This is a genomic window from Mesorhizobium sp. WSM4833 (assembly GCF_055811095.1).
Window position 1 is genome coordinate 1 of sequence record NZ_JBVVQG010000016.1, and the last position, 115,343, is coordinate 115,343.

Sequence of the window (115,343 nt, forward strand, 5' to 3'; positions counted from 1 at the left end):
CAAGGTCCGGGCGGCCACCCGGACCTTGGCTCAATCGCTCTAATCCCACGAAATCTCTCTCGTGTAGATACAAGGTGGCGCTGCGAAGCAGCGACGGAGTGGGGGAAGCCCATCTTCGGAGGTACAGCCGCCGATAAGCGAGCGCGATCGGGATTCCATAACCTCGGGTAGTGAGGATTAACCAGAGGCATCTTCCTGACTTTAACTCACGAAGCCAGAGCCGGTCGTCCCCCACTCCGTCGAGCTTCGCTCGACACCTCTCCCCCGATCGACGGGGTAGAGGAAGGGCGCGATCTTATTTCAACTAGCGCCCTTCCTCTCTCTCCGGAGGCCTCGTGGGGGATTGCTATTCTTCAGCTCGCCTTCAACCGCGACCCCGTCAGCAGGCCGCGCTCTTCAAGCACCGGATAGGCCATCGAGGCCAGCAGCGAATTGATCTGTTTCAGGTCGCGGATGGTGTCGAGATGGATCGAGCTGGTTTCGACGCTCTTGGCGGTGCCGTCGCGCAGCCGCACGAAATGGCTGGCGCTGGTTTCCTTTTCGCGGTCGCGCAGCCGGTCCTTTTCCAGCACCAGCTGGCGGGCGGTCTCGGGATCGCGCGACACCAGAACGTTGAAGGCAAGCCGCGCATTGGCCAGAACCGAGCCATGGAAGGCGCACAACTCGGCCCAGCCCTCGTCGGTGAATTCCAGTCCGCGCTCGAACTTCTTCTTCACATGCACCAGCATGTTGCGCACGATGATGTCGCCGACCTGCTCGAGCTTGACGCAGGCGCCGATCAGTTCCTGGCAGCGCAGCGCCTCGTCCTCGGTCAGCGGGTTCCTGGTCAGTTTGGCGAGGTAGAGCTTGATCGCGGCGTGCTTGCGGTCGACGCGGTCGTCGAGTGCGGCCAGCGCCTTGATCTTGTCGGCGTCGGCACTTTCATAGAGTTCGATGATACGCTTGAGCATGATCTCGATCGTCTCGCAGACCCGCACCACCTCGCGGATGGCATTGGCCAGCGCCTGGCTCGGCACGTCGAGCGCGCTTTCGTTGAGTGCGGACAGCTCGACGACGTCAAGCGAGGCGGCCGGCACGGGCTTGGTGCCAAGTGCGACGATCTTCTCCGAAGCGCGGTAGACGAAGCCTGCCAGCGGCAGGCCGGCGAGCAGGATCAGCACATTGAACAGGATGTGGGCATTGACGATCTGGTCCGCCGCCGTAGAACCGAGAAAGGCGAAGTGCGGCCTGAAGATCATGACAAGGATCAGCATGACCAGCGAGCCAAGCCCGCGCATCAGGAGATTGCCGATCGGCACGACGCGCACTTCGGGGCTCGACGAGCGGGTCAGCATCGGCGCGATGATCGAGGAGCCGAGGTTGACGCCAAGGATGAGAACGACGCCAAGTTCGGGCGTGATCAGGCCACGGCCTGCCAGCGTCGCCATCAACAGCACCGCCGCGATGCTCGACTGGAACAGCCAGGTGATCAGTGCCGCCAGCAGATAGGCGGTGATGGAATCGGTCGAGAAGTAGTTGATGATGACCGGCATGAGCTGGCTGTTGCGCAGGGGCTCCGATGCCTGGCCGATCATCTCCAGCGACAGGATCAGAAGGCCGATGCCGACCAGGATGCGGCCGGACTGGCGCCAGTCGCGCCGCTCGGTGGCCATGAACATGACCGTGCCGGTGATCAGGCACAGCGGCACCAGCAAGGTGAGGTCGAAGGTCAGCAGCTTGACCACCAGCGCCGAGCCGATCTCGGCGCCGCGCACCGCCAATTGACCCGCGGCGCCCGAGACGATGCCAGAGCCGGCGAAGGAGCCGACCAGCAGCGTGACGGCGGTGGAGCTCTGCAGGGCGATGGCAAGGCCGGTGCCGGCCAGCACCGCCATGATCGGATTGCGCATGGTGGCGCGGAGGCGATGGCGCAGCACGTCGCCATAGGCGCGTTCAACGCCGGTCTTCACCATGCGGGTGGCAAACAGCATCAGCGCCACGGCGCCGGCCAGATGCAGAAGGACGACGGACCCGCTCATTTCGTCCCCCGCATGCAAACAGGGCGCCCGCCCTGTTTTGCGTGGCGATCAGAAGGAAAAACGAGGGAACGAATCATGTTCATGGCGGTGACTTATAATAGCTCGAATATTTTAGCCGGGTAATAAAATCTTGTCGATTTCAAGGGCCGTTGCCGCGCGACAGGCGGTGTCGGAAAATGGACGGACGCGCAAATGGTTGCATTGCGGGGCGGGCGCGAAGCGGCGGATAGGCCGAGTTTGCGGTGCGACTGGCTCCCGCCTTTGCGGTCATGTTCAGCTTCCTTGGGTAAATCAAGGAATTCATTACATAATTGTAATGCGTGCGTTCAGTTTCGGTTCATCGATGGGCAGCTACTGCTTCGATATCGACAACCAAGGAGACTTCTCATGAAACGCATCGTCCTTTCCGCACTCGCTTTCTCGATGCTGGCCGCCACGTCGCTCACCGGCCAGGCCGCACCGCTGAATGCGCCGAACGCGCCGCAGTCGAACTACAGTCAGGTCGACTGGCAGAAGCCCGGCCACCACAGCGATGTGAGGAAGCGCGTTTACAAGAAGAAGGTCGTCGTCGTGAAGCGCAACAACTGGCGGCATGGCCAGAAATATTCCGGCTGGAAGCGCCATCAGCCGATCCGCGACTATGGCCGCTACGGCCTGCATCGCCCCGGCCGCGGCCAGGAATGGATCCGCGTCGGCAACGACTATGTGCTGGTCGGCATCCTCTCCGGCGTCATCTTCGGCGCGCTTGCCGCGCATTAATCGGCACCTGCCGGACATTGAAAAGGGAGGCGGCCCGCTACGGCCGCCTTTCTTTTTGCCTGTGGAAACCGGGTATGGCCCGCATTAAGGGTCGTCGGATTTCGCGGGCGTGATTATATAATCGGGAAACGAGTTCCCCGATGCGCTTTCCACCCGCCTTCCTCGACGAGATACGCGACCGCGTGCCGATTTCATCGGTGATCGGCCAGCGCGTCGCGTGGGACCGCAAGAAGACCAACGCACCGCGCGGCGACTATTGGGCCTGCTGCCCGTTCCACGGCGAGAAGAGCCCTTCCTTCCACTGCGAGGACAAGAAGGGCCGCTACCACTGTTTCGGCTGTTCGGTCTCGGGCGATCATTTCAAGTTCCTCACCGAACTGGACGGGATGAGCTTTCCCGAGGCGGTCGAGAAGATCGCCGACATGGCCGGGGTGCCGATGCCGGTCCGCGACGCGCAGGAGGAGCGGCGCGAAAAGGAACGCGCCAGCCTGACCGACGTCATGGAGATGGCGACCGCCTTCTTCCAGGAACGGCTGCAGGGACCGGAAGGCGCCAAGGCGCGTGCCTATCTGCGCGACCGCGGCCTGACGCCGGCGACGCAGCAATCGTTCCGGCTCGGTTTTGCGCCCGACAGCCGCAATGCGCTGAAGGAGCATCTCGCCGCCAGGGGCGTGCCGAAAGCCGATATCGAGGCCTGCGGACTGGTGCGCCACGGCGACGACATCCCGGTTTCCTATGACTGGTTCCGCGACCGCATCATGTTTCCGATCCCGGATTCCAGGGGGAAGATCATCGCCTTTGGCGGCCGCGCGCTGCAGCCCGATGCGCTGGCCAAATACATGAACTCGCCCGACACCGAGCTCTTCCACAAGGGCAACGTGCTTTATAATTTCGCCCGCGCCCGCAAGGCCTTGGCCAAGGGCGGCACGGTCATCGCCGTCGAAGGCTATATGGATGTCATCGCGCTGGCGCAGGCCGGCTTCGAGAATGTCGTGGCGCCGCTCGGCACCGCGCTTACCGAGAACCAGCTCGAGCTGCTGTGGCGCATGGCGCCGGAGCCGATGTTATGCTTCGACGGCGACAAGGCCGGGTTGAAGGCCGCGTGGCGGGCCGCCGACATGGCGCTGCCGTCGGTGCAGGCCGGCCGCTCGGCGCGTTTCGCGCTGCTGCCGGAAGGCAAGGATCCCGACGATCTGGTCAAGGCCGAAGGACCGGATGCGTTTCGTAGCGTTCTGGCCGAGGCGCGGCCGCTGGTCGACCTTTTATGGATGCGTGAGACGGCGGGCGGCGTCTTCGATACGCCGGAGCGGCGGGCCGAGCTCGAGAAGACGCTGCGCGAACTGACCAGCCGCATCCGCGATGAAAGTCTCCGCTACCATTATCAACAGGAGATGCGCGAGCGCGTGTTGAGCTTCTTCGGCTCGCAGCGCGGCACCAGGCAAAGCGGCCGCCAGGATGGGCGCCCGGGCCAGGGCAAGGCAGCCGCTCCCGGCGGGCAGTTCGCCAAGAGCGGTGGCGGCCGCATTGCGATCACCGAAAGTCTCGGCCAGTCGGCTTTGGTCAAACGCGGCGGCGAGGGGATGTCGGTGCGCGAGGCGACGATCATCGTCGCATTGGTCAACCATCCGGCACTGATCGACGAGAATTTCGCCCATATCGAGTTTCTCGATCTTGCCAACTCCGATCTGAGGCGGCTGCATGCGGCAATCCTCGATGCAATGGCGCATGACATGGCCAATGACCGGCAGGCGGTGATTGCGACGATCGAACGCGCCGGCTGCGCCGAGATCTGGGAGCGGGCGGTCGGCCTGATCCGGCGAATGCGGCAATGGCCGGCGCTGGAGACCGCCGCCCTCGAAGATGCCCGCGATGCTTTCAGCCAGGCGCTGCACTTGCAGCGCAGCGCGCGCACCTTACATAAGGAACTGAAACAGGCGGAAGCGGCGCTCGCCACCGATCCCACAGACGAAAACTACCGGCACCTGATCGAAATTCAGGCGCAATTCCAGGATGTGCAAGCCACGGAAGCGCTGATCGAAGGGTTTGGCGTCTCCTCGGGCAGGGCAGGGCGAGCTTAGTTGGAAGCGAGTGAATTGAGAAAGCGTCGTTGCGCGTCGAAATGGCGCGTAACGGGCTAAGTCGGGTAATTGATTCGCTTTTTTCATGCGAATCATGCGAGAGGCGCTTGACCTTCTGGCAGATTGGCGGAATCAGGACGATTCGAAACGTTAACCCGAACCCGCGTCGACGGGAAATAAGCGATGTGAGGTACTGGTCACTGGACAGGCAGCCCGCCTGCCACAGATATCAGGGTTAATCTGGACTTAATGGATGTCGCCCAAAAAGGGAAACCCGGTTTTGGGGCAACGACATACACCAAACGAAACGAGTTGATGCAGTTACTGGCCCGGTGAAGCGCGTTTCATAAGCGAGCGCATCCGATTTGACTGGTCCGACAGCTTACGCGGCTTTGAAGTTCGGCCGCTAGGAGAAGATAAAGACTATGGCGACAAAGGAAAAGGAAGAGGTCGAAACCGAACGCGAAGGCGCCACCGATGGCCCTCTGCTCGACCTTTCCGATGATGCTGTCAAGAAGATGATCAAGGCCGCCAAGAAGCGCGGCTATGTCACCATGGACGAGCTGAATTCGGTGCTGCCCTCAGAGGAAGTGACCTCCGAGCAGATCGAGGACACGATGGCGATGCTGTCCGACATGGGCATCAACGTGGTCGAGGACGACGAGCAGGGCGAGGAGCCCGAGGCCGCCGACACCGCGGCCGATGCCGAGGAAGACGCCAACGAGTTGGCTGAGCAGACCGGCACCGCGGTCGCCGCCACCACCACCAAGAAAGAACCGACCGATCGCACCGACGATCCGGTGCGCATGTATCTGCGCGAGATGGGCTCGGTGGAGCTTTTGTCGCGCGAGGGCGAAATTGCCATCGCCAAACGCATCGAGGCCGGCCGCGAGACGATGATCGCGGGTCTGTGCGAAAGCCCGCTGACCTTCCAGGCCATCATCATCTGGCGCGACGAACTCAACGAATCCAAGATCCTGCTGCGTGAGATCATCGATCTCGAAGCCACCTATGCCGGCCCCGAGGCCAAGCAGGCGCCGGTGGTCGAGCGCGTCGAGGAAGCCAAGGTCGAGGACAAGCCGCGCCGTTCGCGCGACGACGAAGACGACATCACCAATGTCGGCGCCGATACGCGTGGGCTGACGGATGACGACGACGAAGACGAGGACGAAGCGAGCCTGTCGCTGGCCGCGATGGAAGCGGAACTCCGCCCGCAGGTGATGGAGACGCTCGACGTTATCGCCGACACCTACAAAAAGCTGCGCAAGCTGCAGGACCAGCAGGTCGAGAACCGTCTGGCCGCGGCCGGCACGCTGTCGCCCAGCCAGGATCGCCGGCTGAAGGAACTGAAGGACCAACTGATCAAGGCGGTGAAGTCGCTGTCGCTCAACACGGCGCGCATCGAGGCGCTGGTCGAGCAGCTCTACGACATCAACAAGCGCCTGGTGCAGAACGAAGGCAAGCTGCTCAGGCTCGCCGAAAGCTACGGCGTGCGTCGCGAAGAGTTCCTGAAGGAATATCAGGGTTCCGAGCTCGACCCGAACTGGACGCGCTCGATCGGCAACCTGACCTCGCGCGGCTGGAAGGAATTCACCAAGAACGAGAAGGATGCGATCAAGGACCTGCGCGCCGAGATCCAGAACCTCGCCACCGAAACGGCGATCTCGATCCTGGAATTCCGCAAGATCGTCAACCAGGTGCAGAAGGGCGAGCGCGAAGCGGCGATCGCGAAGAAGGAAATGGTCGAGGCCAATCTGCGCCTCGTCATCTCAATCGCCAAGAAATACACCAATCGCGGCCTGCAGTTCCTCGACCTGATCCAGGAAGGCAATATCGGCCTGATGAAGGCGGTCGACAAATTCGAATACCGCCGTGGTTACAAGTTCTCGACCTACGCGACGTGGTGGATCCGGCAGGCGATCACGCGTTCGATCGCCGATCAGGCGCGCACCATCCGCATTCCGGTGCACATGATCGAAACGATCAACAAGATCGTGCGCACCTCGCGCCAGATGCTGCACGAGATCGGCCGCGAGCCGACGCCGGAAGAACTGGCCGAAAAGCTTGCCATGCCGCTCGAAAAGGTGCGCAAGGTCTTGAAGATCGCCAAGGAGCCGATCTCGCTCGAAACGCCGGTCGGCGACGAGGAGGATTCGCATCTGGGCGATTTCATCGAGGACAAGATGGCGATCCTGCCGATCGACGCGGCGATCCAGGCCAATTTGCGCGAGACCACCACGCGCGTGCTGGCCTCGCTGACGCCGCGCGAGGAGCGCGTGCTCAGAATGCGCTTCGGCATCGGCATGAACACCGACCACACGCTGGAAGAAGTCGGCCAGCAGTTCTCGGTTACCCGCGAGCGTATCCGCCAGATCGAAGCCAAGGCGCTGCGCAAGCTCAAGCACCCGAGCAGGTCGCGCAAGCTGCGCAGTTTCCTGGATAGCTGAGACTTACCGATGCAAAGAGTTCAAGGGCGCCGATGGCGCCCTTTTTTGTTTGTGGGGCGCACTCTTGCGGGCCAAGCCCTTCGGGAGGATAATTTCGCTGTCGGATGCATTTCTGGGCGATAAGCCGGATGCCCGCCCCGGCGAAGCCGCCGTGCTCCGTGGCCCCGGAGGGAGGTGTGCCATGACAAGCTACATCGTGCTGATGAACTGGACGGAGCAGGGTGCCAGAAACGTGCGCGAGTCACCGAAGCGGCTCGACGCCGCCAGAAAGCAGCTGGGAGACATGGGCGGATCGTTCAAGGCGTTCTACCTGACCATGGGCGAATACGACATGGTGGCAGTGGTCGAAGCGCCCGACGACGCGGTGCTGGCGCGCTTCTCGCTGATGCTGGCGGCGGCCGGCAATGTCAGGACGCGGACGCTGAAGGCCTTTCCCGAATTAGCCTACCGCGAGATCGTCACCTCGCTCGGATAGAGCCCGTAGCGGAAGGGCCGGACCGGCTGGCCCGATACATTCTCCTTCGCGCGAGCGACCGAGCGACGTCTTGACGGCGCCCGATCGTTCGTGGTCCTTCAAGTTTGCGCTACCAACCAAATGCCGGAACTATGCTGACCGTCTGGTACAACACGCGCTGCCCGGTCTGCGATGCCGGGATCAGCAGGCAGAAGCGGCGGCTGATCGAAGCGGTCAAGGCTGGGCGGATCGAGTTCCGAGACATCAATCTTGAACCGGCAGCGCTTGCCGGACATGGCGCGTCGCTTGAGGATATCCGCCGCCGGCTGCACGCCACCGATGCCGAGGGCCGACTGCTGGTCGGCGCCGATGTCGCCATCGCGGTATGGAAGGTCACGCCGGGCGAGGGCTGGCTGGCGACGCTGTTCGGCAATCGGGTTGCCTTGCCGCTGACACGCTTTGCCTACGATCGCTTTGCCGATCTTCTCTATGCCTGGAACCGGCACAAGGGGCGCTGGTAGCCGAATTTATCGGTGGCCGCCGTTCGCAACGAAGCGGCCGAGACTGGAAAATCGAGCCCGCTGGTGCTGCATTCAGATAGATCGTAAGATATATCTTGACTCCATCGATTGACTTGCCTAATTAAGATATATCGTACGATACAACTCAAGGAGCAATCAATGCACAAACACAATCATTTCGGGCGCGGTCATTTCGGCGAGCGCATGTTCATGCACATGGCCGGCAAATTCGGTGGCAGAGGGGGCGGCGGCTTTGGCCCGTTCGGCCACGGCGGCCGTGGTGGCGGGCGCGGCGGTCCGGGCGACATGTTCCGCGCCGGACGCATGCTGGCCGACGGCGACCTCAAGCTGATCACGCTGTCGCTGCTGGCCGAAGCGCCGCGTCACGGCTACGACATCATCAAGGCCCTGGAAGAGCGCACCAGCGGCATCTACAGCCCGAGCCCGGGCGTGGTCTACCCGACGCTGACCTTCCTGGAAGAGGCCGGCTATGCCGCCTCCGCCGCCGACGGCAACAAGAAGGTGTTTTCGATCACCGAGGCGGGCCAGGCGCATCTCGCCGACAACCGCGAGATGATCGACGGCGTGCTCGACCATCTCGAGCGCTTCGGCCGCAAAATGGCCAAGGCGCGCGACTGGTTCGGCTGGAACGACGAGAGCGAAGAGGGCGGGCGTCGTGGCGGCCGCGGTGGCCGCGGGGATCGTTCGGAAGCGCGCGACGAATTCCGCGCGGTCCGTCACCGGCTGCGCGCGGCTCTGGGCGACTTCGTCGACGCTCCGGCCGACAAGCAGGCCGAGGCGATCGCCATCCTCGAAGCCGCCGCCGAGGCGCTGGAAGCGCTGTCGCACAAGTAAGCTCGTCCAGCCGACCGGACGCAGCCCTTGCCCGCTGGCCCAAGGACCGATAGTGAAATTCATCCCGCGTCACTCTACATGGTGCGGGATGAATGCTGTTGGAGGAAGTCCGATGTCTTTTCTGAAGCGTCTTTTCGGCGGTGGCGGCGGCGGAACCCAGACGGCTGAGCCGACGAGTGCAGCGCCAGCCAAGCAGATCGAGCACAAGGGCTTTCTGATCAGCGCCACGCCCTACAAGGCCGATGGCCAGTACCAGACCTGCGGCGTCGTCTCTAAGGAGATCGACGGCGTGGTGAAGGAACACAAATTCATCCGCGCCGACCGCTTTGCCGGGCTCGACGACGCCGTCGACATCTCGATCAAGAAGGGCATCCAACTGGTCGACGAGCAGGGCGATCGGGTTTTTGGATAGGCAGGACCGGTCGAGGCGAAAATCTTCGGCATCTCGCAATGAGCCCAACCGATCAGCGTGAAGATGCTGTCAAGCGTGTTGGGAACGCCAAACAAGGCCTGGTCTCCGCAATGCCATCAAAGCCGGCTCACTCTACAGGCCGCCTTGCTATGGCAGTAAATGCATGAGTTCGTCCGGCATTGTGGTAACCGCCGGCACTGGAGTAGCCGCCGGCGTGGGATCGGCCGGATCGGCAACATTCGTTCCACCGATGACGTAGCCCGGTTCTTCCGAGTACGAGTAGACTTTCGTTATGATGCCTGATTTGAGCGCTTCAGCGTCCCAGACGTTATAAAGGCCCTGCGGCGTTGCCAGCCCCATCATGGCGAACACATCGGCGCTGTTGACGCCCATTTCGTCGAAATAGTCGGACAGCAACTGCTTCAGCGCCGGATCAGGCACCGTCGAAATCTCATCAAGGCTTCTTCTGCCGTTGTGCATTCGGGGTGTCTTCCGGCCGTTCGTTATCTGATGGACGGCGATCCGGGCATTGGCAGCTGCGGCGCGGACCTGGCCCCCAGCCAAGGCCCATGGGCAGGCCGAGAAACAGTACGCCCCACCAGAATGAACTTCCCCTTCCGACCAGCCGTTCCTGACCATCTTTTGCGGACAGCGTGGCACCAGCATCGGGCAGCCGTTCAACTGCGTCCTGCCTATCGCAGTTTCGAGGCCGGCGGCGCGGATCATGTGTCCCATTTCGAGCGCCGCATCCACGTTCCCGCCGCCAGACTGAAACACGACAGGAAGCCTTTCTCCCTTCAGTTTCCGCAGAAATTTCTCAAATTGCCTGGCGGTATCAGGTTTTATTATGCCCTCGGCAGATATCCATTGGACGCAGTTGACGTTGCAATCGCCGTTCCGAACCAGAATGAAGTTCATCGGCCATTCTTCGGGCGCTTTCTGCTTTGCGACGGCCGATGCAGTTGCAGTCAAGGCGACAAAGGCGATCAAGCAAAAGGTTACCAGCGGACCCAGGCGAGTTGTCACGATGAAAAGCCCCACTTACCGACGAATAACTACTATCGCCTTAGGTCTGTCTGATACAACCTTCTTTAACTCTCCGCTCGACGACGCCGTCGACATCTCGATCAAGGAGGGCATCCAGTTGGTCGACGAGCAGGGCGATCGGATTTTTGGGTAGGCAGGACCACCTCTCCGCTGGAGGTCGCAGATCGCGACCGCCAGCGGGTCAATTCGTCCTGGCGGGATCGATCGTCATCAGGCGTGCCCTTGCCTCGATCAGGTGCCTTTGCGCGGCTCTTATCCGGCTGCACAATGCCAGATTGAGGGCGACGCCACCTTCCTCATCCAGCAAGTCGTTCGCGCACTTCAAAGAGTGCTCAGCTCTCCTTATACGCAGTCTGGCTTTGGCCGCTTCCATGCTGTGAATTTCAATCATTGCGCCGCGTCCTTTGCGGTTCCGGTCCCTTCATGGACTAAACCGCTGGTGATCGCATTGGTTCCGGCCAGGGAATATGCCCGCGGCTTCGGCTATTTCGTTGTCGTGTTGAATTCACGGTTTGCCGTGTAATCGATCACGAAGGTGCCCTCGGGAGCGCGAACGCCCTGCTTCACATTTGATATAGTCACCGTTGTGGTAAGTCCCTTCTCGTCGGTGAGGCTCCATCTGCGCAGATCGAGAGATTTACTGTCGAACACCATGGAGATGCTCGAATTGCCGAAGGTCGATCTGTCGGCCAGCTTGACGGTAACTTGGGCGCCATCGTCCCTGATGCTTTTCACGCGATTGCCGGAGAAGTCGACCTTATTGTCGAGCAGCAGCTTAAGCGGCGTCTTCGAGAGAGCATAAAGCCGCGATGTCTTCAGCTTTCTGTTATAAACCACCAGGGATTTGCCATCTGCAATCACGCTGATTCCTGATTGGCCTGCATAGTTGAATCGGATCTTGCCGGGGCGTTGTAGAAAAAACCTGCCACGAGTCCTTTCCGCATTTGGACCCGACTGGACGAAGTCCCCGGACATGGACTTTACCGATGAGAGGTGATCGGCAATCGTCTTGGCATCAACAGGCGCGGCGGAGATCGCGGCGGTGGATGCCGCATACATCGCGGCGCTGGCAACGGCGAACCAGCAACCCAGCAGTACTTTGATCCGATAGCCCATCGCTTATCCCACCTCCGGAGCAGGCGCGTGATCGAAAGAGATCACGCGCCTCCAGGTCAGTAACCCTCCGGGCATCGTGCAACGTAAACCCGGCCATACTGATCGCGATATCTGCACTGGCCGGCTTCGCTGGCGTGCCCGATGACGGCTCCGGCTATCGCGCCAACCGCACCGCCAACAACCGCCCCTTGCACAGGATCGCCGGCAACCGCGGCGCCTACTGCTGCGCCACCCAAGCCGCCGACGGCAGCGCCTTGTTCTGTACGGGAGCACGCCGAGAGCGGAATGAGCAGGCTCAAAATGAGCAGCGTCTTTTTCATTGGTTCTCTCCTGGGCTACTATTAGCCAAAGCTTAAATGCTCAAGAAAGCTTTTCGATCCATCGTGGGTTGCCTGTCCTTCAAGCGCCGGGCCGTGGCGGACCCGTGTGCCCTCCGGCTCAAACGCCTGCAATCGCCAAAAGCCAGGCCAGGATATCGAGCAGCAGAAACAGCAGCGCAATCTGCAGCGCCACCCGCAGCCGCTGGATAATTCGCCAGTTGCCGGCCATGTCCGCCTTGATGCGAAGCGCAAGCGCGCGGCGCATGGCCGACATCGTCGTCGGCCTGTCGCCGTCGACATATTGATCAAGCAACTCTTCGGGATCGAAGCGGAATGTGTATTGGTGGTAGGGCCAAAGCATGAAGACGATCAGCCCGCCAATGCCGAACAGCAGGGCACCGCAATCCAGTCCCAAGGCCCAAGCCCGTTGGAAAGGGCCGCACCGCCAAGCAACGAGTTTGCGAAGGCGGTGGCGAAGACAAGGCTGCCGGCGCGGCTGCTCATGTTCTCCACAAGGGTTTGCTGTTGCGTGAGACCTCTCACTGCTTCCTGATAAATGAATGCAAGACGCGGATCGTCGTCGGTAACAGCGCTTGCGGCAATTCTGTCGCTTCCACTCGGATGTTCGACCATCAGGGTGTCCTCTCTGCGTGGACTGGATGCGCGAGCTCAGTCGAGATCGCTTGGTGCAAACGTTGGCCATAAGCTGCCTCGCGCAAAGGGGGAACAGGTGAAACAGGGGACAGGATCCGCAGTGAACCGAACGGGCCAGGCTGATTGCGCGCCTGGCCAGCAAGGTTTGGGAAATCGACGCGGACTAAGCCGGCTGCAACTCCCTGCGCGGCAGTGGCGGGAACGCGATGGCGATGCCGACCGCGCCGAGCCCGATAAGAGCCGAGCCGATGAACAGCCAGGAATAGTTGGCGTAGGCGTCGAACACCATGCCGCCGGCAAGCGGGCCCAGCGCCATGCCGAGGCTGGACAGCATGGTGGCGGCGCCGAACACGGTGCCGAGGATGCGCTGGCCGAAATATTCGCGCGCCAGCACCGCATAGAGCGGCATGACGCCGCCATAGGTGGCACCGAAGATAACGGCCAGCATGTAGAACTGCTCAAGCCGGCTGATCGAGAGATAGGCGGCAATGACGATCGCCTGGATCGCCAGGCCCGCGATCAGCACCGGCTTGACGCCCAGCCGGTCGGCCAGCACGCCGTAGAAGAGCCGGCCGCCGAGGCCTGCCAGGCCTTCGACACTGTAGATCGAGACCGCTGCCATGGGGGCGACGCCACACAGCATGGCATAGCTGACCATGTGGAAGATCGGCCCGGAATGCGCCGCGCAGCAGGCAAAGAAGGTCAGCGCCAGCACGATGAACTGCGGTGAGCGCAGCGCCTTGCCGACCGTCAGGCCGGCGCCTTCGGCAACCGGCGCGGAGCCGGTATCGGCCATGACGGGCTTCGGTGGTTGGCGCACCAGCAGCACCGCCGGCAACAGCAATACCCAGGCGGTAATGCCGATGTCGAACATGGCGGTGCGCCAGTCATAGGCGGAGATCAGCCAGCGGGCGAAGGGCGAAATCGTCATCGGCGCCACGCCCATGCCGGCCGAGACCAGCGAGACGGCGAGGCTACGGTTGGTGTCGAACCAGCCTGTGGTCAGCGCGATCATCGGCGCGAAAAAGGCGCTTGCCGCGAGGCCGACCAGCACACCATAGGTAATCTGGAAGCTCAGCAGCGAACCGGCCCGGCTGGCCAGCACCAGCGCCAGCCCGAGCAGAACCGCGCCGGTCATCACGACGATGCGGGCGCCAAAACGGTCCGATATCGCGCCCCAGGCGAAGCCGCCAAGGCCCATCACCAGGAAGTTGAGCGTCATGGCGCTCGAAATGCCGGCGCGCGACCAGTTGGTGTCGATCGCCATCGGCTCGAGAAAGATCGCCAGCGAAAACATCGTCCCGATGGCGACACAGGACATCAGCGCGCCAGCCGCGACGATGACCCAACGATAGGAAAAGCTCATTCAAATCTCCCATGCCAGAGGGCAGCGCTCAGCGCTGCTTGCATCCGAAGGACGCCGGCAGCGAGGCTGATCCTACAATCCGGTTGCATTTTTTATCCAGTCTGGCCCGACGCCGTTTTCAGCAGATCAGACCGGCAGTTCCGACGTGTATTTGATCGTCTGGCTGGGGACGTCGGTCTTGACGTTCTGCACGCCCTTGATGCGGCTCAGATGCTCCGACTGGAAGCGGCGGTAGTCGTCGATGCCGGCCGCCACCACGCGCACCATGGCGTCGCAATCGCCGAGCATCAGGTAGCACTCCATCACCTGCGGCAGCTTGGCGACTTCGGTGGCGAAATGCTCGATCGTGTCCTCGTCCTGCGTCTTCAGCCAGATGCGGGTGAAGAAGGTCAGACCCTTGCCGATGCTGGTCGGGTTGAGCACGGCGACGTAGCGGTCGATGACACCGGCTTCCTCCAGCAGCTTCACGCGACGCAGGCAAGGCGATGGCGACAGCCCGACCTCATTGGCCAGATCATTGTTGGCCATGCGGCCGTCGCGCTGCAGCGCCCGCAGAATCCGCTTGTCGATCTCATCCAGCTTCATGGCTACAGATTCCATCTATTCGAAAATTTGTAACATAAAATGCCAGAATTCGGCGAAATACAACAATCTCCGCAACCAAATTGCGGACCGATTTCGGTATGTTTGCTGCCGACATCAGTTGATTTCAAACGCAGGGAAGCGGCGGCCGCGAGGTCAGCCGATGAAGACACATGAGCATTTCACAGGCAGTCGAGACGGTGGCAGATGGTTCGAAATCCGAATTCCGCCGTGGCGTGGCGTCCTGCGCGCCGGTGCTGTTCGGCACCATCCCCTATGCGCTGGTGCTTGGCACCCAGGCGACGCAGAAAGGCTTGAGCACGGTCGAACTGTCTGCCATGACAGGGCTGAATTTCGCCGGCGGTTCGGAGTTCGCGGCGATCCAGTTGTGGACGTCGCCGCCGCACATCGTGCTCATCGTCGCCATCACCTTCCTGGTCAACAGCCGTCACCTGCTGATGGGTGCGGCACTGGCGCCGTTCCTGCGCGACCTGCCACGGCGCAAGGTGTTTCCGGCGCTTTTCCTTATGTGCGATGAAAGCTGGGCGCTGGGCTTGGCCGATGCCAAACTGCGTGCTGCAGCCGGCATCACGCCGGCCTTCAGCCCGCGCTACTATATGGGCGCGGCGCTGGCGATGTATCTCACCTGGGTGGCCTTCACCACGCTGGGTGCCTTGCTCGGTCCGATGCTTGGCCATGTCGAGACCTATGGTTTTGACATGGCGTTCCCGGCTGTCTTCCTGGTGCTGATGCGCGGCATGTGGACGGGTATGGCGGCGGCGCGGCCCTGGCTGGTCAGCCTGGTCGTTGCAGCACTGGTCTATCTCTTCGTTCCCGGTGCCTGGTATGTCGCCGCCGGCGCCATGTCGGGTCTGGTCGCGGCCTGGCTGATGGCGGGTGATGCATGATCGATGCAACGACCCCTTTCACCATCGTGCTGATGGCCGGCGTCACTTACCTGACGCGCATCGGCGGCTATGTCGTCCTGCGCAACCGCACGCTGGGCGCCCGTGCCACGGCTGTGATGGAAGCTGCGCCCGGCTGCGTGCTGATCTCAGTCATCGCACCGGCCTTTGTATCGAAGTCCCCGGCGGATCTTCTGGCGCTGGCTGTTACTCTGGCAGCCGCCACGCGGTTTTCCATGCTGCCGACCGTGCTGATCGGGGTCAGCGCCGCTGGTCTGCTGAGGCACCTCATCGGCTAGAACGCAAAAGGCAGGCGCGAACGCCTGCCTTCGATGCGGACAAATCTCGGCTGTTTACGCGGCAGCCGCGACGTCCCGGCTGGCGGCCACAACGGCGTCGACCTTGGCGGTCGCCTTGGCGAGCGCTGCTGTCACCGCGTCAGGACCCATGCCAACGCCTTCGATGCGGATGACATCGACATCGGTCATGCCGAGGAAGCCGAGCACGCCACGCAGGTAGGGAATGGCGTGATCGAACTGCACGGCCGCACCTTCCGAATAGATGCCGCCGGAAGCCAGCACGATATAGACCTTCTTGCCGGTGACCAGACCCTTGGGGCCGTTCTCGCCATAGGCAAAGCTCTTGCCGGAGCGGGAGATGTGGTCGACCCATGACTTTAGGGTCGAGGAGATGTTGAAGTTGATGAAGCCGGTGGCCAGGATCACCGTGTCGGCGGCGAACAGCTCGTCGAGCACGACATCGGAGACGCCGACGACTTCAGCCTGGCGCGCAGTGCGCGCTTCGGCCGGGGTATAGATGCCCGTCGCGTAGTCGATATCGATGTGCGGCAACGGATTGGCGACGAGGTCGCGCACGACGAGCGTGTTCGACGGATCGGCGGCGACGAGCTTTTCGGCGAATTCGGTGGCGATGCGGGTCGAATGCGAGGCAGCGCCGCGCGGGCTCGAAGTGACAAGAAGAATGGACATTTTGGGCTCTCTCCAGCGGTTGGAATGGTTTGTCTCGCCAAATATGGGGCTTTCGATCCATTCAATAAACTGGTATATTTTCTATACGATCCATCCATAAGTTGGATATAACGATGCAGCCCAACCCGACGCTCGATCAACTTCAGATCTTTGTGACAGTCGCCGAAGCCGGCAGCTTCTCGGCCGCCGGCCGCAAGCTCAATCGGGCACAGTCCGTCATCAGCTACGGCATCGCCAATCTCGAGGCGCAGCTTGGGCTGAAACTGTTCGAGCGCGAGGGCACGCGCGAGCCGCGATTGACGGAGATCGGCCGGGCGATGCTGGAGGACGCACGGCGCATGATCGGCGTGCTGCAGCGCATCCGCTCGCGCGTCGACGGCCACCACCAGGGGCTCGAGGCCGAGGTCGCGCTGTCGGTCGACGCGACGCTGCCGTCACCGGTGCTGGTTCGGGTGCTGAAGGCATTCGAGGCGCAGTTTCCGACCGTGATGCTGCGGCTGCACATCGGCACGCTCGGCCTGATCCCCGACCATGTCGTCAGCGGGCAGGCCGACCTTGGCATTGGCGGCCTGCTGGGCGATGTCGACGTGAACCTTGTGCGCATCGGCTTCATGTCGATCGTGCTGGCCGCCGCCCCCACCCACCCGCTGGCCTTGCTGCCGAAACCGGTGGCGATCGAGGATGCGCGCGAACACACCCAACTTGTCGTCACCGACCAGTCGGAGCGCACCAAGGGGCGCGACTTCGGCGTCTATGCCTACCGTACCTGGCGGCTGACGGATGTGCGCACCAAGCATATGCTGATGCGCGAGGGGCTGGGCTGGGGCGGGCTGCCGCGCTGGCTGATATCAGACGACCTGGCGAGCGGCCGGCTGGTCGAGATCGACCTCGAATCCTTCAGGGAGGTGAGCTCGCCGCTGTTTGCCATGCATCGCAGCGATCGCAGCCCGAAGCCGGCGGCGGCCTGGCTGATCGACCAGTTCAAGCGCCAGCTCGGCTGCTTCAACGAGTTCGAACCGGGCGAGGTGCCGGATGAGGAGCACGAGACAGTCCATCGATCAGCGCCATGAGCACGGCACGGTAGTCCTCGGCCGAGGCGCCGGCCTCGATGGCCAGGGCGGCACGGTCGAAGGCGGAGCCGAGCAGTGCGGTCAGCGCTTCGGCCGGCAATCTCGTCATCGTCTGCGCCCGCATCGCCGCGACCAGCCCTTCGCGCAGAGAGCGGTTGCCGTGGCGATTGTCGATCGCGTCCATGGCGGCGCGGCCAAGCACGGCCGGGCCGTCGAGCAGCAGCAGCCGCGTGCGTCCGGGCGCGCGCATGGCGGCGAGATAGGCGTCGGAGCCGGCAATTAGCGCGTCATGGGCAAACAGCGATGGCGGCGAGGCGCGCTCGATCTCCTCGGCGACCGCTGCCGCCTCCTGCTCGACCACGGCAGCAAACAGTGCCTGCTTGTCAGCAAAATGATGGTAGAGCGCGCCGCGCGTCACGCCGGCGGCGGCGACGATCTCCGGCGTGCCGGTCTCGGAATAGGATTTCTCCGTGAACAGCTTTCGCGCCGCGGCAATCAGGTGGGCGCGAGTCGCTTCGGTGCGGTCGCGGTTGGAACGACGCGCGGAATCGTGTTGCATACATGCAGCCTGTATGTTAATTCAGTTTACATGCAGACTGTATGTTAATTGACGGGAGAAGGAAAGATGAAGACCACGAGCTATTACCCGGTGCTGATGACCGGCGACGTCGCCGGCACGGCGGCCTTTTATGTGAAGCATTTCCGCTTCCAGCCCCTGTTCGAAAGCGACTGGTATGTGCATCTGCAATCGGGGGAGGACAGAAGAGTCAATCTCGGCATCGTCCAGGGCGACCATGAGACCATCCCGGAAGAGGGGCGGGGCCGCGCTTCGGGCCTGCTGATCAATTTCGAGGTTCGCGACCCGGACGCTGTCTATGAGCGCGTCGTCGCCGCCGGCCTGCCGATCCTGCGCTCGCTGCGCGACGAGCCCTTCGGCCAGCGCCATTTCATCACCAAGGACCCCAATGGCGTGCTGATCGACGTCATCAAGCCGATCCCGCCGAGCGAGGGGTTTCTGGCGCAGTATGCGGAAGGGGTGGCGGGAGCCTGAGCGCCCGCCTCAACTGGCCCTCGCCACCGGCGTCACCGTCACCTGGCTGACACCGGTGCGGCGCACGACGGTGCACAGCGTCTCGCGGCCGATGCGTTCGGCGTCGAGCATGCGCACGAGGTCGTCGACGCCGGTGACAGGACGGCCGTCGATGGCGGCGATGATGTCGCCTTCTTTCAGGCCGGCCTTGGCCGCCGGGCCGTCCTTTTCGACGCTGCGCAGGCGAACCGCCGTGCTGGTCGAGACTTGCGACAACAGGGCGGCGCGGCGCGGCAAACTGGCAGTGTCGGCCGAGACGCCGATGAAGGCGCGGCGGACACGGCCGAAGCGGATGATCTCCGAAATGACGAAATTGGCGGTGTTGGAGGCGACCGCGAAGGCGATGCCCTGCGCGCCATGGATCATGGCGGTGTTGACGCCGATCACCTCGCCGGCCGACGAAACCAGCGGCCCGCCGGAATTGCCGGGGTTGAGCGCTGCGTCGGTCTGGATGACGTCGTCGATCAGCCGGCCGGTCGAGGCGCGCATGGAGCGGCCGAGCGCCGAGACGACGCCGGAGGTGACGGTCCATTCAAAGCCGAGCGGATTGCCGATGGCGATGGCGATCTGGCCGCGCCGCAGCCGCTTGGAATCGGCGAGCGGTGCGACATCGGCAAAGCTGCCGTCGGCGCGCACCAGCGCGATGTCGGTGTCGGGATCGCGGCCGAGCACGCGGCCTTCGCGGGAGGCGCCGTCCGGCATCGAGACGCGCACTGTCCTGGCATCGCCGACGACGTGGAAATTGGTGACGACCAGTCCGTCCGGCGCGATGACGAAGCCGGAGCCGTGGCCGCCCTGGCCGCCGACGCGTTCGATGCGGCAGACGGCCGGGCCGATGCGGTCGACGGCGTCCGCAACGGTCGTCGAATATGCGTCGAGCAATGTATCGTCAGGTTCGAATTTGGCTGCGGCGAGGGCCATGGAAGGGCTCCGTATTTTCGGGCGAAAGGATGATTTTTTTCCTGTGCGTGTCGTTGTCCCAAAACCGCTGAGCACTTTTGGGCGACACGCACTATATGTGCGGAGCGGCTGGAACCGCCGCGACCTGACCAGATGGCCAGTCAAACCGGCAACTAGCCGTCAGGCGAGTACCTCTGAACGCGCTGTCGAGCGATATCTGGGGCATGGATGAACCCAGGAGACCAATATGAGCGATTTCAATCTGAGTGCGTTTTCGCAAGCCATCGCCGATCTCGCCGGCCAGGCGGCACCGGCAACGGCTGGCTTCGCCACGCATCATCACCGCACGGCAAGCGCCTTCCACTGGCGTGACGGTTATTTCGTCACCGCCGAGGAGGCTGTCGAGGCCGGCGAGGAGATCGAGCTGACGCTGGCCTCGGGTGAGGCGGTGAAGGCAGAACTGGTCGGCCGCGATCCGTCGACTGGCGTTGCCCTGCTGAAGCCGGCTACGGCCATCAACGCCGTGCCGTTGGCCAGGGCTGACGCGGTGCGGCCAGGCAACATTGCCATCGCCATCGGCAATAGCAACGGGTCGGCTCTGGCCGTTTCGGGCTCGGTAGGCGAAGTCGGTCCGGCCTGGCGCTCGATGCGCGGCGGCACCATCGACCGGCGCATCAATCTGGCCGTCGGTGCCGGCGGCCGTTTCGAGGGCGGCCCGGTTCTCGACGCCAAGGGTGCGCTGATCGGCATGCTGCTGTTCGGGCCGCGCCACCGGGCGCTGGTCATGCCGTACGAGACGATCGAGCGGGCGGTTGCGACGCTGCGCGAAAAGGGCCATGTCGCGCGCGGTTATCTCGGCGCCGGCCTGCATCCGGTACGCGACCGCGACGCGCATGGCGCGATGGTGATGAGCCTCGATGACGATGGTCCCGCCAAGGCCGCCGGTCTCTCTCTCGGCGATATCATCGTGGCGTGGAACGGTGAGGCGGTGCATGGCCCGCGCGACCTGATCCGCAGGCTCGGACCAGACAGTGCGGGCGCTTCGGTGACGCTCGGCGTGGTGCGCGGCGGCGAACAGCGCGATGTCGGGCTGACCATCGGCGAAAAGCCGCTGAGCTGAGGGCATCCATGGACACGCTCACCAGCGACCGGATCATGCATGACGGTGCCGTCTCGCGGCGGCTGGTGGTGCTGATTGCGCTTGGCGATGCGTCGCGCGCCGAGCGCCTGGCGGCCTCGCTGGCCGCGAGCGATGACCTGCTGCCGGTGGTGGCCGGCAGGGCTGACGTCGCCATCGTTGACGACAGCAGCGGCGGTGCCGTGCCGGCCGCCATTCCCCGGGTTCTGCTATCGGGACGCGCTGGCGAACGGCCCGCGGGCGAGGTGTTGGCCGTCCTCCAAACGGGCGCGGACGATTTGTTGATCGCTGCGGCGGCGCGGCTGGCGGCGGCCGGCTATCGGGTATCGGGCGAGCGCAGAACCGGACGCCATGAGGATTTCCATACTGGCGATGGCGAGCCGTTCGAAGATGAAGCCTCCGACGAGCATGCCGTCCGTCCTTCGCTGTCGCCGCGCGAGGCGGAAGTGCTGGCGCTGCTGGCCGAGGGCGCACCCAACAAGGTGATCGCGCGGCGGCTGAACATTTCCGTGCACACCGCGAAGTTCCATGTCGCCGCAATCCTGATCAAGCTCGGTGCCGCCAACCGCACCGACGCGATTGCCACTGCGATGCGGCAGGGGCTGGTGCTGGTTTAGTCATAGACCCTACGCTGCGTAACGCGGTGTCCGGCGTGTCGGGTCTTGCGCTGTGGTCGCCCGCCGCGCAAAGCTTCGCGTCTGACGTGTTGCAAGGGAGGCGCAAGGAAATGTCGCTCAAGGGAAAGACGCTGTTCATCTCCGGCGGATCGCGCGGCATCGGGCTGGCGATCGCGCTGCGCGCGGCGCGCGACGGCGCCAATGTGACGATCGCGGCGAAAACCGCCGAACCGCATCCGAAGCTGCCCGGCACAATCTATAGCGCGGCAGAAGAGATCGAGCAGGCCGGCGGCAAGGCGCTGCCCGTGCTGTGCGACATCCGTGAAGAGGCACAGGTGGCCGAGGCGGTCGCCAGGACCGTGGAAAAGTTCGGCGGCATCGATATCTGCGTCAACAATGCCAGCGCCATCCAGCTCACCGGCACGCTGGAAACCGACATGAAGCGTTACGACCTGATGCATCAGATCAACACGCGCGGCACCTTCCTGGTGTCCAAAATGTGCATTCCGCACCTGAAGTTGGCCAGCAATCCTCACATCCTGAATCTGGCACCGCCACTCGACATGAAGGCCAAGTGGTTCAAGAACCATGTCGCCTACACGATGGCCAAGTTCGGCATGTCGATGTGCACGCTCGGCATGAGCGCCGAGCTCGCCAAGGACGGCATCGCCGTCAATTCACTGTGGCCGATTTCGACCATCGACACGGCAGCCGTGCGCAATCTGCTGGGCGGCGCGACGGTGGCGGCAATGAGCCGTTTGCCCGACATCATGGCCGATGCTGCGCATGCCATCTTCATGCGGCCGGCGCGCGAAGCGACCGGCAATTTCTACATCGACGAAGAGGTGCTGCGCGCCGAGGGCGTCAGCGATTTCTCGATCTATGCGCCTGATGCGACCGGGCCGCTGGCCGGCGACTTTTTTGTTCCCGACGAGGTGTTTGCCCGCACGGACAGCAAGATCAGGAATATTTACTAGAGCTCTTCGTTTTGACGCGACGGGCGTCGAGCCAAGCCCTTCGCCACCAGCAGAGTCATGGGAAAGCCCTGCTCGAACAAGGCGGTAGGGCATCGTTCCTGCGGGATTGATTCAACGTCCGGCAGGCGCAGGCTCACGCCTCGTCCTTCTTGCCTTTGCTCAGGCCCATCAGCCGGTCGATATAGGCGAGCATGAGCGCCGAGACGACGAAGGCGAGATGGATGATGGTCAGCCACATCAACTGGTCGGTCGTGTAGGACGATGAGTTCAAGAACACCTGCAAGAGGTGGATCGACGAGATGGCGACGATGGTCGAGGCAACCTTGACCTTCAGCGAACCGACATCGATGGTGCCCAGCCAGTGCACACCGCCGTCCTGGTCGTCGAAGCGGCTGACGAAATTCTCGTAGCCCGAGATGATGACCATCACCACCAGCGAGGCAACCAGCGCGGCATCGATCAAGCCGAGCATCTTCAGGATGGTGTCGGTGTCACCGAGCGTGAACGCCAGGCTAATGAACTCATAGAGCTTCTTGCCGAAGGACAGCGCATAGACGGCCAATGCCAGGGCCAGGCCTATATAGAAAACGACGAGCAGCCAGCGTGAAGCGAGAATGATCGATTCGATGGCGAGTTCGAGACGCTTCATGGGATGATTCCGGCGGGTTATCTCTCAGCAATGGCCGTATTCGACGAGGCCGCCACCGTTTGCAAGACAAAAAACCCCGCCGAACAAGATCCGGCGGGGCTCAATGCGTCCCGCTGGAGTCGGGACGGGGCAGGGAACGCCCAGCACCGAATCTGGGGTGGCTGCGCTCGCGATTCAATGAGCCGTGTCTAACGCCCGTACAATTCTTGTTGAACCCCGCACATCCATCCACCCCCGGTTGTGCCGGGGGTGGATGCTTCTCTTGCCGATTCCACAAACCGGGTCATGATTTTGAAATCATGACCTAATTGTTGCTGGCGACCGGTGCCACCAGCGAGGTGATGCGGCGGATGGCGACGCGGCGGTTCTCGCGGTTGGGCGCCGCCGTGTTGACCTTCAGATACTCCTCGCCATAGCCCTGTGTCGTCAGGTTTTCCGGCGGGATGCCGAAGGCATTGGTCAGAGCCTCCGCCACCGCTTCCGCACGGCGATCGGAAAGAGCGAGGTTAGCCTCCGGTGTGCCGACCGCGTCGGTGTGACCTTCGATCAGGAAGGTCTCGGCCGGGTTCTTCTTCAACAGCTTCTCCATGGCCGTCGCTACGCCCTCGAGCTTCTGCACCTCGGTGTCGGAGATGGAGGCCGAACCGAATTCGAAGTTGAGCGTGTCGAGATCGACGCGACGTGCGATGTCGCGCACGCGGGCCGAACGCTTGACCTCGTCGATCGAATAGAGGCGCTGGACCTTCTCGACCGGGGGCTGTTCGAGGAACTCGTAGTAGTCATCGGGGCTCTCGACGTCCTCGGAATCGAGAATGTATTCCCGGCGCGGGATGGTCAGCCGCATCGGCGGCAGGTCGTCGCCGGGATCACGCCAGTCGCTGTCATCTTGATAGTGCCGCTCGTCGACATAGCTCAGCACATATTCGCGTCCATCCGGCGCGATGCGCGAACGCTGGATAACGTCGCCATAGCGGTTGCGGATGGTGACGATCCGGACACCGTTGTCACGCTCGACGATTTCCCGGGTGCGATCGCCCGACAGATCCTCATAGTAGACTTCTTTGGCACCGCGGGTGACGCGCGGGGCGTCATTGCTCTGGACAAATGTCTGGTTGTTGAACTGCAGGATGACGCGATCGCCGAGTTTCCTGACGACGTCGACGCCTTTCGGACGCCGACGATCGCGGGCGATCTCATCGGGCGCACGCTCTACGCGCGTACCCTTCTCCTCGGTCACCGGGACGATCTTCTCGGGCTTGATCTCCTGCTGTGCGGCCCTGTCGTCGGTGGGCGGCGGACCCTGCTCGATGGGAGCAGCCACCGGCTTGCGGCCCTGATCGCCACCTTGCTGGGCATTTTGCCCGCCATTCTGCTTCTCGCCATCCTGCTGAGCATTCTTGTCGCCACGTTTGCGGCCGCCGCCCCTGCGCTCGGCGTCCTTCTGGCTGTCCAGGATGGGAGCGGCGTTTGGATCGGCCGGTGCTTCGCCCTGCACCGGGTTTTCGCCCTGTGCCGGTGCTGCCGTCTGACCATTGGCCGGTTGTTCGCCGGTGGCGGGTTGTTCGGCCGTCGCCGGCTGCTCGCCAACAGGTTTCCTGCCGTGCTTCTTCGTCGTGTCCTGGGGCTGCTCACCTTGGGCCGCCGGCTGCTCGCCGGCAGGGGCCGTCGCCTCTCCAGCGGGAGCTTCCTTCGGCGCCGGGGCGACTTCAGGTTGGGCTTGCTGATCCTGCCTGTTCTTCTTGCGCGGCTGGGCCTGCTCGCCGGGCTGATTGTCGTTGGCTGGCGCGACCTGTTCGGCCGGCGTCTGCTCGGTCTGCTGCTGCTGATCACGCTTCTTCCTGCGCGGCTGCTGTTCCCCTGCGGGTGCTGCCTGTTCGGCCGGCGCCTGCTCGGTCTGCTGCTGCTGATCACGCTTCTTCCTGCGCGGCTGCTGTTCCTCTGCGGGTGCTGCCTGTTCGGCCGGCGCCTGCTCGGCCTGCTGCTGCTGATCACGCTTCTTCCTGCGCGGCTGCTGTTCCTCGGCGGGAGCGGCCTGTTCGGCGGGCGCCTGCTCGGCCTGCTGCTGCTGGTCGCGCTTCTTCCGGCGTGGCTGCTGCTCCTCGGCGGGCTGCTCGCTCTGGGCAGGCGCGGCCTGCTGTTCAGGCTCGGCCTTCTTGCGCTCGTGTTTCTGTTCGGGTTCCGCCTGCTGCTTCTGCGCGCAGGCCTCGGCCGATTCGCCCTCGGCGCATGCTGCTTGCGCCAGGATGAATGGGGTTGCCGTGCGCTGGGCAAGACCGGACGCGACACTTCCCTGAAGCGGGAACGCGCCCAACGGCGCGGATGCCATCAACAGGCCAAGTGCGGTGCCTGCCAGAATCCGTGGTTGGCGTTTCATCGAAATTCTCCTTGTGGGGTCCCATCCTTGCCGAAACCGATCTTGTGCCGATTGGTTCCAGTCTGGCACGGATAGAGGCCGTACGGGGCGATTGACCGACCTTTTGAAGGCAACTTCATGTCATTCACCTGGCGATAGCCGCAATTGCGACCATTGCCGCGCTTGACCTTGCCCGCGGCCGGGGCCACATCCGGGAAATGGAAACGCCATTCTGGAAAACCAAGGCGCTGGAGGCGATGAACCCGGCCGAGTGGGAATCGCTGTGCGACGGCTGCGGTAAATGCTGCCTGTCAAAGCTTGAGGACGAGGACACCGGCGAGATCTACTGGACCAGCGTCGGCTGTCGGCTGTTCGACGCCGAGACCTGCCGCTGTTCGGACTACGCCAACCGGCTGGCGCGCGTTCCCGACTGCGTCGGGCTGACGCCGCAGAATGTGCGAACCATCAGTTGGCTGCCCAGTACCTGTGCCTATCGGCTGGTTGCCGAGGGCCGCGACCTCTACTGGTGGCACCGGCTGGTGTCTGGCAGCGCCGAGACCGTGCATGAAGCCGGCATCTCGATGCGCGGCCGGGTTAAGGCGAGTGAAACCGATCTTGCCGAGCCGGAAGACTATTTTGACTATGTGCTGGACGAGGAGCCGTAGGACCAGCCGCGGCGAGCAACAGCCCTACGTTCGAAGGCATTTGGCCAATCCGCGGGGGGTCGGAATCGGGCGCCGATTCAGGCATTCCGGCCTTCACCAAGGGCTGGGGAGGATGGCGAATGGCCGGAACTTTCCTTTTCCCGCCATATGAACCGGAGATGAACGGCAGGTTCGTAAAGAGTTCAGACAGGCAGGCGCATTCTCCCCCCATCGGTTCACGAGGACGGGCGAAGGCCCGCAAAAAGGAGAGAAGACGATGTTCAACACGATCAAGACGGCAGCCCTTTCGGCCCTGGTCGGTCTCGGCACGCTGGCGGCCGTTCCCGCCCACGCCGACAGCCTCTATCTCGGCTTCGGCAACAACAACGACCCGCGTTTCGGCGTCTATACCGGTGACGACGGTTATCGCCATCGCCGTGATGAACGCCGCGGCGACTGGCGCCGTGGCTGTTCGCCGGACCGCGCCCTCGACAAGGCCGAACGCATGGGCCTCCACCGGGTCCGGATCGTCGACGTCAACCGGCGGACGGTGAAGGTGGCGGGCCGTCAGGACGGCGACCGTGTCGTGGTGGTGTTCGCCAACGAGCGCGGCTGCCCGGTTATCTATCGCTGAGGTTCGACAATTAAGGCCGACCCCTCTTTGAGGGTCAGCCTGGCAGCATGATCTTTAGCAAGATCAGCTGGGACTAGCGGAGCCCCTTTCCGTTTGAAGGGTGTGGCTCGAAAAAACCCCGCGGGAGCAATCCCGCGGGGTTTTTCATGCGCGCTATTGGCTGGTGATGCATCGGTGGCTGGGCAAGACCCAGCCACGGATCCTCAGAGCCGCTTACTTCAGTTCGAAGGTGACGGTCACCTGGACATTGTAGGAATTCTCGCCGGCCTGCACGGGAGCCGCGCCACCCGCCGCGGCATCGAAGGCCTTGGCGTTGATCGGCATCGGCGCCGGCGCAATGTTCTGATCTGATATCTCGAGCACCCGGCCGAGGCTGGCGCCTGCGGCCTCCGCCAGCGTCTTGGCCTTGGCCATGGCGTTGGCGACCGCCTTCTTGCGCGCCTCGGTGACCGTGGCTGCCGGGTTGTCATTGGTGAAGGCGATGCCGCCACCCTGGTTGACGCCGAGCGACACCGCCTTGTCGAGGATCTCGCCGGTCTTGTCGACATCGCGCACCCGCACCGAAAGCGTGTTGGTCACCTGATAGGCGACGAGTTCGGCTTCCTGGCTGCCGTCCGGCTTGTTGGTGTAGTTGTAGCGCGGGTTGATCTGGATGCCGGCGGTCTGCAGGTCCCGGTCCTTGATGCCGGCGGACTTCATCGCCGCGATCACGGCGGCCATGGCGTCATTGTTGGCGTCGAGCGCGGCGCGCGCGGTCTTGGCCTCGCGCATGACGCTCAGCGTCAGGACCGCCAGATCGGGGGCCACGGTTGCTTCGCCTTCGCCCGACACGATGATGCGGGGCGGCGTCGGCAGATCGGTGGCTCCAGCCATCGCCGGAAAAGCGATTGCAGCGGCGAGCGCGAGAGGCAAAAGATGTCTGGTCATGAAAATCTCCTTGGTCTGCGATCAAGTCGCAGACGTCGCGTAGAGCGCGATTATGGGTTGATTTGGGCGATCTGGGGAAGCCCGTCGGGAAAGCCTTGTGCCGCGATGCGAAAAACATTAATCCAGCCCGCGTGGGGCCTGTAGCTCAATGGTTAGAGCCGGCGGCTCATAACCGCTTGGTTGGGGGTTCGAGTCCCTCCGGGCCCACCATAACCATTGAATTTATTGACAAAAAGTGCCCTCGGCCCAAAACGTTTTGGGCCCATTATGGGCCCAAAGCAAAGACCGTGGTCCCGGTTTGTTCCGACTCGATTTGATTATCTGACGATGCGGAGGTTTGCCCGTCGCTTCATGGCGTCGCGTTTGGCCTCGCGCTCGTTGATGGCGCGAGCAATATCAACCGCGATCCGTTTCTTGTTAGCCTCACGCACATATTCATCTGTTACCGTCATGGAAGAATGGCCCATCGCCTCCATGATGGCCCGCGCTTGGATGTTGCATTCAGCGAGGTAGGTGCCGAAGGTGCGGCGCAGACCATGGAGTGTGTAGCCGCTAGGAATTCCAGCCTGCCGCGTCCAGTGCTGCATCATGCCCGTCAGGCTCTTTTCCGAAAATGACCTGCTATACGCGTTCTTTAAGACAGTGCCGCCTTGCGAGCGATCAAGCGGCTCCAAGGCCGCTGCTAACTTGTCTACGACTGGAATGAACATCTCGCGCCCGCCATGGCGGTTGCGGTTCTTCTTCTGGCGGAAATCAAAGGCCTCGATTAGCACCAGTGAGCCGTCGAACAGTTCGATCTCTTCCGTTAAAAGATCATCCCACGCAAGAGCTGCGATATCGCCGCGACGATTTCCAAGCCAGAAGCCGAGTGCATAGCAGGTGCGTGCGGCTGTGCCGATGGGGTGTCGCTCCTCGAACCTTTCGCGTATCGCGGACGGCCAGGCCGGGTTCTTGGTCGATTTGGGCACTCGCACGCGGATGGACAACGAGGGATCGTCCTGCGGCTTTATCCATTTTTCGATGTCGGTCGCGACCCATACAAGCTTCTTGATGGCCACCAACATGTGTTTGGCGACCGTACGGTTTGTTCTGAAGATGCCTTCAATTATGGCTCGAAGCCGATCCGCATCGAGATGTTCAACAGGAGTATCGCCCCAGGTGAGTGGGTAGTTGGGATCGATCCGTAGATTGAGAAAACGCTCGATCAGTCGCCCATTCTTCCGCTGCGTTGCTTCATCAAAATCCAGCCACTCCATTGTCGTTTCAAGTCGGCGCGCGGCATGGCCAAAGGTTTTTGGTAGTGCCCGACCGGGCAAATCGATGATAACTGCCTTCTTGTGTTGGCCCTGCGTAGCCTTCTCGTAAGCCACCTCGAACTCGGGATCTCCAGGCTTACCGGGAAGGCGGATTTCAGGCATGCCCTTTGCGCGGTAGCGATAGATTAGCTTGCCGTTCTTGAGGCGCGAAGATACCCCAGGGTAATTGGCGTCCTTAAATGGCCGAGCCATCAAATGCTCCTTTCAGTGCGGGACCCTTTCAGATTTGCCCGTAGCGAAAGGGTTTTACTTTCGATGGCAATGCGCAGGAGCACCGGGTAAGGAAAGCCCCTTCCTTGCTCTATACCTTCAAAGGTGCGCTTCGGTATTCCCAGCACCTTGGCCGCGGCTCCGGCATTGAACCCTTCCTTGGCCCGCCATGCCTTCACGTCTTGCGCAAGCTTCTCATTCTCGTTCACGTCATGTCTTCCCCACGGGCTATCATCGTACTACGCGTGCAGCGTATACGCAAACGAGCTATCTTCTTTCTCTGTCGCGTCTGCTTCTTTCCAGCAGTTGTTGAAGACCGCTATCTTTATCCGGCAACGAGGAGAAAGCTATGTCGAGAGCCACGGTCCCATACAGCGCGGCTGTTGATGCGCTTGGGCTTCGGCATGCGCCCATCGGCGACCATTTCATCAAAAAGCGTTGATCCGACACCGATGTAGCGAGCTGCTTCCTCACGAGTTAGCCCTCGTGGGGGATACGAGATTGCATCACTTTTCATGGGCGCTGCCTCACTCCTGAGACTCCTGGCGTGTTGTTATCGAAGCACAAAGTTGCATCCTGGTTGCTATTTCGCAGCGAGGAGATCGTGTCGGCTTAAAAATAAGAAGAGCCTCTCTAAGCGGAAGCGACCTGACTAGTTCGTGCGGCGTAAACTGGTAGCAACGTGTGAACTGTGGATCACGGGAGGAAGCTTGGAAGTGCGGCAGGTCGGCGGACGCCTTTGCGCCGCGAATGGCGATCAGCGAGCCACACTAGAGTTGCGTTTAGAGTCGCGTTTGGGCAGTCCGCTATGGGGTCGCGGTTAGCGGGTAGCAGCCTTTCGGCATCCGACCCTTGTCGGTAATTCAGCCGCCGATTTTCGATCCCCGGGCCCTGACCGTCAGGTATTCGAAAGACTGCGGCCGCGACCGGCCGATTGCCGACTGAATGGTCTCGGGCAAAAGCTACTAAAACTGAGGCGGGAGAAGGTCGCGCCCGCGGCGTCGATACCTCAAAGCTGAAGGACTCCTGCACCGCTCGATAGTCAGAACGCCGTCTGGTGCTTGACCCGTCTCTATGTTCTCTGTTTGTTCATTTATGAAGTGTTCGCATAATTCGCTGAGGTCCGCCACATGAGAATATCTGCGGGGCAGACCTGCTTTGTTGCGCTTGACACCTGCTTGTTTTCTTGAGAGCCCAGATGGGAACGGGGAAATGGGGGAGTTTGCGCCGATGCACATTGCGGAGGATCAATCCGAAGGGAATTCAGAAGCAGCTGCCTCTCGGCCGTGGCAGATGACCTTAAAACAGTTTCCAAGGCGATCCGCCTGATGGTCAGCATCGGGTTTGACACACTTATCGACGACTCACTGGCCAAGATAACGAACGTCACTCAACTCAAGAGCTTATTGAATAAGCGCGTCCTGAGCTTGATCAACGATTTCGAAGATGGAAAGTGGCGGCACAGTCGGTTCCAAAACTACCTTTGGGATAACATCGCCCAAACGGCCTTATCTGAGAGAGAACGTTTGGCGTTGGCTGATCAAAGCCATTCCGGCTTGGTGGCAGCAGCGCGGAACTTGAGACTCACTGATAAGGATGAGGTCGGACAGGGAAGCGAAATTGCAGAGGTTTTTCTGTACGGAGTGATGAGGAATCACTACAAAGCGCTGCCTGTGGTGCCAAAGATCTTTTACAAGCAGAATGTCCAAGACAACGCGAAAGGCGCTGACAGCGTTCACATCGTAGTCAATGAGGATGCCAACGACTTCACTCTCTGGTTCGGCGAGGCTAAGTTCTATAACTCGATAGCGGACGCCCGCTTAGACGCCGTGGTGAACTCTGTATACGCCAGCCTCGACACTGGAAAGCTAAAAAAAGAAAACTCTATAATAACAAATGTTTCGGACCTCGATCAGTTGATCATGGCCGAACCTCTGCGGGAAAAAATCAAACAGGCGTTGAGCAGCCAAACGTCAATTGACCACTTAAAATCCAAGATTCATGTTCCTATTCTCATAATTCATCAATGTGCCGAAACTGAGGCGTGCTCAGACCTATCTATGTCTTACAGAAACGCGATTATTGCTCATCATACTGAAAGGGCAGGGGCGTATTTCGCAAAACAAGTTGCTAAGTCGTCGACGATACATAAATACGCCGACATTAACTTTCACATCATATTATTTCCGGTTCCTGATAAAAAGACCATCGTAGATGCCTTCTTGGGTGCGGTGTCGTTCTACAAAGGCGCAGATTGATGGAAGTGTTCTCAGCATGCTCGGAGGTAAATGACCTTATTGAAAGTGGAAACGATCTCGCGGCCAGGAACTTGCTGATTAAGCTGTTGAGCGCTCTTGATGAAAATAAGGTGCCATATCCGCAAGTTCTGAACCAGTTAATCCGATCGACAGGTCTGTTCCCCTACCTCCAAATTGAGAGCGCCTCATGGGATCAAAAATTTGTTTATCAAGCTTTTGCCGTGGATGTAGGAAACAGAACCGCTACTTTGCATCGAGAGCAGTCAACGGTATTATCGAAACTGCTTAACGGGAAGAGCATAGCAGTCAGTGCGCCGACGAGCTTTGGCAAAAGCTTCGTCATCGATGCTTTCATAGCAGCGAAACGGCCAGAAACTGTTGTGATTATTGTTCCGACGATTGCATTGATGGACGAGACCCGTCGCCGATTGTACAAGAAGTTCTCCCGAGAATACGGCATCGTCACTGCTCCCGACGCTCCGTTGGAAGACCGAAACATATTAATTTTTCCCCAAGAGCGAGCCTTTGGATATGTCAAACGGCTAAAGAAGATTGACCTTTTAGTAATTGACGAGTTCTACAAAGCCAGCATTGTTCATGATAAAGAGCGCGCTCCGTCTCTTATTAAGGCAATCATTCAATTGTCTCGGCGTTCCGAGCAGCGTTATTATCTTGCACCAAACATAAAAAAAATGGCAGATAATGTATTTACGCGCGATATGGAGTTCATAGAACTTCTTGATTTCAATACCGTCTTCCTTGATAAGCATGAGTTGTACAAGGAAATAGGAAGTGATGCTACAAAGAAGGCAGACGCACTGTTTGCAATTATATCGCCAAGAGCGCAAAAGTCACTAATCTACGCAGGAACTTATGCGGAGATTAGGAAGATTTCTGCACTCGCCATTGAACGAATGGACCAAGTTGACCGGCCTCATACCAATCACTTCGCGCGCTGGCTCCGAACCAATTATCAAAAAAATTGGTCCATGGCCGACCTCGCCGAGCGGGGCATCGGAGTGCACAACGGGCGGATGCACCGTTGTTTGAGCCAATTACAGGTACGGCTTTTTGAACACGACAAAGGCTTTGACAGCATTATATCGACGTCATCCATCATTGAGGGTGTAAACACCTCTGCGCAGAATGTGGTAATCTGGAAGAGTAAGATCGGACAGAACAACCTCAAAGACTTTACGTACAAAAACATTATCGGTCGTGGCGGCCGCATGTTTAAGCACTTTGTGGGTCATATTTATCTCCTTGATGCTCCTCCAGCAGAAGAGGATACGCAGCTACAGATCGAATTCCCTGATACTGTCCTCGGGGGGCTGGATGAGAGCCAAGACCGAGAAAGTCTGACAGACCGGCAGATTGAGAGGGTGGTAGAGTATAAGCGTCAGATGTCGGACATCATTGGCGCGGAGAACTTTGCGCGCCTGAAGCGAGACAATTTGCTTCAGGACAGCGACGCAGATTTCTTACTGAAGCTCGCAAAAGATATGGAAGATCACCCCGACGAATGGAAGGGGTTTGGGTATCTCAATTCCAACAATCCTGCACACTGGGATCGAATGCTCTATAAAGTAATCGGATTGAAACCGTCGGGCTGGGACGCGCAGTACTCGAAAGTCGTCGCCGTAACGAGGGCTTTGGCCAACAATTGGACTATGGAGATTCCTGCGATACTCCGCCAACTCTCTTCTCATTCGATCGACATAGAGGAGTTCTTTCAGATTGAGCGCAATATAACGTTCAAGCTTTCGGCGCTATTAAGTGATGTCAACGAGCTTTACAAAATTATTGTCAACCCCGCGGCGGACATCGGAGGTTTCATCGGTAAAGTGAGCCATGCATTTCTTCCCATGGCGGTTCATCATTTAGAAGAATATGGCCTACCTCGAATGATCTCAAGAAAGCTTCACCGAGCAGGCTTCGTCGATTTTTCCAATGGTGATTTAGACCTTCGCAGCGCACTCAATCTGATGCGCACTCGCGGAATAGATGCAGCTCTGAAAGTTGACGCCCTCAGCGCATTCGACAGATATATTTTGCGAGTCTTCTACGACGGAATAACACCAGAGGATGTAGGCTCAATCACTGCTTAGGTTCGATCAAGTCTGTTATTGCCGGAAGTGGCTGACGCAATTGAGGTGGGCAAGGTTGATGACGGTGCCGCCAGTTTCCACGGTGCACTCACCCCATATCACTGACATTCGCCAAGGCCGTCGGGGTTGCTGTACCTGACCGGCTCAGCGGTGTCTTGCTGATTCCGAGTCCATTTGCACAGCTGAGGTGCTCACTGGAAATTTTTGGACAGTGTTGATGCATCCGAAAGCGGACGCAGGGTTTAATCAGTACAGTGTGGTACAGCGCTTCAAAGCACTCTTCGTCTTGGTCATTGGGTTCGCCAGACCATAGGTCGTCCAGTTTTGGCGGTCTTCAACCGCCGGGAATTTTCTCCCGTGCATTTTTGCTCTCGATTTCATCCAGATAATCGGCCCACCATTGCATCATCTTTACGCGCTCGTCCCAGTGCTCTGCCCGGGCGTAGGCGCGACGAACGTCGTTGTTTTCAACATGGGCCAGCTGCCGCTCTATGGCGTCCGGATGCCACTTTCCGCATTCATTTAGCAGAGTTGATGCCGTTGCTCGAAAACCGTGCGCCGTAGCTTCTTCTTTGCCATAGCCCATCCGGCGCAGGGCGGCGTTAAGCGTGTTGTCGGAAATCGGACGCGAAACCGATCGAACGCTAGGAAACAACAGCGATCCACCACCAGAGATTTCTCTAAGTGAGGTCAGGACGCTGACGGCCTGCCTGGAAAGAGGTACGCGGTGCGGCCGTCGCATCTTCATGCGTCCTTCAGGGATGCTCCACACCGAGCTTTCGAAATCGAACTCGTCCCATCCGGCCGCGCGCAGCTCGCCGGGGCGGGGAAACAGCAGGGCCATCAGCCTTAGGGCGGCTCGGGTTGTAGGCTGTCCGTCAAATGCATTGATCGCCCTCAGCAAGCCTCCCAAGGCCTTAGGATTGGTAACCGCGGCACGCGGCGTGACCGTCGGACCGACGAGTGCGCCCCTCAGGGCGATCGTCGGATCTACATCGGCGCGCGCGGTTGCGATTGCATATCGAAACACACTGCCGATGGTGGAGCGCAGTCGCCTGGCCGACTCGTATCGACCGCGAACCTCCACGCTCCGGAGAGCGGCAAGAATTGTGGCAGGATCGATCTCCCGAACGCTTTTGTCCCCAAACGTTGGATACGCAAAGTCGAGCAACCATTTGACCTTGGTGATGGTCCGGTCGGCACGTCCCTCCTTCTTCAGCTTGTCGACATAGTCCTCGGCGATTGAGCGAAAGGTGTTCTCCGCCGAAGCCTTTTGCGACTTACGCTCCTGTGCGGGGTCGATGCTACGTAGGAGGAGACGTTTGGCGGTATCGCGCGCCTCGCGTGCCTCCGCGAGGGAGATGAGAGGATAGCTGCCCAACGCAAGAAGCTTCTGCTTGCCGCCAAAACGATAGGCGAGGCGCCACAGGCGAGATCCGGTAGGCTGCACCCAAAGCTGGAGCCCGCCACCGTCAGACAATTTCACGAGCTTGGAAACGGGTCGGGCATTTCGGCATTTTACGTCGGAAAGGGCCATTTTCGGGACATCCATTTGGCTGCATCGATACCATCAGGATCTCCAATACCAGCGAAAATACCAGCCCCCCGCCTCATTGGACCAACTGCGCCGAAATTCCACAAAACCCGACCAATTGCGCTTTACGCGCCAAAATCAGTAAGGATTTCAGCTAATTGCCGGGACAGAAGCGTTGAAGCTTCGGCGAAAGAGACTGTTGAGAGAAGAGGGGATGGTGCCCAGAGGCGGATTCGAACCACCGACACGCGGATTTTCAGTCCGCTGCTCTACCAACTGAGCTATCTGGGCCTGTTCCGGCAAACGAAAACTCGCAGGCCGGAATTCATCGAGGCGCCGTGGGCGCCCCTTGAAAGCGCGTGGGTTATAGCACGGGAATTCGGCCTGTCCAGCGCCTAGGTGGCGATTTCAGGCAGGAAAAGCGATGCCGTGCGGCGCCCGGGTTTCCATGCCGCTTGCGGGCCGGAATCGCGCACGGCATGGCACTATCTGGCCTTCTTCACCCTGGTCGGCGTCGTTATTGCAGGCTGAAACGCCGTGACATGTCTTTTAGCCGGCGGTCGAGGCGCAGCAATGCTCGCGGCACTGGGCGCCCGCAAGTCGCCATCGCCTATCTGGCGCCGGTCACGCCGCGGCGAAAATCGGAAGGCGACATGCCGGCGAGCTTGCGGAACGACTTGTTGAAGGCGCTGAGCGAGCCGAAACCCGAATCCATGGCGACGCGCAGCACATTGGCGTCCTGATGCATCAAAAGCGCCTGCGCATAGCTCAGCCGCAACAGGTTCACATATTCATTGAGCGTCATGCCGGTGGATTTCTTGAACAGGCTCATGGCGTATTTGGGATGGATGTCGGCGGCCGCGGCGATGTTCACGCAATCGATGTCATAGAGGAAGTTTTCGGCGATGAAATCGCACATGCGTCCGACATTCCGCGACGATTGCTGGTCAAAGGGGCTGCCTGTTTCCTGGTCGGTCGGAGTTGCGGATACCAGCCGATAGGGCTCGAACCGCACTCGCTCCAGCCGCAGCAGCAATTCGTTGACGGCATGTTCGGCCTTGGCCTGGTCGCCGGACCGGGCGTAGCGGTTCCAGCGCTCGAAATTATGGTTGTCGGACTGGTCGGTGGCTGATGTCACCAGTGTTGCGCCCGTCATCAGCCGGTGCCTGATGTCCGTGGGCAGGTGCAGCCGGAAGAAATGCACCAGTGGCAGATGCGCTCCGGCATAGATGGCGTCGTCGGACAAATCGTCCATCTGGTGCGGCAGGCCACCCCAGAACAGGCACATCTCGCCGGCCGAAAGCGAAATCTCGTGGTCGTTCATGCGGTAATGCACGCTGCCGCGCACGATGAAATTAACCTCAACCTGGGCGTGCCAATGCGGCTTGAGCATCACCAACGGATTGGTGTGAAACATCTGCAAGAGCAGCGGCAGGCCTTCCACGCTGCTGGCCCCAGGCTGGTAGAACGGCCGTTCAGGCATCTTACTTTCCGCCAATTTCATATTCCCTTTGACGGCGACAGGCCTTGCCCGGTGCATAGTCTAGCCACGCTCACAGTGAGAGAGCAAATGAAATGGGAGGATTTCAATGCGCATCACAATGACCTGCGCCGCGCTCGCGCTTGCCCTGGGCTCAGCCCCGGCCTTCGCGCAATCCGGCGAAATCACCATCTGGAGCTGGAATGTCGCGGCTTCATCGCTGAAAGCGACCATTGCCGGCTTCAACAAGCAATTTCCCGACGTCAAGGTCACGGTCCAGGATCTCGGCAACCAGCCGACTTACGACAAGTCGATCGCCGGCTGCGCCGCCGGCGGCGTCGGGCTGCCTGATGTCGTCACCATCGAGAACGGCGAGGCCGAGAATTACTGGAGCCAGTTCCCAGACTGCTTCGTCGACCTGCATACGCTCGGTTACACAGCCGACGACCAGAAAAAATTCCCCGATTTCAAGCGCACCGAGTTGGAAGTGGGCGACAAGGCCTACGCGATGCCGTGGGATTCCGGCCCGGTGGCCGCCTTTTATCGCCGCGACTTCTACGAAAAGGCCGGCGTCGATCCGGCTTCGATCAAGACCTGGGACGATTTCATCGCCGCCGGCAAGAAAATCCAGGCCGCCAATCCTGGCGTCTCGATGACCAATGCCGATTTCAACGGCGACTCGGAATTGTTCCGCATGATCTCCAACGAACAGGGCTGCGCCTATTTCTCCGAGGACGGACAGTCGATCACGGTCAACCAGCCCAAATGCATCGATGCCATGACCAAGGTCAAGGAGATGAAGGACGCCGGCATCATCTCGTCGGCCGACTGGGGCACCAAGATCACCAACAACACCGCCGGCACCGTCGCCACCCAGATCTATGGCGGCTGGTATGAGGGCACCATTCGCACCGAATCTGCCGGCGAAAACGGCAAATGGGGCGTCTATCTGATGCCGAGCCTCACCGCCGACGGGCCGCGCGCCGCCAATCTCGGCGGGTCCTCGCTGGCCATCACCTCGGCTTCCAAGAACAAGGAGGCTGCCTACGCCTATCTGAAATACACGCTCGGAACCAATGAAGGCCAGATCACGATGCTGAAGGAGTTCGGCCTGGTACCGTCCCTGGTCTCGGCACTCGACGATCCCTATGTCGCGCAAGGCCTGTCTTACTGGGGCGGCCAGGCGGTATGGAAGGACATTCTCGGCACCTTGCCGAAGGTTGTTCCGAGCCGCGGCACGCAGTTCCAGAGCGACGCCGAAATCATCGTCCGCGCCGTGCAGACCAAGTATCTGGCCGGCGGCTATCCTGACGCCAAGGCGGCGCTCGACGATGCCGCAAGCCAGATCGCGGCGGCGACCGGACTGCCCGTCAAATCTTGATTACCGCTTCTCCTTCTCCCCTTGTGGGAGAAGGTGGATCGGCGCGATAGCGCCGAGACGGATGACGGGTGCTCCAGGGGAGTGAGACGTTTGCGTTCCCCGGAACACCCCTCATCCGTCGCCTTCGGCGACACCTTCTCCCACAAGGGGAGAAGGGAAGACCCAGGCGACGGCGTGAAACAACAAGCGGTAGAAGGAGGAGGAAGATGCGCAATCGTAACGCCACGGCCTATCGCTTCCTCACGCCCTATCTGCTGATCTTCGCGATCTTCTGGGTGTGGCCGATCATCAGCTCCTTCATGATTTCCTTCCAGGCGACGCGCACCGTGCCGTGGCGGTTCGCGCCGAGCTTCAACTGGGGCCGGTTGATCGGCGATCCGGCCTTCTTCAACGCCCTGAAGAACACGCTGCTCATCCTGGTCATCCAGGTGCCGGTGATGATCTCGCTGGCGCTCGTCATGGCGGTGCTTTTGAACTCGCCGCTCTTGAAGGCGCGTGGCCTCTACCGCTTCGCCTTCTTCGCCCCGGTCGTGGTCGGCGAGGTTGCCTATTCGGCGGTGTTCCGGCTGATGTTCAACCTCGATTTCGGCATCATCAACAAGCTCCTGAACAGCGTCGGCCTGCCCAAGATCGACTGGTTCTCCAACGTCGCGCCGGCGATGGCGCTGATCATGATCGCGGTGACCTGGCGCTGGGCCGGTTACAACGCCATCATCCTGCTCGCCGGCATGCAGTCCATTCCCGAAGACGTCTACGAGGCGGCGACGCTCGACCGCGTCAGCAAGCTCAAGCAGTTCTTCTACATCACCCTGCCGCTGCTGAAGCCGGTCATCGTGTTCTGTCTCGTGCTGTCGATCATCGGCACCATGCAGCTGTTCACCGAGCCGTTCCTGATCACCGAGCGCGGCGGGCCGGGCGGCGGCACGGAGACGCTTGGCCTGCTGCTCTACCGCCAGGGCTTTCGGTCGCTCAATTTCGGCTATGCGTCGGCCGTCGCCTACACCATGGCCGGGCTGGCGATCGCCATCACGCTGGCGCAGCTGTGGCTGACGAGGGAACCGAAATGAGTTCGCGCTCCTCCGCCAGACTGGGACGCAGCATCGCCCTGCATCTGTTCCTGACGCCATTGGCGCTGATCTGGCTGTTTCCGCTGTGGATGATGGTCGTGTTCTCGACCATGCCCGACAACGGCATCTTCAGCCCCGGCATCGAGCTTTTGCCGCACGGCAATTTCATCGACAATTTCAACAATCTGCAGCGTGACACGAACTTCGTCGGCGCCATCGGCATTTCGGTCTCGGTGGCGGTGACCTACACCATCCTGTCGGTGCTGCTGACGTCGATGGCCGGCTGGGCGCTGGCCCGCTACCAGTTCTTCGGCAAGGGCGCGGTTGTCGCCATCATCCTGGGCACCATCACGCTGCCTTATGCGGTCGTGCTGATCCCGCAATTCATCATGGTGGCGCGCGACTTCAAGCTCGCCAACACCTGGGTGGCGCTGATCGTGCCGCCGCTGTTCAATTCGCTCGGCGTGCTGTTCATGCGGCAGAGTTTTTCGATGATGCCGGACGACCTCTTCGATGCGGCGCGCGTCGAGGGCGTCAAGGAATGGCGCATCTTCCTCTTCGTCGCACTGCCTTTGGCGCGGCCGATGCTGGCCGCACTCGCCATCATCCTGTTCCTCGCCTCCTGGAACAATTATCTGTGGCCGCTTTTGATCAACAGCCAGCCGGGTTCGATGACGGCGCCGGTTGCGCTCGGCACGCTGATCGGCCTCACCAAGGTGTCATGGGGCGGCATCATGGCGGGCGCGGTGATGCTGACGGTGCCGATGCTCGTCGTCTTCGTGCTGCTGCAGCGCCATTTCATCGCCGGCATCGCCGCCGGCGCGGTCAAGTAAGGGGCAGCATGGCAACGGTCACGCTCAACAATGTCGTCAAGCGCTTCGGCGTCTTCGAGGTCGTCCATGGCGCCAGCATCGACATCAAGGACGGCGAGTTCGTCGTCTTCGTCGGTCCTTCCGGCTGCGGAAAATCGACGCTGCTCAGGATGATCGCCGGGCTCGAGGACATCAGCGGTGGCGAGATCGCCATCGGCGGCAAGGTGGTCAACGATGTCGAGCCGGCCGACCGCGGCATCGCCATGGTGTTCCAGTCCTACGCGCTGTATCCGCATATGAGCGTCGAACAGAACCTCTCTTTCGGCCTGCGCATGACCGGCAATCCAAAAGCCGACACCGAACGGCGGGTGAAGCGGGCGGCCGAGATCCTGCGCATCAGCGAATTGATGGACAGGCGCCCGAAAAAACTCTCAGGCGGCCAGCGCCAGCGCGTCGCCATCGGCCGCGCCATCGTGCGCGAACCGCAGGTGTTCCTGTTCGATGAGCCGCTCTCCAATCTCGACGCCGAATTGCGCGTCCAGATGCGCGTCGAGATCTCCCGGCTCCACAAGGAACTGGGCACGACAATGATCTATGTCACCCACGACCAGACCGAGGCGATGACGCTCGCCGACAGGATCGTCGTGATGCGCGCCGGCCATATCGAGCAGATCGGCCGGCCACTCGATCTCTACGACAACCCCGACAATCAGTTCGTCGCCGGCTTTGTCGGCTCGCCGAAGATGAATTTCATCAAAGGCCGGGTTGTCGGGCACGATGCACGTGGCGTCATGGTCGAACTGGCGGGCCAGGAGAAGACCCGCATCACGCAACCGCTGACTGGCACTGCGCCCGAAATAGGCAGCCCAAAAATCGGCAGCAAGGTCATTGTCGGTGTGCGGCCTGAACATTTCGGCAATGCCGGAGAAGGCGACGCCGACCTTGTGGTTGCCATCGACGTGATCGAGCACCTGGGGGGCACAAGTTTCCTCTATGCCAGAACGGCCAACGGGGACGACGTGGTGATCCAGCGCGACGCGGCAAAGGTCCCTGACACGTCCGAGATCACCGTTTCCATCCGCAAATCCTACCTGTTCGACGAAAAAGGACTGCGGCTGCGCTGACCGCCAGCCCTTTCCAACCTTCAAGGAGAATGACAATGACCGCAACCACGCCCATTCGCTGGGGCATTCTCGGCCCGGGCAGCATCGCCCAGTCCTTTGCCGGTGGCGTGGCCGCTTCGGACACCGGCAAGCTGGTCGCCATCGGCGCACGCAATCCCGCCAAGCCGGGGCTTGCCGAGCGTTTTCCCGGTGCCCGTATCCTCGACGGCTACGACGCGCTGCTCGCCGACCCCGACATCGACGCCGTCTACATTTCGATACCGCATCCAGGCCATGCGCAATGGGCGATCAAGGCGGCCGAGGCCGGAAAGCATGTGCTGTGCGAAAAGCCGCTGGCGCTGACCGCCTTCGAGGCCGACGCCATGATGCATGCCGCGCGCAAGGCCGGCACATTCCTCGGCGAAGCCTTCATGTACCGGTTGCACCCGCAGACCAAGAAGCTGGTGGAGCTGATCAGGTCCGGCGTCATCGGCGAGATCAGGATGATCAAGTCGAGCTTCGGTTTCGCCATGCCGGGCTTCATGCCGCAGCACCGGCTCTATGCCAACGATCTCGCCGGCGGCGGTATTCTCGATGTCGGCGGCTATCCCGTCTCGATGGTCCGGCTGATTGCCGGTGCGGCCGTCGGAAAGCCCTTCAGCGAGCCAGACAAGGTGGTCGGCACCGCCCATCTGGGCCAGTCCGGCGTCGACGAATGGGCCTCCGCGCTGCTGCATTTCCCCGGTGGCATTGTCGCTGAAGTCTCCTGCAGCATCTCGCTCAGCCAGGACAATGTGCTGCGCATCCTGGGCACTAAGGGCCGCATCGAAGTGCCGGACTTCTGGTTCGCCGGCGGCAACCGCGATGTCGGTCTCGGCCGGATAGACGTCATCGCCTCCGATGGTACGCGCCAGACCATCAGCGTCGACGAGAAGCGCCATGTCTATTCCTTCGAGGTCGACGCAGCCGGCGAGGCGATCCGCGCCGGCGGCCAAGAATTCGCCTGGCCGGGCATGGCGTGGGCGGAAAGCCTCGGCACCTTGCGTGTGCTGGACAAATGGCGGGCGGCAGCCGGCCTCGAATACGGGATCGAGAAGGCCGAGCAGCGCACCAACACCATCTCCGGCCGGCCTTTGCGGTCCGGCGGCACGGCGATCGCCAAGCGCACCATTCCTGGCCTGTCGAAACCGGCATCGGTGGTGGCGCTCGGCTTCGAGGATTTCCGCACGTTTTCCTCAGGTTCGATCCTGCTCGATGCCTTTTTCGAGGCCGGCGGCAATCTCTTCGATACCGGCTATGTCTATGGCGGCGGCTATACCGAGAAGCTGCTTGGCGAATGGTTGAAAAACCGTGGCGTGCGCGCGCAATCGTTGGTCATCGCCAAGGGCGCGCACTCGCCGCTGTGCTATCCTGATGTGATCGGCAAGCAGCTCGACCAGACGCTCGAACGCCTGCAGACCGATCATGTCGATGTCTACTTCATGCACCGCGACAATCCGGATGTGCCGGTCGGCGAATTCGTCGATGCGATGGATCGCGAGGTCAAGGCCGGCCGCATCCGCGGCCCGTTCGGCGGTTCGAACTGGACGATGGAACGCCTGGATGAGGCAATTGCCTACGCCGAACGCACCGGCAAGCAAAAGCCCGGTGCGCTGTCCAACAATTTCTCGCTGGCCGAAATGCTGGAGCCGATCTGGGCTGGCTGCGTCACGTCCTCCACGGACGCGTGGAAGGCCTGGCTGACATCCAGGCAGATGCCGAATTTCGCCTGGTCGAGCCAGGGGCGCGGCTTCTTCACCGATCGGGCGGGTCGCGACAAGCAAGACAATGAGGAGCTGGTGCGGGTCTGGTACTCCGAGCGGAATTTCGGCCGCCGCGACCGGGCGATCGAACTTGCCGCGAGACTGGGCAAGAGCCCGATCCATATTGCGCTGGCCTATGTGCTCGCTCAGCCCTTCCCCTCCATCCCGCTGATCGGGCCACGCACGCTGGATGAACTGGACGACAGCCTGCGCGCTCTCGACATCACGCTTTCGCAAGCCGATCTCGAATGGCTGGACGGCGGCAGCCTGCGCGCTGCCTAGTTGGCTGCCTGTTTAACCGTGGCGGCGTCAGGTCTCGTCATCGAACGCCCTGACGCCGCGCCTGGCCGGAGTCCGCAAATTCGCGTACATGCCTGTGGTGCGGAACTGGCTCGGTGTGATGCCGTAGCAGCGGCGGAAGACCTTTGAAAAATAGTTCGCTTCCTCGAAGCCGCATAGGATGGCGACTTCCTTCACCGGCAAAAAATCCGCCTTGGTCAGCAGCTTCGCCGCGCGTTGCAGGCGCTGCTGCAGCACGAACTCGGCCGGAGGCAGGCCTTCGCTCTCGGCGAAACAGCGTGAGAAATGGGCTCGGCTGAGGCCGCTGATCTGGACCAGGTCCGCCACCGGCAGCGGCTTGTCGAGATTGGCGTTGATGTGATCGATGACCGGCTGCATGGCGCTTAGTTTTTCGGCGAAGGCATGGGAACCGAAGACATCGTCATAGAGCGCCATCGCAGCCTCGTAGGCTATCGCGGAAGCAGCACCCGGCGAAGCGGCGCCTTTGATCAGGCGCAGGCTGCAATCGGCAAGATGATCGATTGTCGCCGGCTGCAGCCGAAATACAGGACCCGAGACGCTGAGGATCGACTTGTGGATGCGCAGCGCTTCCTCGCCGTTCATCGAAATCCAGAAATATTCCCAGCGCTCATCTCCAGCCAGCCAGTAACGGTGGTTGTGCGGCACCAGCACCAGCAATGTGTCGTTCTTCTGCAAGCGGTAGTTGCGGTTTTCGTAGCGCAGCCGGCCAGTCCCGCTGATCGTGTGCTGGAGCACGGTGAACGGTGTCTGACCGCGCTTGCGGCCGTCCCAGTCGTAGATTTCGTCCTCGCGCACTTCGTAGCCCGTGCTCGTCGGCATGGCGTGCAGGCGCTGGCGGCCGCGCGGCAGCGAGATCGTGCGCATGGACTGTCCGTGTTCTATCAAATCATGCAGCACAAAATTACCCCTGAAAGCATAATCCTTCTCTGGTCGCGCTCGCGAATAAGCGCATAATCCCCATCGAAAAGCGAGAGAGATCCGCAGTCAAGGAGCGGACAGGGAGGTTGGCGAGCCGGATTCCGGCTTGTCCTGCATACATGTCGCGGCATGTGGCTAGAGCCTCCCATTGTCATTCCTTGCCTGCAATTCGAAATGGAATGAGGTGCGGCTGATGAGTTTCAAAATCGCTATCATCGGTGCCGGCAGCGTCGGCTTCACCAAGAAATTGTTCACCGACATCCTGTGCGTGCCCGAATTCAAGGACATCGAATTCGCGCTGACCGACGTCAGCGAGCACAATCTTCAGATGATCAAGGCGATCCTCGACAGGATCGTCCAGGCAAACAGGTTGCCGACCACGGTGACGGCGACCACCGACCGCCGCAAGGCGCTCGAAGGCGCTCGCTACGTCATCAGCTGCGTGCGGGTCGGCGGCCTCGAAGCCTACGCCGACGATATCCGCATTCCCTTGAAATACGGCATCGACCAGTGCGTCGGCGATACGATCTGTGCCGGCGGCATTCTCTATGGCCAGCGCAATATTCCGGTGATCCTGGATTTCTGCAAGGACATACGCGAGGTCGCCGAGACGAACGTCAAATTCCTGAACTACGCCAACCCGATGGCGATGAACACCTGGGCGGCGATCGAATACGGCAAGGTCGACACTGTCGGGCTCTGTCACGGCGTCCAGCACGGCGCCGAGCAGATCGCCGAGGTGCTTGGCGCGAAGTCCACGCAGGAGCTCGACTATGTCTGTTCCGGCATCAACCACCAGACCTGGTTCATCGACCTGCGCCTCAACGGCCGCCCCATTGGCAAGGATGAACTGGTGGCCGCTTTCGAGGCGCATCCGGTCTATTCCAGGCAGGAGAAGCTGCGCATCGACGTCCTGAAGCGCTTCGGCGTCTATTCGACCGAAAGCAACGGTCATCTTTCCGAATATCTGCCCTGGTACCGCAAGCGTCCCGACGAGATCACGCGCTGGATCGATATGTCCGACTGGATTCACGGCGAGACCGGCGGCTATCTCCGCTACTCCACCGAAACCCGCAACTGGTTCGAGACGGAATATCCGCAGTTCCTCGAAGCGGCGTCCAAGCCGATCGACCGCGAGAAACGCTCCAACGAGCATGCCAGCCACATATTGGAGGCGCTGGAGACCAACCGCGTCTATCGCGGCCACTTCAACGTCAAGAACAATGGGGTGATCACCAACCTGCCGCACGATGCCATCATCGAGTCGCCGGGCTTCGTCGACCGTTTCGGCATCAACATGGCCGCCGGCATCACGTTGCCGGAGGCTTGCGCCGCCACCTGCATCGCTTCGATCAACGTCCAGCGCATGTCGGTGCATGCCGCGATATCGGGCGACATCGATCTTCTGAAGCTCGCCGTGCTGCATGACCCGTTGGTCGGCGCGGTTTCGACGCCGGAGGAGGTTTGGCAGATGGTCGACGAAATGGTCGTCGCCCAGGCAGCCTGGCTGCCGCAATACGCCCATGCGGTTCCGGCCGCCAGGGAGCGGCTGTCGACATCCAAGGTGAAGACCCGCGAGTGGGCGGGCGCCGCACGGCGCAGCGTTCGCTCGATCGAGGAATTGCGCGCCGAAAAAGCCGCGCTGAAGCAAGCCGGCTGAAACGGGCCGGCTGAAACGGGCCGGCTGGAAATTCATGCGGTGATGGTGGATCCATGGGAGGCGGATCCACTGCCACGAAGCCGTTTGAATTCGAGGAGAGGCGGAGCGGGTGCAAACGCTCCGGACAAACAAGAGGGAGAGAGACAGTGAGGAATTTACGCAATATCGGCCTTGCTGCCGGACTGGCGCTGAGCGTCTCGGTCTCGGCACTCAGTGCTTACGCTTCCGAGCCGACGGTTCCGCCGGCGCCGACACCGTTTCCCGCCGAAGGCAAGATCAATTATGTCGCGCGCGACTCCATTCTGGAGTTCAAGGCGCTTCCCGAATATCACGAGCCCGACTGGGTCACCGAGAAATACGTCAAGACCGGCAAGCTGCCGCCGGTGAAAGACAGGCTGCCGAAGGAGCCGCTGGTCTTCAAGACGGGCAATATGCAAGACGGCATCGGCGTCTATGGCGATACGATGCGCCACGTCATCGGAGGGCGGCCGGAAGGCTGGAACTACGGCGCCGGTCAGACGCAAGGCTGGGGCGGCATCGACATCGGCCTCTCCGAATGCCTGACGCGCACCGCCCCGCTGTTCCAAGTCGAGGCCAAGGACACCGAGCCGCTGCCGAACCTGGCCAGGAGCTGGGATTGGTCGAGCGATGGCCACAAGCTGACCATGCACCTCATCGAAGGCGCGAAGTGGTCGGACGGCGTGCCGTTCAATGCCGACGACGTCATGTTCTACTGGGACGACGAGGTCGTCGATCCCAACGTCTCGCCGCTGAACGGCGCCACGCCGGAAACCTTCGGCGTCGGCACGACGTTGAAGAAGATCGACGACTACACCGTCGAATGGACCTTCAAGGACGCCTTCCCCAAGCAGTACCTGTATGCCATGGCCAACGGCACCTTCTGTCCTGGTCCCGCGCACATCCTGAAGCCGCAGCATCCGAAATATTCGAAGAACACCTACGATCAGTTCAAGAATGCCTTCCCGCCGGAATTCATGAACATGCCGGTGATGGGCGGCTGGGTCCCGGTCGAATACCGGCCGGACGACATCATCGTCATGCGCCGCAATCCCTATTACTGGAAGGTCGACGAAAAGGGCAATCAACTGCCCTATCTCAACGAACTGCACTACAAGCTGTCGACCTGGGCCGATCGCGACGTCCAGGCGGTGGCCGGCGCGGCTGATTTTTCCAATCTGGAGCAGCCGGAAAACTTCGTCGCCTCGCTGAAGCGTGCGGCGGAGGCGAACGCGCCTGCCCGTCTTGCTTTCGGCCCGCGGCTCATCGGCTACAATCTGCGCTTTAATTTTTCCGCCAATGGCTGGGGCAATCCGGACGAACGCGGCCAGGCGATCCGCGAGCTGAACCGCAACGAGGATTTCCGCAAGGCCGTCACCATGGCGCTCGACCGCAAGGCGCTCGGCGACTCGCTGGTCAAGGGGCCGTTCACCGCCATCTATCCCGGCGGCTTGTCGTCAGGAACCAGCTTCTACGACCGCAATTCGACGGTCTACTACCCCTTCGACCTCGATGGCGCCAAGGCTGAACTCGCCAAGGCCGGCCTCAAGGATACGGACGGCGACGGCTTCGTGAATTTCCCTTCCGGCACCGCCGGCGGCAAGAATGTCGAGATCGTGATGCTGGTCAACAACGACTACACGACCGACAAAAGCCTTGCCGAAGGCGTCGTCGCCCAGATGGAAAAGCTCGGGCTGCGGGTCGTGCTCAACGGCCTCAACGGCACCCAGCGGGACGCTTCGCAATACTCCGGCCGCTTCGATTGGCTGGTCCGGCGCAACGAACAGGAACTGACCTCGGTGGTGCAGAACACCGTGCAGCTTGCCCCTGTCGGCCCGCGCACCAGCTGGGACCATCGTGCGCCGGAAAATGGCGAGGTCGATGTGATGCCGTTCGAAAAGGACCTCGTCGACATCGTCAACAAGTTCGTCTCCACGCAGGACAATGACCAGCGCGCCAGCTTGATGAAACAATTCCAGAAGATCTCGACGGAGCACGTCTACAATGTCGGCCTGACGGAATATCCCGGCGCGCTGATCGTCAACAAGCGCTTCTCGAACATTCCGCAGGGCACGCCGATCTTCATGTTCAACTGGGCCGAGGATTCGATCATCCGCGAACGGGTATTTGTCGCCGCAGACAAGCAGGCGAAATATGAATTGTTCCCCGATGAGCTGCCCGGCAAACCCGGAGAGAAGGGGCTGATGAATTAGGTTTACCTCCCTGACTGAGAGACCTCCGGCCGCGCCGCGGGCGCGGCCGGACAAACCAACCTCCGGACGCAACCAAGGGCGCGATCGGCGAGACAAGGAAATGAACCGTCCATGCTGCGATTCCTGCTCACGCGCATAGCGTCGGCAATCCCGGTCCTCGCCATCTTGAGCCTGGCCACCTTTGCCATCATCCAGGCGCCGCCGGGTGACTATGCCGACTACATCCGCTCGCAGGCGATCAACCAGGGTGGAGCTTCCTTTGCCGAGGCCGACGCGCAGGCAAAGGCCTATCGCATCGAGCATGGCCTCGATAAGCCGCTGCCCGTGCAGTATCTCAACTGGATCGTCGGCATCGTCACTCGAGGCGATTTCGGCTACAGCCTCTACTACAACAAACCGGTCGCCGATGTGGTCGGAGAGCGCCTGCCGCGCACGCTCCTTCTGGCGCTGGTCTGCCATCTGCTGGCCTCGGTGCTGGGCATCACATTCGGCATATGGGCGGCGACAAGGCAATACACCTGGATCGACTCGACACTGTCGGCCATCTCCTTCCTCGGTATGACGGTGCCGCGCTTCCTGATGGCGCTGATCATCGTCTATCTCCTGGTCTTCCAGTTCAACGTGTCTGAGATCGGCTCATTCTTCTCGCCGCAATATGGTGGTGCGCCGTGGTCGTGGGCCAAATTCGTCGACCTCGTCAAACATGTCTGGCCGGTGGTGGCGATCGCCACTTTCGGCGGCCTCGCCTACAATATGCGCGTCATGCGCGGCAATCTGCTCGATACGCTGAACGCGCAATATGTCGAGACGGCAAGGGCCAAGGGGCTGACGGGTGCTGCCGTCGTCATGCGCCACGCCGTGCCCAACGCGCTGCATCCGCTCATCATGTATCAGGGCGTGGTGCTGCCCTATATGCTGACCGGCGAGATCGAGACGGCGATCATCTTCGCACTGCCGACCGTCGGCCCGGCGATCGTCGGCTCCATGGCTGTCGGCGACGTCTATGTCACCGCCACCTTCATGATGGTCCTGTCGGCGACGCTCATCGTCGGCAACATCATCGCCGACATGCTGCTCGTGCTGCTCGATCCGCGCGTGCGCCAGTTCGGGGAGCGTTGAGATGCTGGCGCGCGATCCATCCCCTCCACCGCTGCCTGCCGAAGGGCCCATCGTCGCCAAACCGGCGCATGGCAACGAAAGCTACATGGCGCTTGTCTGGCGCCGGCTGAAGCGCTCCTGGACCGGCATGGCCGGGCTCTGGCTCGTCGTGCTGCTGCTGGTGATGGCCGTATTCGCCGAATTCATCGCGCCAATGGACCCGAAGGTCACGGATGTCGGCTTCGCTCCGCCGCAGGTGCCAAGCTTCCATGACAGAGACGGCGGTTTCACCGCACGGCCGAGGGTCTATGCGCTGGCCGATTCGGCGGACCTCGATCCGGTCACTTTCCAGCCCGTCGTCGGCCCCGACTATGATCATCCTAGGCTGCTCGGTTTCTTCGTGCATGGCGCGCCCTACAAGCTGTTTGGGCTGCTGCCGGCGGACCGGCATCTGTTCGGCTCGCTGGACGGCCAGCCGGTGCATTTCCTGGGCACCGACAAGTTCGGCCGTGACGTGCTGTCGCGCGCCATCCACGGCTCGCGCGTCTCGCTGATGATCGCCCTGACGGTCGTCTTCATCATCACCGTCATCGGCACCACCGTCGGCATGGTTTCCGGCTATTTCGGCGGCAGGTTCGATGTCTGGATGCAGCGCTTCGTCGAACTGGTGCTCGCCTTCCCGCAACTGCCGCTCTATCTGGCGCTGACGACGCTGATCCCGGTCACCGCTCCCACCAACGTCTTCCTCGCTTTCGTCATCATCGTCATGTCGGCCTTGGGCTGGGCGCAGATGTCGCGCGAGGTTCGCGGCAAGACGCTGGCGTTGGCGCGGATCGAGTATGTGCGCGCCGCCATGGCGGTCGGCGCCACCGACCGGCGCATCATCATGCAGCACATCTTCCCCAATGTGATGAGCCATGTGATCGTCGCCGTGACGCTGGCGATCCCGACCGTGGTGCTGCTCGAATCCTTCCTCGGTTTCCTTGGCTTCGCCGTCAAGCCGCCGCTGATCTCGTGGGGCCTGATGCTGCAGGACACCGCGACCTATTCCGTCATCGGCACCTATCCCTGGATCCTGTCGCCGGTCGGTTTCGTGCTGGTCACCGTCTTTGCCTTCAACGCGCTGGGCGACGGCCTGCGTGACGCCGTCGACCCTTATTGAGGTGGCACAGATGTCCGTCGCGCTCGCCGAATCCTTCGCACCGATCGTCCGTCACGACCATGGCGGACGCCAGGACCAGCCGATCATCGATGCCCGCAACGTCGCCGTGGCCTTCAAGGTCGAGCATGGCGTCGTCGACGCGGTCAAGGATATCTCGTTCCAGCTCTATCGCGGCGAGACGATCGCCATCGTCGGCGAATCCGGTTCGGGCAAGTCGGTGACGGCGCGTACCGTCATGGGCCTGCTCTCGCGGCGCGCCACCGTGTCCCCCGGCTCGAGCGTCTGCTATGACGGGCAAAACATCCTGAAATTTCCCGAGAGCGCCCGGCGCAAGCTGCGCGGCAACCGCATCTCGATGATCTTCCAGGAGCCGATGAGTTCGCTCAACCCGATCTATACGGTCGGCAGCCAGATCGTCGAGGCGATCCGGGTGCATCGTAAGGTCAGCCGCAAACAGGCTTGGGCGCGAGCGCTCGAACTTCTGCAGCACGTGCAGATTCCCGATCCTGCCGCGCGGCTCAGACAATACCCGCATCAGCTCTCGGGCGGGCAACGCCAGCGGGTGATGATCGCCATGGCGCTGGCCAACAATCCCGACGTGCTGATCGCCGATGAGCCGACCACGGCGCTCGATGTCACCGTCCAGGCGCAGATCCTGAACCTGATCCGCAGCCTGCAGAAAGAGCTGCGCATGGCGGTGATCCTGATCACCCACGACCTCACCGTGGTGCGCCAGTTCTCCGACTACGTCTATGTCATGCAGCATGGCGAAATGTGCGAGCACAACGTCACCGAACGGCTGTTCGGCGATCCGCGGCATCCCTATACGAGGCGGCTGCTGGCTTCAGAGCCGCACGGGCAGCCGAAGCCGCTGCCGGAGGGCTGTGGCACCATTCTCGAGGCCAGCGGCGTGCGCGTCTCATTCATGCTGCGCCACGGCACCTTTCTGAAACCCGACTGGCGCGAATTGGTCGCCGTCGACGATCTCAGCCTGAAACTCTGTCGTCATGAGACGCTGGGGCTGGTCGGCGAGTCCGGCTCCGGCAAGACCACCTTCGGCCAGGCCCTGCTCCGGTTGATCGACGCCAAGCGCGGCGAGATCCGTTTCGACGGCAAGCCGATCCACGGCCTGTCGCGGGCCGAGATGCGGCCGTTGCGCTCGCGCATGCAGATCGTCTTCCAGGATCCGTTCTCCTCGCTCAACCCGCGCATGACGATCGGCCAGATCATCGAGGAAGGGCTGATCGTCAACAGCATAGGGGCGACGCGGCGCGAGCGGGTCGAACGGGTGCGCGACGCGCTGGTCAGCGCCGGCATGCCGGGCGATATACTGTCGCGGTTTCCGCACGAATTCTCTGGTGGCCAGCGGCAGCGCATTGCGATCGCCCGCGCCATAGCGCTTGAACCAGAATTCATCCTGCTCGACGAGCCGACATCGGCGCTGGACCTCTCCGTCCAGGCGCAGATCATCGACCTCCTGCGCAAGCTGCAGGACGAGCGCGGCCTCAGCTACCTCTTCATCTCGCACGACCTCAAGGTGGTGCGTGCGCTGTGCCATCGCGTGATCGTCATGCAGAACGGCAAGATCGTCGAGCAGGGCCCCGTCGACGACATCCTGTCCAATCCCAAGACCGCTTACACCGAACGGCTCGTCAGGGCCGCTTTCGATGTGGCCTGAACATATGCCGGAGGTTAGCATGGCAAGAAATCCCAAGATCACGTTCATCGGCGCCGGCTCGACGGTGTTCATGAAGAACATTGTCGGCGACGTGCTGCAGCGCCCGTCGCTGTCCGGCGCGACGATCGCGCTGATGGACATCAATCCGCAGCGGCTGGAAGAGAGCGCCATTGTCGTCAACAAGCTGATCGCGACGCTTGGCGTCAAGGCGAAGACCGAGACCCATTCGGATCAGCGCAAGGCGCTGGCCGGCGCGGATTTCGTCGTCGTCGCCTTCCAGATCGGGGGCTACGAGCCCTGCACCGTCACTGACTTCGAGGTGCCGAAGAAATACGGCCTGCGCCAGACGATCGCCGACACGCTCGGCGTCGGCGGCATCATGCGGGGCTTAAGGACCGTGCCGCATCTGTGGAAGGTGTGCGAAGACATGCTCGCCGTCTGCCCCGATGCGATCATGCTGCAATATGTCAACCCGATGGCGATCAACACCTGGGCGATAGCAGAGAAATAGCTGCATCGAGCAGATCGAGCGCTGGAAGGGGCAGGCTGAAGCCTATCGCTCGGCCGATCGCATCGAGGTAGAGCAGTCCCGGGAATATGCCTCCTCGATCATGAATTCGGTCTGGACCGGCGAGCCGTCGGTGATCTACGGCAATGTCCGCAACAATGGCTGCATCACCTCGCTGCCTCGGGATTGCGCCGCCGAAGTGCCGTGCCTGGTCGATGCCTCCGGCATCCAGCCGACCTATATAGGCGACCTGCCGCCGCAATTGACCGCGCTGATCCGCACCAACATCAACGTGCAGGAACTAACGGTGCGGGCTCTGATGACCGAGAACCGCGAGCACATCTACCACGCGGCGATGATGGATCCGCACACCGCGGCCGAACTCGATCTCGACCAGATCTGGTCACTGGTCGATGATCTCTTGGCCGCTCACGGCGACTGGCTGCCGGGCTGGGCGCGGGTGGCGCGCAAGACCGAGGCCGCCTGACGACCTCATTTCGGAGCGTCGGGATCCGTCTCTTCCTCGTCATCGCGGGCCTTGATGACATAGGCGCCCTTCAGCCAGCGGTTGAGGTCGATGTCCTTGCAGCGCGTCGAGCAGAACGGAAAGCTGTCGCGCGCCGAGGGCTTGCCGCATTCGGGACAGGGGCGCTTTGGGCGCAAGGGCGTGACTTTGGGATCGGAATTCACAGCCGGGTTCCCGCCAGCCAGCCGCCATGCACCTTGAAGCCTTCGCCGCTCAGCAGCGCGATGGTCTCATAGAGCGGCAGCCCGACGATGTTGGTGTAGGAGCCGACCAGCTTGACGACGAAGGCGCCGGCGAGGCCCTGGACGGCGTAGCCGCCCGCCTTGCCGCGCCATTCGCCCGAGGCGATATAGGCGTCGATCTCTTCGCGCGGCAGCCGCTTGAAACGCACCCGCGTCTCGACCAGGCGCTGGCGCAGCTTGCCACCCGGGGTGATAAGGCAGATGCCGGAATAGACCCGATGCGAACGGCCCGACAACAGCCCGAGACAGTTGGCAGCGTCGTCGAGGGTTTCTGCCTTGGGCAGGATGCGCCGCCCGACGGCAACCACCGTGTCGGCGGCCAGCACGAAACCCGGCGCATAGTCGGCTTCGGTCTTCAGTGAGGCGAACGCCTTCTCGGCCTTTTCCTTCGACAGGCGCTTGGCCAGCGAGCGTGGATGCTCGGCACGCAGCGGCGTTTCGTCGATATCGGCCGGCAGCACGCGGTCCGGCTCGATCCCGGCCTGCTGCAAGAGCTCGATTCGGCGCGGCGAACCCGAGGCAAGCACCAGCTTCTGCAAAATGCTCATCGCGGACCAGTCGGGCTTTGCTTACTTGAAACGATAGGTGATGCGGCCCTTGGTCAGGTCGTATGGCGTCATCTCGACCAGAACCTTGTCGCCGGTCAGCACGCGGATGCGGTTCTTGCGCATGCGGCCGGCCGTATGGGCGATGATTTCGTGTTCGTTTTCGAGCTTTACCCGGAACATCGCGTTCGGCAACAATTCCGTCACGACACCCGGAAACTCGAGGACTTCTTCCTTCGGCATTCGATACCTTTGCTTGGATGGTAGTTCCAGCACCCTGGCCGGAATTTCGGCGGAACCTATATGATAATCGTCCGCTTGTGAACACGCTTAATCCGTCGCGTTTTTTGCCTCTGGAAGCAAGAAACGTCGGCCTATGCGCACCTTCAGCCGCTCGCGGACGTCCCGGTACGCTGCCATGATCTGTTCGCGCGTGCCACCGGCGTCGGTCGGGTCCGGCGTCGGCCAATATTCGACCTCGACGGCGAGCGAGCGGGTGAGTTCGAGTGCGGCGTGGTGCGCTTCGGGTGCCAGCGTGACGATGAGGTCGAAATAGTCGTCCTCGAGATCGTCCATCGTCCTTGGGTGGCGCTCGCCCAGCGTGAGATCTTCTTCGGCCAGCACCGCATCGACGAACGGATCGCGCTCGCCGGCGCGAACGCCGGCCGAAGCGACAAAGACGGTGGCGGGCAGCATCCGTCGCGCCAGTTGCTCCGCCATTGGCGAGCGCACGGCATTCATGCCGCACAGGAACAGGATCGAACGGGGCAGGGCGCCGGGCGACAGGGCTAGCCCCGCCAGTGCAGCACGCAGACCAGCGTGAACAGCCGGCGCGCCGTATCGAAGTCGATGTCGATCTTGCCGGACAGCCGGTCCATCAGCGTCTGCGAACCTTCATTGTGCAGGCCGCGGCGGCCCATGTCGATCGCCTCGATATGGCTCGGCGTCGAGGAGCGGATGGCGTCGTAGTAGCTTTCGCAGATCATGTAGTAATCCTTGACGATGCGCCGGAGCGGCGTCAGCGACAGGATATGGGTGACGACGGCGGTGCCATCCTCGCGCGCCACGGCAAACACCAGGCGCTGCTCGGCCAGCGACAGTTTCAGCCGGTAAGGGCCGTCGCCGCTGTCATTGACGGGCTGGAAACTGTTCTCCTCGATCAGGTCGAAGATCGCCACTGCACGTTCATGCTCGACATCCGGCGTTGACCGGCCGATCGATTCATCGAGTTCGACATCGATCAGCCTGGCGCGGGTTTGATCGGGGCCAGACATCGCCGCCTACATGTTCAACCGTATGGCGACGGAGCGTCCATGCGCGTCAAGACCCTCCGCCTTGGCCAGCGCAATCGCCGCCGGCGCCAAGATACGCAACTGCTCCGGTCCAAGCTTGAGGATCGACGTGCGCTTGACGAAATCGAGCACGGACAGGCCGGACGAGAAACGCGCCGAGCGCGCCGTCGGCAGCACATGGTTGGAGCCGCCGACATAGTCGCCGATGGCTTCCGGCGTGTGGTGGCCGAGAAAGACCGCACCGGCATTGCGCATCCGCGACAGGAAGCCCTCGGCGTCGTCGATGGCCAGTTCGACATGTTCGGCGGCGATGCGATCGACCAGCGGCAGCGCGGCGTCGATGGTCGACACCTGGATCACGGCACCAAAATCGCGCCAGCTCGCCGCTGCCGTTTCAGCGCGTGGCAGGCTCTGCAACTGGCGCTCGACCGCCTGTTCGACCGCGATGCCGAAAGCCGGATCGTCGGTGACCAGGATCGACTGTGCCGAAGCGTCGTGTTCGGCCTGGGCCAGCAGGTCGGCAGCGATCCAGTTCGGATCGTTGCTGCCGTCGGCCACGACAAGCACTTCCGACGGCCCGGCGATCATGTCGATGCCGACGGTGCCGAAAACCTGGCGCTTGGCTGCCGCGACATAGGCATTGCCCGGGCCGACGATCTTGGCGACCGGCCGGATTGTCTCGGTGCCATAGGCGAGGGCGGCGATCGCCTGCGCGCCGCCGACGCGGTAGATTTCGGACACGCCTGATATGTCCGCTGCCACCAGCACCAGCGGATTGATGATGCCGCCCGGCGCCGGCACGACCATGACGATGCGCTCGACGCCGGCCACTCTGGCCGGCACGGCGTTCATCAGCACCGAGCTCGGATAGCTCGCCGTACCGCCCGGCACATAGAGCCCGACGGCCTCGATCGCCGTCCAACGCCAGCCGAGCTCGACGCCGGCGGCATCCGTATAGCGATCGTCCTTCGGCCGCTGCCGTTCATGATGCGAGCGGATGCGGTCGCGCGCGAACTCCAGCGCCTCGATCGTCTTTGGGTCGGCCGTTTCGTAGGCGGTTGCGATGTCTTCCTTAGACACGGCAATGCCGAGGCCGGTCAAATCGGCGCGATCGAATTTCCGCGTATAGTCGATCAGTGCCGCGTCGCCCTCGGCGCGCACGCGCGCGATGATGTCGCGCACCGCGGCATCGACATCGGCGGAGACCTCCCGCTTGGTCGTGAGGAAGGCGGCGAAACGTTGCTCGAAATCGGCATCGGACTGACGAAGCGTGATGGCCATCGGACGCTCAGGCCTTGTGGATGGGGCGCGAGGTGGCTTCCCACGCCCCGCCGATGTCGGCAAGACGGGCCTCGATGCACTCGACGTCGAGCATGATCGCACCGCCGCCCGAGAAGATCAGCTCGACGATGCCGGCCGGCTTGCTGATCTCAATGAAGCTGATCGCCAGCAGCGACAGGACTTCGGCAGGCTTGTCGCGGTCAATACCGCTGGTCTTGGCCCCGAGCACGCGGTCGAAATGCAGCACGGCCTGCCGTCGCTCATTATGCTGGCGAAACAGGCCGGATTTTGCCTCCCAGACGAAACGGTTCATGGTCAGCAGGAAACGCTTGGCCGCGGGGAGGAATTCGAGGTCGCTGACTTTCAGCACGGCATCCTGGACATGAGCCGAAACGATGCTCAGATCCTGGTCGTCGAGCGCGATAAGCTTAAGGGCGGTCATACGGATTTCGCACCTGAAGGTTGATTGTTCAGCCTTCTGTTAGGCGGTCTTGGCGATCGGTGCAACCGCACCAACAGCTGCAGCTCTGCGCTGCTCCTCATCGCCCTGCCGGGCACTTCTCCCCGGATAGTGACGGGGAGAAGGACGCTGCCGCGAAGGATTTCGCCAATCTCCTGCGCTGCTAGAGAGGAGCCGAGGTCGCGGGCTACGCCGAAATCCGTTCGATCACCGCGCCGCAGTTGGACAGCTTTTCTTCCAGCCGCTCGAAGCCGCGATCGAGGTGGTAGACGCGGTTGACCGTGGTCTCGCCTTCCGCCGCCAGGCCGGCGATGACCAGCGAGACAGAGGCGCGAAGATCGGTCGCCATGACCGGCGCGCCCTTCAGTTTCGGCACGCCGTCGACGATCGCCGTCTGGCCCGAAAGCGTGATGTGAGCGCCGAGCCGCGCCAGTTCCTGCACATGCATGAAGCGGTTCTCGAAGATCGTCTCGGTGATGCGCGACTTACCCTTGGCCATGGTCATCAGGCCCATGAACTGCGCCTGCAAATCGGTCGGGAAGGCCGGGAAGGGTGCTGTCGTCACGTCGACCGGCGAAATGCCGGCGCCGTTGCGCCTCACCCGGATGCCGGAATTGGTCGGCGTGATCTCCGCACCCGTCTGGGCGATCACGTCCAGTGCGGTCTGCAGCAGGTCCGCACGCGCGCCTTCGAGCACGACGTCGCCGCCGGTCATGGCGACGGCCATCGCATAGGTGCCGGTCTCGATGCGGTCGGGAATGACGCGCACGCGCGCACCGGAGAGCGATTCGACGCCGTCGATGGCAATGGTTGGCGTGCCGGCGCCGGAAATCTTCGCGCCCATGGCGTTGAGGCACTCGGCCAGATTGACGATCTCGGGCTCGCAGGCGGCATTTTCCAGCACCGTCTCGCCCTTGGCGAGTGCCGCGGCCATCATCAGCACATGGGTGGCGCCGACCGAGACCTTCGGGAAGATATAGCGGTTGCCGACAAGGCGGCCATTCCGGGTCTTGGCGATGACATAGCCGGTGTCGACGTCGATATCAGCGCCCAGCGCCTGGAGGCCCTCGAGGAACAGATCGACCGGCCGCGTGCCGATGGCGCAACCGCCCGGCAGCGACACTTTTGCTTCGCCCATGCGCGCCAGCAGCGGGCCGATCACCCAGAACGAGGCGCGCATCTTCGACACCAGCTCGTAGGGCGCTGTGGTGTCGACGATGTTGCGGGCGGAGAAGTTGATGGTGCGCGAATAGCCCTCATTCTGCTTCTCGCGGCGGCCATTGACCGAATAATCGACGCCGTGGTTGCCCAGGATGCGGATCAGCTGCTCGACATCGGCCAGATGCGGCACGTTTTCCAGCGTCAGCGTGTCGTCGGTCAAAAGCGAGGCGATCATCAAAGGCAGCGCCGCGTTTTTCGCGCCCGAGATCGGAATGCTTCCGGAGAGCTTGTTGCCTCCGACAATTCTGATGCGATCCATGGAAGAACGTCCCTCTCGGCCAAAAAAGGGCCGGTTCAATCGTTTGAGTAGCGGCCCGTCTAGACCATTGGCCAATCTGGTTCAAGAAATAGGATTTCGCCCACCCCAGGCCAAGAGTGACCTATTTGAGTTAATCTTTTTGTATTTTCTTCGATGCAGCGAGCCCGTCCGGGCGCAGGTCGGCCTCGCCGGTCCGCCGCGAGCGCGACTGCGCCTTGCGCTTCTGCAGATTGGCGCGCAATTGCTCGGCGAGCCGATCCTTGCGGATTGTTGCGCTGCTTTTCGGTGGACCATCCTTTTTCACTGGAATTGTCTTGTCGTCCATCGCCCCATCCCCGCCGGCGACCCACCAGCTTGCTGTTCAGGGATAGCCAACATTGTGGCACTGCCATGTCATTAAAAGCCATCCGGCAAAGCCTTTCACAGAAGCGTTGCACTTGGCCTTGCGCTTGCCGGTTCGATATGGCAGAAGCCCCGCCATCAGCGGCTGCGGTAGCTCAGTGGTAGAGCACTCCCTTGGTAAGGGAGAGGTCGAGAGTTCAATCCTCTCTCGCAGCACCAGCCTATCCCGTTGAAATTGTTGAACCCCTTGACTTGAATGGCTTTGCGGCCATTATTCTGTTACAAAACTCGTAACAAAATGGTTCGACACGCTTTGGCTGGACGCGATCGATATCTCCTCTTCCGCGAAGGTCGCTACTACGCTCGGCTTGTAATTCCGAGCGGGCTCCGTCCGTTCATCGGTGCCAAGACGGAGTTACGCACCCCTCTTGGGGCGGATCGTCGAATTGCTTTGTCTAGGCTTCCAGGGGCTGTTGCCGAGCTTCAGCATCGTATCGCTGTTGCGGAACGTGCGGCTGCGGAAACCACAGGAAGGCGTCCAGAGGTATTTAGATACCCGCTGACGGTTTCGCAAATTGCAACCCGGGATTATCTATCGCAAGTCGAGTTCGACACCGAGCTCCGCTCGGAGAATCGGAACTACGCGCTCATTGAAGTTGACCGTGAGGAGGCTCAGAAATTTCGCGACGGTTTTGCTGGCCGGCTTTCGGATGACGAACTATCGGAACTGGTCGGGTGGCGCGTAGAAAAGTTTCGTGCGCGAGGACATCATGATGCGGCCATAGGCACTTCGGAATGGCGGAGCATCGCCCAAGGCCTGTGCGCATCGACCTATGAGGCTCTGTTGCGACAGGATGAGCGCAACGAAGGCGACTTCTCCGGTAAGCCGACCCACCCGCTACTGCTCGATACAGAACCGGTAGTAGAAGAACTGCCGCCCATATCACTGAAGGGGCTGCTCACGGACTACGTCGCCGCACGAAACCAAGTCGGAAAGGGCAAGGAGGCCGCCCGGCGCTGGACGCCTGTTTTTGCGGACCTCGCCACGTTCATTCGACACAATGACGCTAGGCGCCTCACAAAGCAAAACCTACTCGATTGGCGCGACGCACGGCTCAAGACGTTAAGCGCTAAGACAGTCGGGGATGTTTACCTGGCGTCTGTGCGCACTGTCTTGGCATGGGCGGTTGCAAACGATCGCCTGGAAGCGAACGTAGCCGAGAAGGTCAGGCAAGAAGTGCCGAAAAAGTCGCTTGATCGCGAACAGGGCTTTACGCTGCCAGAAGCGGTCGCGATCCTGCGGAAAGCCCGGGACTACGTTCCTGCCCGGACTGACAATCCCCGCACCACGGAAGCGCCTCAAACGACAGCCGCAAAGCGATGGTCACCCATCTTGTGCGCCTTCACCGGTGCGCGGATTGCCGAGATTACTCAGCTTCGAAAACAAGACTTCCGCTGGGAAGGCGATACGCCGGTCATGCGCATCACCCCTGCTGCCGGAACGGTGAAGGCCGGCGGCTACAGGGATGTGCCTTTACACGCTCAGTTGATTGAGATGGGTTTCATGAGCTTTGTCGAGGCGGCTCCGGAAGGGCCGCTGTTCCACTCCGGCGGGAAGGAGGGAATTAAGGCGGCCCGAACCGTTGCAGGCAGAGTAAGTCAATGGCTTCAATCCCTCAATGTTATCCCCGCTGGCGTGAGCCCGAACCACGGGTGGCGACATCGGTTCAAAACCATTGGGCGGGAACAAGGAGTTTCTGATCGTATCCTTGATGCTATCCAAGGTCACGCAGGAAAGACAGCAGGCGACAAATACGGAGACGTAACCATTGCAGCCAGAAAAGCTGCGATCGAGAAATTTCCCAGCTATCCATTAGATCGACCATGATTCAGCCCGACACAGGATCCGAACTCGCCCTAAACGGCCTCGTGGCGATCCCTGATCGTCCGTCTAGGCGTCTTGTCCTCCTGGTCGATGCGGACAATGCTCCAGCAAGGATGGTCGGCCGAGTTGTCGCGGAGATAAGCAAATACGGCCAGTTAGTGGTGAGGCGAGCCTACGGCGATTTTACAGGATCTCGGGGCGAGGCATGGGCGGACACGTTTGTTCGCCACGCAGTCGTGCCGCGCCATCTAGGCTTTTCCGGTATGGGCAAGAATGGTGCCGACATCGCCTTGGTCATTGATGCCATGGATCTGCTGCATAGCGGTGCCTACGATGGGTTTGGTATCGTTTCGAGCGACAGCGATTTCGCCAGCCTTGCAATACGCATTCGAGAACAGAATCTCGATTGCTACATTTTTGGCAGCGGAAAAGCCCCCGAACGGCTAAAGCAAGCATGCAGTCGCTTTTTCTACCTTGAGAACCTCAGGTTCGGCCCGCTCAATGACGGTGAAAATTCAAACTTGAAGCCAATGCGGGCCGTCGGCGATGCCCAGTCCATCATTAAATCCGCCATCGCCAGTCTGATCAAACAGCCTGGTGATTGGGTTCCGATTGATTTGCTGGAAGCCGAGCTTGAACGCAGGACAACTGATTTCGATACCCGAACATACGGCCATACTCGGCTGAAGGATCTGCTTGTTGCGCTCAAGCGTCCATTCGTTGTGGACACGTCCAGAGGCGCAGCGTCGCGGGTGAGATTGCGTGTGCCGAAGTCAGTTCAAAGGGCCGCCAGTCCGAAGGACTGAATGGGCGATCCGGACTTGTGCTGGGCAGGCTGCGGTGGTCCAACGACCAGTCGCGATGGCAACTTTTTCCCACCAAGAGGCCTCGAATGCTCAGTCAACATTTACTTACTTTCAGCGGATTCCGGCGAGGATGGGAAAAGCGATCTAATAACTTGCCTATTGGGTGAGGGCTGAGAGTAATATCTCGACCATCATGCCCAGGAACCACACACGAACCTCCTCTAGTTAAGCTGCGTAAGTGTCCGTTCCGTCAGTTTCCGAAAAGCGACCTCAATACGCTTGTTCAATTCGGCGAACGCCACAAACGTGCGCGTCTTCCCTGTCCCCGTCCTTCTGCGTTCCAGACGCAGGCCACGCGTCGCCATGTCTTTGAGGATCGCCGGACGGTTCCTTGCTCGCAAGATTTCCCATTGCCTGTCCATAGCTTCTAGGCCGACAACACCAGCATTCACGAATTTTCTGATTCGCTCCCGTTCCCACCCACCGAGCAGGGCCTTTCGCCGACATCCGGTTACTGCGTCTGGATCGACAAACGTTGGAACCACGAACCGAAAGTGATCCGATGCAAACGAACAAAAATTGAATTTGCCGAGGTCGTCTATCCTTCGAATACCAATTCCGCCGAGCTGATTCGAATTCAACGTGACTTCGACACGAACGCGCTTCTCATGCTCAGGAAGTTCCAGTCTCGAACCGTTTTCAGGGTTCTGTCGATCGAGGATCTTGTCCATTAAGCGCCAAGAAGGAGGTGCGTTCCTTTCGCCGAAATAGACTGTCGCGTCGGCGAAAGGCCGATAATCGTCACCGTTAGCTAAAAGTAGATGGGGGATCGGAGGACCGTTCCTACGTCTCGGATGGATGCCGGCGCTAATTGGTCCCTGTTCGTTGCCCCATGTGAATCTAGGCATGTCCGCGCCGCGTTCGAACAACTGTCGGTTCGGCAACAGATGGCGCCAAAGCACACCTACGAGCTGCCGTCGAAGAACCACGTTCCCAGGGGTCTTGGGAGTGAAATCAACGCTCACTTCTAGGCCGACGATCATGGCGTCTGCGGCGAGACCGGAGCGCCGTTTCACAACGTCGACGGCTCGACGAACCAATCTGAAATTTGGTTCCTGGAATCTTATTGTGAACGAATGGTTGGGTTGGCGAGTTACATGGCAAGAAGTATCGATCGCGTCCTTGATCAAGCGATTTATCCAGAGAGCTTGAGTTGGCTCGAGCGTTTCGATGCTAATGTCGACCCAATCGACTACAGCCCGGCAAGTGAACAGTCGAAGGTCGAGAACAGGATAGAGGGGCCGGCGACCGTCGAACCGCGACTGGCAAGTCGAGACCTCTAACGCTCGATATTGAAGCGATGTGTGATGGTCGTCATTGGCGGCTATCATAGAAATTTCGTGCTCTTCCACGTGGCTCCTCGGCTCCGCGATCCCTTCTGAGATCGGATATAGCGAACTGGAAATTGGAAAGCAGAGAAAGTGCCGCTCCTCTGCTGTTCGGTCGCATCTGGAGAGCGGTCCGACCCCCACCAGGCTGCTGGCCTGGTGGAACGGAAGGCCCAGAATTTTGCATGCGGAACCTACTCAAACATGGCTTTCAAGCGTCCGGCACGTGTTTCATCGAGAGGGGGATCTCTCTCCTCTGACGCCTCCTTCACAGCGAGGAGCCAAGCCCGCTCGTTTTCCGTCGTGTCTCTGAAAAAGAGCGCGCGTAGACGATGACATATCTCTTGGTTGAAGTGCCGTTCGAGAGTGAGTTCGAAGAGCTCAATAGCGTTGCATCCTAACGCCTCTGCGAAGGCAGGAACGCGGTCGAGCGGCACTTTGGCCTGGTCTGTTACGAAAGCTTGGATGATGTTGGCGCTAGAGTATCCTGCTGCCAGCGCGATCTCGAGGTGCGTCCGGCCAGTGGCGCTGGCGCACTTCTCGATGAAGAGGGCGAGATCGCTCCTCGATCCAGGTTCAATCCCAAACATTTGCGCATCCTTTCTCAGTAGAAGCATCATTGCTTCTGACTGAGCTATAGCGATTCAAGAATGGGGTTCGATTGCGGGAGATAGGGATGTCGCATCCGGCCGCGTTGGTGTGCTTATGGTCATGAAAGATGCTGGATGTCGCAACACCGGCTGGGCTATCGGGAAAGCCCTTAGCCAGGATTCTGCGTAGTTGACTGCAGACGCTGATACGAACTCTGTGTTGGGATCGGCCGCATCACAACAGGGCTATGGTGGAAGCACTGTCACTTCATGCTGGGAGCAGGGATCGATGGAGACGGGGATGCCTGCCGCTCGTGCAGATCGGCCAGGAACCAATCACATTTCATCCCCAGCGGCCTCCCTCCTGGGGAACCATCGAAGTCCTAGGGTTTTTTCTGTCCCCAGATGGGGATGCCTCGTGTCGCCGCAGATACTTTTTTCTCCGGGTCCACCGCTCTCAATGGGATGACCTGATGAGGTAGGAGGTTGCCGCCGGTGTCCAACCCGGACCCCTGAAGCGGGGCCTACCTGCCCCTGGCGGACGCCACTGGTTTCCGTCGACGTAAACCGGCTCTGTATACTCTCATACCAGGTTTAAGACGGGAATTACCCCATGTTTCCACGGAGTTACCCTCATCCGGTCAAAAATGGCGTTTTTCGAGCTAGGTAAACACAGCTCATCTTACAGGAATGGTGCCGAACAGCCCGGTCTGCCGCGAGATCAACGGTCGGATCGTTGTTAATAGAGCGGCCAGATCAGAAAGTGGTCCCGATCCTGATACCAAATTCTAACCTACGAACATACTGCAGCGGGTTCTGCTGCTGCCGTCTGCCAAAGCCCGGCAGGCCAAGGATAAATACCTATCCGCGGTGCATTCGCGAGCCTAGCAAAAAGGCGGTGGGGCGACGTCCTTAGCGTTTTTTTGGGCAGCCTCATATTGATGTGGAAGGAAACTCTGGCCCTATACGGCGGGCCGGGGTTATGGTTGAACTATGACAAGCGCGGCCCGGCCGTTGAGCAAGTATCTCGCGGCGACGGCACCTTGATCTCGCTTGGGCAGCTTGAATTTATCGCCAGCCACCTCGTTGCGCGCTTATGCGAACACTTCGGATTCATCAAGAATTCCGACTGGGGCTTCGCCAAGCCACAGCAGGGCGCCGCACTGGTTTTGCTTCGAACACCGCGCTGAAGGCGAACGCTTTCTGTGAGGAGGAAATGTTAGATGCCCCGTTTGAGCGTTGCTGCTGAACTTGAGAGTGCTGCGAACCGGATCGCCAATGTCTCACGCGCGAATCTTCAGATCAAGCGTAGGCGTGCGGCCCTGGTGCTCCGCAATATCACCTGTGTCACGCTCGGTCTGCGGTCAACGGGTCGATCACAGGCATCGCGGAGGAGATGGGGACTTCGAAGCCGAGCTCATCAAGACCATCGTCGCGGACTGGCTGATCGCCAATGCGTATTTGCCGGTGCCTCATGCCCTGACGAGGAGGGCGCCGGCGCCACCGATGGCGGCGCATAGCCAATGTCAGACAACATTCTGCCTACACAGAAGACGTCCAAGCGCGAAATTTACGATAGAAAGCCGTGAACGTCCCTGCCCGAAAACGAGGACTCAATGAAGACGGAGCAATCGCGAGCATGAACGATCCAAGGCGTCATCACTATGTGCCCCAATTCCACCAAAGGCGGTTTGCAGACAGTGCCGGTCGGCTCTGGGTTTGGGACAAGAAAACGGATCGCGTCTTCGCATCGATGTCGGGATCGATCGCAGTAGAATCTGACTTTTATCGGCTGCATAAATTCGAGAAGCTTGGACACGACGCTTTCACGATGGAAAAGCAGCTGTCGGAAATGGAAGGCCAAATGTCCTTGATCACGGACGAATGGCTCCAGCGGTTACGCGATGTTGAACCGGGTCAACAGATCCCAATTCCAAAAACTAACCGGGAGATCGTGTCACAGTTCATGGCCGTCCAATTCCTGAGGACCGCAGACACCAGAGATATCATTTCTGCAATGTATGATGATGACCATCCCGATGAACCGCTCTCCGATCACGACAGGACAAATATGCACACCGATCTCATGTGGGATCGCGGTGTGTTTGAAAGTATTGCGAATCATATCAGTGAGGCAATTTGGATATTCGCAAGGAACCCCGCAGGAACACCGTTCATGACATCCGATAATCCTGTTGCTTTCAGGACAAAGGATAACGCCAAGTGGCTCAAAATCGGTTTTGTGACCGAGGGCAGTTATGCCGTTTACCCACTCGCTCCGGACATTATCATGTTCTGTCATGAGCGCCGGTTCTGGAAAAAGATCGAAGGGTTGGACGGGTGTTTGTCGCCTATCGTGTTTAACGCGGAGATGGTCGAGAGTGAGAATTCAGGGCAGGTCTTTATGGCAAAGAGATTTGTAATTTCGCCCGTTAACGACTTTCGGTTCGCCCGAGGATTCGCAAAGACGATCGGAACAGATACATACGCGAGATTGCGCAACAGCGATTGATGTTGCGGGTGGACGCTGGGCCCAACCGCCTAGAAGTGCTAACGCTCGCCCGCCAAATCTGATTATGCAAGGAACAAGATGAACGAGGAGCAGCGTTTGGCCTTCATCGCGAATTTGGATGAGGAACTCCTAAAAGGTGGAGCCACGTTATCGGAGTGGTGTTCGTTCATCGTTCGGGAAGCTGATATCGCTTTCGTCGCCGACGCTAACCTCGCAACCGTCATCACGGCCATGGCGGGCATCGAGACATATCTGCGCTCGGAATACGCGGGAGATCGGCGAGCGACCTTGTATGAACTGATCGAGCGATCTTCAATTTCGGAACCGCTTAAGCGCGACATTCATGCTCTTCGGAGCTACCGAAATCGGTGAGTTCATGTGTCCACCACCGAGCAGGACCAGGATATTCTTGAACGGCCGGAAAAATACGAGCATGAGTTGGAGGGCAAGGCGAGAGATGCAATTCGGACCTTGCGACGGACGATCTACGAGAATCAATGGATTTAGGGCACGACGGGTCGATCGCGCCGCCGGACAGAGTTAATCCTTTCTTTCCGGACGACGGCGCAGATTCTATACGGGACACGGGGGATCGATCATGTCGAACCGCATTTTCACCTTCGGCTACGAAGGTTTGTCGCTGGATACCTTCATCGAACGACTCAAGGAGGCCGGTGTTGAGACTGTGCTCGATGTTCGGGCAAATCCCCTGTCGCGCAAACGCGGCTTCTCGAAAGGCAGTCTTTCTATCGCGCTAGGCGACGCTGGTATCGCTTACACTCACGTCCCGGCCCTGGGATGCCCCAAACCTGTCCGCGACCGTTATAAGCAAGACGGTGACTGGACGGCTTACACGCGTGGATTTCTTGCGCACAGCAAGGAGCAGACGGAGGCAATAACAGAGATTGTGAAGCTCGCCAAAGGCTCGACGTCGTGCCTGATTTGTTTTGAAGCCGATTTCAATCGCTGTCATAGAACCTTCGTCGCGCGCGCGGCCGCCGCCATCGGCAGACTCAGCATTACTCACCTAACGGATAAAAAAGAGATCCTTGACGCCAGTTTTCAATCGGCAGCTTAGGCGGGTAAATTAGGCTTACGATAAGCCACTGGTTCGGAAATCTGTGGATCGTGCCCATCAAGAAGCTAAGGTCAGCATTTGGCAAAGCGACCTCAAGTTTGGCTCGAAACGGAACCTCCCAAGCATCCCGATAGCGGTGACGGCAGGTCCAGTAGAGCGCGCCAGCTTCCCAATCGGCTATCTTATGCCGATACTCGCGATTTTCACCGTCGATCGCGCACAAATAGCGATAGTGGAACTCGAAAGGGACTTTCTTGAGGGTCGCGATGCGTTTGGCGTCAGCCTCATCGAACAGTCCGCCTTGCCGCTCATACTGAATTAGCTTGTCCTTCTCTTCTCGTGTCCAATCGGGCCTCTCACAGGCTGTAATATCAAGGCCGATCACTCTCGACGGTCGAAGAAGTCCCAGTGTAATATACTCCGAGGCGCGAGCTGCTTCGAGCATCGCGAAATCGCTGAACGTTGGTATATTGGCAAGTAGTGATCTCCTCGCCCGCCACCCTTGCTTTGTCGGGAGCGGGTTTCCCATGCACTGTATAGTATCAACGAAAATCTTGTGGCTTTCAGGACGATGATCGCCTGGGGCTTTCTCGATCCGGGCCGCGATCCACTGCCATTTCTTGAACTGCTTGTCGTCGCTCACAAGTCGAAACGGAACTGGAAATAGCCGAATAAGCCCCCCTTCTCGTTCTATGCCGGCGACGCAGCATGTTTCGACGTGCTTGCCGCTCGGCGAAGGATAGGTCTTGCAAAGAATGAGTATGCGCGTCTGTCGGGAAGCCATCGCTTGCTTGCATCCAATTGCGCCAATTCAATAGTCCATAAAAGATCCCACGAATACACACTGCTTGCTGGCTGTAAAGCATGCAGATGATTGGCTGGGACAGTCGGCGCAAACCAGATTTCAGGCAACATGTGGCGGCGGCGTCGCCCGCTAGTAAACCTATCCCTAAGGAACTCAGCCTCAAGTCTCGAGGGCTGCTCAACCGCTGGCTGGAGTATAAGGACGTGCCGGTCTTGATACGGGAGCAAGCAACATAGCGTAGCGACGGGCGGACGAGGCCAATAGACGACGGAGGGGGGCCAGTCGCCACGGCGATTCCCTGCGGCCTGGGTTTACTCATGGTATGACGGGCCATCGGAGTTGACCTGGCTCGACAAAACGCTTCATCATGATTCGGGGGATTCTTCTTTGGCAGACAGATTGATACTTCGGCCGGGTGATTTTGTTCGAGCCCGATCGACGACATGGATCGTTGAATCGCTTGCCGAGGGCGGGCCTGTGCCGACGCTAGATCTGGTGTCGGTGGAGGACGACTCACAAGGCGATGGACTGCGCGTCGCGGTCAAGGCCGAGCTCGATCTGGAGGCGGTCGATACATCGGATTGGTCGAACCTACTAAAGAATACATTCGAGAGCCCCCGTCGCCTCGGCGCCCATCTGAGAGCTACGGAGTGGCGCACGGCGACTTCCGCCGACCGCAGGCTGTTTCAAGCCCCATTCCGGTCTGGCATCCGGCTCGAACAATATCAGTTGCTTCCCTTGGCGAAGGCGCTCGAACTTCCTCGCGTCAATCTGTTGATCGCCGACGATGTTGGCCTCGGCAAGACGATCGAGGCAGGATTGATCGTGCGCGAGCTGATGTTGCGCCGACGGCTGAGCTTCGTTGTGGTCGCAGCGCCAGCATCGATGCAATCACAATGGCAGGACGAGCTGTCACAAAAGTTTGGCCTCGACTTCACCATCGTCGACCGTGAATACCTGCTCGAGAGCCGCCGGCGCCGTGGGTTTTCGGCCAATCCATGGAGCATCGGATCTCGGTTCATCGTCTCGCACAGTGTGCTGGCGGATGAGACCTACATGAGCGGCTTGCGCGATGTCCTCGGCTCATATCGGGCGCGTTCGATGTTCATCCTGGACGAGGCGCACCATGCCGCTCCGGCCGGCGGGATCGCGTGGGCGACCGAGTCGCAGTTGACGCGCGCCGTGAGAGAGATTGCGGCGCCGTTCGAGCACCGGCTGTTCCTGTCGGCGACGCCGCATAACGGCCATTCCAACTCCTTCTCGACGCTGCTGGATATCCTGGACCCGCAGCGTTTCACCCGCGGGATCGAGGTGAGTGCCAAAGAGCTCGAGCCCGTCATGGTGCGCCGGCTGAAGGAAGACTTGCGCCGGCTGGGGCACAAGTTTCCTGAGCGCTTGGTCGCCCCGATTGTCATTGATGGGCTGCCGTCCGACGCGCCAGAGTTGAAGCTGGCCGTCATGCTGGATGCCTACCGGTCGGGCAATATGGGCGGGAGCCGGGCGAGATTCCTGTTCGCCAACCTGCAACAGCGACTGTTCTCCTCGATCATCGCCTTCGATCGCACGCTGAGAACGCACTTGCGGACGCTCCAGCGTCGGCAGGAGAAGCTGGCGAGTGCCGATGATGCAGCCGAGGACGTCAACGAAAGCGACGATCTCATCGAACTGATTACGCACGACGCGCGTGGAGAGCTCGGCGATCTCAACGCGGCGATCTCCCATGTCGAAGCCATGTTGAAGATCACTGAGGCGCATCGGCATGCCCCTGATCAGCGGATCGAAAAGCTCCTTGACTGGATCGAAGCGGAGATGCTCGACGAGAAGCACGCGTGGAAGGATCGGAGGCTGATATTGTTCACGGAATGGGACGATACACGCCGTTGGGTCGTTGAACGCCTCGAGGACGGCCTGAGTGAGCGCAGCCGCGGTCGAATTGAACTGGCGGGCCGAATTGTCAGCTTCACGGGCCGGACCACCCTCGATGAGCGCGACGCCATCAAGCAGCGCTTCAACGCGCCCTTCGACAAGGCGCCGATCCGCATTCTCGTCTGCACCGATGCCGCGCGCGAGGGTCTTAACCTTCAAACCCGATGTCGCGATCTAATCCACATCGACCTGCCCTGGAATCCGTCCCGGCTCGAACAGCGGAACGGCCGCATTGACCGCAAGCTGCAACCCGCGGCCGCGGTGAGCTGCCGGTATTTTCTCTACAAGCAGCGTGTCGAAGATCGCGTGCTGGATACTTTGATCCGCAAGACCGAGATCATCCGCAAGCAGTTGGGCACGGCCGGAGAGGTTCTTAGACTCAAGATCGAGACGCGGCTCGCGGAAGGCCCCATCTCGCGGGGTGAGGTGGACCATCTTGTGGATGAGATCGAGAACGTCTCTGACGATGGCGTCGGCGCCGCAAAGCGCGATCTTGACGACGAGTCAGAGCGGCGCATCGGGCGACTGAAGGAAGAACAGGACTGGCTGCAGCGACGCCTCGAAGATGCGCGCCAGCGTGTCGGCGTCGCCGGTGCTGACGTAAAGCGGATCGTGGAGATCGCGCTGGCCGACGACGGCGCCAAGCTCGAGCCCGGACACTTCGCCGTTCCTGAAGCGGTCACGCTCGATCCGGACTCACCAGCCTTCGCGAAGGATGCGACCTGGGCAGCGCTCTTCGACGAGCTGCGGCCGGGGCGTCCACCACGCCAGCGTGATCGCGCCAGGTGGCGGCGGGAGACACCGGTGCGTGGGTTGGTCTTCGATCCACCGGTCCTTGCCGATGGCGAGCCCGAGCCGCAGGATATCATCCAGCTGCATCTCGAACATCGTCTTGTGAAGAGGCTGATTTCGCGCTTCGCGTCGCAGGGTTTCCGGACCTCGATCGGCCGCGTGACGGCAATCGTTGGGGCGGGCGCTCAGCCGCGCGTCGTCCTGATCGGTCGACTGTCGCTGTTCGGGCCGGATGCGCGGCGCTTGCACGAGGAAATCATCCCCGTGACAGCCGCCTGGCGTGATGTGCGTCGGGAAGTCCCGCTCGAACCTTTCGGTGACACAGGCGAGGCAACCACCATCGCTCAGCTCGAAGAGGCATTGCGCACCGGGCGGTCGCCTGGTGACGGTATCGTCCAGCGCCTCAAGCAGTCGGTGGATGCGGACATCGCCGATCTCAGGCCACATCTCGAACGCCGTGCCACCTCTGCCGAAACGGCGGCGATCAAGGACCTAGCCGACAATGGCGAGCGCGAGGCTGTCGGCCTGCGTGACCTTCTGCAGCGTCAGATCATACGTGTGGGGGAAAGCATGCGTGATGCCGAACCACCGGCACAGCTTTCCTTCAATCTGTATCAAAGCGAGGAGCAGAAGCAGCAGGCCGAGCTTGAACTAAGACAGTTCGAGGCCGACCGCCGCTCCTGGGACGGCAAGCTGCTGCGGCTGCAGGCGGATCTCGATACCGAGCCGCAGAAGGTGCGCGACAACTATGCGGTGGCGGCGCGCCAGCTCGAGCCGATCGGGCTGGTCTATCTCTGGCCCACAACGAGCTGAGGCGACAATTGGCACTGGGCGATCTCGACGAAACCAGCCAGTGGCTGAACTATCTGCAACCCGAGGGCCTAGTCCTTGGCGCCAATGTGCTGCGTATCAGTGGACTGACGCCGCTGCGGCAGGGGCCGCTCGACACAGAAGCGGCCGCTGACGCCCTCGGTCTGCCGCTGAAGTCCGAGCGCGAGGATGATCGAGGCTTTGTGCTTCGCGATCCGTGGCGCTTTCTCGGCAAGCTCCTCGGCTGGTCGGCAAGGTATGTCGCCGGGGCTCCGGACGGACCGTCCATGCCGACAGAGTTGTCGCGAATCCTGCCCGAGCACGGCACGTTGCTGGAGCCTCACATGGCGCTGTTGTGGCGCGATGGTGATGGTGAGGCCGACATGCTGGCGCAGGTTCTGGTGCTGGTTCATCCCGATCTCGATTCCGACGCGCGCGGGGAGTTCGGCGCAAATGAGTGGGAGGCCAGCCCGCATCAGCGGCTTGAACGGTTGTTGCGAGAGACCGGCGTCGGCACCGGCATCCTCATCGCCCGCAACACACTGCGGCTGATCCACGCGCCACGCGGCGAGACGGCCGGCTGGATCACTTGGCCGCTGGCGGCTCTGGCGCGAGTTGAAGGCCGGCCGATGCTGGCCGGCCTCAAGCTCTGCCTAGGGCGAAATGCTTTCTGGACCGGCCCAAAGGAAACACGGTTGCGGCATCTGCTGAAGCTGTCGCGCGAGGCGCAGAACGAGGTTTCCGAGAAGCTCTCGAGCCAGGTGCTGGAGGCGCTCTACGAACTGCTGCGCGGCATCCACCGCGCAGATCCAAGCCGCATCGAGGAGCTGGCTACGAGCGATTCGCACCATCTCTACGAAGGTCTGCTGACCTGCCTGATGCGGCTGGTCTTCCTGCTCTATGCCGAGGACCGTGACCTCCTGCCCACACACAAGGAGGATAGGCTCGGCGAGCTCTGGGAACAGGGCTATTCGGTCAAAACACTCTACTCCCGCCTTCTCGACGACGAGGCGCTGAACCCCGACACCATGGACGAGCGGCGTGGCGCCTGGGGTCAGTTGCTCGCCGTGTTCCGCCTCATCCATGAGGGCTATTCGGACTGGGTGGCGCGGCGTGGCGGCAAGCTGTTCGATCCGGATGAGTTCGCCTTCCTTGAAGGCCGAGGTCAGGGCTCAGCGAAGAAAGCAGCCGAAGTGCTGCCGGTGCCGGACGGCACAATCCTGCGCATCCTGCATGGGTTGATGACCGTCGAGGGCCGCAGCCTGGATGGGCAAAAGGTCCGTGAGCGGCTTTCTTACCGCGCCCTCGATGTTGAAAGCATCGGCTCGGTCTACGAGACTGTGATGGGCTTTACTACAATGCGCGCCACCGAGCGCATGCTCGCGCTTAAGGACGAAAAGAAGCTCCCCAACTTCATCGGCCTCGAAACCCTATTGGCGCAGAAACCCGCTGAACGCCAGAAATGGCTCAAGGACCAGTCCATCAAGCTCTCGGCGAAACAGGCCGTCGCAGTCAAGGCCGCGATCGATGTCGACGGGTTGATTGAGGCGCTGGGCAACGCCGTGGACGAGCGGGCTTCACCCGGGGCGACGCCGATCGGCTCGGGTGTGCCCTATCTGCAGCCGACCGATGAGCGCCGCCGTTCTGGCTCGCACTATACGCCGCGCTCCCTCACAGAACCGATCGTGCGCCACGCGCTGGAGCCGGCCTTCGAGCGCATCGGCGCGGATGCCTCACCCGAGGCTGTGCTGTCGCTGAAGGTGCTCGACCCAGCCTGCGGTTCGGGCGCCTTCCTCGTGGAGGCCTGCCGCCAGCTTGGCGCGCGGCTCGAACAGGCATGGGACATGCACAAGGCGGAGAAGCCAACCATCCCGCCCGATGAGGACGAGGTAATCCATGCCCGCCGGCTGGTGGCGCAGCGCTGTCTCTATGGGGTCGACCGAAACCCAATGGCAGTTGATCTTGCGCGCTTGTCGCTATGGCTCGCAACGCTCGCCCGCGAGCATGAATTCACTTTTCTCGATCATGCAATTAAGGCCGGAGATAGCTTAGTCGGTTTGACGCCGCATCAGATCGAGGCAGTTAATTGGGTGACGAACAGGGCTAGCCTCCCTTACATTCGTCTGCTGCTCAAGGACCGGCTACAGCGAGTGTTCGAAGGGCGGGAGGCGATCCGCACCGCGCCGGATGATGTCACCCGCTCCGTGCAGCAGTCCCGCCACGACCGGGTCGAAGATCAGCTTGAGCCCACACGTGAGATTGGCGATGCGGTGATCGGTGCGTTTTTTTCGACTGACAAGGTTAAGGCGCGCGAACAGGAGCGTCAGAAGATCGAAAGCATCCTCGCAGCGCCGATGGGCGTGGACCAGTCGCCCGTCCGTCGTGCAGCCCGCCAATTCCGTGCCGAGCAGGGCTGGCAGCCATTCCACTGGCAACTCGAATTGCCGGAAGTATTTCTGCGCGACAATCCGGGGTTCGACGCGATCGTGGGCAATCCCCCTTTCTTGGGCGGGAAGGCAATTTCGGGAGCCCTTTCTGAGTCATACCTCAGCTGGCTGCACCTATGTTACGAAGGCGCCTCCGGTCAGGTAGACTTGGTGGCCTATTTCTTCCGAAGGGCATTCTCGTTGTTGCGGTTCGGTGGCGTGGCCGGACTAATCGCCACACGGACCTTGGCGAGAGGAGATACTCGAGAAGCGAGCCTTTTGCCCATACTGTTATCGAACGGCCGAATCATTCGCGCGGTTAGAAGACTTCCTTGGCCAGGCGAAGCTGCCGTGCATGTTAGCCTACTGCACATTCAACACGGCGGCCTCAATTCGAAGGCTGTCCTAGATGGCAAGCAAGTCGAACGTATAACGGCATATCTGTTCGGTTCTGGGCCAGATACTCACCCTAAACGTCTCGCAGCGAATGGCAGGGTAGCGTTCTCAGGATTTAAGAATTCTGGTATGGGCTTCGTGTTTGCGGATGATGATCCTAGGTGCTCTACTATTGAAGAAATGCGCGAACAAATCGCCGCAGATCCAACTTGCGCGCCGCTAATACACCCCTTCCTGAGTGGAGAGGACATTTTGGAGACCCCATCGGTAAGCAGCAGCCGATTCATAATCGATTTCGAGGGGCGGCGAGAATCGGAGGCGATGCGGTGGGGTGGGCTATTTAGTATCGTCAAAGAAAAAGTTCGCCCGGAAAGGATGAAGCAGAACAGAGAAAAACGTAAGCGTGACTGGTGGCTCTATGGTGAGAATAGCCCAGGTCTTCGTAAGTCCATGGCAGTCATGTCTAGGCTCATAGTTCATCCTTATACGACAAAATACTCTGCCTTTGTAGAGATAGACAGCAGGACGTATGTTGCATCGCCGCATTATGTATTTGCATTATCTGGGAGAGCTTCATATTCAATTCTGCAATCGCGGTGCCATGAGGTTTGGGCTCGATTCTTTGGTGCGGCGAGAGAGGATCGACTAGTTTATACCGCCAGCGATTGCTTTGAGACTTTCCCGTTACCGTCCGGTTATAAAAGCGACGCAATCCTAGACGCCATCGGCCAAACCTACCACGATTACCGCGCCCAACTGATGGTCGCCGCCGATAGTGGAATGACCAAGACCTACAACCGCTTCCACAAGGACAGCGAGACCGACCCGGTCATCCATCGCTTGCGCGAACTCCACGACGAAATGGACCGCGCTGTGCTCCGCTCCTATGGCTGGGACGATCTCGCCGATACGCTCAGGCCCGAGTTCCTCACCGAAGAAACCGAGGATGACCACACCTACCAAGGCCGCTATTTCTGGCCTGCCGCCCAGCGCGACCTCGTCCTCTCCCGTCTCCTCGCCCTCAACGCTGAACGCTACGCTGAAGAAGTCCGCCAGGGACTGCACGAGAAGGGGAGAAAGGTTGCACGAGACGAGGGGAACGAGCAAGAATTGGAGGTCGACGAATGACCTCTGGTCGGTTGGTCCTGAGGTCGGGTTGGTATCGCCGTGATATCGACTCCGCCTTCGACATCGATCTGCCGGGAATCTATGAATGGCGGATCGAGGGCGTCGGCATCTATGTAGGCAAGGCTCTCCGCCTGAAACGCCGCCTAGCCCACTACCCGAACAACGTCCGCCGTATGCTGCAAGACCTACCCTGGCACGGCAATCCCAACCGCGACTACCGTGGTATCCATCACGCTCTCCGCCAAGCCTATGAGCAGCAGATCGTCACCAGCGTAGCAGTGCTCGAAACATGTAGCCGTGAGGCGCGGAGCGGGAGGGAGCAATACTGGATAAGGCAGCGCCGCGCCGAACAAGCAGCTGGCGGCCCAAAGGTCTTGAACGCCGAGTAGGGTCGAACGGGATCGGGATGGTTGAGGAGGATGTCGTTGAGAATGTCACCGTATCTACTTGCCGGTCGTCTGGCTGACGTGATTGCTGCCATGCAATTCATGTCGATGAACGAGCGGTCCAGCTTACGTTGCGAAGACTGGGCAGAAGGCATTTCGGGCGACAAAACAAAGGGTCAACACTGGCAAGCGGTGTTCGAGCAGCATCCTGAGTTTTTTCGTAGATCACCCAACTACGAAGGCCACTATGCACTGCTCTGGCGTCGGGCGCTGCCACGACGCTTCTTTCGAAAGGAGAGCAGAATGTTGAGCCAAGCGGAGTTCGATGCACTGCCGCAGGCCGATAAGATGCTCGTCTCGCGTCCGCGGGTGCCCGATCAAGAGATCAGAACGCTGATTGATATTGCGATAGAGCTCCACGCCAAGGCGCGCGAGCAGCACACAGATTGGCGCTGGTGGGTGCCGATCGTAGCCAGCTTTTTCGGTTCACTCGTTGCGGTTCTCTTGGGGCTCGCGTTCGGCAAGTAGGAGCTTGCAAGAAAATCTTGCAAATTGAATTTTGCAAGATTATATAGGCGCTGGGGGCTCACATGAACACAACCATCGGCGCGCGCATAAAAGCCCTTCGGGAAGATCGAAAGCTATCACAGGACGATCTGTCGCGAGCGTTCGGTTTTAGGGACCGGCAGACGCTTTCCGCCATCGAGACTGGGGAGCGTCGGGTGGCTGCTGACGAGCTGCTGCGCGCGGCCGAGATCTTTGGAGTCAGGTTCGACTATTTCACCGACCCGTTCCTGCTCGCTGGCGAGGGGCGCTTCTCCTGGCGTCAGACTGGCGTAGATAGTGACAGGCTCCGAGGTTACGAAGAGGCGGCCGGCCGGTTCATTGCGGCGTTCCGCACGCTCGGACGTCAGGTGGGCCATCAGCCGCCGCTGATCCGACCCACGCTGAGCCTGACCAAGCAATCGAGCTACGATGACGCGATTGCGGCCGGCGAGCGCTTTGCAGCTGAGTTCGGCCTGGGAGACGTGCCGGCGCGCCAGCTGGCCGAAATTATGTCGGCGCGGCTCGGAATGCTGGTGTTGATGGTCGACCCGATCGAGGGGGTGTCTGGCGCAGCCTGCCAGCTGCCCGAGCTGGACGTCGTGCTCATTAATCGCAACGAGGTCCCCGGTCGTCGGCATTTCGACCTCGCTCATGAACTCTTCCATATTCTCACCTGGGAGAAGATGCCGCCCGAGCACATCGAGGAGGCAAGGCCGATAAAGCGAAACCGCGTCGAGCAATTGGCAGACAACTTTGCCTCTGCGCTGCTGATGCCGTCGGCGGTGCTAGATCGGTTCGGCAACTGGGGTCAGCTGACCGAGAAGGCATTGACCGACCGTCTCAATGAAGTGGCCGACGAGTTGCTGGTGACCTCTCAGGCCTTGCGATGGAGGCTGTTCGGCATGGGCCGCCTGAGCCGCGCTCAGAATGAAACCATTTCCGACGACAGCGTCAGGAACAATGGCAAGAGCAGGCCAGGAAAGCAGGTGCCGCCGCCACTCTTCTCGAAACCGTTCGTGCAGATAGTTGCAACAGCACTGGATGAGGGCAAGACATCGATGCGCCGGATTGCCTCGATCCTCGATATCGCGATCGACGATTTCGCGCAGCTCTTCGCCGCCCACGGCGTGGAAGCACCATACGAGTTGTGATGTCGATATGGCGCGCCACTTCGGTCCAGTCCTCGTCGACACCAACGTCATCATCGAGTGCTGGCGGGTCAGCGCGTGGAAGGCGTTGGCTGGCGGCTACGCGTTGGAAACGGTAGGCGTGTGCTTTGTCGAGACGCAGACTGGTTTTCAGCGGCGCAGGCCGGAGGAGCAGATTGACAGCAAGGTGCTGACGGCCACGCTCAAAGCGGTCCACGCAGTCGAGGACGCCGAATTCGCCAAAGCGCTGACACGCGACCCGGGGATCGGGTTTCTGGATGCAGGAGAGCAGGCGCTCTGGGCTCATGCGGTCAGCCGAACGGATGCCTGGGTTCTATGCGGCCCAGACAAGGCGAGCCTCCGCATCGGCATCCGCCTGGGCTTGAAGGATCGCCTAGTGTCGCTCGAGCGGCTGCTGCGTGACGTCGGCTTCCAGCCGAGGATCGAACTCAAGATGGCCTATACTCAGAAGTGGCTGGAAAAGGCGCTAACAGAACTGGCGCAGCGGGAGGGGAAGTAAGGTGACGAACACGAATCCACCGAGTAGCGCCACAGCCGCGGTGCAGGATCGGCTCAGCATCCTTCCCAAGCCAACCACACCCGTCGAGGTGCGTGAGAGGTTGGTCGAAATGCTTCGGCGTGATCTGGTCGGCCCACACCCTGACTTCGATCCGGATCTCGCATATGAGGTGTTGGAGGGAACGAGCCCGTCCACCTGGTATTTGACCGGGTTCCTTGCGCCTCATCGCAAGACGGTCATCGAAAAGCGCGCCGAGCTTGCCGAGGAGCAGCAAGCCGAATTCGCACTCGAAACGCAGCGAGAGACCGAAGGGCTCGAGCAGGGAGCGCCCCGACCTGGGGCCGGCGAGGACGCCGGCCCTGCCGAGCCGCCGCCACGCCGTTCGTTTGAACCCTCGTCGATCGGGCTTACAGTGCTTTTGTCGCGCGAGGCCACGTCAATCGAGGCGCGGGTCACCTGGGGCGACTATGTCACCGAGCCGCCCTTGGCTTCCGCCCTTGTGAATCCAGAGGAGCGCGAGGCCGCTGCCAAGGAGAAGCGCAAGCTCGACGAGCCTGCTCGCAGCAGCCTGCAGTGGCGCCGCCTTCCCCGGGAGCGTGGGGTGTCGATCCCGCTCAAGCACGGCCTCCACCGGTATCTCGTTCCGGAAAGTGCAGCGCCCGCCTATCCCGGGGGTGGACTTGAACTTGCGGTTTCCGTTCGGCCGACACACACTGCAGGCATTGATGGCCGGCGACGCGACCTCCTTGCCGTCTCGGTCTTTCTAGTTAACAGGCGTTCCGAAGCCCTTAGGCGCTATGGCGACCTGGCTTTCTGCTTCCAAGCCCGTCTGGAGCTAAAGTCCTCGCTCGGGTTCGAGCCTAATGACGACCGCGCCTCGTATGACGCCGAAGAGTTCGACGAGCGACTGTCTGACCTTCACTACGGCGACGTTGCTTCCTACGCGACCGGCCACAACAGCTCAGGCGACTGGGATGCGAGGGGTAGTGACGGCCCGGCTACAACCGTGTTCACCACGCCCATCCCGTGTCAGGACGTCGAAAAGCTCGGCGCCGACATAGACCTCCCTGGTGTGATGCGAGGCATGGAGGCACTGGCCGAGGCAGCCGAAGGCGCCGACAGCCTGCGCGCCGCACTCGAGTCGTTGCCGGCTGCATACGCAGCTTGGGCCGCGCAACAAGCCACGATGGTTGGCAAGATCGACGGTCAGAAGCGCCAGGAGGTTGCGCGCCAACTTCTCAAGGACATCGAGGTCGCAAGGGGGCGCATAGCGAGCGGTATCGACCGCCTGACCGCCGATCCGGTGAGCCGCGAAGCTTTCGCTATCATGAATCGCACCATGGCGCGCGCAAACCGCCAGCGTAGCTCGACCATGAACGGGAGGAAGCCGGGCCAGCAGACCGCGCCCAGTTGGCGCCTGTTTCAGCTCGCCTTTGTCCTCCTCAACCTGGACGGACTCGTCGACCCTCTCCACCAGGATCGCGCCACAGTAGACTTGCTGTTCTTCCCAACCGGCGGCGGCAAGACGGAGGCCTACCTTGGCCTTGGTGCCTTTGCGATTGCGCGGCGGCGATTGTCCAATTCTGGCCTGAACGGCGCAGGTCTGTCAGTGGTGATGCGGTATACGCTCCGGCTCTTGACGCTGGACCAATTGCAGCGTGCGGCAGGCTTGATTTGCGCGCTCGAGCTCGAACGCCGAGATCATGGCCGCCTTGGTCAATGGCCCATCGAGATCGGCTTGTGGGTCGGTGGTGGTGCGACGCCGAATAGCTTCGGCAACTCCAGGACCCCGGCACAGGGTTCTGCAATCCAGTGGGTGCGAAGCTATCGCAGCGGCCATGGTCCTGCACCGGCGCCGCTCAAGAATTGTCCCTGGTGCGGCGGTGAACTCAAGCCGGATGCGTTCCACCTTCACCCCAACCAGCAGGACCCGAAGCGCCTCGATATTCGCTGCGACAATATCGATTGCGACTTCTCCAGCGCCGAGAGGCTGCCGATCGTCGTGGTCGACGAAGAAATCTATCGGCGTTTGCCGGCATTCATGATCGCCACCATCGACAAGTTTGCCAACGTCCCTTGGGTAGGCGGCGCTGGCGCCTTTTTCGGCAATGTCACCCGCCATGACGATTTGGGCTTCTATGGCGCTGCCGAACCGAATGCCGGCACGCGGCTTCCAGCGCCGTTGCCGCCGATCGATCTTGTGATCCAGGACGAGCTCCATCTGATCTCTGGACCGCTTGGAACGATCGCTGGACTATATGAAACCGCCTTCGATCTTTTGGCTTCCCGCAAGATCAATGATCTTCCACGCGGCCCCAAGATCGTAGCATCCACGGCGACGGTGCGGCGGGCCAGCGCGCAGATCAAGAACCTCTTCGGGCGCACGAGCACAGCGATATTTCCCCCGCCGGGAATTAGCCGCCACGACTCCTTCTTCGCCGAGGCGGACACGTCGTCGCCCTCGCGGCTCTATGTCGGTGTCGCGTCGCCGGGAAGAGGACCGAAGCTCGTATTCCTTAGGACCCTTCAAACGCTTCTGGCCGGAGCGGAGGCCCTGGCAAGCGGCGGCGCGATCGATCCTGCCGATCCATATCTGACGGCGCTCTGCTACTTCAACGCTCTGCGCGAGCTGGGCGGCGCGCGGCGTATCGTCGACGACGAGGTGCGGGCTCATCTGGGCAGCTACGGGTCGAGCCGTGTGCGGCTGCAGCCTGTCGGACAGGTTTTCGCCAATCGCCAGTTACGGGAAATTCAGGAGCTAACTTCGCGCTACAGCACGGACAAAGTCTCCGAGGCCCGCACGCGACTTGGGCGGCCAGCAAGCGAGAAGAGCGCAGTAGACGTCGCCCTCGCCACCAACATGATCTCGGTGGGTCTCGACATCGGCCGGCTCGGTCTCATGGTCGTCCAAGGCCAGCCCAAGACCGCTGCCGAGTATATCCAGGCGACTTCCCGCGTCGGTCGCGAGGCGCCCAAGCCAGGCCTGGTGGTTACGCTGCTGAATGTGCACAAGCCGCGCGACCGCATGCACTACGAACAGTTCCGTTCGTTCCACAAGAGCTTCTATCGAGCAGTGGAAGCGACTAGCGTGACGCCATTCTCCACACGTGCTCTAGACCGAGCTCTTGCGGCCACCATGGTAGCTGGGATTCGGCATTTCGAACCAGCGCTCACGCCGAACGATGCGGCCAGCAGGTTCGGGCAGTTCGACCAAGCCTTTCTCGCGGTTGTTGCTACCGTTCGCAGCAAGATGATCGTCAGCGGTGCGACACAAGCCGAGATCGATCGCTGCCTCCAGCGCCTCGACGCGCTAAAGGACGCCTGGATCGCCATTGTCGACACGCAAACCAGTGGAGGCGATCCGTTCAAATATGCGAACGAGCAACCAGTCAGACGCCTTTTGCAGGACCCACAGAGCCAGCAGGTAAACATGGCGCCTGAGCGCCGGCTTTTCATTGCGGGACGCTCGATGCGCGATACTGAGCCTGTGGCGCTTCTGCGCCTCAAGACACCGACCGGACAATCCTTTTAGGCGAGGCACAATGCCCGACACCACACAGAGCTTCTCGCAACTTTTGCTGACCTACGGCCCCGGCGCGATGCTGGACTTACCTGATCATGCCGTGGTCGTTGCCGGGCTGCAAGGATGGCACTACGGCGGTCAATGGCTGCCGATCGAGGAGCAACGGCTAGTCCCGCTGCTGCGCCAACAACTTGCACTTGGGCCGGAATTTGAGGGGCTGCGCCCGCCGCCGAAGCAAGACGAGGACCGGCACGATGACCGTCGGCCCGGCGTGGACGTCATGGTGTTTCCGACGTGGTTCACGGTCGAGGAACCACCACAAGCAGCTGGGCAGACGCCAGCTACCTCCGAGACGCGGCGGCGCATGGTCGAGTTCGAGCATCTCCAAACTCGCGGCGACAGGCTGAGCTACCCGGATCCGGTCAGTGGCAAGCGACTGGGAGTGAATCCAATCCGCTTTGTCGGAGCTTGTGCCAAGGGACATCTCGAGGATGTCGACTGGCGGGGGCTGGCGCATCGTGGCGGCGACAGGGCTTGTCGAAAGCCGATGTTCTGGGTCGAACGCGGGGTCAGTTCAGATCCGTCGGACATTTCCGTGCAATGCACATGTGGCGCCCGCGTTACGATGGCCGACCTTTACAAACCCAAGTTCCTCGGCACATGTGCTGCCTTCAGCCCGTGGTTGATGCCGAGGTATATTTCAGGTGATAGCTGCGATGAGGATCTTCGACTACTCCCCCGGTCAGCGACCAATACCTATTTCGCGCAGACGGTGACAGTGATCTCGTTAACCCGCACTGATGATCGTGTCAGGCAGACCATCGAGGAGCATCGGCAAACCGTTGAGTCTCTCAGAAGCTTGCCGAATTTCGTTCAGGTGTTGAGATCTTTGCCGCAGACCAAAGAGCCATTTGCTCCGTTCTCGGACGAAGAAATAATCAACGCCTTAGCGACCATGGCAGATGACAGCGATGGCTCGTCGACCAATCCCCGTATTGCAGAATTCGACGCGTTGGCGTCAGGCGCACCGATAATTGGGTATGACGACGCAGCAGCGTTCCTTTTCGCGGAGACGCTTGATCGGGCTATCTTGAGCCTGTCGCCGCCCTGGGACCAGTTCCTGACCGGGATCGTGAAGGTCAGCCGTTTGCGCGAAGTCACGTGCCTCTACGGCTTCACGCGCTTGGAGCCGCCGCCGACGTCGGCCGAGAGTGAACTCGATGAAATCCAACTTAACGTCGATGGAGCCCCGTTGAGCCGGGAGGTAAGGTGGCTACCGGCCATTGAGCAATTTGGTGAAGGCATTTTCCTTCACATAAACCCCGGTTACATCCGTGAATGGCGCGACCGAGCTGACGTCGTTGTCCGTGCTGATGAGCTACACCGCGGCGAGGCACATGAAGCGGCGAATTTCAATCGGCCTCCGAGGCACCTTGGTGTGGCCTATTGGGCACTGCACTCGCTTTCGCACGCGCTCATGGCCGAGTTGGCAATGGAGTGCGGATACCCGATTTCCTCGCTGAAGGAGCGAATATACGCAAGTGGAGCTGGGCAGTCCGACCGTTTCGGGATCCTGATCTACACCTCGACCGCAGGCGCGCAGGGCACCCTTGGCGGCCTAAGCGGCATGGCCGAGCACATGCCCAAAATCTTGGCAAAGGCCGTGCACGGGCTGGAGCTGTGCTCAAACGACCCCATTTGCGCCGATCACCACGCTGGAACGGACCTTGATGAGCGACCGCTCCACGGAGCAGCGTGTCATGCATGCATCCTGGTTCCTGAGACATCTTGCGAGGCTCGGAATACCAGGCTGGATCGGGGGCTTTTAGTGTCCACGTTAGTGGGCTCCAAGTCCGCTTTGTTCCAATAGGCGTGCGAGGAAGAAGATTATGTCATATCAATCCGAATTCGGTCGTCTGAGCGACGTCTCAGCGAGGGAAGCTTGGAAACATGAAGCACTCTCGCTCACACCTTGGCTGGCCGCTAACCTCGACCGATTGGAGGAAGCCCTTGGGCTAAAACTAGAGCTTGAAGGGACCGAGATGCCTGTGGACAGGTTCGCCGCCGATATTCTCGCCCGAGACACAGCCTCGGGAGAACTCGTGCTGATAGAAAACCAACTTGAGCAGAGCGATCATGCGCACCTTGGCCAGATCATGACCTACCTCGCCGGACTCGAAGCGAAGGTTATGGTTTGGATAGCCCCCTCATTCCGCGAGCCGCATTTGTCTGCAATACGTTGGCTCAACGAACATACTATCGAACCCTTTTCGTTCTTCGCCGTCAAATTGCGAGTGGTTCGAATTGGAGAATCGCCGCTTGCTCCCTTGTTTGAGGTGGTAGAGAGACCGAACGGGTGGGATCGATATGTTGGCGAAAAAGTGAGACAGAGCAGCGAGGCTAGCCCAGCAGCAGCTATGCGCAGAGCTTTTTGGGAATACTATGCCCATCGTTTCGACGATACTGGGCTGCCAAGCGGCGGCGGAAGGTCACGATGGCACAATGTCCCGAACAGCGATTATGTCATCTCCCGTTGGTTCGCTAACGACGGAGTAGGGATCTTCGTTCGCAATGGGCGCGGCTACGAGACATCCCAGACTGCGGATCGGTTAGAGCCCTTCAGGACATTGCTCGAATCCCGGCTCGGGGCTCCAATTGGTCGCCAATACCCGTTTAGCCAGAAGCTTCTCATAGAAACGTCTGACGAGAAAAATTGGGAAGGAATGGCGGATTGGCTACACGAAAGGACTCTTCGCTACGAAACGGCACTATTAGAGGTTGTTGAAAGCCACATGCTCGAATGACAAATATGGGGTTGTGGCTAACTCATCCGGATCACTCCGATTTCGCCGCTTTAGTGGAACGCAAGTTGTGACAGGCCATAATCATTACTCTAGTTGCACTTGTGGTTGGTGTATTGGCGGTGGGTATGGCGGCGGCTACGCGGCGTCGATAGCGATTCGTGAGGAGCCTCATAAGCTCGAAAGGAATCTACTTCGGGACTATTTTGTCACTGAGAGGCGCCAAGCCGCTTGCCTAGTAAACCCAAATGCCCACTGTCCGGTCTGTGGTGCCAGGGTTTACTTCTATCAAAACGCATTTGGCTCTCGTGTATTTTTTGACGATCTTGGCGGCGATTGGCCAAAACATGGTTGCACCGACACCCGCTCCAATAAGATATCGTCTAACCGGATTATGCCAGACGTATTCAACAGCGCGACGCGAACAAGGCGGCTTGCGCAGGCTGCCGGCTCAGTGGGCTTTGCTGTTAGAGGGATATCTGCAAGATCCAAAAATAGCATAGGCTCAATTTTAGTTCGCGTAACTGAAGTGTGGAAGGTTCCTTGCCTCAAAATAATTCTTGGTATTTGCATTTCAGACTCTGAAAATCAGGTTATTTTCTCCTGTGATGACCCAGGCGACATGGTCGAAGTGGATGATGTCGTCGACGTGCATCGGGATGTCGTTTCCATCCTGAATCCGGATACGTTCAACCGCGAAGAGCTTCAGCTGGTATCACCCTTACGCGTCCACAATGCGCTCGTCTAATAGAGCCCACGACACTCGACGGCAGCTTCATCATACGCTCAACCCAGATCGCCGGTGAAATCCGGAAATCAAACAGCTCCATTGGATCAATCTAGCAATGCCTTACACTGCCACAACAGTCGCGAGCACGATTGATAAGATAAATCGGTCTTACTTCTTGCCCGCCATCCAACGTCCATTTGTTTGGAATGCGGAGCAGGTGCTATCTCTGTTCGATTCATTGATGAAAGGCTATCCGATCAGTTCATTCCTATTCTGGGATGTGGCTCCGGAGAACAAGCCGAACTGGCAGATCTACAAGTTCGCTGAGAATTTCCGCTATGGCGAAGTCCACAACGAGATCGCCGAGACCGATGGCAGAGATGTCACTCTCGTGCTGGACGGCCAGCAGCGGCTGACCTCGCTTCTAATCGGCTTGCGGGGTTCCTTTACCGTGAAAGCTAAGAACAAGCGCTGGGACAGCCCATCCGCATGGCAGCGCAAACGCCTTTATATCGACCTTCTCACAGACCCAACCCAGTCGGTGACCGACGATGATGCCGAAGAGAGCCTCGAAAACCCCTACGGCTTCGAACTTTTCGAAAACACTCCGCCGTCTGTTCCGGGCAGATTCTGGATCAAGGTTGGCGAAATCCTAAATTACCCCGGCGATGACGCGTTCGACAAATACAAGGACAGCTTGGTCGACAAGCTACCAGAAACGGCTTCACGGTTGGATGAGAAGACAGTCAATCGCAATCTCGACCGGCTCCACCGCATGGTGTGGAAGGATGAGATCATCTGCTACTACACAGAGAAGGATCAGGACTATGATCGTGTCTTGGGAATTTTCGTGCGTGCAAATGATGGCGGCACGAAGCTCAGCAAATCGGACCTGATGCTGTCGATGATCTCGTCAAAGTGGTCGGACATTTCGGCGCGCGAGGAGATCCACAGCTTCGTTGAAATGCTCAACACCCGGCTAGATCGGAAGAACGAAGTTAACAAAGACTTCGTGATGAAGGCATGCCTGCTACTGTCGGACCTGGATCACGTCTATCAGGTAAAAAACTTCACCAACCACAACCTTGAGATCATGCGGAAAAACTGGCCCCGCATCAAAGCGGCGTTGCGGCGGACGTTTTTGCTCGTGAACCGGTTTGGCATCGATCGTGAGACCCTGACCAGTTTGAACGCTCTGCTTCCAATCGCCTATTATCTCTACAAGATCGACACGGATTTGCTGGAAGGCACCACAGCGTTTGATAGTCGCAACGTCGAGCGGATAAGGCGATGGTTGATATCATCATTGTTGAACGGGGTCTTCGGCGGAAATTCGGACAGCACCATCGGAGCGTCGCGCAACACAATCCACTCATCGCTGACTTTGGATAAGGAATTCCCGCTCACCGAGCTTTATTCGGCGCTGACCAAACAGCGAAAGCGGGCTGCCAACATTAACGCTGAATCGCTCGCAAACGTCATTGAGATCAAATACGAGCAGAGGCAGACTTTTCTCGTGCTATCGCTTCTCTACGATGAAAAGAACTGGGGAGCAGTCCCCCATCACCTCGACCATATATTCCCTAAGTCGCTCATCAATCGGCGCACTTTGATGGCAATGAATATCCCATCATCCCGCGTCGATAAAATTCTTGAAACAGCAGACAGGGTAGGGAACTTGCAGCTGCTCACATCGCACGACAACCTCATCAAAACCAATCAGAAATTTGAAGAATGGATTCAGACGAGGGACCATTCGTTTCTCAACCGCCACCTGATCCCAGAAGACCAGCTTTTGTGGGACTTAAGAATGCTACCTGAATTCGTGGCTGCTCGTGAAAAGCTAATCGAAAAGCGTCTGCTTTCCCTACAAGGTGACGTGATAGATACCATTTCTCGCGCGACAGCCTGACAGGACTAACATGGAAACTTTATCTGAGAAGATGCGACGCCTGACCGAGGAGCGAGAACGGATTGCTGCCGAAGAAGCCGCGATGCGCGACGAAGCGGCGGCGGAACTTGAGCGTGTGAATGACGAGATCGAAGCGCTCGAAGCGAAGAAGGAACAGCTTGAGGCATTCCTTGGTCTAAACGAGACATCGCAGAGAGCCGGACACGGACAAATCCTGCAACTCTGTCTTCGAGCGGTTTCAGAGAGTCCGCGACCTCTATCGTCAGCGGAGGTCAAAGACATCCTCGAAAAGGACAATCCGGCCATGAAGTTAACCTCTGTTCCCGGAACGCTCAGCCGGCTGGTAACTCAAGGTCGAATGCGCCGAGATGAGCTCGGCCGTTATTTGATGGCGTGAGCATTCCCAAACCACCCGAAGAGCCGGGCATCGCCAGGCCACCCTCGCGTTTGCCGAAGTCGTTTTGCGGTCGTGGCTTTTCGCCATCGCAAGCGCTCTTACGACCCAAATGAAGCTCTGAATGTCGATGTTGTCGCGAGGGTGCAGATCGGCGATCTTGCACCGGTTCTGCTGAAAGGTTCAAACCCTGCCGTGCGCCCTGAGGTGGCCTTAGTTGGCCAGCTTCGGTGGAACCAGAAGCCACGGATCTAACTATTTTTTTTTGGGGTCCGCGCGAAACTCAAAGCTTGTCAAAATGCTGTTTGCAACCACATCGAAAGGTGCGCTGAACTTCCATCGATCGAGAGGATGAGATAACGGCACGCCTTCTATCAATTTCCACTCTTTCTTACCGATGTAATTCCCCAGTTCCTTCTTCAGCGCACGGGGCAACCCATTGCTCAATATCGCTGATAGGACAACATCGATTAGAAAACCTATCCAAGCGGTGACACCAATTATCTTCAGGGCGGTCCCGATGCCGATGACGATCGCCACATAGGACCCCATGTCCGACTTGCGCAAAGTGCTTTTGAGTTTGACGGTGCCGGAGTTGTCGACTGACGGATAGAAGCCAATCTGGACGCTCGCTTGTGTCCCGTTTGCCGGCTGCACAATTGCCCAGCCGATGGGAACCCGAAATCCCTTGAACAACTCGAAGTCACAATATGCGCTAACCGAGATGTCGAGATCTATATCGAGCAATATGCCACCGCCCGCAGTGTCGAAACTCACCTTGAAGTTCTTGAAGCCGACGGTCGCCTCCGCGCGGTAACCAATGGTGCCCCTGTCCGAAACCGCCATCTTGATCGCCGGCATGACATCGATGGTTAAAGCCTCGGCGAAGGCTTGGGGCACATAAAGGCCTGCGACACCGCTATGAAATGGCACGCGTTGTCCGAAATCGATCATCGGATCCTTATTGTCAGCAATGGGCCCACCGAGCTTAATACTGCCAACCTCATCGTTCGGGCCCGGATTGGGAGTTGCGATGTTCGTAACCGTGGTGTCGTCGACCTCGAAATCGGGGCCTTCCTCGCATTCGCAATGGGCAGACCTGATGATGGTAACTCCATCGGTTGGAATGATGCCGAGGGCATTGCCGCCCGCCAAAATCACAAGCTTTATTGAGGTGCCGAAATCGACTGCCGGAAAAATGGTGGCGAGGTTGATCTCGCTACGCTGCCCAAGAGACATGGCCACTGCCTGGGAAACCACGCCATAGCCAATATGTCCTTCCACATAGGCTGCCTCGAGCGGATCGATCCCTGCGTTCTGAAGAAGTTGATCTGCATTGGGCGTGCGCACTATCCGGCGTTGGCTTTTGAAGTCGCAGCCCTCGATCACCAGCAGATTGCTTTCCGCGCGCAAGTGTGCGCGTGCGTCCTGAACCTGCATCCGGACCGTCGAAATAATCTGCGTCGGGTCCTTTGTGATGAAAATGTCGACGAAGACGTCGAAAGTGGTGCTGACCAGAATGTCAAGCTCGCGGTCGGGGAAGGCCGGGTTGTTTGCCTGAGTCAGCGTGATTGCTGCCCTGTTGGCAAACACAACATCATTCAATGTCGCGCTCAGGTCGCCGTTGCCTGCCACGAGCTGGCTGCCTTTGAGAAGTTTGGCGGTCTCAACGAGGCGATTAACGGTCAGGCGGGCGAAGGAATCAGTGGAGATATAGCCGGCTGGATTGTCATTTGACAGAGCCGCGATTTCTGCATGCAGCCTAAGCATAGTATTCCCTCACATGAGTAAAAGACATAACTGCTGCACTAGGAATAAAAGAAAAATTTCTACTCTGCTGGGATCCGCCAAAGATATGTGTGCGAATAAAAAATAGAATGAAAAGACGAGTTTCCACAGAATGGACAGGTGTTAAAATGGAAGATTATTATCAGAAAGTCAATGATATCAATTGACGACTTATCTGTGAAAAATTGCGGTCATTCGGCGCCACCATATGACAGAAGCCCAGGAGTCACCTCGCTGGGCGCAAGCCGGCAAGCGCGGAAACAGGCGCCAGAATCCTGCCAAGTGGTTACTTTACTAATATTTCATAGAGCTCAATCCGCTCTCGCAGCACCCGTCTAGCCCATCGACGTTGCACACAGACAGTGAGCATCTTGGTGGTCACCTTTGGCCGGCAAGCCTCGAGAGGCTACCTAGCAACATTGTTCTGTCCTTGCCGATCATCAGCACGCCGCTGTCAGGCGCCAGCAGCGCGGAGAACGGCAACATGGCCGCGCCAATCGGTGACGCCTCTGGGCCGAATTGCCCCGACACGATTTCCGGCGCCACGATGCCGAGGGCGCTAGTCCGGTTGAACTGGGTCTGCACCCTCGCCAGTAGCTCGAGATGGATAGGCCGCGGCAGGATGCTGTCGAGAACGATCGCTTCGATGTCGACGACCGAGGTGATGGCGATGATTGCCTCGACCAGCGCGCTCGCGCAATCTTCGATCCATTCGAACAGCGGCTCGCGCGCCCCAGGCGGCAGCGGATCCAGTTCCCTCACGCGATTGATCTCGATGCCGCGAGACTTGAGATGATTAACCAGCACATATATCGAGGCACGATGCAGCAGGCTCTGGTAGCGCGCCGGCTTGGCCGCCACCGAATCGAGGCTCGAAGGCGATACCGGCAACGGGCCGAGCGCGGCGCTGTTGCCGTGTGGCCCGGTGTGGACCTTGCCGCCTTGCACAAGTCCGCCGCCTACAAAAGTGTCGATCGAGATATGCATGAAGTCGCGGAAGCGTGCGCCGGCCCCCTGAATGAGTTCGGCCAGCGCAGCCGACGACGCGTCGTTCTCCACGAAGACTGGCGTCTTCGGCCTCGTGGCGAAGAATGTCGTCAGGTCAATTGCGTCCCAGCGGCTGCCAAGGTCGTCGGGAAAGCCTAGCTCCTCGCTCCAGCCGCCGAGGAAATAGGGCGAAGCGATGCCGACGCCGACAATGCTGGCATCGCCAAGCCCGGCGACCACCTTGTCAAAATTGGCAAGCGACATATTTCCGGCCCTGAGCACCAGATCGGGATCTGGAAACCGATATTCATGCGAGGCGCGGGCGCGGACCTCGCCAGCAAAGTCGACAAGCACGGACTCCAGCGCGCGCCGGCCGATCTTGATGCCGACGCTGTAGATGCGCTCCGGCGTGAGCCTGTAGAGTGTGGAAGGAGATCCGCGTTGCCCGAACCTTTTTCCCACTTGCTTTACGAAACCAGACGACTCCAACCCGTCGACAATGGTTGCCACAGCGGCCGGTGTCAGGTTTGCCGCCCGGGCCAAGTCAGACTTGGAAGCCTCCTTCAGTCGGCGGATCGCATCAAGCACGAAACGCTCGTTGTAGTGCCGAACCTTAACGGAATTACTGCCTTTTCCAGTCAAAACCAGCGCCTCCATCTATTTCGCGCGGCGCCTGCTCGGCTGCCCGCAGCTGTGAAGTTGCTGCAATCGAGGCCTTCTGTCCGCGCTTGTGCTCGACGCGACAGTGCTTGCCAGACCAACAGAAGTCAATTTTCTGGTTGCGGTCTCGGACCATTTAATATAGCAAATTGAAAAAATAACAATCATCTGGGAGGAGAGGTGCTGCACTCCGGCACACATAGCCAGGCCGATGCCAGGGTAAAGAGGAACGTGTGTGTCCCCGTGGCCCTGGTTCAAGCGACAAAGGCCTTTGGCGGCACGATTGCCCTCAAGGACGCGTCCTTTGAATTGCGCTCCGGAGAGGTGTTGGCACTGCTTGGCGAGAACGGCGCCGGCAAGAGCACTTGCGTGAAGCTGCTGGCCGGTGTGCATTCCCCTACCGGCGGCCATGTCGAGATCGACGGCAAGCCTGTGATTCTCCATTCGCCGCACGCCGCTCAGGCTGCCGGCATTGCGGTCATGCACCAGCATCCGGGCCTGTTTCCCGATCTCTCGGTGGCGGAGAACATCTATCTTGGCCACATGCCGCGCGACCGCTTCGGCGGCATCGACAACGCCGCTATGCTTGACGGCGCAAGCAAGGTGCTAGCAACGGTCGGCCTCGACATCTCCGCCGAAACGCGGTTGGGAACGTTGCGCACGTCCGAACAGCAGTTGGTGGAGATCGCCCGTGCGCTGTCGCTCGACGCGCGGGTGCTGATCATGGACGAACCAACGGCGGCCCTGTCGCAGCGCGAGGTTGAGCGGTTGTTCACCGTCGTTGCCGATCTTAGGCTGCATGGCGTAGCGATGATGTTTGTCGGACACCGCATGGACGAGATCTTCCGGATCGCCGACTGCATCGCCGTGCTGCGCGACGGTCGCCTCATCGGCGTCAAGCCGAAGGCAGAGCTTGGCCGCGCAGCCGCCATCAGCATGATGGTCGGCCGCGAAGTGACCGACCTCTATCCGGAACGAAATCACGCCATCGGCGCACTGGTGCTGGAGGCGAGGGGGCTGTCCCGAGCAGGCGGTTTTTCTGACATCGACCTTAAACTCCACGCTGGAGAGGTGCTCGGGCTTGGAGGCTTGGTCGGCAGTGGGCGGACAGAGATCGCGCGCGTGCTGTTCGGCATCGACCAGCCGGATGCCGGCGAAATCCTGATCGACGGCACGCCCGTGCAGTTCGCTTCGGCGCGCGACGCCATGGATGCACGCATCGCCTATGTTTCGGAAGACCGCATGGGCCAGAGCCTGGTGATGGATTTCTCCATCCTCGACAATGCGGTGCTGCCGGTCCTCGACAAGGCCGCGCCCCGCGGCCTCTACGGCACCGATCGCGCCATCGACCTTGTTGCGGACTGGCTGAAGCGGATGAAGCTGCGTTTTTCCGGCTACGGGCAGCCGGTCAAGGAATTGTCGGGCGGCAACCAGCAGAAGGTGGTGCTGGCCAAGTGGCTACGCACCGAACCGCGCGTGCTCATCCTCGACGAGCCGACGCAAGGCATCGATGTCGGCACCAAGGCGGAAGTGCATGCGATGATCGCCGACCTTGCCGCGCAAGGCATGGCGATCCTGCTGATCTCGTCCGAAATGCCTGAATTGATCGGCATGTGCGACCGCATCGTCGTGCTGCGCGAAGGCCACCAGACGGCCGCGTTTTCACGTGGCGAAGCCACGCAGGAGAAAGTGCTGGAAGCAGCGACCAGGACTGACGAGCGCGCCGGCCAGACTATGCAGATGGAACGCGCCGCCCGCGAGGAGAAGACAAAAGGACCGTTCGATTTCCTTAAGCGGCGCGAGTTTGGCCTGCTCGCCGCGATGCTGGCCGTCGCCATTCCGGTCACCATCATCAACCCGCGCATGGTGAGCGCGGCAAACCTCACTGCTGTGTCGATGGATGCGGCCTTGCTCATCGTTGCCGCACTGGCGCAGATGCTGGTGCTGATCACCCGCAACATCGATCTGTCGATCGCCGCCGTGATCGGTCTTTCCGCCTATATGGCCGCCAGCATGGTTCAAGCCTATCCAGGCCTCGACATTGGTATGGGTCTGATCACCGCCTGCGCTGTCGGCGGCTGTGCCGGGCTGCTCAATGGCCTCGTTGTCACCAGAGGAAAGATCCCGGCCATCGTCGTCACGCTGGCCTCGATGTCGATCTTTCGCGGCTTCAATTCGATCTGGGCGGCCGGCGATCAGGTCAGCGCCGACGAGGTCACGCAGGCCTGGCTGGACATGACCGGTCTGAAGATCGCCGGCGTGCCGTTGATCGTCGTGATCGCTGTTGTCATCCTGTGCGCCGGTTACGTCCTGCTCTATCGCACCGCCACCGGGCGCGAGCTGTTTGCCACGGGTTCCAACCCGGACGGCGCACGGCTGATCGGTATCCCGGTTGACCGGCGCATCCTGCTCGCCTTCGGTATGGCCGGCTTGCTCGGCGGCCTGTGCGGAGCGCTCTGGGCCTCGCGCTACGCCACCATCGATGCCCGCGTCGCGCTCGGCTTCGAACTCACCGTGATCGCCTCAGCGGTGGTCGGCGGCGTCGCCATCCGCGGCGGCTCGGGCACGCTGCTCGGCATCATCCTCGGGGCGCTCACTTTGCTGGTCATCAAGAACGGCCTGACACTTGTGCGTGTCGACCCGCTGTGGCTGCAAGGCGTCTACGGCCTGGTGATCCTGGCCGCCATCGGCATCGACACCTTCATCGTGCGGCGCGCGGATCAGGCGAGACAAGCGAGGGCGAGATGAAGAAATTCCTGCGCTCGATCGACTTCTGGGACCTGCTGCTGGCGGTCTCCGGCCTTGCCGTCTTCCTCTACGCGGCGATCTTCGTGCCGAATTTCGTTTCCGGCTTCAATCTCTCGCAGCTGGCCGCGAGCGCCTCGGAAAAGGCGCTGCTGATCCTGCCGATGACGCTGCTCATCATTACCCGTGAGATCGACCTGTCGATCGCATCGGTTCTGGCACTGACATCCGTAATCTTTGGGCTGCTTGTCCAGGCCGGCTTGCCGACGCTGGCCGCCATCCCGCTGACGCTTGTTTTCGGCGGCCTACTCGGCGCTTTCAACGGCTACCTGGTGTCAGGGCTGGGACTGCAGTCGCTGGTGGTGACGCTCGGCACCATGGCGCTCTATCGCGGTATTGGCTACATCCTGCTCGGCACCGGTTCGGTCAACATACTGCCGCCTGCGGTGGTCGATTTCGGCATCAACAATCTGCCGGGCACTGAGATACCGTGGACCATCGTGCCCTTTGTGGCGTTGGCGCCCATTTTTGCCGTCGTGCTGCAGAAGACGCCGACCGGCAAGCGCATCTACGCCCTTGGCGGCAGCCCGGAAGTGGCTCGCTATTCCGGTATCGACACACGCAAGATGGTGCTGAAGCTGTTTGTCGTCTCCGGCGTCGTCGCAGCGATTGCCGGCATCGTCTACACCGCACGCCTGTCCAATGCCCGCGCCAACAACGCGCTCGGCATGGAGCTCGACGTGATCACCATCGTGCTGCTCGGCGGGGTCAGCGTCTTTGGCGGCAAGGGCCGGCTTACCGGCGTCATGCTGGCGCTGCTGCTGATCGCCATCATCCGCAATGTGCTGGCACTCAACCAGATCGGCGGCGACGCCCAAGGCATGATCATCGGCCTGCTTCTGATCGGCTCGCTGCTGGTCTCCAACTACTGGCGCTCCCTGGAGGAGCGGCTGTCAAGATCGCGCGTCCTGCGCGAAACCAAGGGGTGATCTCGGGCCCCTTCCTTCAAACCCGATTTTTGACGGAGGAGACATCATGAAAGCGTTTAGATTAGCCCTACTCGCATCCGCGGTTCTACTTGCGCCGGCCTCGCTGGCTTACAGCCAGGAATGCGCCAAGGAACCGGTAACCGTCGGCTTCCTGCCCAAGCTCGACACCGATCCCTACTTCAAGGTGGCTTTCGGCGGCGCTGAAGAGGCGGCGAAGGAGATTGGCGGCACCGCCACCCAGGTCGCCCCGTCGCAGGCGACGGCCGAGGCACAGATCGAATTCATCAACAGCCTAGTGTCGCAGAAAGTAGGCGTCATCGCAATTGCCGGCAACGACGCCAACGCCGTTGCGCCTGCGCTGAAGCGTGCCGCTCAACAGGGTGTTCGGGTGATCTCGTATGACTCTGACGTAGCGGCCGATGCCCGCGCAGTATTCGTCAACCAGGTGAAGGGCGACAGTCTCGCCGAAATGATGCTGGAAAGCGCATTCAACCTCAGCGGCGGCGAAGGCGAGTTCGCCATCTTGTCGTCGACGCCGACGGCGACCAACCAGAACGCCTGGATCGACTTCATGAAGGCGAGGATGGCGGCAGAGCCGAAATACGCCAAGATGAAGCTGGTGCAGGTCGCCTATGGCGAGGAAAGCGAGCAGGTCAACCAGCAGCAGGCGCTTGCGCTGGTCCAGGCGTTTCCGGATCTCAAGGCGATTATCGTTCCAGCAGGCATTGGTCTGCCGGCGGCTGCGCGTGCCCTCGAGGAAGCCGGTATGATCGGCAAGGTCAAGCTGACCGGCCTTGCGCCGGCGACGCTGATCTCGAAATACATCAAGGACGGCGCCGCGCAGGATATCTGGTGGAATGTCACCGATCTTGGCTATCTGACCTATCAGACCGCCCAGGCGCTGGCGCAGTGCAAGATCACCGGCAAGGAAGGTGAGAAGTTCACCGCAGGCAGGCTCGGCGAATACACGATAGGGGCCAGCGGCGAACTGATCCTTGGCCCGGCCAAGATCGTTACGCCGGAAAACCTGGCCGAGTTCAAGTTCTAAGCCTCCCAAGGCTTGGCGAGCGGCGGTGCGAACTGGCGTCCGCCCCCCAATCTTCAGTCGAACAATGCGAGGGCGAAGATGAAACTCTTGCTGGCAGGCGAGACCTTCGCGGCGACGACGTCGGTCGCTGCTGGCGGCGACGTGCTGACAAGTGCGACATGGGTGAATGGCGCAACGGCCTTCAACGCCGCGCTTGCCGCAGAGGGCATCGCGGTGACGCAGATCGGTGGCGATCGCTGTGCGGCCGAATTTCCCTATGACCTCGATGCGCTCGCTCAGTATCAGGCGGTGGTGATCTCCGATGTCGGCGCGCTGACCTTGCTGGTGACGCCGGAGGCGCGCGCCGGGCGCATCGGTGTCAACCGGCTCGACGTGCTCAAGGCCTATGTCGAAGGCGGTGGCGGGTTGATGCTCGCCGGCGGCTATATGGGGTTTCAGGGCATGTTTGGGACGGCGCGGTTCCACGACACGCCGGTCGAGGACGTGCTACCGGTTCGCTGCCTGCCATCTTGTGACGGCATGGAGGTGCCGCAAGGATTGCAGGCCTCCATCCTGCAATCGTCGCATGCGATCTTTGAGGGAGTGGAGGGGCCTTTGCCGCCGATCCTCGGCATGAACAAGCTGGATTTCAGGCGCGACGGCTCGTCGCAGTTGCTTGCGACCTGCCACTATCGCGGCAAGGATTGGCCGCTCCTGGCCGTTCGCAGCCATGGCCGCGGCCGCACCGTCGCCTGGGCGACCGATATCGGCCCACATTGGCTCTCGCAGGATTTTCTCGGATGGCCTGTCTACGGCAAGCTGATGGCGAACATGATCCGTTGGCTCGCCGGCATCTAGTCCGCGCGCTTCAAATTTCCTTATATTCCGCGGTCGAACGATGCGCACCACAAGATTGTCGCCGCCTTTGGAGTTCCGTTTTGGACATTTTTAGTCCACTCCATGGTCCGTCACAATGTTACAAAACATCTTATAAGCCATTGATGTTTATAGGTAAAACCAGAGTTCAATCCTCTCTCGCAGCACCAGTTTCCAACATCCCTGTTGCCGCACGATCGTCCTCTGCATTTGCGAGGGCGAGGCGGGTACATGGGATGGCGCGGCCCTCGTGCCGGCAGACCCGATCAGCGGTTCATTGCTTCAGAAAATGGCTGCCACAGGCAAATCCAGCCGAAGCGCATCCCGGCAAGACACGATTCATTAACCAAGATGCTATTCATCGACATGACGTATTGTGGCATGGATGCCCGTCTTCGCCGGTCAGACCCATGCTTGTCAGGAAGAGGGCCGAAAGGCTCCTGATCTGGGCGGAAATCTAAATCGCCCGAAACAAAAGAACGTGCAAGGCATGAACGTGAGCGAAAACGTGCAAAACACCCCCGGTGCTTCCCGTCTTTGGACCCTGCCTGCTATCATCGCAGCGTTCCTTTGCCTGTGCGCTACCGGCGCGTTCGCGGAGACGCGTGCTTTGAGGATTCAACATCTCCATACGGGCGAGAAGGCTGAAATCGTCTTCAAGCGCAATGGGCGCTATGATCCGGCGGGATTGAAGAAGATCAATCTCATGCTGCGCGATTGGCGTCGCAACGAACCGACGAAGATGGATCCGCGCCTGCTCGATCTTGTCTGGCAGGCCTATCGCGCCAGCGGCTCGACAGCCTATATCCATGTGGTCAGCGCCTATCGTTCGCCGGCGACGAACGCAATGCTGCGCAGCCGCTCGAAGGGCGTGGCCCGGGAGAGCCAACACATGGTTGGCCGCGCGATGGATTTCTTCCTGCCGGATGTGCCGCTGAAGAAGCTGCGCGACATCGGCCTCAAAATGCAGGGCGGGGGCGTGGGTTATTACCCCACCTCCGGTTCGCCTTTCATACACATGGATGTCGGCAATGTGCGGCATTGGCCGGGCATCAGCCGCCAGGAACTCGCCAGGGTATTTCCGAACGGCAACACACTGCATGTGCCGAGCGACGGCAAACCGCTGCCCGGCTATGAGCAGGCGTTTGCCGCCTACAAATCGCGCAAGGGCGCCGGCACGCCCAACATCGAGCTGGCAAGCGTCGACGGCGGCCAACGCAGGCCGCGTGGCCTGCTGGCGACGCTCTTGGGCGGGGGCGGCGCAGACGAGTCCGACGATGTCGCGGAAGCGGTGCCGGCGCCACGCAAACCGGCGAGGTCCGTCGAACCCAGACCGGCCGGACAGGGTATCGCTATCGTGCCGCCGCAGGATGCCCAGCGGGCGGACATCCAGATTGCTGCCAGCGATCCAGGCGAAGAACCGCTTGCCGGGCAGAAGGGGAAGACGCCTGAAGCGATCGTCATGGCGATGGCGCCGGGCTCAGTGCCGCTGCCGGCCTTCGCACCGCGCGCCGAGTTCACGGCACCCGTTCCCACCCCAGAAACCGCACCGTTGGCAATCGCCGGCGCGTCCACGGCGCAGGCCGAGCTGGCCGTTGCCAAGCCGGACGCCGCGAATGCCGATGCCGCTGCCACGAGCGTCGCGCCGGAGATGATGGCGCTCAACATCCCATTGCCGACATGGCGGCCGGAAAGCCAGTCAAGCCCGACGCGCCAGTTGGAAGCAGCCAAATCTGGCGATGCCATCGGTGTCTTGCTGGCCATGCATCACCCCGACGACGGGCTGGCCGGCGAGCGGATCGCGGCGCCTGCGTCAAAGCCAGAAGATCGCGTCAGGACGAACCCCAAGGCCGACCGTGTCCAGCGGCGCCCCGATTCCGAGGCAGATCGCGCTATTGCCGGTGGGGCCGCATCAACAGGGGCGCCCATGATTGCCGCCAATTTCATCCGCTCGGCGCCGGAGCATGTCTATCTCGATGGATTCCAACCGCGGGGACGGACGTCCGATCACCGCCGCTTCACCGGCTCCGCGGTGAAATTCCTGCCCATCGCCAGTTTCAAATAGAGGGCGAAAGCACCGTTCGATCCAGTATCGAAATGTGTTGCGCCATATCGATGGCCGGGGCGGTCACGGGATTCGCAATGCCGAACCCTTCCGCGCTATAACACTTGGCGAGCAGCGCGCTACTGCAGCGGGCAGTCGGCTCGTTGCTGTCGGCCGCCATCCGTTGCCTTTCGAGCAGATCGCCCCGCGAAATTGCCAGGATCGTGGTGGCGCAAACGTGCACGAGGCACATTTGGCCCGCCGGCCGCAACCGGCGGGACTAAGCCACAGACCGCCCAGCGGGCGAGTTCTGCGACAAGGATCACGCCTGGTGAATCACCAATTCGCTGGTCATGGGAATTCCTCTAAGGGCGCCAAGCACCATGTTGTGCGAGATCGCGCGCTCATGAATTTTCTCCAGATCGGCGCGGGGCGCCGAAGAACACACGGTCGCGCTGAGGTGCAGGGACACGTAGCAATGCCGGGCGTCCACGGGCGCCGTGAGCCCATCAAGTCCGTCGAACTCGCCACGCGGGTCGAACACGCCTTCCGCGATGAAATCGACCGAACGAAGATCGACTCCCGCATGCGCTGCCAGCATCGGATAATCCGAGCCGGCGCACACAGCCGCCGCGGCAAAGATCTGCTCCCAGGGAAAGACGGCGGTCGGCGAATTGTCCTTGAGGCTCGCCGGTCGCTCCAGTAGCGGTGTTGTGTAAGGATCGCCTGATTGCGGGTCGAAGCGGTAGCGGGCACGATAGGTGCCACGCACCGCGTCACCGTGTTTCTTTAGCGCGGACACGATATCTTTGACTGTGCTGACGGTTTCTCCGAAGACTATTGGCATCTTTACCTCCCTATAAAATGAGAATTCCACTCCCTATTCCGGTCCGCGGATGCCGACGACGGTTGCCGCGGCCTGGCCCCAATCCCGACAATGTGCCGACAAGGCTCGCGCTACTTGGCAGGCGCGGCAGCCTGAGCGTCGCCGCCGAGATCCTTCTTGAAGGTCTCAAAGTCGACCTGCATGCCGTTGAAGATCGTGCTCCAGTGCCGTGACAGAGCGGCGATAGCGACGGCCTCTTCGATCTCGTCCTCCGTTGCGCCCGCCTGTTTTGCGCTCTCGGTGTCTTCCCAGATGCAATACTGGCAGGGAATTTGTGCGGAGACGGCGAGCGAGATCAGAGCCTTGACCTTCGGCGGCAGGGCGGTTTCGCTGGAGAACTGCAGAGCCTTCACCTCTGCCCAGGCGCCCGGCAGCGCTGCTTTTGAAACCTGATGGAGAAAGGTCGGCACCGAGCCGAGCGTCCGCTCGACGTCCTTATAGGTGGCGTCGACCTCAGCCTGACCGGCCCAGCCTAAGCCTGATGACAACAATGTGGCGCAGACGACAGTCGATGCGAACGCCGTGTGAAGGAGGCGGCGCGAGCGGCTGGGCCCGAGCTCGCCGTGGTGTGCGATGGAAGCAACATGGGAAACTGCGAAGGCGAACATGATCTCTCTCCTCTTTGGAACCATTTGCGTCCGGGCCAGATGATGCCCGCGTGCTGTAAGGAGTCACGGACGGGAGAAAAAGTTCGATCAGTCGTCCTCGATTCTAGGCGGACGCGGCGAAAGATGAAGATGCAAGCGTCGGGCCTTGCCGTCTCGCTGAAAGATCACCAGGACGACACCCGGCGGGCAGTGGAAAGGGTCTTCCGGCGGATTGACGAATAGTCCCTCGATCACAGTGACCTGGCTGGCGCTGAGAATGCGCTGCGGTTCCAGGCGGACGCCGGCTTCCGTGTCGGCGTCGACTTCCCAGGCAAGGAATGAGCGACCCAGCACTGGTTTGCTCGTCCCGCGGACAAGATGCAGGTCCTCTGCAAAGTGCCCAAGGAAGCGGTCACGCTCGCCATGCTGGTTGAGCCCATTGAAAATTTCGGAGTAGAATCGCTGGCGCTCGCGAGACTGCGAGCGAGCCTCTGTGTCGGCAAGGCCCGCCGTTTCCAGCAGCATCTCGGCAAGCTTGCGTTTGGCTTGCGACAAACGACTGCGAACCGTCCCAATCGGGACACCCAGAATGGCGGCCAGTTCCTCGTAAGACTGATAGCTTCCGAAATAGCGCAACATGGCGGTAGCCTGCAGCGGCTCGGGAAGCTTGCGTAGGGCGTCCCAAACCCATTCGCGAAGCGCGACTTTCTCCAGCCGCTCCTCAATGCTTGCGCGTTCGTCTGGGCGGTCTGGAATGTCGGCGGTCAAGATCTCGCGTCGTCTTCGACGCAATTGTTGCAGGCAACAGCGGTGCAACACAGTGCGAAGCCAGCCACCGACGGCTTGCGGATCCTTGAGTTCGCCGATGCGCCTCAGCGCGATCAGGAAAGTCTCATGCACAGCATCTTCGGCGTCCGACCCATAGCCGAGCATGTTCAGCGCTATCGCATAGAGCCGTGCGCGATGACGTTCCAGCAGCAGGCCGAGGCAACCACAATCGCCGCCCCGAGCGGCAAGGGCCAGTTCGGCATCACTCGGCACGATATGAGTTTCGTAGCCCATGGGCTTAAGATGCATCAACTGGCGAAAAAGTTCGAATGCCAGTTCAGCTTCGTCACGATCCGTGTTCGGCGGGCACCAGTTCACCAATGACGCTTTGATGGGGTTTTGGATTGAGGTTATGACCCTCACTTCACGTCCGTAACAACCGGCCCCGGAACGGGGTCCGTGAGAACCAGGCTCGCCGCCAAGATACTCAAGCGAGATCGAAAGTGCATATGGCAGTGAGCAAGGATTGGATTCTGGCGGATGCGGGCGATCTACGCGGCTAGATTCAATCCTGTAAAACTTTTTCCAGATTTGACACCATTTCACAAAATTGTAAGATAATCATCTTCCGTCAGCGATAGGCGATGACCATGTCGATCCGCGAAGAACTGGCCAACACGACCGTGGCGTTCACCTCCGCGGAAGAGAAGATCGTCCAGGTCCTGCTCGCCGATTACCCGATGTCGGGGCTGGGCACCGCAACCCGGCTGGCACGGCGCGCCGGCGTCAGCGACCCGAGCGTGACGCGGCTGATGACCAAGCTTGGCTATGTCGGCTTTGCCGATTTCCAGGCACGCCTGCTCACCGAAGTCGAATCCAGGCTGCATTCGCCGCTTTTGATGATGGAGGCCAAGCGTCCGGGCGGCTCCAGCGAAGGCACCGCACTTGCCTATTTCCATTCGGTTTCCGACAGCCTGGAGCGTACGCGCACGGCTGTGCCGGTGCAGGCCTACACGCGCGCCGTCAACATGCTGCTCGAGAGCAAGGGCCAGGTCGTGCTGCTGGGCGGCCGGTTCAGCCGGCATATCGCCTCGATGCTGGCCGGCTATCTCCTGCAGTTCCGCTCTGGCGTGCGCGACATCGGTTCGTTGAGTCCCGCCGATTTCGACCTGTTGATCGACCTTGGCAAGCGCGACCTCCTCGTCGTGTTCGATTACCGGCGCTACCAGTCGGACGTGGTGAGCTTTGCCCAGCAGGCCAAGGAGCGCGGCGTCTCCATCCTGCTGTTCACCGATGTCTGGCTGTCGCCGATATCTGACATCGCGGACCTGACCATGGTCGCGGCGATCGACGCCAACTCGCCGTTCGACACGCTGGCGACGGCCGTTGCCCAGATGGAAACCGTCTTTGCCCACGCGCTGGAGGGCCATGGCGCCGGGGTGCGCAAGCGCATCGAGGACATCGAGAAAATCCGCAGCGCCAACGCGGTCACGCTCGATACCGTCCTATCGTCATCGGCCGACGACGCCGCCAAATCCAAAGCCACAAGGAAATAGTGTCGTTGCGCTCAGTGCAGCGATGCAAAGCGCCGCGACGCAGAAAAGGAAGCGACAATGCCCGACAACCAGACCATCATCGACGCCGTGCAGGCTGAGATCGAGACCGATCGCGACTGGTTGATCGGCCTGACCCGCGACATGGTCCGCATCCCTTCGGTCAACCCCAAATTCGAGCCCAATCCGGCGATCAACCGCGAGGCGGATGTCCAGGCGCTGCTCGAACCGATCCTCAAGCAGGACGGGTTCAGGACAGAGCAATGGGATGCCTTGCCCGGGCGGCCCAATCTGGTCGGCGAATGGGCGGGAGACGAGAGCCGCAGCCTGATCCTGTGCGGCCATATCGACGTCGTGCCGGTCGGCGCGATGAAGGACTGGTCGGTCGATCCGTTCGGCGGCGAAATCACCAATGGCCGGCTCTATGGCCGCGGTGCCGTCGACATGAAGGGCGGCGTCGCCGCTTGCATCGCCGCCGCGCGCGCGATCCGCAAGGCGGGCATCACGCTGCAGGGCCGGCTCGCCATCCACTCGGTCGTCGATGAGGAAGCCGGCGGCTTCGGCGCCATGGACGCGGTGAAGAAGGGCAAGCTTGCCAAGGCGGTGCTGGTCGCCGAACCGACCTGGGGCGATGTCCTGCCGGTCGAAGGCGGGCTGGAATGGGCGCGGGTGACGATCCGTGGCCGCAACGCCCATTCGGCGCTGCGCTACAACGAGATCTATCCGCAGCGCCACGACAAGGACCGGCTGGAGCCGGGCGTCAATGCGATCGAGATCGCCGCCCGCTTCATTGCCGCCGTGCGCCAGTATGAGCTGGACCGGACGCGAGCAAAATCCCATCCGCTGCTGCCGCTCGGCATGAACACCATCAACATCGGCGTCATGCATGGCGGCACCGGCCTTGGCGAACACGGCCTGCCGACCGTCATGACCAACCCGGCCATCATTCCCGATGTCGCGGTGCTCGATCTCGACATGAAATTCCTGCCCGACGAGAATTCGGCCGACTACCGCCGCGATTTCGAGGCGTTCGTCCACCATTTCGCGCAGACCGATGCGTGGCTGCGCGACAACCCGCCTGCGATCCAATGGGAGCTCGGCGGGCTGCATTTTCCGCCGATGAACACGCCGGTCGACCATCCGCTGGTGAGATCGCTGATGAAGCGCAAGGCCATGGTCGGCAAGGCGCCGCAGGCGCGTGGCTTCGTCGCCGTGTGCGATGCCGCGCACTATGCCGGCGCCGGCGTCGACGGTGTCATTTTCGGCCCGTCAGGCGACGGCTTTCACGGTTCCGACGAGTATGTCGAAGTCGAATCGGTGGTCGAGACCGCCAAGGTGATCGCCGCTTCGGTCATCGATTGGTGCGGCATCCGCTGAGGCGGAGCCGCCAGTCCGAAACGGTCAGGCCGGGCGCTTCAGGCGTCCGGCGACGGCGCCCCATGAAGCTTTGATCATACCGACCAGGCCGCTCGGGTAGGCCAGCATCACGCCGATGATCAGCACCGCTGTGATCATCGGCCGCCACGCGCCGAAATCGGCCATCCATTCGGCGAAGATCGTCAGCACGAAAGAGGCGATGATGGCGCCGTAAATAGTGCTGGTGCCGCCAAGCAGCACCATCGACAGGATGATGGTCGCAAGGCTCATGCCGAAGACGTCGATCGAGGCATTGCGCTGGTAGGCGGCGTAGAAGGCGCCGGCGATGCCGGTGAAGAAGGCGCTCGCGGCAAGCGTCAGCATGCGCTGGCGCACGATCGAGACGCCGCGGCTGATGGCGTATTCCTCATTGTCGCGCAAGGCGACGATGCTGGCCCCGGTGCGTGAGCGCACGAACACGCGCAGGAACAGGGTGCTCGCCACCAGCAGCGCCAGCGCGATGTAGAAATAGGCTGATTTGCCGTCACGGACCATGTTGTGGTCGAACACGTATAGCCCGGGAATGCGCACCAACCCTTGCGTGCCGCCGGTGATGGCGGACTGGCTGATGATCACCTGCATCACCAGCTGCGCGAAGCCGAAAGTGACCAGGATGATGTAGATGCCCTTCAGCCGCAGGATCGGGATGGTCACCAGGATCGCCGCCAGGGTGGCGATGACACCGCTGGCAAACAGCGCGATCCACGGATCGAATTCGGCCAGCTTGGTAAGCAGGCTGTAGGCATAGACGCCGATGCCGAACAGCGCCAGATGGCCGAAATTGAAGACGCCGCCATAGCCGAGGCTGAGGTCCCAGTTCGAGGCGACGATCGCATAGATGAAGGCCATGATTAGGATGTGGCGGGCATAGGTGTCGCCGAAGATCAGCGGCAGCAGTGCCAGAAAGGCGAAGCCGAGCACGAAGCCGATGGCCTCCTGCTTCCACGGCGTGCGGCCGGGAGCGATCGGGGTTGCCGCCTCTGTGTGGCTAAGGGTGATCGGCGATGTCGTGTCGGTCATGCTAGGCCTCGGGAGCGGCTGGCAAAGATGCCCTCGGGGCGCACCATCAGGGTCAGGATCAGCACGCCGAACAGCAGCGCCGGCGTCCAGTACAGGCCGAAATAATAGCTGCAGGCGGCCTCGAAGAAGCCGATCAGATAGGCGGCGAAGATCGGTCCCGAGATGCTCGATATTCCGCCGAATACGACGACGATCAGCGCCTTGAGCAGCGGGTCGCTGCCCATCACCGGCGACATGAAACGATAGCCGCCCATGAAGATGCCGGCGAGGCCTGCAAGCGACGCGGCAATGGCGAAGGCCAGCCCATAGAGCGCGGTGACGTTCAGCCCGACCAGATGGCTGGCATCTTCATTCTGCGCCACGGCGCGCAGCGCCAGCCCGAGCCGCGTGCGGTTGAGGAACATCCAAAGTGCGGCCAGGATCAGCGGCGTGATGACGATGATGGCGATCTGGTGCAGGGAGACGCCGACGGCGCCGACGGTGGTGTTGCCGGTGATCAGCGCCGGGATCTGCTTCGAGCGCGGTCCCCAGATGGTCAGCGCGCCGTTCTCGATCAGCGACCCGGCTGCCAGCGTGGTGATGACGACGACCAGCACGATGTTGGGTCGGCCGATCAGCGGCCGCACGACACTCGCCTGCAGGATCCAGCCGACGCCGGCCATGACGACGACGGCGATGGGAAAGGCGACCGCCGCCGGCAGACCGAGTTCGACCAGCTGCCAGGCGATGTAGGCGCCCAGCATCATGAACACGCCATGGCTGAAATTGAACACGCCGATCGTCGTCCAGACCAGAGCCAGCCCGACCGCCATCATGGCGTAGAGCGAGCCCTGGAACAGGCCGCCGAACAGGATTTCCGCCAATGCGCTCATCTTCGGATTTTCCTAATGGCCAAAATACATCGACATGATCTCGCCGTGGTCGAGGCTTTCGCCCGGCTTGATCTCGGTCGCAACGGCGCCATGGTTGACGAGGTAGAGTTGCTGCGTCAGTTCCAGCAGGAATTCGATGTCCTGCTCGACGACGATGAGCGGTACGCCGCCGCGCGAAATGTCCATGACGGAGGCGCAGAGCTCGTCCTTGATCTTGGGCGCCAGCCCCAGCGTCGGCTCGTCGAGGATCAGCAGGCGCGGATGGCTCATCAGCGCCGTGCCGATCGACACCATCTGGCGCTCGCCGCCCGACAGCGTGCGCACGCGCTGGCGCCAGCGTTCCGCCAGTTTCGGGAACAGCTTGACCACCTTTTCGCGGTTTTCCGCCTCATGCGGCCGGGCCCGCGGCGAATAGGCGCCGAGCGCCATGCAGTCGGCGATCGAGAGATCGGGAAACAGCCGATTGCCTTGCGGCACATGGATCAGGCCGGCGCCGACGATGGCGCGTGCGCTGTGGCCGACAATGTCTTGCCCGTCGAACAGGATGCGGCCGCTCTTCGGCTGCAGAAGCCCGGAGATCGCACGCAGCAGCGTCGTCTTGCCATGGCCGTTGGGGCCGAACAGGCCGACATTGCCGAAGCGGCCGGCCTCCAGCGAGATGTCGTGCAGCACGGTGACGCGGCCATAGCCGGCGATGACGCCTTCGACGCTGAGGATGGGATTCACGCCGCCGACCTCCTCGTGCCGAGATAGGCCTCGATGACGTGCGGATCGGCGATCACGCCTGCCGGATCGCCGGCGGCCAGGACGCGGCCATTGTTGAGCACCAGCAGATGCTGCGAAAGGCTCATCAGGAAAGTCAGCACGTGCTCGATCAACAGGATGGTGATGCCGCGTTCGGCGGTGCGGCGGATCAGGCCGATCGACGTCTCGATCTCGGGTTTGGTCAGGCTCGATGCCGGCTCGTCGAGCAAGAGCATGCGTGGCTGCATGGCGATCGCCGTGGCAAGCATCAGGCATTTGCGCTCGAACACGGACAATTCGCCGGCAAGCCGGCCGAACGACTGGGATCCCAGGCCGACGAACTCCAGCGCCTCGGCGGCGGCATTGCGGGCCGTGGCCGCTGTCTTTTCCTGCTTGCCGTAGCTGGCGCCGATCAGCGCGTTCTCGAACACGGTCAGCCCGTCGAAGCTGGTCTCGCGCTGAAAGGTCCGGGCAAGGCCGAGGCGCGCGATGGCGTGTCCCGATTTGCCGTTTATGGCAATGCCGTCAAAGCGGATCTGGCCCCGGTCGGGCCCGAACGGGATGCCGGTGATGATGTTGAACAGCGTGCTCTTGCCGCTGCCGTTCGGGCCGGCGATACCGAAGATCTCGCCGGCCTCGACCTTGAACGACACGCCATCGACGGCCTTCAGCGAACCGAAGGCCTTCGACACGTCGTCCAGTTCAAGCAGGGCCATTCCCTACTTCATCCAGGGCTGGAGCTTGAAGGCGCCGGTGGCATATTTCTCAGGCGAGATCAGCGTGCGCTGGCCATCCCAGATCTGGAAGAAGGTGATCGGAATATAGTCGTCGCCCTGCGTGGCCAGGTGGGTGGCGGGATCGAATTTCAGCCGCCCTTCCGCGACCTGCTTGTCGGTCTCCGACAGCGCCTTCATGATCGCCGCATGGTCGGATGCGCCGCCGACCTTCTTGACCGCGTCGAAATAGACATTGGTCATTTCGTAGAGGCCGACGCCGTAGGTGCCGCTCTCGACGCCGTATTTTGCCTTGAACTTGGCTGCCACCTCATCGGCGCGCGGGTTCTTCGGCGTCGTCAGCGCGCCGCCGAGCAGGTTGTAGATGACGCCATCCGATTTCTTGCCGGTCAGCTCGACGAATTCCGGAACGCTCGGCGCGTATTGCAGGAAGACGAGGCTCTTGGTCGGCTGCTCGAGGAACTGGTTGAGGAACGACGCCGAATTGCCCGGCAGATAGTCGGTGTTGATGACGACATCGGGAACGTTCTCGCGCACCTTGGCGAGGATCGAACGCCAGTCGGCCACTTCGCCGAAGGGTACGATCTCGTCGACGGTGATGGTCCAGCCCTTCTCCTTGAACGTCTTCTTCATGCCTTCGGAGATGGTCTTCGAATAGGCATTGTCGGACGAGATGATGGCGACCTTCTTGGTCGGCAGGGTGATCTTGCCGTCGGCCGCGAGCTTCTCGACGAACAGGGTGACGTCGGTGTTGTAGGCGTCGAAGGAAGGCGTCAGTGACCAGCAGCACATGTATTTGTCGGGGCTCGGCGCGATGATGTCCCTGGTCTGCTGCGAGGTGGCCGCCAGCATGTAGGGCATTTCCGCCTCGGCCATGTTGTCGATCTCGAAATTGGTCAGGCTGGCATAGCCGGTCAGCATGAAGTGCACGCCCGGATCGCCAAGCAGGCGTTCGACGGCGCTGGTGACGTTGCCGGCGGACTGATCCTTGACGTCGCCGACCACCAGTTCGAACGTATCTCCGGCAACGCCGCCGGCTGCGTTCGCTTCGTCGATGGCCATCTGCACGCCGCGCTGGAATTCCTGGCCGTCCGCCGCGGCAGGGCCGGTGAGCGGCGCAAGCAGGCCGATCTTGACGACGTCGGCAAAGGCGGGGGCGGCTGATGCGGCAAACATGCCGATCAACGTCGTGCTCATCAGCATATGGCGGATTCGACTTGCGGCGGATTTGGGCTTCATCGTGCTGTTCCCTGTTTTCCTCCCGTTCATCGGGAGTTGGATAATTGACAATCTACGCATAATTGTTCTTATTTGAAAAGGATTTTTCAACGCAACCTGGCCGGGAACAAGGTTCCCGCAAAGGTATGGAAGCCGTGGCGCTTTGCTGCGCAACTGCATTAAAACAGGGCAAGTCCCGACGGAGCGGACAATGACGATCTCGCAGAAGACCCTTGAAACCAGCCATGGCAAGATCGCGGTGCGTGAGACCAGCGGCCAGGGAACCGCTGTCATGCTGATCCACGGCAATTCATCTTCCAGTGCCGTTTTCCGCAACCAGTTGGACGGCCCGTTGGGCGAGCGATATCACCTCATCGCTCCCGACCTGCCCGGCCATGGAGCGTCCGGCGATGCGATCGATCCAGAGCGTTCCTACAGCATGGAAGGCTATGCCGATGCCATTACCGAAGTGCTCGGGCTGCTCGGCATCGACAAGGCCATCGTCTTCGGCTGGTCGCTCGGCGGCCATATCGGGCTTGAAATGATCGACCGCTTTCCCGGCCTGCTTGGCTTGATGATCACCGGCACGCCGCCTGTCTCGCCCGAGGAGGTCGGCAGCGGATTCAAGCCGAGCCCGCATATGCATCTCGCCGGGCAGGAGACCTTCACCGGCGCCGACGTGGAGGCCTATGCGCGCAGCACTTGCGGCGAGCCGTTCGAGCCGTTTCTCATCGACACGGTGGCGCGCACCGATGGACGGGCGCGGCGCCTGATGTTCGAAAAGTTCGCGGCCGGCACCGGCCGGAACCAGCGCGAGATCGTGGCCGGCAAGACGCCGCCGATCGCCGTTCTGAACGGTATCGACGAGCCATTCGTCAACACCGATTTCGTCTCGGCTGTGAAATTCTCCAATCTATGGGAAGGCAAGGCGCATCTGCTCGACAAATCCGGCCACGCGCCGTTCTGGGATTCGCCGGATCGCTTCAATCCGGTCCTCGCCCGCTTCCTGGCAAGCGTCGACAGAGCGTAGGTCCGTCGGAAACCGGCGCCACGGACCCGCCTTCGCGTTGGGTGGGTGACAATCACGCGCATCTGTCGTATATTGACATAAAGATATCCTTATGTGACATGAAAAGGCCTGTCGCCAAAGGGATAAAAAATGTCGCAGAATTCTGCATCGCTGGACGCGTTGTTCGGCCCCGTCGCGGCAAAACCGGACGGCTCGGAAGTGCTTGCCGCGCTGACAGCGGCGGCACGCGAGCGCATTCTCATCCTCGACGGCGCCATGGGCACTCAGATCCAGGGCCTCGGCTTTAACGAGGACCAATTCCGCGGCGAGGCTTTCGCCGGCTGCGCCTGCCATCAGCAGGGCAACAACGACCTCCTGATCCTGACCCAGCCCGGGGCGATCGAGGAGATCCATTATCAATACGCCATCGCAGGCGCCGACATCCTGGAGACCAATACTTTCTCCTCGACCTCGATCGCCCAGGCCGACTACGGCATGGAAGATGCCGTCTATGCGCTGAACCGCGATGGCGCGCGGCTGGTCAGGCGCGCCGCTGTTCGGGCCGAGCAGCAGGACGGCAAGCGAAGGTTTGTCGCCGGAGCGCTCGGGCCGACCAACCGCACCGCCTCGATGTCGCCCGACGTCAACAATCCCGGCTATCGCGCCGTGACCTTCGACGATTTGCGCCTCGCCTATGGCGAGCAGCTGCGCGGGTTGATCGATGGCGGCGCCGACATCATCCTGATCGAGACCATCTTCGACACGCTGAACGCCAAGGCGGCGATCTTCGCGGCGGAAGAGATCTTCATCGAGAAGGGCGTGCGCCTGCCCGTGATGATTTCGGGCACCATCACGGACCTCTCCGGCCGCACGCTGTCGGGCCAGACGCCGACCGCCTTCTGGCATTCGGTGCGCCATGCCAACCCCTTCACCATCGGCCTCAACTGCGCGCTCGGCGCCAACGCCATGCGAGCGCATCTGGCCGAAATATCCGGTGTCGCCGACACCTTTGTCTGCGCTTATCCGAATGCCGGCCTGCCCAACGAATTCGGCCGGTATGACGAAAGCCCGGACTTCATGGCCGCCCAGATCGAGGATTTCGCGCGTGAGGGACTGGTCAATGTCGTCGGCGGCTGCTGCGGCTCGACGCCGGAGCACATCCGCGCCATCGCCGAGGCGGTGCGGAAGTATCCGCCGCGCGCCATTCCGGACATTGAGCTCAGGATGCGCCTGTCCGGGCTGGAGCCATTCACGCTCACCGACGAGATCCCCTTCGTCAATGTCGGCGAGCGAACCAATGTCACCGGCTCGGCCAAGTTCCGGAAACTGATCACGGCGGGCGACTATGTCGCCGCGCTCGACGTCGCCCGCGACCAGGTCGCCAACGGCGCGCAGATCATCGACATCAACATGGACGAGGGTCTGATCGATTCGAAGAAGGCCATGGTCGAATACCTCAACCTGATCGCCGCCGAGCCGGACATCGCCCGCGTTCCTGTCATGGTCGACAGTTCGAAATGGGAGATCATCGAAGCCGGCTTGAAATGCGTGCAGGGCAAGCCGCTGGTCAACTCCATCTCGATGAAGGAGGGCGAAGAAGCCTTCCTGCATCATGCCAGGCTGGTCCGCGCCTATGGCGCCGCCGTCGTCGTTATGGCCTTCGACGAGGACGGCCAGGCCGACACCAAGGCGCGCAAGGTCGAGATCTGCACCCGCGCCTACAAGCTCCTCACCGAGCAGGCCGGCTTCCCGCCCGAGGACATCGTCTTCGATCCCAACGTGTTCGCCATCGCCACGGGCATCGAGGAGCACGACAATTACGGCGTCGACTTCATCGAGGCGGCCGGCGAGATCACCGCCACGCTGCCGCATGTCCACATTTCCGGCGGCGTGTCGAACCTGTCTTTCTCGTTCCGTGGCAACGAGCCGGTGCGCGAGGCCATGCATGCCGTATTCCTTTACCATGCCATCCAGCGCGGCATGGACATGGGCATCGTCAATGCCGGCCAGCTCGCCGTCTACGATACGATCGAGCCTGATCTGCGCGAGGCCTGCGAGGATGTCGTGCTCAACCGCGCGCCGAAGGCCGGCGGCACCGCCACCGAACGCATGCTGGAGATCGCCGAACGCTTCAAGGGCACGGCCGGCAAAGAAGCGCACGAGCGCGATCTCGTCTGGCGCGAATGGACTGTCGAACAGCGGATCAGCCATGCGCTGGTCAACGGCATCACCGAATTCATCGACGCCGACACCGAGGAAGCACGGCTTGCCGCCGAGCGGCCGCTGCATGTCATCGAAGGCCCGCTGATGGCCGGCATGAACGTCGTCGGCGATCTGTTCGGCGCGGGAAAGATGTTCTTGCCGCAAGTGGTGAAGTCGGCGCGGGTGATGAAGCAGGCGGTGGCTGGACTGCTGCCGCACATGGAAGCCGAGAAGCTGGCAAACGCCGCCAACGGCATCGACAATGGCGAACGCAAAACGGCCGGAAAAATCCTGATGGCGACGGTCAAGGGCGATGTCCATGACATCGGCAAGAACATCGTCGGCGTGGTTCTCGCCTGCAACAATTACGAGATCATCGATCTCGGCGTCATGGTGCCGGCGGCCAGGATCCTGCAGACGGCGCGCGAGCAAAATGTCGATATCATCGGCCTGTCCGGCCTGATTACGCCGTCGCTGGACGAGATGGCGCACATGGCCGCCGAGATGGAGCGTGAAGGCTTCGAAATTCCGCTGCTGATCGGCGGCGCGACGACCAGCCGCGTGCACACGGCGGTGAAGATCCACCCGCGCTACAGCAAGGGGCAGACGGTCTATGTCACCGACGCCAGCCGCGCGGTCGGCGTGGTCTCATCCTTGCTGTCCAACGAGAGCAAGGATGGCTTTGTCGATACGGTGCGCGCCGAATACAAGAAGGTCGCCGATGCGCATGCCCGCTCGGAAGCCGACAAGCAGCGTTTGCCGCTGGCCAAGGCGAGGGCCAATGCGCATCGGATCGACTGGTCCGAATATGAGCCGCCGAAGCCGTCCTTCACAGGCGTGAAGGTGTTCGAGAACTGGGACCTGACCGAGCTCGCGCGCTACATCGATTGGACGCCGTTCTTCCAGACCTGGGAGCTGAAGGGCCGCTATCCCAAAATACTCGAAGACGAGGCGCAAGGCGCCGCCGCGCGCCAGCTGTTCGAGGATGCGCAGGCGATGCTGAACAAGATCATCGCCGAGAAATGGTTCGCGCCGCGCGGCGTCATCGGCTTCTGGCCGGCCAACGCCGTCGGCGACGACATCAGGCTGTTTACGGACGAGAAGCGGTCGCAGGAACTGGCGACGTTCTTCACCTTGCGCCAGCAACTGACCAAGCGCGACGGCAAGGCCAATGTTGCCCTGTCGGATTTCGTCGCGCCGGCGGAGTGCGGCAAAGCCGATTACATCGGCGGCTTCATCGTCACCGCCGGCATCGAGGAGGTGGCTATCGCCGAACGGTTCGAGCGGGCGAATGACGACTATTCCTCGATCATGGTCAAGGCGCTGGCCGACCGCTTCGCCGAAGCCTTTGCCGAGCGCATGCATGAGAAGGTGCGCAAGGAATTCTGGGGCTACGTGCCAGACGAATCGTTGGCGCCGGACGAGCTGATCGGCGAACCCTATCGCGGCATCCGACCGGCGCCCGGCTATCCGGCTCAGCCAGACCATACGGAGAAGGCGACTTTGTTCCGGCTGCTCGACGGCGAAGGCAATGCCGGCGTGAGACTGACCGAAAGCTATGCGATGTGGCCGGGTTCATCCGTCTCGGGGATCTATCTGGCGCATCCCGAAAGCTATTATTTCGGCGTCGCCAAGGTCGAACGCGACCAGGTCGAGGATTATGCGCGCCGCAAGGCGATGCCGTTGACCGAGGTCGAGCGCTGGCTTGGCCCCATCCTCAACTACGTGCCGGCACACTATGCCGAGGCGGCTGAATAGCCGATGCCGGCGCGCCTGACGGAAGCGACAGGCGAATGCCGATCGCTTCTTCAGTGTCATCCTGGCCCGCTTCGATTCCTGTGGGCTATTGCATGGCCGACGGGTTCATCCACAGCAGCTCCCAGACGTTGCCGTCCGGATCTTCGATGTGGCGGTTGAACAGGAAACCGAGATCCTGCGCCGGGTTGGGATCGGCGCGACCGCCTGCCGCCACGCCCTTCTCGATTACGACATTGACCTCGTCCTTGCTGTCGACGGTGAGTGCGATCAACATCTGGCTGTCCCGCTTGGGGTCGCCGATCTGCCGCGCTGTGAACTGGCTGTAATGCTGGTGCGTCAGCAACATGACCCCGATCGAGTCTGAGAACATGATCGAGCTGGACTGGTCGCTCGAGAACTGCGGGTTCAGCGTGCCCCCGATCGCGAGATAGAACTTGGTCGCCGCCTGCAGATCGCGTACCGGTAGATTGAGGAAGATCATTTTGGTCATCGGTCTAAGCCTTGCTGCCGTTGATGGGTACTAGCCAGTCTAGTACTGTGACCATGGCTACCATGCGGGAACGGTACCGTCTAGTACTGGTTGAGAGGCGCTATGAAAATTGATGGTGAGACCAGGTCGGCTCGCAAGGATCGTGAAATCATTGAAGCGGCCACGGCCGCCTTTATCGCCAAGGGCTATGATGGAACCAGCATGGAAGAGATCGCCACCAAAGCAGGCGCATCCAAGCAGACTGTCTACAAGCATTTCACGGACAAGGAGACGCTTTTCGGCGAAGTCGTCGAGTCCACCGCCAGCCAGACCAACGATGTCGTCGAGTCCGTGACGATGCTGCTTTCCGAGGCGAAATTCATGGAGGGTGGGCTACAGCAGCTTGCCCGACGCATGACAACGACGCTGATGGACGAAGAGCTGCTGAAGCTGCGGCGTCTGATTATCGCCAACGCGGATCGGATGCCGCAGCTTGGCCGGAGCTGGTATGAAAAAGGTTTTGAACGCATGCTTGCCTCGGTGGCATCATGCTTTCAAAAGCTTACCAGTCGAGGCCTGTTGCAGACCAGCGATCCCCGTCTGGCGGCCAGCCATCTCTTCGGAATGCTTCTCTGGATCCCAATGAACGAAGCCATGTTCACCGGAAGCAACCCGCGTTCGAAGGCGGACCTCGAGCGGCACGCCGATGCTTCGGTCGAAGCATTCCTTGCCGCCTATGGGGCGCGGCCGAAATAGTCGCGCGCCGCTCCGCCAGCGATGCTTATTGTGGTCGATTGTCCGTCCACGCCAGCGTCTTTTGCTTAAGGCCGGTGGCGGAGTCGGTTTAGGCACAGGGTGCTCGCTTACGATCCAAGGCTGCGATAAACCCAGGGCAGCCGTCTTTGCAGCTGGAGCGTCAAATGACCGTACTCACCCGACGCCGGCTTTTGAAAACGGCAGCGATTGCCGGCGCAGGCGGGGTCGGGCTTTCGGCCATGGGCCGGCTTGGTGGCTGGGCCGCTGCCACGCCTGAGCCGGTGGTTTTGCAGACGGCAAAGATCCAGGCGAAGCTGATGGACATCGGCCAGACCAGGGATGTGCTGACCTATGGCAACGCCGGAATGCCGCCCGTGCTCAGAATGAAAAAAGGCCAGCCCTTCGCTGCACGCCTTGTCAACTCGATCGACGATCCGACGACGATCCACTGGCACGGTATTCGCGTTCCAAACAAGATGGACGGCGTGCCGTTCCTGGTCCAGCCCTACGTCTACACCGGCGATCATTTCGACTACGCCTTCACGCCGCCCGATGCCGGCACCTTCTGGTACCACCCGCATTGCAACACGCTGGAGCAGATGGGCCATGGCCTGACGGGCGTGATCGTGGTCGAAAACCCAAGCGATCCGAAATTCGACGCCGAAATCGTCCTCAATTTGCGTGACTGGCGCCTCGGCGACGACGGTCAGTTCATCGACCAGTTCCGGCCGCGCGATGCCGCAAGAACCGGCACTTACGGCACGGTGCGCACCGCAAACTGGCTCGACCAGCCGCAATATGACACGCCGGTCGGAGGGCTGGTGCGGCTCAGGGTCGCCATCACCGACGTGACGCGCATCTACGCTTTTCGCGTCGACGGTGCGGAGGCGAGTGTCATGGCGCTCGACGGCAATCCGGTGCCTGAGCGTTTTTCGCCCGATGCCTTGCTGCTTGGACCCGGCCAGCGCATGGAGCTGGCCATACGCATGCCCGACGAGGAAGGCGCGATCGTCAGCTTGAGGGACGTCAGAGGCACCAAGCCAAAAATCCTGGCAACCCTGCGCGCGACAGGAAACTCCCTCAAGCGGGACATTCGCGATCTTGCTCCGCTGGAGCTCAATCCGGTGGCGGAAGTGGATTTCGCCAGTGCCAGGCATATTTCCCTGGCGCTCAGCGCCACGGCGGAAAACGTCCCGAGCGATGGCATCTGCGGTTCGCTTGGCTACAGTTTCTGGGCCATCAACAAGGTGCCGTGGCCCGGCGACACCAAGGATCCGACCGCGCCGCTGGCCGAATTGAAGCTTGGCCAAAGCTACGTCATCGACATGGAGAACCTGACGCCGCAATCCCATCCTATGCATCTGCACGGCATGAGCTTCAAGGTGCTGTCGTCCTC

General features: G+C 60.8%; 100 protein-coding genes, 3 tRNA genes and 2 pseudogenes (1 of these 105 running past the window's edge). 60 read left to right on the forward strand and 45 right to left on the reverse strand.

The genetic code is table 11. The features are described from left to right. Positions 1-353 precede the first annotated feature (353 nt). Complete coding sequence (locus AC0L2D_RS26010; protein WP_473543039.1) at positions 354-2,018, reverse strand: Na/Pi cotransporter family protein; 1,665 nt, start codon at positions 2,016-2,018, stop codon at positions 354-356. Positions 2,019-2,405: 387 nt separating this feature from the next. On the opposite strand from AC0L2D_RS26010, the gene AC0L2D_RS26015 reads away from it, so the two are divergent. The 7 genes from AC0L2D_RS26015 (at position 2,406) to AC0L2D_RS26045 (ending at position 9,544) form a co-directional block, all read left to right on the forward strand. Beyond that, positions 2,406-2,777: an RcnB family protein gene (locus tag AC0L2D_RS26015; protein WP_013530147.1), complete on the forward strand. Its 372-nt coding sequence runs from the start codon at positions 2,406-2,408 to the stop codon at positions 2,775-2,777. A 140-nt stretch (positions 2,778-2,917) separates the two neighbouring features. Continuing rightward, complete coding sequence (gene dnaG / locus AC0L2D_RS26020; RefSeq protein ID WP_063168778.1) at positions 2,918-4,855, forward strand: DNA primase; 1,938 nt, start codon at positions 2,918-2,920, stop codon at positions 4,853-4,855. 425 nt (positions 4,856-5,280) lie between these two features. Further along, positions 5,281-7,302 (forward strand): RNA polymerase sigma factor RpoD, encoded by a 2,022-nt coding sequence (gene rpoD, locus AC0L2D_RS26025; RefSeq protein WP_013530149.1) that lies wholly within the window; start codon positions 5,281-5,283, stop codon positions 7,300-7,302. 181 nt (positions 7,303-7,483) lie between these two features. Next, positions 7,484-7,777: a GYD domain-containing protein gene (locus tag AC0L2D_RS26030; RefSeq protein WP_013530150.1), complete on the forward strand. Its 294-nt coding sequence runs from the start codon at positions 7,484-7,486 to the stop codon at positions 7,775-7,777. Between the two features lie 131 nt (positions 7,778-7,908). Next, positions 7,909-8,277, forward strand: a complete 369-nt coding sequence (locus AC0L2D_RS26035) for a thiol-disulfide oxidoreductase DCC family protein (RefSeq protein WP_224674927.1) — start codon at positions 7,909-7,911, stop codon at positions 8,275-8,277. A 159-nt stretch (positions 8,278-8,436) separates the two neighbouring features. After that, positions 8,437-9,132 carry a PadR family transcriptional regulator gene (locus AC0L2D_RS26040; protein WP_013530152.1) on the forward strand — a complete coding sequence of 232 codons (696 nt, stop codon included), beginning with the start codon at positions 8,437-8,439 and terminating at the stop codon, positions 9,130-9,132. Positions 9,133-9,244: 112 nt separating this feature from the next. Further along, complete coding sequence (locus AC0L2D_RS26045) at positions 9,245-9,544, forward strand: HlyU family transcriptional regulator (RefSeq protein WP_473543042.1); 300 nt, start codon at positions 9,245-9,247, stop codon at positions 9,542-9,544. 147 nt (positions 9,545-9,691) lie between these two features. On the opposite strand, the gene AC0L2D_RS26050 is transcribed toward AC0L2D_RS26045, so the two are convergent. Next, the gene (locus AC0L2D_RS26050; protein ID WP_127369554.1) at positions 9,692-10,462 is read right to left on the reverse strand and encodes a COG3904 family protein; all 771 of its coding nucleotides are present in this window, start codon (positions 10,460-10,462) and stop codon (positions 9,692-9,694) included. Between AC0L2D_RS26050 and AC0L2D_RS26055 the strand changes: the two genes are divergently transcribed. Next, entirely contained in the window at positions 10,452-10,724 is a 273-nt protein-coding gene (locus tag AC0L2D_RS26055) for a hypothetical protein (RefSeq protein ID WP_145923780.1), read from the forward strand. The genes AC0L2D_RS26050 and AC0L2D_RS26055 overlap by 11 nt on opposite strands. A gap of 48 nt (positions 10,725-10,772) precedes the next feature. On the opposite strand, the gene AC0L2D_RS26060 is transcribed toward AC0L2D_RS26055, so the two are convergent. The 7 genes from AC0L2D_RS26060 to AC0L2D_RS26090 all read right to left on the reverse strand — a co-directional run bounded on the left by AC0L2D_RS26060 (position 10,773) and on the right by AC0L2D_RS26090 (position 14,632). Further along, the gene (locus tag AC0L2D_RS26060) at positions 10,773-10,982 is read right to left on the reverse strand and encodes a hypothetical protein (RefSeq protein ID WP_013530154.1); all 210 of its coding nucleotides are present in this window, start codon (positions 10,980-10,982) and stop codon (positions 10,773-10,775) included. A gap of 92 nt (positions 10,983-11,074) precedes the next feature. Continuing rightward, positions 11,075-11,707: an outer-membrane lipoprotein carrier protein LolA gene (locus AC0L2D_RS26065; protein WP_473543045.1), complete on the reverse strand. Its 633-nt coding sequence runs from the start codon at positions 11,705-11,707 to the stop codon at positions 11,075-11,077. 56 nt (positions 11,708-11,763) lie between these two features. Then, the gene (locus AC0L2D_RS26070; protein ID WP_013530156.1) at positions 11,764-12,027 is read right to left on the reverse strand and encodes a YMGG-like glycine zipper-containing protein; all 264 of its coding nucleotides are present in this window, start codon (positions 12,025-12,027) and stop codon (positions 11,764-11,766) included. 118 nt (positions 12,028-12,145) lie between these two features. Beyond that, a complete protein-coding gene (locus AC0L2D_RS26075) occupies positions 12,146-12,442 on the reverse strand; it encodes a hypothetical protein (RefSeq protein WP_473543047.1) in 297 nt (98 codons plus the stop codon). Next, positions 12,397-12,660 (reverse strand): hypothetical protein, encoded by a 264-nt coding sequence (locus AC0L2D_RS26080; protein WP_473543049.1) that lies wholly within the window; start codon positions 12,658-12,660, stop codon positions 12,397-12,399. Before AC0L2D_RS26080 ends, AC0L2D_RS26075 begins: the two co-directional genes overlap by 46 nt. Positions 12,661-12,844: 184 nt before the next feature. Next, the gene (locus AC0L2D_RS26085; RefSeq protein WP_473543051.1) at positions 12,845-14,047 is read right to left on the reverse strand and encodes an MFS transporter; all 1,203 of its coding nucleotides are present in this window, start codon (positions 14,045-14,047) and stop codon (positions 12,845-12,847) included. Between the two features lie 126 nt (positions 14,048-14,173). After that, on the reverse strand, positions 14,174-14,632 hold the full coding sequence (locus tag AC0L2D_RS26090) for an Lrp/AsnC family transcriptional regulator (protein ID WP_027162052.1): 459 nt from the start codon (positions 14,630-14,632) through the stop codon (positions 14,174-14,176). A gap of 170 nt (positions 14,633-14,802) precedes the next feature. Between AC0L2D_RS26090 and AC0L2D_RS26095 the strand changes: the two genes are divergently transcribed. Beyond that, positions 14,803-15,537 (forward strand): AzlC family ABC transporter permease, encoded by a 735-nt coding sequence (locus AC0L2D_RS26095; protein WP_473543053.1) that lies wholly within the window; start codon positions 14,803-14,805, stop codon positions 15,535-15,537. After that, the gene (locus AC0L2D_RS26100) at positions 15,534-15,833 is read left to right on the forward strand and encodes an AzlD family protein (protein WP_127369670.1); all 300 of its coding nucleotides are present in this window, start codon (positions 15,534-15,536) and stop codon (positions 15,831-15,833) included. Before AC0L2D_RS26095 ends, AC0L2D_RS26100 begins: the two co-directional genes overlap by 4 nt. A gap of 54 nt (positions 15,834-15,887) precedes the next feature. On the opposite strand, the gene AC0L2D_RS26105 is transcribed toward AC0L2D_RS26100, so the two are convergent. After that, positions 15,888-16,523 (reverse strand): FMN-dependent NADH-azoreductase, encoded by a 636-nt coding sequence (locus tag AC0L2D_RS26105; protein WP_473543055.1) that lies wholly within the window; start codon positions 16,521-16,523, stop codon positions 15,888-15,890. A 113-nt stretch (positions 16,524-16,636) separates the two neighbouring features. Here AC0L2D_RS26105 and AC0L2D_RS26110 point away from each other — a divergent pair, with 113 nt between their 5' ends. Continuing rightward, positions 16,637-17,593 carry a LysR family transcriptional regulator gene (locus AC0L2D_RS26110; RefSeq protein ID WP_473543057.1) on the forward strand — a complete coding sequence of 319 codons (957 nt, stop codon included), beginning with the start codon at positions 16,637-16,639 and terminating at the stop codon, positions 17,591-17,593. Here AC0L2D_RS26110 and AC0L2D_RS26115 read toward each other — a convergent pair. Beyond that, positions 17,526-18,152 carry a TetR/AcrR family transcriptional regulator gene (locus tag AC0L2D_RS26115; protein WP_473543059.1) on the reverse strand — a complete coding sequence of 209 codons (627 nt, stop codon included), beginning with the start codon at positions 18,150-18,152 and terminating at the stop codon, positions 17,526-17,528. The genes AC0L2D_RS26110 and AC0L2D_RS26115 overlap by 68 nt on opposite strands. A 66-nt stretch (positions 18,153-18,218) precedes the next feature. On the opposite strand from AC0L2D_RS26115, the gene AC0L2D_RS26120 reads away from it, so the two are divergent. Continuing rightward, positions 18,219-18,644: a VOC family protein gene (locus tag AC0L2D_RS26120; RefSeq protein ID WP_473543061.1), complete on the forward strand. Its 426-nt coding sequence runs from the start codon at positions 18,219-18,221 to the stop codon at positions 18,642-18,644. Positions 18,645-18,653: 9 nt separating this feature from the next. Here AC0L2D_RS26120 and AC0L2D_RS26125 read toward each other — a convergent pair whose 3' ends face one another. Next, positions 18,654-19,604: a S1C family serine protease gene (locus AC0L2D_RS26125; protein WP_013530167.1), complete on the reverse strand. Its 951-nt coding sequence runs from the start codon at positions 19,602-19,604 to the stop codon at positions 18,654-18,656. Positions 19,605-19,830: 226 nt separating this feature from the next. Between AC0L2D_RS26125 and AC0L2D_RS26130 the strand changes: the two genes are divergently transcribed. The 3 genes from AC0L2D_RS26130 to AC0L2D_RS26140 all read left to right on the forward strand — a co-directional run bounded on the left by AC0L2D_RS26130 (position 19,831) and on the right by AC0L2D_RS26140 (position 22,315). Then, positions 19,831-20,703 (forward strand): S1C family serine protease, encoded by an 873-nt coding sequence (locus AC0L2D_RS26130; RefSeq protein WP_473543063.1) that lies wholly within the window; start codon positions 19,831-19,833, stop codon positions 20,701-20,703. A gap of 8 nt (positions 20,704-20,711) precedes the next feature. Next, positions 20,712-21,338 carry a helix-turn-helix transcriptional regulator gene (locus tag AC0L2D_RS26135; RefSeq protein ID WP_063168767.1) on the forward strand — a complete coding sequence of 209 codons (627 nt, stop codon included), beginning with the start codon at positions 20,712-20,714 and terminating at the stop codon, positions 21,336-21,338. A gap of 110 nt (positions 21,339-21,448) precedes the next feature. Then, positions 21,449-22,315, forward strand: coding sequence for an SDR family oxidoreductase (locus AC0L2D_RS26140; RefSeq protein ID WP_275952496.1), 867 nt, complete (start codon positions 21,449-21,451; stop codon positions 22,313-22,315). Positions 22,316-22,448: 133 nt separating this feature from the next. Here AC0L2D_RS26140 and AC0L2D_RS26145 read toward each other — a convergent pair whose 3' ends face one another. Together AC0L2D_RS26145 and AC0L2D_RS26150 are read right to left on the reverse strand one after the other, a co-directional pair. Continuing rightward, entirely contained in the window at positions 22,449-22,964 is a 516-nt protein-coding gene (locus AC0L2D_RS26145; RefSeq protein WP_013530171.1) for a TIGR00645 family protein, read from the reverse strand. Positions 22,965-23,268: 304 nt separating this feature from the next. Continuing rightward, positions 23,269-25,338 (reverse strand): OmpA family protein, encoded by a 2,070-nt coding sequence (locus AC0L2D_RS26150; RefSeq protein WP_473543066.1) that lies wholly within the window; start codon positions 25,336-25,338, stop codon positions 23,269-23,271. A gap of 197 nt (positions 25,339-25,535) precedes the next feature. Here AC0L2D_RS26150 and AC0L2D_RS26155 point away from each other — a divergent pair, with 197 nt between their 5' ends. Next, positions 25,536-25,982: a YcgN family cysteine cluster protein gene (locus tag AC0L2D_RS26155; protein WP_027163439.1), complete on the forward strand. Its 447-nt coding sequence runs from the start codon at positions 25,536-25,538 to the stop codon at positions 25,980-25,982. Positions 25,983-26,238: 256 nt separating this feature from the next. Beyond that, a complete protein-coding gene (locus AC0L2D_RS26160; RefSeq protein WP_013530174.1) occupies positions 26,239-26,595 on the forward strand; it encodes a hypothetical protein in 357 nt (118 codons plus the stop codon). A 213-nt stretch (positions 26,596-26,808) separates the two neighbouring features. Here AC0L2D_RS26160 and AC0L2D_RS26165 read toward each other — a convergent pair whose 3' ends face one another. After that, positions 26,809-27,522, reverse strand: coding sequence for an SIMPL domain-containing protein (locus AC0L2D_RS26165; RefSeq protein ID WP_013530175.1), 714 nt, complete (start codon positions 27,520-27,522; stop codon positions 26,809-26,811). A gap of 134 nt (positions 27,523-27,656) precedes the next feature. Between AC0L2D_RS26165 and AC0L2D_RS26170 the strand changes: the two genes are divergently transcribed. Continuing rightward, positions 27,657-27,732: transfer RNA gene (locus AC0L2D_RS26170), tRNA-Ile, on the forward strand. Between the two features lie 107 nt (positions 27,733-27,839). Here AC0L2D_RS26170 and AC0L2D_RS26175 read toward each other — a convergent pair. The 3 genes and pseudogenes from AC0L2D_RS26175 to AC0L2D_RS26185 all read right to left on the reverse strand — a co-directional run bounded on the left by AC0L2D_RS26175 (position 27,840) and on the right by AC0L2D_RS26185 (position 29,565). Next, positions 27,840-29,030, reverse strand: a complete 1,191-nt coding sequence (locus AC0L2D_RS26175) for a tyrosine-type recombinase/integrase (protein ID WP_473543069.1) — start codon at positions 29,028-29,030, stop codon at positions 27,840-27,842. Further along, positions 29,030-29,257 (reverse strand): helix-turn-helix domain-containing protein, encoded by a 228-nt coding sequence (locus tag AC0L2D_RS26180; protein ID WP_473543071.1) that lies wholly within the window; start codon positions 29,255-29,257, stop codon positions 29,030-29,032. Before AC0L2D_RS26180 ends, AC0L2D_RS26175 begins: the two co-directional genes overlap by 1 nt. A gap of 58 nt (positions 29,258-29,315) precedes the next feature. Then, positions 29,316-29,565, reverse strand: a pseudogene (locus AC0L2D_RS26185) (helix-turn-helix transcriptional regulator). 769 nt (positions 29,566-30,334) lie between these two features. On the opposite strand from AC0L2D_RS26185, the gene AC0L2D_RS26190 reads away from it, so the two are divergent. Beyond that, a complete protein-coding gene (locus tag AC0L2D_RS26190; RefSeq protein WP_473543073.1) occupies positions 30,335-31,306 on the forward strand; it encodes a HamA C-terminal domain-containing protein in 972 nt (323 codons plus the stop codon). Further along, complete coding sequence (locus AC0L2D_RS26195; protein ID WP_473543075.1) at positions 31,306-33,414, forward strand: DEAD/DEAH box helicase; 2,109 nt, start codon at positions 31,306-31,308, stop codon at positions 33,412-33,414. Before AC0L2D_RS26190 ends, AC0L2D_RS26195 begins: the two co-directional genes overlap by 1 nt. A gap of 334 nt (positions 33,415-33,748) precedes the next feature. Here the strand turns inward: AC0L2D_RS26195 and AC0L2D_RS26200 are convergent, their stop codons facing one another. From AC0L2D_RS26200 to AC0L2D_RS26210, 3 genes are all read right to left on the reverse strand, one after another. Beyond that, positions 33,749-34,951 (reverse strand): tyrosine-type recombinase/integrase, encoded by a 1,203-nt coding sequence (locus AC0L2D_RS26200; protein ID WP_473543176.1) that lies wholly within the window; start codon positions 34,949-34,951, stop codon positions 33,749-33,751. Between the two features lie 212 nt (positions 34,952-35,163). After that, a tRNA-Phe gene (locus AC0L2D_RS26205) sits at positions 35,164-35,239 on the reverse strand. A gap of 319 nt (positions 35,240-35,558) precedes the next feature. Further along, complete coding sequence (locus tag AC0L2D_RS26210; RefSeq protein WP_024504770.1) at positions 35,559-36,452, reverse strand: helix-turn-helix domain-containing protein; 894 nt, start codon at positions 36,450-36,452, stop codon at positions 35,559-35,561. Between the two features lie 85 nt (positions 36,453-36,537). Between AC0L2D_RS26210 and AC0L2D_RS26215 the strand changes: the two genes are divergently transcribed. The 5 genes from AC0L2D_RS26215 to AC0L2D_RS26235 all read left to right on the forward strand — a co-directional run bounded on the left by AC0L2D_RS26215 (position 36,538) and on the right by AC0L2D_RS26235 (position 42,875). Continuing rightward, complete coding sequence (locus AC0L2D_RS26215; RefSeq protein WP_064994571.1) at positions 36,538-37,809, forward strand: extracellular solute-binding protein; 1,272 nt, start codon at positions 36,538-36,540, stop codon at positions 37,807-37,809. Positions 37,810-38,015: 206 nt separating this feature from the next. Further along, positions 38,016-38,876: a carbohydrate ABC transporter permease gene (locus tag AC0L2D_RS26220; protein WP_027163430.1), complete on the forward strand. Its 861-nt coding sequence runs from the start codon at positions 38,016-38,018 to the stop codon at positions 38,874-38,876. Further along, entirely contained in the window at positions 38,873-39,709 is an 837-nt protein-coding gene (locus tag AC0L2D_RS26225) for a carbohydrate ABC transporter permease (RefSeq protein ID WP_013530185.1), read from the forward strand. Before AC0L2D_RS26220 ends, AC0L2D_RS26225 begins: the two co-directional genes overlap by 4 nt. Before the next feature lie 8 nt (positions 39,710-39,717). Next, positions 39,718-40,812 (forward strand): ABC transporter ATP-binding protein, encoded by a 1,095-nt coding sequence (locus AC0L2D_RS26230; protein WP_473543078.1) that lies wholly within the window; start codon positions 39,718-39,720, stop codon positions 40,810-40,812. A gap of 35 nt (positions 40,813-40,847) precedes the next feature. Then, entirely contained in the window at positions 40,848-42,875 is a 2,028-nt protein-coding gene (locus tag AC0L2D_RS26235; RefSeq protein WP_473543080.1) for an aldo/keto reductase, read from the forward strand. A gap of 27 nt (positions 42,876-42,902) precedes the next feature. Here the strand turns inward: AC0L2D_RS26235 and AC0L2D_RS26240 are convergent, their stop codons facing one another. After that, entirely contained in the window at positions 42,903-43,778 is an 876-nt protein-coding gene (locus tag AC0L2D_RS26240) for an AraC family transcriptional regulator (RefSeq protein ID WP_082826649.1), read from the reverse strand. Positions 43,779-44,025: 247 nt separating this feature from the next. Between AC0L2D_RS26240 and melA the strand changes: the two genes are divergently transcribed. From melA to AC0L2D_RS26270, 6 genes and pseudogenes are all read left to right on the forward strand, one after another. Further along, a complete protein-coding gene (melA, locus tag AC0L2D_RS26245; protein ID WP_473543082.1) occupies positions 44,026-45,492 on the forward strand; it encodes an alpha-galactosidase in 1,467 nt (488 codons plus the stop codon). Positions 45,493-45,638: 146 nt separating this feature from the next. Continuing rightward, complete coding sequence (locus AC0L2D_RS26250) at positions 45,639-47,723, forward strand: ABC transporter substrate-binding protein (RefSeq protein ID WP_473543084.1); 2,085 nt, start codon at positions 45,639-45,641, stop codon at positions 47,721-47,723. A 111-nt stretch (positions 47,724-47,834) separates the two neighbouring features. Further along, positions 47,835-48,842, forward strand: a complete 1,008-nt coding sequence (locus AC0L2D_RS26255; protein ID WP_013530191.1) for an ABC transporter permease — start codon at positions 47,835-47,837, stop codon at positions 48,840-48,842. Between the two features lies 1 nt (position 48,843). Further along, positions 48,844-49,983, forward strand: coding sequence for an ABC transporter permease (locus AC0L2D_RS26260; protein ID WP_024504776.1), 1,140 nt, complete (start codon positions 48,844-48,846; stop codon positions 49,981-49,983). A gap of 10 nt (positions 49,984-49,993) precedes the next feature. Beyond that, positions 49,994-51,661, forward strand: coding sequence for an ABC transporter ATP-binding protein (locus AC0L2D_RS26265; protein WP_473543087.1), 1,668 nt, complete (start codon positions 49,994-49,996; stop codon positions 51,659-51,661). Positions 51,662-51,680: 19 nt separating this feature from the next. Then, positions 51,681-52,656, forward strand: a pseudogene (locus AC0L2D_RS26270) (family 4 glycosyl hydrolase). Positions 52,657-52,661: 5 nt separating this feature from the next. On the opposite strand, the gene yacG reads toward AC0L2D_RS26270, so the two are convergent. The 9 genes from yacG to AC0L2D_RS26315 all read right to left on the reverse strand — a co-directional run bounded on the left by yacG (position 52,662) and on the right by AC0L2D_RS26315 (position 58,320). Then, the gene (gene yacG, locus AC0L2D_RS26275) at positions 52,662-52,859 is read right to left on the reverse strand and encodes a DNA gyrase inhibitor YacG (RefSeq protein WP_013530195.1); all 198 of its coding nucleotides are present in this window, start codon (positions 52,857-52,859) and stop codon (positions 52,662-52,664) included. Beyond that, a complete protein-coding gene (locus AC0L2D_RS26280) occupies positions 52,856-53,485 on the reverse strand; it encodes a Maf-like protein (protein ID WP_013530196.1) in 630 nt (209 codons plus the stop codon). The genes yacG and AC0L2D_RS26280 overlap by 4 nt, the downstream gene beginning before the upstream one ends. 21 nt (positions 53,486-53,506) lie before the next feature. Continuing rightward, positions 53,507-53,725: a translation initiation factor IF-1 gene (gene infA / locus AC0L2D_RS26285; RefSeq protein WP_006200926.1), complete on the reverse strand. Its 219-nt coding sequence runs from the start codon at positions 53,723-53,725 to the stop codon at positions 53,507-53,509. A gap of 87 nt (positions 53,726-53,812) precedes the next feature. Then, complete coding sequence (locus tag AC0L2D_RS26290) at positions 53,813-54,283, reverse strand: arsenate-mycothiol transferase ArsC (RefSeq protein WP_013530197.1); 471 nt, start codon at positions 54,281-54,283, stop codon at positions 53,813-53,815. After that, a complete protein-coding gene (locus AC0L2D_RS26295; protein ID WP_013530198.1) occupies positions 54,271-54,756 on the reverse strand; it encodes a UPF0262 family protein in 486 nt (161 codons plus the stop codon). The genes AC0L2D_RS26290 and AC0L2D_RS26295 overlap by 13 nt, the downstream gene beginning before the upstream one ends. A 6-nt stretch (positions 54,757-54,762) precedes the next feature. Further along, positions 54,763-56,055 (reverse strand): histidinol dehydrogenase, encoded by a 1,293-nt coding sequence (gene hisD / locus AC0L2D_RS26300; RefSeq protein ID WP_473543089.1) that lies wholly within the window; start codon positions 56,053-56,055, stop codon positions 54,763-54,765. A 7-nt stretch (positions 56,056-56,062) separates the two neighbouring features. Then, positions 56,063-56,497 carry a DUF2948 family protein gene (locus AC0L2D_RS26305; protein WP_013530200.1) on the reverse strand — a complete coding sequence of 145 codons (435 nt, stop codon included), beginning with the start codon at positions 56,495-56,497 and terminating at the stop codon, positions 56,063-56,065. Between the two features lie 205 nt (positions 56,498-56,702). Continuing rightward, entirely contained in the window at positions 56,703-57,995 is a 1,293-nt protein-coding gene (gene murA, locus AC0L2D_RS26310; protein WP_013530201.1) for a UDP-N-acetylglucosamine 1-carboxyvinyltransferase, read from the reverse strand. 130 nt (positions 57,996-58,125) lie between these two features. Next, entirely contained in the window at positions 58,126-58,320 is a 195-nt protein-coding gene (locus AC0L2D_RS26315; protein WP_013530202.1) for a hypothetical protein, read from the reverse strand. A gap of 161 nt (positions 58,321-58,481) precedes the next feature. Here AC0L2D_RS26315 and AC0L2D_RS26320 point away from each other — a divergent pair. The 3 genes from AC0L2D_RS26320 to AC0L2D_RS26330 all read left to right on the forward strand — a co-directional run bounded on the left by AC0L2D_RS26320 (position 58,482) and on the right by AC0L2D_RS26330 (position 61,028). After that, positions 58,482-58,556, forward strand: a tRNA-Thr gene (locus AC0L2D_RS26320). Positions 58,557-58,593: 37 nt separating this feature from the next. Then, positions 58,594-60,225, forward strand: a complete 1,632-nt coding sequence (locus tag AC0L2D_RS26325) for a site-specific integrase (protein WP_473543092.1) — start codon at positions 58,594-58,596, stop codon at positions 60,223-60,225. Continuing rightward, entirely contained in the window at positions 60,222-61,028 is an 807-nt protein-coding gene (locus AC0L2D_RS26330; RefSeq protein ID WP_473543094.1) for an NYN domain-containing protein, read from the forward strand. The genes AC0L2D_RS26325 and AC0L2D_RS26330 overlap by 4 nt, the downstream gene beginning before the upstream one ends. Before the next feature lie 221 nt (positions 61,029-61,249). On the opposite strand, the gene AC0L2D_RS26335 is transcribed toward AC0L2D_RS26330, so the two are convergent. After that, the gene (locus AC0L2D_RS26335; protein WP_473543096.1) at positions 61,250-62,218 is read right to left on the reverse strand and encodes a hypothetical protein; all 969 of its coding nucleotides are present in this window, start codon (positions 62,216-62,218) and stop codon (positions 61,250-61,252) included. A 392-nt stretch (positions 62,219-62,610) separates the two neighbouring features. Continuing rightward, the gene (locus tag AC0L2D_RS26340) at positions 62,611-63,006 is read right to left on the reverse strand and encodes a hypothetical protein (RefSeq protein WP_473543098.1); all 396 of its coding nucleotides are present in this window, start codon (positions 63,004-63,006) and stop codon (positions 62,611-62,613) included. Positions 63,007-63,992: 986 nt separating this feature from the next. On the opposite strand from AC0L2D_RS26340, the gene AC0L2D_RS26345 reads away from it, so the two are divergent. The 4 genes from AC0L2D_RS26345 (at position 63,993) to AC0L2D_RS26360 (ending at position 66,596) form a co-directional block, all read left to right on the forward strand. Continuing rightward, complete coding sequence (locus AC0L2D_RS26345) at positions 63,993-64,196, forward strand: hypothetical protein (RefSeq protein WP_473543099.1); 204 nt, start codon at positions 63,993-63,995, stop codon at positions 64,194-64,196. A 449-nt stretch (positions 64,197-64,645) separates the two neighbouring features. Beyond that, a complete protein-coding gene (locus AC0L2D_RS26350) occupies positions 64,646-65,518 on the forward strand; it encodes a DUF4238 domain-containing protein (protein ID WP_473543101.1) in 873 nt (290 codons plus the stop codon). Positions 65,519-65,596: 78 nt separating this feature from the next. Then, on the forward strand, positions 65,597-65,890 hold the full coding sequence (locus AC0L2D_RS26355; RefSeq protein ID WP_473543103.1) for a hypothetical protein: 294 nt from the start codon (positions 65,597-65,599) through the stop codon (positions 65,888-65,890). A 226-nt stretch (positions 65,891-66,116) separates the two neighbouring features. Continuing rightward, positions 66,117-66,596, forward strand: a complete 480-nt coding sequence (locus AC0L2D_RS26360; RefSeq protein WP_473543105.1) for a DUF488 domain-containing protein — start codon at positions 66,117-66,119, stop codon at positions 66,594-66,596. Here AC0L2D_RS26360 and AC0L2D_RS26365 read toward each other — a convergent pair. After that, complete coding sequence (locus AC0L2D_RS26365; RefSeq protein ID WP_473543107.1) at positions 66,538-67,380, reverse strand: hypothetical protein; 843 nt, start codon at positions 67,378-67,380, stop codon at positions 66,538-66,540. The two genes, AC0L2D_RS26360 and AC0L2D_RS26365, sit on opposite strands and share 59 nt — an antisense overlap. A 360-nt stretch (positions 67,381-67,740) precedes the next feature. Between AC0L2D_RS26365 and drmD the strand changes: the two genes are divergently transcribed. The 11 genes from drmD (at position 67,741) to AC0L2D_RS26420 (ending at position 86,842) form a co-directional block, all read left to right on the forward strand. Further along, on the forward strand, positions 67,741-70,932 hold the full coding sequence (drmD, locus tag AC0L2D_RS26370; RefSeq protein WP_473543109.1) for a DISARM system SNF2-like helicase DrmD: 3,192 nt from the start codon (positions 67,741-67,743) through the stop codon (positions 70,930-70,932). Positions 70,933-70,940: 8 nt separating this feature from the next. Beyond that, positions 70,941-74,879 carry an Eco57I restriction-modification methylase domain-containing protein gene (locus AC0L2D_RS26375; RefSeq protein WP_473543111.1) on the forward strand — a complete coding sequence of 1,313 codons (3,939 nt, stop codon included), beginning with the start codon at positions 70,941-70,943 and terminating at the stop codon, positions 74,877-74,879. Further along, a complete protein-coding gene (locus tag AC0L2D_RS26380) occupies positions 74,876-75,268 on the forward strand; it encodes a GIY-YIG nuclease family protein (RefSeq protein ID WP_473543113.1) in 393 nt (130 codons plus the stop codon). The genes AC0L2D_RS26375 and AC0L2D_RS26380 overlap by 4 nt, the downstream gene beginning before the upstream one ends. Before the next feature lie 42 nt (positions 75,269-75,310). Continuing rightward, entirely contained in the window at positions 75,311-75,793 is a 483-nt protein-coding gene (locus AC0L2D_RS26385) for a hypothetical protein (protein WP_473543115.1), read from the forward strand. Between the two features lie 62 nt (positions 75,794-75,855). Continuing rightward, entirely contained in the window at positions 75,856-76,962 is a 1,107-nt protein-coding gene (locus tag AC0L2D_RS26390) for a helix-turn-helix domain-containing protein (protein ID WP_473543117.1), read from the forward strand. A 7-nt stretch (positions 76,963-76,969) separates the two neighbouring features. Beyond that, a complete protein-coding gene (locus tag AC0L2D_RS26395; RefSeq protein ID WP_473543119.1) occupies positions 76,970-77,479 on the forward strand; it encodes a hypothetical protein in 510 nt (169 codons plus the stop codon). A gap of 1 nt (position 77,480) precedes the next feature. Further along, positions 77,481-81,011, forward strand: coding sequence for a DISARM system helicase DrmA (gene drmA, locus AC0L2D_RS26400; protein ID WP_473543121.1), 3,531 nt, complete (start codon positions 77,481-77,483; stop codon positions 81,009-81,011). A gap of 10 nt (positions 81,012-81,021) precedes the next feature. Next, on the forward strand, positions 81,022-82,872 hold the full coding sequence (drmB, locus tag AC0L2D_RS26405) for a DrmB family protein (protein WP_473543122.1): 1,851 nt from the start codon (positions 81,022-81,024) through the stop codon (positions 82,870-82,872). A 19-nt stretch (positions 82,873-82,891) separates the two neighbouring features. Further along, positions 82,892-83,806: a hypothetical protein gene (locus AC0L2D_RS26410; protein WP_473543124.1), complete on the forward strand. Its 915-nt coding sequence runs from the start codon at positions 82,892-82,894 to the stop codon at positions 83,804-83,806. Positions 83,807-84,648: 842 nt separating this feature from the next. Beyond that, entirely contained in the window at positions 84,649-86,445 is a 1,797-nt protein-coding gene (locus AC0L2D_RS26415; protein ID WP_473543126.1) for a DUF262 domain-containing protein, read from the forward strand. 10 nt (positions 86,446-86,455) lie between these two features. Then, positions 86,456-86,842, forward strand: coding sequence for a hypothetical protein (locus AC0L2D_RS26420; protein WP_473543128.1), 387 nt, complete (start codon positions 86,456-86,458; stop codon positions 86,840-86,842). Positions 86,843-87,094: 252 nt separating this feature from the next. Here AC0L2D_RS26420 and AC0L2D_RS26425 read toward each other — a convergent pair whose 3' ends face one another. Together AC0L2D_RS26425 and AC0L2D_RS26430 are read right to left on the reverse strand one after the other, a co-directional pair. After that, entirely contained in the window at positions 87,095-88,609 is a 1,515-nt protein-coding gene (locus AC0L2D_RS26425; protein ID WP_473543130.1) for a hypothetical protein, read from the reverse strand. A 396-nt stretch (positions 88,610-89,005) separates the two neighbouring features. Then, entirely contained in the window at positions 89,006-90,271 is a 1,266-nt protein-coding gene (locus tag AC0L2D_RS26430; protein ID WP_473543132.1) for an ROK family transcriptional regulator, read from the reverse strand. A gap of 246 nt (positions 90,272-90,517) precedes the next feature. Between AC0L2D_RS26430 and AC0L2D_RS26435 the strand changes: the two genes are divergently transcribed. The 5 genes from AC0L2D_RS26435 to AC0L2D_RS26455 all read left to right on the forward strand — a co-directional run bounded on the left by AC0L2D_RS26435 (position 90,518) and on the right by AC0L2D_RS26455 (position 97,976). Then, positions 90,518-93,022 carry an ATP-binding cassette domain-containing protein gene (locus AC0L2D_RS26435; RefSeq protein WP_473543134.1) on the forward strand — a complete coding sequence of 835 codons (2,505 nt, stop codon included), beginning with the start codon at positions 90,518-90,520 and terminating at the stop codon, positions 93,020-93,022. After that, positions 93,019-94,008, forward strand: a complete 990-nt coding sequence (locus tag AC0L2D_RS26440) for an ABC transporter permease (protein ID WP_473543136.1) — start codon at positions 93,019-93,021, stop codon at positions 94,006-94,008. The genes AC0L2D_RS26435 and AC0L2D_RS26440 overlap by 4 nt, the downstream gene beginning before the upstream one ends. 46 nt (positions 94,009-94,054) lie before the next feature. Beyond that, complete coding sequence (locus tag AC0L2D_RS26445) at positions 94,055-95,056, forward strand: rhamnose ABC transporter substrate-binding protein (protein ID WP_473543138.1); 1,002 nt, start codon at positions 94,055-94,057, stop codon at positions 95,054-95,056. Positions 95,057-95,134: 78 nt separating this feature from the next. After that, positions 95,135-95,893 carry a glutamine amidotransferase gene (locus AC0L2D_RS26450; protein ID WP_473543140.1) on the forward strand — a complete coding sequence of 253 codons (759 nt, stop codon included), beginning with the start codon at positions 95,135-95,137 and terminating at the stop codon, positions 95,891-95,893. Between the two features lie 508 nt (positions 95,894-96,401). After that, positions 96,402-97,976, forward strand: coding sequence for a peptidoglycan L,D-endopeptidase MepK (locus AC0L2D_RS26455; protein WP_473543142.1), 1,575 nt, complete (start codon positions 96,402-96,404; stop codon positions 97,974-97,976). Positions 97,977-98,277: 301 nt separating this feature from the next. Here the strand turns inward: AC0L2D_RS26455 and AC0L2D_RS26460 are convergent, their stop codons facing one another. The 3 genes from AC0L2D_RS26460 to AC0L2D_RS26470 all read right to left on the reverse strand — a co-directional run bounded on the left by AC0L2D_RS26460 (position 98,278) and on the right by AC0L2D_RS26470 (position 100,619). Next, positions 98,278-98,802 carry an OsmC family protein gene (locus tag AC0L2D_RS26460; protein ID WP_473543144.1) on the reverse strand — a complete coding sequence of 175 codons (525 nt, stop codon included), beginning with the start codon at positions 98,800-98,802 and terminating at the stop codon, positions 98,278-98,280. Between the two features lie 110 nt (positions 98,803-98,912). Continuing rightward, positions 98,913-99,449: a carboxymuconolactone decarboxylase family protein gene (locus tag AC0L2D_RS26465; protein WP_024504783.1), complete on the reverse strand. Its 537-nt coding sequence runs from the start codon at positions 99,447-99,449 to the stop codon at positions 98,913-98,915. Positions 99,450-99,536: 87 nt separating this feature from the next. Continuing rightward, positions 99,537-100,619: an RNA polymerase sigma factor gene (locus AC0L2D_RS26470; protein WP_275953984.1), complete on the reverse strand. Its 1,083-nt coding sequence runs from the start codon at positions 100,617-100,619 to the stop codon at positions 99,537-99,539. 227 nt (positions 100,620-100,846) lie between these two features. Between AC0L2D_RS26470 and AC0L2D_RS26475 the strand changes: the two genes are divergently transcribed. Beyond that, a complete protein-coding gene (locus tag AC0L2D_RS26475) occupies positions 100,847-101,752 on the forward strand; it encodes a MurR/RpiR family transcriptional regulator (RefSeq protein WP_013530207.1) in 906 nt (301 codons plus the stop codon). 57 nt (positions 101,753-101,809) lie between these two features. Further along, entirely contained in the window at positions 101,810-103,126 is a 1,317-nt protein-coding gene (locus AC0L2D_RS26480) for a M20 family metallopeptidase (protein WP_063170048.1), read from the forward strand. Positions 103,127-103,150: 24 nt separating this feature from the next. On the opposite strand, the gene AC0L2D_RS26485 is transcribed toward AC0L2D_RS26480, so the two are convergent. Genes AC0L2D_RS26485 through AC0L2D_RS26505 form a run of 5 tightly spaced genes read right to left on the reverse strand, consistent with a single transcriptional unit; the run spans position 103,151 to position 107,774 of the window. After that, positions 103,151-104,185 (reverse strand): branched-chain amino acid ABC transporter permease, encoded by a 1,035-nt coding sequence (locus AC0L2D_RS26485; RefSeq protein ID WP_027162307.1) that lies wholly within the window; start codon positions 104,183-104,185, stop codon positions 103,151-103,153. Further along, positions 104,182-105,057, reverse strand: coding sequence for a branched-chain amino acid ABC transporter permease (locus tag AC0L2D_RS26490; RefSeq protein WP_063172842.1), 876 nt, complete (start codon positions 105,055-105,057; stop codon positions 104,182-104,184). Before AC0L2D_RS26490 ends, AC0L2D_RS26485 begins: the two co-directional genes overlap by 4 nt. 12 nt (positions 105,058-105,069) lie before the next feature. Next, positions 105,070-105,783 (reverse strand): ABC transporter ATP-binding protein, encoded by a 714-nt coding sequence (locus tag AC0L2D_RS26495; protein WP_027162305.1) that lies wholly within the window; start codon positions 105,781-105,783, stop codon positions 105,070-105,072. After that, the gene (locus AC0L2D_RS26500) at positions 105,780-106,517 is read right to left on the reverse strand and encodes an ABC transporter ATP-binding protein (protein ID WP_127366362.1); all 738 of its coding nucleotides are present in this window, start codon (positions 106,515-106,517) and stop codon (positions 105,780-105,782) included. The genes AC0L2D_RS26495 and AC0L2D_RS26500 overlap by 4 nt, the downstream gene beginning before the upstream one ends. A 3-nt stretch (positions 106,518-106,520) precedes the next feature. Further along, positions 106,521-107,774 (reverse strand): ABC transporter substrate-binding protein, encoded by a 1,254-nt coding sequence (locus AC0L2D_RS26505; RefSeq protein WP_473543148.1) that lies wholly within the window; start codon positions 107,772-107,774, stop codon positions 106,521-106,523. A gap of 190 nt (positions 107,775-107,964) precedes the next feature. Here AC0L2D_RS26505 and AC0L2D_RS26510 point away from each other — a divergent pair, with 190 nt between their 5' ends. Next, positions 107,965-108,783, forward strand: a complete 819-nt coding sequence (locus AC0L2D_RS26510) for an alpha/beta fold hydrolase (protein ID WP_473543150.1) — start codon at positions 107,965-107,967, stop codon at positions 108,781-108,783. 129 nt (positions 108,784-108,912) lie between these two features. Continuing rightward, entirely contained in the window at positions 108,913-112,722 is a 3,810-nt protein-coding gene (gene metH / locus AC0L2D_RS26515; protein ID WP_473543152.1) for a methionine synthase, read from the forward strand. An 85-nt stretch (positions 112,723-112,807) separates the two neighbouring features. Here metH and AC0L2D_RS26520 read toward each other — a convergent pair whose 3' ends face one another. Then, entirely contained in the window at positions 112,808-113,212 is a 405-nt protein-coding gene (locus AC0L2D_RS26520) for a VOC family protein (RefSeq protein WP_473543154.1), read from the reverse strand. A gap of 102 nt (positions 113,213-113,314) precedes the next feature. On the opposite strand from AC0L2D_RS26520, the gene AC0L2D_RS26525 reads away from it, so the two are divergent. After that, positions 113,315-113,947: a TetR/AcrR family transcriptional regulator gene (locus AC0L2D_RS26525; protein ID WP_024504795.1), complete on the forward strand. Its 633-nt coding sequence runs from the start codon at positions 113,315-113,317 to the stop codon at positions 113,945-113,947. A 164-nt stretch (positions 113,948-114,111) separates the two neighbouring features. Further along, positions 114,112-115,343: the 5' portion of a multicopper oxidase family protein gene (locus AC0L2D_RS26530; protein WP_473543156.1), read on the forward strand. The gene runs 163 nt beyond the window's last position; only the first 1,232 of its 1,395 coding nucleotides appear in the window; it begins with the start codon at positions 114,112-114,114; its stop codon lies off the right edge, out of view.

Bases quoted from the DNA above. Each gene is read 5' to 3' on its own strand.
- AC0L2D_RS26260 (WP_024504776.1), top strand. From the start codon at position 48,844: ATGCTGGCGCGCGATCCATCCCCTCCACCGCTGCCTGCCGAAGGGCCC.
- AC0L2D_RS26460 (WP_473543144.1), bottom strand. From the start codon at position 98,802: ATGCCAATAGTCTTCGGAGAAACCGTCAGCACAGTCAAAGATATCGTG.
- AC0L2D_RS26030 (WP_013530150.1), top strand. From the start codon at position 7,484: ATGACAAGCTACATCGTGCTGATGAACTGGACGGAGCAGGGTGCCAGA.
- AC0L2D_RS26485 (WP_027162307.1), bottom strand. From the start codon at position 104,185: ATGACCGACACGACATCGCCGATCACCCTTAGCCACACAGAGGCGGCA.
- AC0L2D_RS26490 (WP_063172842.1), bottom strand. From the start codon at position 105,057: ATGAGCGCATTGGCGGAAATCCTGTTCGGCGGCCTGTTCCAGGGCTCG.
- drmB (WP_473543122.1), top strand. From the start codon at position 81,022: ATGCCCGACACCACACAGAGCTTCTCGCAACTTTTGCTGACCTACGGC.
- AC0L2D_RS26420 (WP_473543128.1), top strand. From the start codon at position 86,456: ATGGAAACTTTATCTGAGAAGATGCGACGCCTGACCGAGGAGCGAGAA.
- AC0L2D_RS26440 (WP_473543136.1), top strand. From the start codon at position 93,019: ATGAAGAAATTCCTGCGCTCGATCGACTTCTGGGACCTGCTGCTGGCG.
- AC0L2D_RS26090 (WP_027162052.1), bottom strand. From the start codon at position 14,632: ATGAAGCTGGATGAGATCGACAAGCGGATTCTGCGGGCGCTGCAGCGC.
- AC0L2D_RS26415 (WP_473543126.1), top strand. From the start codon at position 84,649: ATGCCTTACACTGCCACAACAGTCGCGAGCACGATTGATAAGATAAAT.
- AC0L2D_RS26100 (WP_127369670.1), top strand. From the start codon at position 15,534: ATGATCGATGCAACGACCCCTTTCACCATCGTGCTGATGGCCGGCGTC.
- rpoD (WP_013530149.1), top strand. From the start codon at position 5,281: ATGGCGACAAAGGAAAAGGAAGAGGTCGAAACCGAACGCGAAGGCGCC.
- AC0L2D_RS26215 (WP_064994571.1), top strand. From the start codon at position 36,538: ATGCGCATCACAATGACCTGCGCCGCGCTCGCGCTTGCCCTGGGCTCA.
- metH (WP_473543152.1), top strand. From the start codon at position 108,913: ATGTCGCAGAATTCTGCATCGCTGGACGCGTTGTTCGGCCCCGTCGCG.
- AC0L2D_RS26065 (WP_473543045.1), bottom strand. From the start codon at position 11,707: ATGGGCTATCGGATCAAAGTACTGCTGGGTTGCTGGTTCGCCGTTGCC.
- AC0L2D_RS26130 (WP_473543063.1), top strand. From the start codon at position 19,831: ATGAGCGATTTCAATCTGAGTGCGTTTTCGCAAGCCATCGCCGATCTC.
- AC0L2D_RS26475 (WP_013530207.1), top strand. From the start codon at position 100,847: ATGTCGATCCGCGAAGAACTGGCCAACACGACCGTGGCGTTCACCTCC.
- AC0L2D_RS26210 (WP_024504770.1), bottom strand. From the start codon at position 36,452: ATGAAATTGGCGGAAAGTAAGATGCCTGAACGGCCGTTCTACCAGCCT.
- AC0L2D_RS26355 (WP_473543103.1), top strand. From the start codon at position 65,597: ATGAACGAGGAGCAGCGTTTGGCCTTCATCGCGAATTTGGATGAGGAA.
- AC0L2D_RS26070 (WP_013530156.1), bottom strand. From the start codon at position 12,027: ATGAAAAAGACGCTGCTCATTTTGAGCCTGCTCATTCCGCTCTCGGCG.
- AC0L2D_RS26165 (WP_013530175.1), bottom strand. From the start codon at position 27,522: ATGACCAGACATCTTTTGCCTCTCGCGCTCGCCGCTGCAATCGCTTTT.
- AC0L2D_RS26520 (WP_473543154.1), bottom strand. From the start codon at position 113,212: ATGACCAAAATGATCTTCCTCAATCTACCGGTACGCGATCTGCAGGCG.
- AC0L2D_RS26330 (WP_473543094.1), top strand. From the start codon at position 60,222: ATGATTCAGCCCGACACAGGATCCGAACTCGCCCTAAACGGCCTCGTG.
- AC0L2D_RS26430 (WP_473543132.1), bottom strand. From the start codon at position 90,271: ATGGAGGCGCTGGTTTTGACTGGAAAAGGCAGTAATTCCGTTAAGGTT.
- AC0L2D_RS26455 (WP_473543142.1), top strand. From the start codon at position 96,402: ATGAACGTGAGCGAAAACGTGCAAAACACCCCCGGTGCTTCCCGTCTT.
- AC0L2D_RS26125 (WP_013530167.1), bottom strand. From the start codon at position 19,604: ATGGCCCTCGCCGCAGCCAAATTCGAACCTGACGATACATTGCTCGAC.
- AC0L2D_RS26175 (WP_473543069.1), bottom strand. From the start codon at position 29,030: ATGGCTCGGCCATTTAAGGACGCCAATTACCCTGGGGTATCTTCGCGC.
- AC0L2D_RS26155 (WP_027163439.1), top strand. From the start codon at position 25,536: ATGGAAACGCCATTCTGGAAAACCAAGGCGCTGGAGGCGATGAACCCG.
- AC0L2D_RS26050 (WP_127369554.1), bottom strand. From the start codon at position 10,462: ATGAACTTCATTCTGGTTCGGAACGGCGATTGCAACGTCAACTGCGTC.
- AC0L2D_RS26085 (WP_473543051.1), bottom strand. From the start codon at position 14,047: ATGAGCTTTTCCTATCGTTGGGTCATCGTCGCGGCTGGCGCGCTGATG.
- AC0L2D_RS26280 (WP_013530196.1), bottom strand. From the start codon at position 53,485: ATGAGCATTTTGCAGAAGCTGGTGCTTGCCTCGGGTTCGCCGCGCCGA.
- AC0L2D_RS26160 (WP_013530174.1), top strand. From the start codon at position 26,239: ATGTTCAACACGATCAAGACGGCAGCCCTTTCGGCCCTGGTCGGTCTC.
- AC0L2D_RS26120 (WP_473543061.1), top strand. From the start codon at position 18,219: ATGAAGACCACGAGCTATTACCCGGTGCTGATGACCGGCGACGTCGCC.
- AC0L2D_RS26230 (WP_473543078.1), top strand. From the start codon at position 39,718: ATGGCAACGGTCACGCTCAACAATGTCGTCAAGCGCTTCGGCGTCTTC.
- AC0L2D_RS26220 (WP_027163430.1), top strand. From the start codon at position 38,016: ATGCGCAATCGTAACGCCACGGCCTATCGCTTCCTCACGCCCTATCTG.
- AC0L2D_RS26360 (WP_473543105.1), top strand. From the start codon at position 66,117: ATGTCGAACCGCATTTTCACCTTCGGCTACGAAGGTTTGTCGCTGGAT.
- AC0L2D_RS26145 (WP_013530171.1), bottom strand. From the start codon at position 22,964: ATGAAGCGTCTCGAACTCGCCATCGAATCGATCATTCTCGCTTCACGC.
- AC0L2D_RS26200 (WP_473543176.1), bottom strand. From the start codon at position 34,951: ATGGCCCTTTCCGACGTAAAATGCCGAAATGCCCGACCCGTTTCCAAG.
- AC0L2D_RS26305 (WP_013530200.1), bottom strand. From the start codon at position 56,497: ATGACCGCCCTTAAGCTTATCGCGCTCGACGACCAGGATCTGAGCATC.
- AC0L2D_RS26110 (WP_473543057.1), top strand. From the start codon at position 16,637: ATGCAGCCCAACCCGACGCTCGATCAACTTCAGATCTTTGTGACAGTC.
- AC0L2D_RS26450 (WP_473543140.1), top strand. From the start codon at position 95,135: ATGAAACTCTTGCTGGCAGGCGAGACCTTCGCGGCGACGACGTCGGTC.
- AC0L2D_RS26225 (WP_013530185.1), top strand. From the start codon at position 38,873: ATGAGTTCGCGCTCCTCCGCCAGACTGGGACGCAGCATCGCCCTGCAT.
- AC0L2D_RS26340 (WP_473543098.1), bottom strand. From the start codon at position 63,006: ATGTTTGGGATTGAACCTGGATCGAGGAGCGATCTCGCCCTCTTCATC.
- infA (WP_006200926.1), bottom strand. From the start codon at position 53,725: ATGCCGAAGGAAGAAGTCCTCGAGTTTCCGGGTGTCGTGACGGAATTG.
- AC0L2D_RS26265 (WP_473543087.1), top strand. From the start codon at position 49,994: ATGTCCGTCGCGCTCGCCGAATCCTTCGCACCGATCGTCCGTCACGAC.
- dnaG (WP_063168778.1), top strand. From the start codon at position 2,918: ATGCGCTTTCCACCCGCCTTCCTCGACGAGATACGCGACCGCGTGCCG.
- AC0L2D_RS26105 (WP_473543055.1), bottom strand. From the start codon at position 16,523: ATGTCCATTCTTCTTGTCACTTCGAGCCCGCGCGGCGCTGCCTCGCAT.
- murA (WP_013530201.1), bottom strand. From the start codon at position 57,995: ATGGATCGCATCAGAATTGTCGGAGGCAACAAGCTCTCCGGAAGCATT.
- AC0L2D_RS26150 (WP_473543066.1), bottom strand. From the start codon at position 25,338: ATGAAACGCCAACCACGGATTCTGGCAGGCACCGCACTTGGCCTGTTG.
- AC0L2D_RS26410 (WP_473543124.1), top strand. From the start codon at position 82,892: ATGTCATATCAATCCGAATTCGGTCGTCTGAGCGACGTCTCAGCGAGG.
- AC0L2D_RS26465 (WP_024504783.1), bottom strand. From the start codon at position 99,449: ATGTTCGCCTTCGCAGTTTCCCATGTTGCTTCCATCGCACACCACGGC.
- AC0L2D_RS26315 (WP_013530202.1), bottom strand. From the start codon at position 58,320: ATGGACGACAAGACAATTCCAGTGAAAAAGGATGGTCCACCGAAAAGC.
- AC0L2D_RS26325 (WP_473543092.1), top strand. From the start codon at position 58,594: ATGGCTTTGCGGCCATTATTCTGTTACAAAACTCGTAACAAAATGGTT.
- AC0L2D_RS26115 (WP_473543059.1), bottom strand. From the start codon at position 18,152: ATGCAACACGATTCCGCGCGTCGTTCCAACCGCGACCGCACCGAAGCG.
- melA (WP_473543082.1), top strand. From the start codon at position 44,026: ATGAGTTTCAAAATCGCTATCATCGGTGCCGGCAGCGTCGGCTTCACC.
- AC0L2D_RS26080 (WP_473543049.1), bottom strand. From the start codon at position 12,660: ATGGTCGAACATCCGAGTGGAAGCGACAGAATTGCCGCAAGCGCTGTT.
- AC0L2D_RS26195 (WP_473543075.1), top strand. From the start codon at position 31,306: ATGGAAGTGTTCTCAGCATGCTCGGAGGTAAATGACCTTATTGAAAGT.
- hisD (WP_473543089.1), bottom strand. From the start codon at position 56,055: ATGGCCATCACGCTTCGTCAGTCCGATGCCGATTTCGAGCAACGTTTC.
- AC0L2D_RS26390 (WP_473543117.1), top strand. From the start codon at position 75,856: ATGAACACAACCATCGGCGCGCGCATAAAAGCCCTTCGGGAAGATCGA.
- AC0L2D_RS26350 (WP_473543101.1), top strand. From the start codon at position 64,646: ATGAACGATCCAAGGCGTCATCACTATGTGCCCCAATTCCACCAAAGG.
- AC0L2D_RS26015 (WP_013530147.1), top strand. From the start codon at position 2,406: ATGAAACGCATCGTCCTTTCCGCACTCGCTTTCTCGATGCTGGCCGCC.
- AC0L2D_RS26035 (WP_224674927.1), top strand. From the start codon at position 7,909: ATGCTGACCGTCTGGTACAACACGCGCTGCCCGGTCTGCGATGCCGGG.
- AC0L2D_RS26060 (WP_013530154.1), bottom strand. From the start codon at position 10,982: ATGATTGAAATTCACAGCATGGAAGCGGCCAAAGCCAGACTGCGTATA.
- AC0L2D_RS26235 (WP_473543080.1), top strand. From the start codon at position 40,848: ATGACCGCAACCACGCCCATTCGCTGGGGCATTCTCGGCCCGGGCAGC.
- AC0L2D_RS26095 (WP_473543053.1), top strand. From the start codon at position 14,803: ATGAGCATTTCACAGGCAGTCGAGACGGTGGCAGATGGTTCGAAATCC.
- AC0L2D_RS26445 (WP_473543138.1), top strand. From the start codon at position 94,055: ATGAAAGCGTTTAGATTAGCCCTACTCGCATCCGCGGTTCTACTTGCG.
- AC0L2D_RS26510 (WP_473543150.1), top strand. From the start codon at position 107,965: ATGACGATCTCGCAGAAGACCCTTGAAACCAGCCATGGCAAGATCGCG.
- AC0L2D_RS26500 (WP_127366362.1), bottom strand. From the start codon at position 106,517: ATGGCCCTGCTTGAACTGGACGACGTGTCGAAGGCCTTCGGTTCGCTG.
- AC0L2D_RS26525 (WP_024504795.1), top strand. From the start codon at position 113,315: ATGAAAATTGATGGTGAGACCAGGTCGGCTCGCAAGGATCGTGAAATC.
- AC0L2D_RS26295 (WP_013530198.1), bottom strand. From the start codon at position 54,756: ATGTCTGGCCCCGATCAAACCCGCGCCAGGCTGATCGATGTCGAACTC.
- AC0L2D_RS26135 (WP_063168767.1), top strand. From the start codon at position 20,712: ATGGACACGCTCACCAGCGACCGGATCATGCATGACGGTGCCGTCTCG.
- AC0L2D_RS26240 (WP_082826649.1), bottom strand. From the start codon at position 43,778: ATGCGCACGATCTCGCTGCCGCGCGGCCGCCAGCGCCTGCACGCCATG.
- AC0L2D_RS26385 (WP_473543115.1), top strand. From the start codon at position 75,311: ATGTCACCGTATCTACTTGCCGGTCGTCTGGCTGACGTGATTGCTGCC.
- AC0L2D_RS26365 (WP_473543107.1), bottom strand. From the start codon at position 67,380: ATGGCTTCCCGACAGACGCGCATACTCATTCTTTGCAAGACCTATCCT.
- AC0L2D_RS26140 (WP_275952496.1), top strand. From the start codon at position 21,449: ATGTCGCTCAAGGGAAAGACGCTGTTCATCTCCGGCGGATCGCGCGGC.
- AC0L2D_RS26255 (WP_013530191.1), top strand. From the start codon at position 47,835: ATGCTGCGATTCCTGCTCACGCGCATAGCGTCGGCAATCCCGGTCCTC.
- AC0L2D_RS26480 (WP_063170048.1), top strand. From the start codon at position 101,810: ATGCCCGACAACCAGACCATCATCGACGCCGTGCAGGCTGAGATCGAG.
- AC0L2D_RS26380 (WP_473543113.1), top strand. From the start codon at position 74,876: ATGACCTCTGGTCGGTTGGTCCTGAGGTCGGGTTGGTATCGCCGTGAT.
- AC0L2D_RS26045 (WP_473543042.1), top strand. From the start codon at position 9,245: ATGTCTTTTCTGAAGCGTCTTTTCGGCGGTGGCGGCGGCGGAACCCAG.
- AC0L2D_RS26040 (WP_013530152.1), top strand. From the start codon at position 8,437: ATGCACAAACACAATCATTTCGGGCGCGGTCATTTCGGCGAGCGCATG.
- AC0L2D_RS26010 (WP_473543039.1), bottom strand. From the start codon at position 2,018: ATGAGCGGGTCCGTCGTCCTTCTGCATCTGGCCGGCGCCGTGGCGCTG.
- AC0L2D_RS26425 (WP_473543130.1), bottom strand. From the start codon at position 88,609: ATGCTTAGGCTGCATGCAGAAATCGCGGCTCTGTCAAATGACAATCCA.
- AC0L2D_RS26395 (WP_473543119.1), top strand. From the start codon at position 76,970: ATGGCGCGCCACTTCGGTCCAGTCCTCGTCGACACCAACGTCATCATC.
- AC0L2D_RS26505 (WP_473543148.1), bottom strand. From the start codon at position 107,774: ATGAAGCCCAAATCCGCCGCAAGTCGAATCCGCCATATGCTGATGAGC.
- AC0L2D_RS26055 (WP_145923780.1), top strand. From the start codon at position 10,452: ATGAAGTTCATCGGCCATTCTTCGGGCGCTTTCTGCTTTGCGACGGCC.